At 64.9% G+C, this 113,634-nt stretch carries 110 protein-coding genes and 3 tRNA genes (1 of these 113 only partly in view); 51 read left to right on the forward strand and 62 right to left on the reverse strand.

The features are described from left to right. From CFR76_RS03400 to CFR76_RS03415, 4 genes are all read right to left on the reverse strand, one after another. On the reverse strand, window positions 1-786 hold a 786-nt coding region (locus CFR76_RS03400; protein ID WP_279628919.1), incomplete at its 3' end, for a 1-deoxy-D-xylulose-5-phosphate synthase N-terminal domain-containing protein. A 5-nt stretch (window positions 787-791) separates the two neighbouring features. Then, window positions 792-1,727, reverse strand: a complete 936-nt coding sequence (locus CFR76_RS03405) for a polyprenyl synthetase family protein (RefSeq protein ID WP_408884348.1) — start codon at window positions 1,725-1,727, stop codon at window positions 792-794. A gap of 8 nt (window positions 1,728-1,735) precedes the next feature. Continuing rightward, on the reverse strand, window positions 1,736-1,966 hold the full coding sequence (locus tag CFR76_RS03410) for an exodeoxyribonuclease VII small subunit (RefSeq protein WP_025438679.1): 231 nt from the start codon (window positions 1,964-1,966) through the stop codon (window positions 1,736-1,738). Window positions 1,967-2,067: 101 nt separating this feature from the next. Further along, entirely contained in the window at window positions 2,068-2,334 is a 267-nt protein-coding gene (locus CFR76_RS03415; RefSeq protein ID WP_110555860.1) for a sulfurtransferase TusA family protein, read from the reverse strand. A 123-nt stretch (window positions 2,335-2,457) separates the two neighbouring features. Between CFR76_RS03415 and CFR76_RS03420 the strand changes: the two genes are divergently transcribed. Then, window positions 2,458-3,366 (forward strand): ROK family protein, encoded by a 909-nt coding sequence (locus tag CFR76_RS03420; RefSeq protein WP_110555861.1) that lies wholly within the window; start codon window positions 2,458-2,460, stop codon window positions 3,364-3,366. Between the two features lie 30 nt (window positions 3,367-3,396). Here CFR76_RS03420 and CFR76_RS03425 read toward each other — a convergent pair whose 3' ends face one another. Both CFR76_RS03425 and CFR76_RS03430 read right to left on the reverse strand, forming a co-directional pair. Beyond that, window positions 3,397-4,161 (reverse strand): RlmE family RNA methyltransferase, encoded by a 765-nt coding sequence (locus tag CFR76_RS03425; RefSeq protein ID WP_110555862.1) that lies wholly within the window; start codon window positions 4,159-4,161, stop codon window positions 3,397-3,399. 12 nt (window positions 4,162-4,173) lie between these two features. Beyond that, a complete protein-coding gene (locus CFR76_RS03430) occupies window positions 4,174-5,304 on the reverse strand; it encodes a Ppx/GppA phosphatase family protein (protein WP_110555863.1) in 1,131 nt (376 codons plus the stop codon). A gap of 165 nt (window positions 5,305-5,469) precedes the next feature. On the opposite strand from CFR76_RS03430, the gene CFR76_RS03435 reads away from it, so the two are divergent. Both CFR76_RS03435 and CFR76_RS18215 read left to right on the forward strand, forming a co-directional pair. Continuing rightward, window positions 5,470-5,543 (forward strand) — tRNA-Gln (locus tag CFR76_RS03435). Window positions 5,544-5,765: 222 nt separating this feature from the next. After that, window positions 5,766-6,044 (forward strand): hypothetical protein, encoded by a 279-nt coding sequence (locus CFR76_RS18215; RefSeq protein ID WP_208623922.1) that lies wholly within the window; start codon window positions 5,766-5,768, stop codon window positions 6,042-6,044. A gap of 134 nt (window positions 6,045-6,178) precedes the next feature. Here the strand turns inward: CFR76_RS18215 and CFR76_RS03445 are convergent, their stop codons facing one another. Next, entirely contained in the window at window positions 6,179-7,165 is a 987-nt protein-coding gene (locus tag CFR76_RS03445; protein ID WP_110555864.1) for an AAA family ATPase, read from the reverse strand. Window positions 7,166-7,338: 173 nt separating this feature from the next. Beyond that, window positions 7,339-8,067: an SDR family NAD(P)-dependent oxidoreductase gene (locus CFR76_RS03450; RefSeq protein ID WP_110555865.1), complete on the reverse strand. Its 729-nt coding sequence runs from the start codon at window positions 8,065-8,067 to the stop codon at window positions 7,339-7,341. Between the two features lie 227 nt (window positions 8,068-8,294). On the opposite strand from CFR76_RS03450, the gene rpmI reads away from it, so the two are divergent. The 6 genes from rpmI to lpxB all read left to right on the forward strand — a co-directional run bounded on the left by rpmI (window position 8,295) and on the right by lpxB (window position 15,177). Continuing rightward, window positions 8,295-8,498: a 50S ribosomal protein L35 gene (gene rpmI, locus CFR76_RS03455; protein ID WP_007400447.1), complete on the forward strand. Its 204-nt coding sequence runs from the start codon at window positions 8,295-8,297 to the stop codon at window positions 8,496-8,498. A gap of 14 nt (window positions 8,499-8,512) precedes the next feature. Beyond that, window positions 8,513-8,869, forward strand: coding sequence for a 50S ribosomal protein L20 (gene rplT, locus CFR76_RS03460; RefSeq protein ID WP_010513542.1), 357 nt, complete (start codon window positions 8,513-8,515; stop codon window positions 8,867-8,869). A gap of 189 nt (window positions 8,870-9,058) precedes the next feature. Continuing rightward, window positions 9,059-10,129, forward strand: coding sequence for a phenylalanine--tRNA ligase subunit alpha (pheS, locus tag CFR76_RS03465; protein ID WP_110555866.1), 1,071 nt, complete (start codon window positions 9,059-9,061; stop codon window positions 10,127-10,129). A gap of 3 nt (window positions 10,130-10,132) precedes the next feature. Continuing rightward, window positions 10,133-12,595, forward strand: a complete 2,463-nt coding sequence (pheT, locus tag CFR76_RS03470) for a phenylalanine--tRNA ligase subunit beta (RefSeq protein ID WP_110555867.1) — start codon at window positions 10,133-10,135, stop codon at window positions 12,593-12,595. Continuing rightward, entirely contained in the window at window positions 12,576-13,607 is a 1,032-nt protein-coding gene (pstS, locus tag CFR76_RS03475; protein ID WP_110555868.1) for a phosphate ABC transporter substrate-binding protein PstS, read from the forward strand. Before pheT ends, pstS begins: the two co-directional genes overlap by 20 nt. 340 nt (window positions 13,608-13,947) lie before the next feature. Next, window positions 13,948-15,177 (forward strand): lipid-A-disaccharide synthase, encoded by a 1,230-nt coding sequence (gene lpxB / locus CFR76_RS03485; protein WP_110555870.1) that lies wholly within the window; start codon window positions 13,948-13,950, stop codon window positions 15,175-15,177. Here the strand turns inward: lpxB and CFR76_RS03490 are convergent. Genes CFR76_RS03490 through ygfZ form a run of 3 tightly spaced genes read right to left on the reverse strand, consistent with a single transcriptional unit; the run spans window position 15,116 to window position 16,632 of the window. Next, the gene (locus tag CFR76_RS03490) at window positions 15,116-15,361 is read right to left on the reverse strand and encodes a hypothetical protein (RefSeq protein ID WP_110555871.1); all 246 of its coding nucleotides are present in this window, start codon (window positions 15,359-15,361) and stop codon (window positions 15,116-15,118) included. The genes lpxB and CFR76_RS03490 overlap by 62 nt on opposite strands. Further along, window positions 15,345-15,764, reverse strand: a complete 420-nt coding sequence (gene hisI, locus CFR76_RS03495; RefSeq protein ID WP_110555872.1) for a phosphoribosyl-AMP cyclohydrolase — start codon at window positions 15,762-15,764, stop codon at window positions 15,345-15,347. Before hisI ends, CFR76_RS03490 begins: the two co-directional genes overlap by 17 nt. A 37-nt stretch (window positions 15,765-15,801) precedes the next feature. Next, window positions 15,802-16,632 (reverse strand): CAF17-like 4Fe-4S cluster assembly/insertion protein YgfZ, encoded by an 831-nt coding sequence (gene ygfZ, locus CFR76_RS03500; protein WP_110555873.1) that lies wholly within the window; start codon window positions 16,630-16,632, stop codon window positions 15,802-15,804. Between the two features lie 85 nt (window positions 16,633-16,717). Between ygfZ and CFR76_RS03505 the strand changes: the two genes are divergently transcribed. The 5 genes from CFR76_RS03505 (at window position 16,718) to CFR76_RS03525 (ending at window position 22,198) form a co-directional block, all read left to right on the forward strand. Continuing rightward, on the forward strand, window positions 16,718-17,617 hold the full coding sequence (locus CFR76_RS03505; RefSeq protein ID WP_110555874.1) for a glycosyltransferase family 9 protein: 900 nt from the start codon (window positions 16,718-16,720) through the stop codon (window positions 17,615-17,617). Between the two features lie 227 nt (window positions 17,618-17,844). After that, entirely contained in the window at window positions 17,845-18,540 is a 696-nt protein-coding gene (locus CFR76_RS03510; RefSeq protein ID WP_110555875.1) for a hypothetical protein, read from the forward strand. Window positions 18,541-18,580: 40 nt separating this feature from the next. After that, entirely contained in the window at window positions 18,581-19,954 is a 1,374-nt protein-coding gene (locus tag CFR76_RS03515; protein WP_110556061.1) for a PQQ-like beta-propeller repeat protein, read from the forward strand. Window positions 19,955-19,970: 16 nt separating this feature from the next. Beyond that, entirely contained in the window at window positions 19,971-21,395 is a 1,425-nt protein-coding gene (gene der / locus CFR76_RS03520; protein ID WP_110555876.1) for a ribosome biogenesis GTPase Der, read from the forward strand. A gap of 206 nt (window positions 21,396-21,601) precedes the next feature. Next, window positions 21,602-22,198: a nicotinamidase gene (locus CFR76_RS03525; RefSeq protein ID WP_110555877.1), complete on the forward strand. Its 597-nt coding sequence runs from the start codon at window positions 21,602-21,604 to the stop codon at window positions 22,196-22,198. A 123-nt stretch (window positions 22,199-22,321) separates the two neighbouring features. Here CFR76_RS03525 and CFR76_RS03530 read toward each other — a convergent pair whose 3' ends face one another. Continuing rightward, window positions 22,322-23,665, reverse strand: a complete 1,344-nt coding sequence (locus CFR76_RS03530; protein WP_110556062.1) for a GntT/GntP/DsdX family permease — start codon at window positions 23,663-23,665, stop codon at window positions 22,322-22,324. A 207-nt stretch (window positions 23,666-23,872) separates the two neighbouring features. Here CFR76_RS03530 and CFR76_RS03535 point away from each other — a divergent pair, with 207 nt between their 5' ends. Beyond that, complete coding sequence (locus CFR76_RS03535) at window positions 23,873-24,622, forward strand: dienelactone hydrolase family protein (RefSeq protein ID WP_110555878.1); 750 nt, start codon at window positions 23,873-23,875, stop codon at window positions 24,620-24,622. On the opposite strand, the gene ubiA is transcribed toward CFR76_RS03535, so the two are convergent. Then, window positions 24,612-25,529: a 4-hydroxybenzoate octaprenyltransferase gene (ubiA, locus tag CFR76_RS03540; RefSeq protein WP_110555879.1), complete on the reverse strand. Its 918-nt coding sequence runs from the start codon at window positions 25,527-25,529 to the stop codon at window positions 24,612-24,614. The genes CFR76_RS03535 and ubiA overlap by 11 nt on opposite strands. A 156-nt stretch (window positions 25,530-25,685) precedes the next feature. On the opposite strand from ubiA, the gene CFR76_RS03545 reads away from it, so the two are divergent. The 4 genes from CFR76_RS03545 (at window position 25,686) to CFR76_RS03560 (ending at window position 29,738) form a co-directional block, all read left to right on the forward strand. Next, complete coding sequence (locus CFR76_RS03545; RefSeq protein ID WP_110555880.1) at window positions 25,686-26,411, forward strand: 16S rRNA (uracil(1498)-N(3))-methyltransferase; 726 nt, start codon at window positions 25,686-25,688, stop codon at window positions 26,409-26,411. Window positions 26,412-26,505: 94 nt separating this feature from the next. Further along, entirely contained in the window at window positions 26,506-27,918 is a 1,413-nt protein-coding gene (locus CFR76_RS03550) for a glutamate--cysteine ligase (RefSeq protein WP_110555881.1), read from the forward strand. Between the two features lie 144 nt (window positions 27,919-28,062). Further along, on the forward strand, window positions 28,063-29,019 hold the full coding sequence (gene mbfA, locus CFR76_RS03555; protein WP_110555882.1) for an iron exporter MbfA: 957 nt from the start codon (window positions 28,063-28,065) through the stop codon (window positions 29,017-29,019). Between the two features lie 74 nt (window positions 29,020-29,093). After that, window positions 29,094-29,738: a LolA family protein gene (locus CFR76_RS03560; protein ID WP_110555883.1), complete on the forward strand. Its 645-nt coding sequence runs from the start codon at window positions 29,094-29,096 to the stop codon at window positions 29,736-29,738. 14 nt (window positions 29,739-29,752) lie between these two features. On the opposite strand, the gene rsmI is transcribed toward CFR76_RS03560, so the two are convergent. Further along, window positions 29,753-30,742 (reverse strand): 16S rRNA (cytidine(1402)-2'-O)-methyltransferase, encoded by a 990-nt coding sequence (gene rsmI / locus CFR76_RS03565; RefSeq protein ID WP_264986440.1) that lies wholly within the window; start codon window positions 30,740-30,742, stop codon window positions 29,753-29,755. A gap of 65 nt (window positions 30,743-30,807) precedes the next feature. Between rsmI and CFR76_RS03570 the strand changes: the two genes are divergently transcribed. Then, entirely contained in the window at window positions 30,808-32,070 is a 1,263-nt protein-coding gene (locus tag CFR76_RS03570) for a penicillin-binding protein activator (RefSeq protein ID WP_244191771.1), read from the forward strand. A gap of 32 nt (window positions 32,071-32,102) precedes the next feature. On the opposite strand, the gene CFR76_RS03575 is transcribed toward CFR76_RS03570, so the two are convergent. From CFR76_RS03575 to pdxH, 12 genes are all read right to left on the reverse strand, one after another. Beyond that, window positions 32,103-32,453, reverse strand: coding sequence for a hypothetical protein (locus tag CFR76_RS03575; protein WP_110555885.1), 351 nt, complete (start codon window positions 32,451-32,453; stop codon window positions 32,103-32,105). A gap of 160 nt (window positions 32,454-32,613) precedes the next feature. After that, window positions 32,614-33,549 carry an LpxL/LpxP family acyltransferase gene (locus tag CFR76_RS03580; protein ID WP_110555886.1) on the reverse strand — a complete coding sequence of 312 codons (936 nt, stop codon included), beginning with the start codon at window positions 33,547-33,549 and terminating at the stop codon, window positions 32,614-32,616. Then, the gene (gene lpxK, locus CFR76_RS03585) at window positions 33,546-34,532 is read right to left on the reverse strand and encodes a tetraacyldisaccharide 4'-kinase (RefSeq protein WP_110555887.1); all 987 of its coding nucleotides are present in this window, start codon (window positions 34,530-34,532) and stop codon (window positions 33,546-33,548) included. Before lpxK ends, CFR76_RS03580 begins: the two co-directional genes overlap by 4 nt. Next, entirely contained in the window at window positions 34,532-35,866 is a 1,335-nt protein-coding gene (locus tag CFR76_RS03590) for a 3-deoxy-D-manno-octulosonic acid transferase (RefSeq protein WP_244191772.1), read from the reverse strand. Before CFR76_RS03590 ends, lpxK begins: the two co-directional genes overlap by 1 nt. 63 nt (window positions 35,867-35,929) lie before the next feature. Beyond that, window positions 35,930-36,421 (reverse strand): DUF934 domain-containing protein, encoded by a 492-nt coding sequence (locus tag CFR76_RS03595; protein WP_110555888.1) that lies wholly within the window; start codon window positions 36,419-36,421, stop codon window positions 35,930-35,932. Next, window positions 36,408-38,096, reverse strand: coding sequence for a nitrite/sulfite reductase (locus CFR76_RS03600; protein ID WP_110555889.1), 1,689 nt, complete (start codon window positions 38,094-38,096; stop codon window positions 36,408-36,410). The genes CFR76_RS03595 and CFR76_RS03600 overlap by 14 nt, the downstream gene beginning before the upstream one ends. Then, entirely contained in the window at window positions 38,086-38,415 is a 330-nt protein-coding gene (locus tag CFR76_RS03605; protein ID WP_110555890.1) for a DUF2849 domain-containing protein, read from the reverse strand. Before CFR76_RS03605 ends, CFR76_RS03600 begins: the two co-directional genes overlap by 11 nt. Before the next feature lie 136 nt (window positions 38,416-38,551). Further along, window positions 38,552-40,438, reverse strand: coding sequence for an adenylyl-sulfate kinase (cysC, locus tag CFR76_RS03610; protein WP_110555891.1), 1,887 nt, complete (start codon window positions 40,436-40,438; stop codon window positions 38,552-38,554). A gap of 25 nt (window positions 40,439-40,463) precedes the next feature. Then, the gene (gene cysD / locus CFR76_RS03615; protein ID WP_110555892.1) at window positions 40,464-41,258 is read right to left on the reverse strand and encodes a sulfate adenylyltransferase subunit CysD; all 795 of its coding nucleotides are present in this window, start codon (window positions 41,256-41,258) and stop codon (window positions 40,464-40,466) included. 80 nt (window positions 41,259-41,338) lie between these two features. Next, a complete protein-coding gene (locus tag CFR76_RS03620; RefSeq protein ID WP_110555893.1) occupies window positions 41,339-42,031 on the reverse strand; it encodes a phosphoadenylyl-sulfate reductase in 693 nt (230 codons plus the stop codon). A 168-nt stretch (window positions 42,032-42,199) separates the two neighbouring features. Further along, complete coding sequence (locus CFR76_RS03625; protein WP_110555894.1) at window positions 42,200-43,081, reverse strand: universal stress protein; 882 nt, start codon at window positions 43,079-43,081, stop codon at window positions 42,200-42,202. 94 nt (window positions 43,082-43,175) lie between these two features. Then, window positions 43,176-43,781, reverse strand: coding sequence for a pyridoxamine 5'-phosphate oxidase (gene pdxH, locus CFR76_RS03630; RefSeq protein ID WP_110555895.1), 606 nt, complete (start codon window positions 43,779-43,781; stop codon window positions 43,176-43,178). Between the two features lie 210 nt (window positions 43,782-43,991). Here pdxH and fabI point away from each other — a divergent pair, with 210 nt between their 5' ends. Both fabI and aroC read left to right on the forward strand, forming a co-directional pair. Further along, window positions 43,992-44,831 carry an enoyl-ACP reductase FabI gene (gene fabI, locus CFR76_RS03635; protein WP_110555896.1) on the forward strand — a complete coding sequence of 280 codons (840 nt, stop codon included), beginning with the start codon at window positions 43,992-43,994 and terminating at the stop codon, window positions 44,829-44,831. Between the two features lie 19 nt (window positions 44,832-44,850). Continuing rightward, window positions 44,851-45,942, forward strand: a complete 1,092-nt coding sequence (gene aroC, locus CFR76_RS03640) for a chorismate synthase (protein ID WP_110555897.1) — start codon at window positions 44,851-44,853, stop codon at window positions 45,940-45,942. A 226-nt stretch (window positions 45,943-46,168) separates the two neighbouring features. On the opposite strand, the gene CFR76_RS03645 is transcribed toward aroC, so the two are convergent. Beyond that, a complete protein-coding gene (locus CFR76_RS03645) occupies window positions 46,169-46,600 on the reverse strand; it encodes an OsmC family protein (RefSeq protein ID WP_110555898.1) in 432 nt (143 codons plus the stop codon). Between the two features lie 275 nt (window positions 46,601-46,875). Between CFR76_RS03645 and rpsB the strand changes: the two genes are divergently transcribed. From rpsB to parC, 4 genes are all read left to right on the forward strand, one after another. After that, complete coding sequence (rpsB, locus tag CFR76_RS03650) at window positions 46,876-47,661, forward strand: 30S ribosomal protein S2 (protein WP_110555899.1); 786 nt, start codon at window positions 46,876-46,878, stop codon at window positions 47,659-47,661. Window positions 47,662-47,770: 109 nt separating this feature from the next. Further along, the gene (tsf, locus tag CFR76_RS03655) at window positions 47,771-48,676 is read left to right on the forward strand and encodes a translation elongation factor Ts (RefSeq protein WP_025438634.1); all 906 of its coding nucleotides are present in this window, start codon (window positions 47,771-47,773) and stop codon (window positions 48,674-48,676) included. Window positions 48,677-48,725: 49 nt separating this feature from the next. Next, window positions 48,726-49,517 carry a DNA repair protein RecO gene (recO, locus tag CFR76_RS03660; RefSeq protein ID WP_110555900.1) on the forward strand — a complete coding sequence of 264 codons (792 nt, stop codon included), beginning with the start codon at window positions 48,726-48,728 and terminating at the stop codon, window positions 49,515-49,517. A gap of 61 nt (window positions 49,518-49,578) precedes the next feature. After that, complete coding sequence (gene parC / locus CFR76_RS03665) at window positions 49,579-51,795, forward strand: DNA topoisomerase IV subunit A (RefSeq protein WP_110555901.1); 2,217 nt, start codon at window positions 49,579-49,581, stop codon at window positions 51,793-51,795. 7 nt (window positions 51,796-51,802) lie between these two features. Here the strand turns inward: parC and CFR76_RS03670 are convergent, their stop codons facing one another. Both CFR76_RS03670 and hemB read right to left on the reverse strand, forming a co-directional pair. Continuing rightward, the gene (locus tag CFR76_RS03670; RefSeq protein ID WP_110555902.1) at window positions 51,803-52,585 is read right to left on the reverse strand and encodes an arginyltransferase; all 783 of its coding nucleotides are present in this window, start codon (window positions 52,583-52,585) and stop codon (window positions 51,803-51,805) included. Window positions 52,586-52,725: 140 nt separating this feature from the next. Then, complete coding sequence (hemB, locus tag CFR76_RS03675) at window positions 52,726-53,718, reverse strand: porphobilinogen synthase (RefSeq protein WP_110556065.1); 993 nt, start codon at window positions 53,716-53,718, stop codon at window positions 52,726-52,728. Window positions 53,719-54,421: 703 nt separating this feature from the next. Between hemB and glyA the strand changes: the two genes are divergently transcribed. Next, the gene (glyA, locus tag CFR76_RS03680) at window positions 54,422-55,711 is read left to right on the forward strand and encodes a serine hydroxymethyltransferase (protein ID WP_279628921.1); all 1,290 of its coding nucleotides are present in this window, start codon (window positions 54,422-54,424) and stop codon (window positions 55,709-55,711) included. 27 nt (window positions 55,712-55,738) lie between these two features. On the opposite strand, the gene CFR76_RS03685 is transcribed toward glyA, so the two are convergent. After that, window positions 55,739-56,776 carry a M14 family metallopeptidase gene (locus tag CFR76_RS03685; RefSeq protein ID WP_110555904.1) on the reverse strand — a complete coding sequence of 346 codons (1,038 nt, stop codon included), beginning with the start codon at window positions 56,774-56,776 and terminating at the stop codon, window positions 55,739-55,741. A 160-nt stretch (window positions 56,777-56,936) separates the two neighbouring features. Continuing rightward, complete coding sequence (locus CFR76_RS03690; protein WP_110555905.1) at window positions 56,937-58,040, reverse strand: DEAD/DEAH box helicase; 1,104 nt, start codon at window positions 58,038-58,040, stop codon at window positions 56,937-56,939. A 111-nt stretch (window positions 58,041-58,151) separates the two neighbouring features. On the opposite strand from CFR76_RS03690, the gene CFR76_RS03695 reads away from it, so the two are divergent. The 3 genes from CFR76_RS03695 to CFR76_RS03705 all read left to right on the forward strand — a co-directional run bounded on the left by CFR76_RS03695 (window position 58,152) and on the right by CFR76_RS03705 (window position 61,566). After that, window positions 58,152-59,117 (forward strand): mitochondrial fission ELM1 family protein, encoded by a 966-nt coding sequence (locus tag CFR76_RS03695; protein ID WP_110555906.1) that lies wholly within the window; start codon window positions 58,152-58,154, stop codon window positions 59,115-59,117. A 38-nt stretch (window positions 59,118-59,155) separates the two neighbouring features. Next, window positions 59,156-61,045 carry a hypothetical protein gene (locus tag CFR76_RS03700; RefSeq protein ID WP_110555907.1) on the forward strand — a complete coding sequence of 630 codons (1,890 nt, stop codon included), beginning with the start codon at window positions 59,156-59,158 and terminating at the stop codon, window positions 61,043-61,045. 137 nt (window positions 61,046-61,182) lie between these two features. Next, window positions 61,183-61,566 carry a hypothetical protein gene (locus CFR76_RS03705; RefSeq protein WP_110555908.1) on the forward strand — a complete coding sequence of 128 codons (384 nt, stop codon included), beginning with the start codon at window positions 61,183-61,185 and terminating at the stop codon, window positions 61,564-61,566. Between the two features lie 374 nt (window positions 61,567-61,940). Here CFR76_RS03705 and CFR76_RS03710 read toward each other — a convergent pair. The 4 genes from CFR76_RS03710 to CFR76_RS03725 all read right to left on the reverse strand — a co-directional run bounded on the left by CFR76_RS03710 (window position 61,941) and on the right by CFR76_RS03725 (window position 66,851). Then, window positions 61,941-62,015, reverse strand: a tRNA-Val gene (locus CFR76_RS03710). Window positions 62,016-62,083: 68 nt separating this feature from the next. Next, a complete protein-coding gene (locus CFR76_RS03715; protein ID WP_110556066.1) occupies window positions 62,084-63,595 on the reverse strand; it encodes a YifB family Mg chelatase-like AAA ATPase in 1,512 nt (503 codons plus the stop codon). Between the two features lie 560 nt (window positions 63,596-64,155). Next, the gene (locus tag CFR76_RS03720; protein WP_110555909.1) at window positions 64,156-65,673 is read right to left on the reverse strand and encodes a replicative DNA helicase; all 1,518 of its coding nucleotides are present in this window, start codon (window positions 65,671-65,673) and stop codon (window positions 64,156-64,158) included. A gap of 77 nt (window positions 65,674-65,750) precedes the next feature. Next, entirely contained in the window at window positions 65,751-66,851 is a 1,101-nt protein-coding gene (locus tag CFR76_RS03725; protein ID WP_110555910.1) for a glycosyltransferase family 4 protein, read from the reverse strand. A gap of 259 nt (window positions 66,852-67,110) precedes the next feature. Between CFR76_RS03725 and CFR76_RS03730 the strand changes: the two genes are divergently transcribed. From CFR76_RS03730 to CFR76_RS03760, 7 genes are all read left to right on the forward strand, one after another. Next, complete coding sequence (locus tag CFR76_RS03730) at window positions 67,111-68,592, forward strand: mannitol dehydrogenase family protein (RefSeq protein WP_110555911.1); 1,482 nt, start codon at window positions 67,111-67,113, stop codon at window positions 68,590-68,592. 138 nt (window positions 68,593-68,730) lie between these two features. Next, window positions 68,731-71,118: a glucose/quinate/shikimate family membrane-bound PQQ-dependent dehydrogenase gene (locus CFR76_RS03735; RefSeq protein ID WP_110555912.1), complete on the forward strand. Its 2,388-nt coding sequence runs from the start codon at window positions 68,731-68,733 to the stop codon at window positions 71,116-71,118. 381 nt (window positions 71,119-71,499) lie between these two features. Continuing rightward, a complete protein-coding gene (locus CFR76_RS03740; protein WP_110555913.1) occupies window positions 71,500-72,828 on the forward strand; it encodes a cytochrome c in 1,329 nt (442 codons plus the stop codon). A 21-nt stretch (window positions 72,829-72,849) separates the two neighbouring features. Continuing rightward, on the forward strand, window positions 72,850-73,323 hold the full coding sequence (locus CFR76_RS03745) for a (2Fe-2S)-binding protein (RefSeq protein WP_025438616.1): 474 nt from the start codon (window positions 72,850-72,852) through the stop codon (window positions 73,321-73,323). Further along, window positions 73,316-75,637 carry a xanthine dehydrogenase family protein molybdopterin-binding subunit gene (locus tag CFR76_RS03750; RefSeq protein WP_110555914.1) on the forward strand — a complete coding sequence of 774 codons (2,322 nt, stop codon included), beginning with the start codon at window positions 73,316-73,318 and terminating at the stop codon, window positions 75,635-75,637. The genes CFR76_RS03745 and CFR76_RS03750 overlap by 8 nt, the downstream gene beginning before the upstream one ends. A 183-nt stretch (window positions 75,638-75,820) precedes the next feature. Then, window positions 75,821-76,030 (forward strand): transposase, encoded by a 210-nt coding sequence (locus CFR76_RS18790; RefSeq protein WP_167402047.1) that lies wholly within the window; start codon window positions 75,821-75,823, stop codon window positions 76,028-76,030. 294 nt (window positions 76,031-76,324) lie between these two features. Continuing rightward, the gene (locus CFR76_RS03760; protein WP_110555916.1) at window positions 76,325-77,062 is read left to right on the forward strand and encodes a class I SAM-dependent methyltransferase; all 738 of its coding nucleotides are present in this window, start codon (window positions 76,325-76,327) and stop codon (window positions 77,060-77,062) included. Here the strand turns inward: CFR76_RS03760 and CFR76_RS17660 are convergent, their stop codons facing one another. After that, the gene (locus CFR76_RS17660; protein ID WP_146222632.1) at window positions 77,063-77,521 is read right to left on the reverse strand and encodes a hypothetical protein; all 459 of its coding nucleotides are present in this window, start codon (window positions 77,519-77,521) and stop codon (window positions 77,063-77,065) included. A 35-nt stretch (window positions 77,522-77,556) separates the two neighbouring features. Here CFR76_RS17660 and CFR76_RS03765 point away from each other — a divergent pair, with 35 nt between their 5' ends. Then, entirely contained in the window at window positions 77,557-77,772 is a 216-nt protein-coding gene (locus CFR76_RS03765; protein ID WP_110555917.1) for a hypothetical protein, read from the forward strand. A 40-nt stretch (window positions 77,773-77,812) separates the two neighbouring features. Here CFR76_RS03765 and CFR76_RS03770 read toward each other — a convergent pair whose 3' ends face one another. Then, entirely contained in the window at window positions 77,813-78,295 is a 483-nt protein-coding gene (locus tag CFR76_RS03770) for a DUF3429 domain-containing protein (RefSeq protein ID WP_110555918.1), read from the reverse strand. Window positions 78,296-78,432: 137 nt separating this feature from the next. Between CFR76_RS03770 and eno the strand changes: the two genes are divergently transcribed. Further along, window positions 78,433-79,713, forward strand: a complete 1,281-nt coding sequence (eno, locus tag CFR76_RS03775; RefSeq protein WP_110556067.1) for a phosphopyruvate hydratase — start codon at window positions 78,433-78,435, stop codon at window positions 79,711-79,713. Between the two features lie 62 nt (window positions 79,714-79,775). Further along, the gene (locus tag CFR76_RS03780) at window positions 79,776-80,105 is read left to right on the forward strand and encodes an FtsB family cell division protein (protein WP_110555919.1); all 330 of its coding nucleotides are present in this window, start codon (window positions 79,776-79,778) and stop codon (window positions 80,103-80,105) included. A gap of 73 nt (window positions 80,106-80,178) precedes the next feature. Here CFR76_RS03780 and rpmG read toward each other — a convergent pair whose 3' ends face one another. Continuing rightward, window positions 80,179-80,346 carry a 50S ribosomal protein L33 gene (gene rpmG / locus CFR76_RS03785; protein ID WP_003620129.1) on the reverse strand — a complete coding sequence of 56 codons (168 nt, stop codon included), beginning with the start codon at window positions 80,344-80,346 and terminating at the stop codon, window positions 80,179-80,181. 158 nt (window positions 80,347-80,504) lie between these two features. Here rpmG and CFR76_RS03790 point away from each other — a divergent pair, with 158 nt between their 5' ends. Next, a complete protein-coding gene (locus tag CFR76_RS03790) occupies window positions 80,505-81,713 on the forward strand; it encodes a molybdopterin molybdotransferase MoeA (RefSeq protein WP_110555920.1) in 1,209 nt (402 codons plus the stop codon). Between the two features lie 119 nt (window positions 81,714-81,832). After that, window positions 81,833-82,504 carry a transcriptional repressor LexA gene (lexA, locus tag CFR76_RS03795; RefSeq protein WP_110555921.1) on the forward strand — a complete coding sequence of 224 codons (672 nt, stop codon included), beginning with the start codon at window positions 81,833-81,835 and terminating at the stop codon, window positions 82,502-82,504. Window positions 82,505-82,590: 86 nt separating this feature from the next. On the opposite strand, the gene bioD is transcribed toward lexA, so the two are convergent. From bioD to CFR76_RS03810, 3 genes are read right to left on the reverse strand one after another with little or no spacing between them, the layout of a single operon-like run. Beyond that, window positions 82,591-84,000: a dethiobiotin synthase gene (gene bioD, locus CFR76_RS03800; RefSeq protein WP_110555922.1), complete on the reverse strand. Its 1,410-nt coding sequence runs from the start codon at window positions 83,998-84,000 to the stop codon at window positions 82,591-82,593. Beyond that, a complete protein-coding gene (locus CFR76_RS03805; protein ID WP_110555923.1) occupies window positions 83,997-84,665 on the reverse strand; it encodes an alpha/beta fold hydrolase in 669 nt (222 codons plus the stop codon). Before CFR76_RS03805 ends, bioD begins: the two co-directional genes overlap by 4 nt. Then, a complete protein-coding gene (locus CFR76_RS03810) occupies window positions 84,662-85,858 on the reverse strand; it encodes an aminotransferase class I/II-fold pyridoxal phosphate-dependent enzyme (RefSeq protein ID WP_110555924.1) in 1,197 nt (398 codons plus the stop codon). Before CFR76_RS03810 ends, CFR76_RS03805 begins: the two co-directional genes overlap by 4 nt. A gap of 61 nt (window positions 85,859-85,919) precedes the next feature. Here CFR76_RS03810 and CFR76_RS03815 point away from each other — a divergent pair, with 61 nt between their 5' ends. Continuing rightward, window positions 85,920-87,185: an adenosylmethionine--8-amino-7-oxononanoate transaminase gene (locus CFR76_RS03815; protein WP_110555925.1), complete on the forward strand. Its 1,266-nt coding sequence runs from the start codon at window positions 85,920-85,922 to the stop codon at window positions 87,183-87,185. A gap of 53 nt (window positions 87,186-87,238) precedes the next feature. Further along, window positions 87,239-87,496 carry a hypothetical protein gene (locus CFR76_RS03820; RefSeq protein WP_025438605.1) on the forward strand — a complete coding sequence of 86 codons (258 nt, stop codon included), beginning with the start codon at window positions 87,239-87,241 and terminating at the stop codon, window positions 87,494-87,496. Between the two features lie 175 nt (window positions 87,497-87,671). Here CFR76_RS03820 and CFR76_RS03825 read toward each other — a convergent pair whose 3' ends face one another. Continuing rightward, window positions 87,672-88,226 (reverse strand): DUF4167 domain-containing protein, encoded by a 555-nt coding sequence (locus tag CFR76_RS03825; protein ID WP_110556068.1) that lies wholly within the window; start codon window positions 88,224-88,226, stop codon window positions 87,672-87,674. A gap of 264 nt (window positions 88,227-88,490) precedes the next feature. Continuing rightward, window positions 88,491-89,354: a peptide chain release factor N(5)-glutamine methyltransferase gene (prmC, locus tag CFR76_RS03830; RefSeq protein ID WP_110555926.1), complete on the reverse strand. Its 864-nt coding sequence runs from the start codon at window positions 89,352-89,354 to the stop codon at window positions 88,491-88,493. A 30-nt stretch (window positions 89,355-89,384) separates the two neighbouring features. Between prmC and CFR76_RS03835 the strand changes: the two genes are divergently transcribed. Beyond that, window positions 89,385-89,849, forward strand: a complete 465-nt coding sequence (locus CFR76_RS03835) for a hypothetical protein (protein ID WP_110555927.1) — start codon at window positions 89,385-89,387, stop codon at window positions 89,847-89,849. Window positions 89,850-89,854: 5 nt separating this feature from the next. On the opposite strand, the gene prfA is transcribed toward CFR76_RS03835, so the two are convergent. The 6 genes from prfA to CFR76_RS03865 all read right to left on the reverse strand — a co-directional run bounded on the left by prfA (window position 89,855) and on the right by CFR76_RS03865 (window position 97,040). Beyond that, on the reverse strand, window positions 89,855-90,916 hold the full coding sequence (prfA, locus tag CFR76_RS03840) for a peptide chain release factor 1 (protein ID WP_110556069.1): 1,062 nt from the start codon (window positions 90,914-90,916) through the stop codon (window positions 89,855-89,857). A gap of 2 nt (window positions 90,917-90,918) precedes the next feature. Continuing rightward, window positions 90,919-92,175: a histidine--tRNA ligase gene (gene hisS, locus CFR76_RS03845; RefSeq protein ID WP_110556070.1), complete on the reverse strand. Its 1,257-nt coding sequence runs from the start codon at window positions 92,173-92,175 to the stop codon at window positions 90,919-90,921. An 88-nt stretch (window positions 92,176-92,263) separates the two neighbouring features. Next, a complete protein-coding gene (gene ispG, locus CFR76_RS03850; protein WP_110555928.1) occupies window positions 92,264-93,424 on the reverse strand; it encodes a flavodoxin-dependent (E)-4-hydroxy-3-methylbut-2-enyl-diphosphate synthase in 1,161 nt (386 codons plus the stop codon). A 132-nt stretch (window positions 93,425-93,556) separates the two neighbouring features. Next, complete coding sequence (locus CFR76_RS03855; protein WP_110555929.1) at window positions 93,557-94,705, reverse strand: helix-turn-helix domain-containing protein; 1,149 nt, start codon at window positions 94,703-94,705, stop codon at window positions 93,557-93,559. Next, the gene (locus tag CFR76_RS03860; protein WP_408884350.1) at window positions 94,702-95,781 is read right to left on the reverse strand and encodes an NAD(P)H-dependent flavin oxidoreductase; all 1,080 of its coding nucleotides are present in this window, start codon (window positions 95,779-95,781) and stop codon (window positions 94,702-94,704) included. Before CFR76_RS03860 ends, CFR76_RS03855 begins: the two co-directional genes overlap by 4 nt. A 5-nt stretch (window positions 95,782-95,786) precedes the next feature. After that, entirely contained in the window at window positions 95,787-97,040 is a 1,254-nt protein-coding gene (locus CFR76_RS03865) for an aspartate kinase (RefSeq protein ID WP_110555930.1), read from the reverse strand. Between the two features lie 157 nt (window positions 97,041-97,197). Here CFR76_RS03865 and ubiG point away from each other — a divergent pair, with 157 nt between their 5' ends. Continuing rightward, window positions 97,198-97,947, forward strand: a complete 750-nt coding sequence (gene ubiG, locus CFR76_RS03870) for a bifunctional 2-polyprenyl-6-hydroxyphenol methylase/3-demethylubiquinol 3-O-methyltransferase UbiG (RefSeq protein ID WP_110555931.1) — start codon at window positions 97,198-97,200, stop codon at window positions 97,945-97,947. 34 nt (window positions 97,948-97,981) lie between these two features. Here ubiG and CFR76_RS03875 read toward each other — a convergent pair whose 3' ends face one another. The 5 genes from CFR76_RS03875 to CFR76_RS03895 all read right to left on the reverse strand — a co-directional run bounded on the left by CFR76_RS03875 (window position 97,982) and on the right by CFR76_RS03895 (window position 101,426). After that, complete coding sequence (locus tag CFR76_RS03875; RefSeq protein WP_110555932.1) at window positions 97,982-99,211, reverse strand: lactonase family protein; 1,230 nt, start codon at window positions 99,209-99,211, stop codon at window positions 97,982-97,984. Between the two features lie 46 nt (window positions 99,212-99,257). After that, on the reverse strand, window positions 99,258-99,779 hold the full coding sequence (locus CFR76_RS03880) for a DUF2147 domain-containing protein (protein WP_110555933.1): 522 nt from the start codon (window positions 99,777-99,779) through the stop codon (window positions 99,258-99,260). 68 nt (window positions 99,780-99,847) lie between these two features. Next, on the reverse strand, window positions 99,848-100,306 hold the full coding sequence (locus CFR76_RS03885) for a DUF1178 family protein (protein ID WP_110555934.1): 459 nt from the start codon (window positions 100,304-100,306) through the stop codon (window positions 99,848-99,850). Between the two features lie 23 nt (window positions 100,307-100,329). Then, window positions 100,330-100,590 (reverse strand): glutaredoxin 3, encoded by a 261-nt coding sequence (gene grxC / locus CFR76_RS03890; RefSeq protein ID WP_110555935.1) that lies wholly within the window; start codon window positions 100,588-100,590, stop codon window positions 100,330-100,332. Between the two features lie 71 nt (window positions 100,591-100,661). Next, a complete protein-coding gene (locus CFR76_RS03895) occupies window positions 100,662-101,426 on the reverse strand; it encodes a ComF family protein (protein WP_110555936.1) in 765 nt (254 codons plus the stop codon). A gap of 56 nt (window positions 101,427-101,482) precedes the next feature. Here CFR76_RS03895 and CFR76_RS03900 point away from each other — a divergent pair, with 56 nt between their 5' ends. Beyond that, the gene (locus tag CFR76_RS03900; RefSeq protein ID WP_110555937.1) at window positions 101,483-102,346 is read left to right on the forward strand and encodes a methyltransferase domain-containing protein; all 864 of its coding nucleotides are present in this window, start codon (window positions 101,483-101,485) and stop codon (window positions 102,344-102,346) included. 15 nt (window positions 102,347-102,361) lie between these two features. On the opposite strand, the gene moaA is transcribed toward CFR76_RS03900, so the two are convergent. The 5 genes from moaA to CFR76_RS03925 form a co-directional block, all read right to left on the reverse strand. After that, complete coding sequence (gene moaA / locus CFR76_RS03905) at window positions 102,362-103,393, reverse strand: GTP 3',8-cyclase MoaA (RefSeq protein ID WP_110555938.1); 1,032 nt, start codon at window positions 103,391-103,393, stop codon at window positions 102,362-102,364. 12 nt (window positions 103,394-103,405) lie between these two features. Then, window positions 103,406-103,627, reverse strand: a complete 222-nt coding sequence (locus tag CFR76_RS03910) for a DUF3553 domain-containing protein (protein WP_110555939.1) — start codon at window positions 103,625-103,627, stop codon at window positions 103,406-103,408. Window positions 103,628-103,823: 196 nt separating this feature from the next. Further along, window positions 103,824-105,233 (reverse strand): phosphoglucomutase/phosphomannomutase PgmG, encoded by a 1,410-nt coding sequence (gene pgmG / locus CFR76_RS03915; protein WP_110555940.1) that lies wholly within the window; start codon window positions 105,231-105,233, stop codon window positions 103,824-103,826. Continuing rightward, entirely contained in the window at window positions 105,230-106,099 is an 870-nt protein-coding gene (galU, locus tag CFR76_RS03920) for a UTP--glucose-1-phosphate uridylyltransferase GalU (RefSeq protein WP_110555941.1), read from the reverse strand. Before galU ends, pgmG begins: the two co-directional genes overlap by 4 nt. A gap of 442 nt (window positions 106,100-106,541) precedes the next feature. Continuing rightward, window positions 106,542-106,627 (reverse strand) — tRNA-Leu (locus CFR76_RS03925). 60 nt (window positions 106,628-106,687) lie between these two features. Between CFR76_RS03925 and lipB the strand changes: the two genes are divergently transcribed. Next, entirely contained in the window at window positions 106,688-107,380 is a 693-nt protein-coding gene (gene lipB, locus CFR76_RS03930; RefSeq protein WP_110555942.1) for a lipoyl(octanoyl) transferase LipB, read from the forward strand. 21 nt (window positions 107,381-107,401) lie between these two features. On the opposite strand, the gene CFR76_RS03935 is transcribed toward lipB, so the two are convergent. Beyond that, the gene (locus CFR76_RS03935; protein ID WP_110555943.1) at window positions 107,402-108,025 is read right to left on the reverse strand and encodes a LolA family protein; all 624 of its coding nucleotides are present in this window, start codon (window positions 108,023-108,025) and stop codon (window positions 107,402-107,404) included. After that, entirely contained in the window at window positions 108,022-108,336 is a 315-nt protein-coding gene (locus CFR76_RS03940) for a BolA family protein (protein ID WP_110555944.1), read from the reverse strand. The genes CFR76_RS03935 and CFR76_RS03940 overlap by 4 nt, the downstream gene beginning before the upstream one ends. Before the next feature lie 79 nt (window positions 108,337-108,415). Here CFR76_RS03940 and CFR76_RS03945 point away from each other — a divergent pair, with 79 nt between their 5' ends. From CFR76_RS03945 to CFR76_RS03955, 3 genes are all read left to right on the forward strand, one after another. Continuing rightward, window positions 108,416-109,045: a J domain-containing protein gene (locus CFR76_RS03945; protein WP_110555945.1), complete on the forward strand. Its 630-nt coding sequence runs from the start codon at window positions 108,416-108,418 to the stop codon at window positions 109,043-109,045. A gap of 156 nt (window positions 109,046-109,201) precedes the next feature. Then, the gene (gene cobS / locus CFR76_RS03950; RefSeq protein ID WP_110555946.1) at window positions 109,202-110,227 is read left to right on the forward strand and encodes a cobaltochelatase subunit CobS; all 1,026 of its coding nucleotides are present in this window, start codon (window positions 109,202-109,204) and stop codon (window positions 110,225-110,227) included. Between the two features lie 18 nt (window positions 110,228-110,245). Continuing rightward, entirely contained in the window at window positions 110,246-112,141 is a 1,896-nt protein-coding gene (locus CFR76_RS03955) for a cobaltochelatase CobT-related protein (protein ID WP_110555947.1), read from the forward strand. Between the two features lie 152 nt (window positions 112,142-112,293). Here the strand turns inward: CFR76_RS03955 and CFR76_RS03960 are convergent, their stop codons facing one another. Continuing rightward, on the reverse strand, window positions 112,294-113,634 hold the 3' portion of the coding sequence (locus tag CFR76_RS03960) for a pyridoxal phosphate-dependent decarboxylase family protein (RefSeq protein WP_110555948.1). 93 nt of this gene lie beyond the right edge of the window; the window shows 1,341 of its 1,434 coding nt (coding positions 94-1,434); its start codon lies beyond the right edge, outside the window; it ends in the stop codon at window positions 112,294-112,296.

A 113,634-nucleotide genomic window follows, 5' to 3' on the forward strand; every position in this document is an offset into this window, starting at 1 on the left:
CTCGAACAGCGTGCCGCCGGTCATGATGCCGCGCGCGTATTCATCCGCCTTCTTCGCCGTGCGCTCCAGCCGGCCGGGCAGGCGCTTGGCCATCTTGGCGGCGAGTTCGCGCAAGGAGAGGAACTTGCGCGAGGACATCAGCCGCGAGAGGTAGTTCGACATCGCGCCCACCGGGGGCGCGATCGACATCTCGTTGTCGTTCAGCACCACGATCAGGCGCTCGGCGCCCGGGCCGCAATGCGACGCGTTGTTCATGGCTTCGTACGCCATGCCCGCCGAGATCGAGCCATCGCCGATCACCGCGATCACGTTGCGCTCGCGGTAGGAGGGGTCCTCCTCCGCGCGCAGGTGGTGGGCGACGGCCATGCCGAGGCCGGCGGAAATGGAGGTGGAGGAATGCGCCGCGCCAAACGGGTCGTATTCGCTCTCGCTACGGCGCGTGAAGCCCGAAAGCCCGCCTGGCTGGCGCAGCGTGCGGATGCGCGCGCGCCGCCCGGTCAGGATCTTGTGCGGATAGGCCTGGTGGCCGACATCCCAGATCACCCGGTCGTCGGGCGTGTCGAACACGGCATGCAGCGCCACGGTCAGTTCGACCACACCCAGCGACGCGCCAAGGTGCCCGCCGGTGGTGGACACGGCATCAATCGTCTCGGACCGCAGTTCATCCGCCAGCTGTTTGAGCTGCTCCACCGAAAGGTTGCGCATGTCATGCGGCATGCGCACCCGGTCAAGCTGGGGGTAGCGCCCAAGGGTCGGGATGTCGGCTGGCGTCTTGGTGTCGGTCATGTCACTCAGTTCCTGCGCTCGACCACGTAATGGACCAGATCGCGCAGGCGATCAGCCTCGGGGCCAAAGATATCGATATGGGACAGGGCCTGTTCCGCAACACGGCGGGCTTCCTGTGCTGCCCCTGCCACGCCCAGCAGGGCGACATAGGTGGACTTGCCGGCGGCTTCGTCCTTGCCTGCGGTCTTGCCCAGTTCCTCGGCGCTGGCGGTGGCGTCCAGCACGTCATCGGCGATCTGGAAGGCGGCGCCAAGGTCGCGGCCATAGGCGGAAATGCGCTGCCGCACGTCATCGCTGGCCTGGCCCAGGATGGCCCCGGCCTCGGCCGAATAGCGGATCAGGCAGCCGGTTTTCAGCGCATGCAGGCGGGCGACTTCTTCCAGCGACAGCGCGCGGCCTTCGCCTTCCATGTCGATCATCTGGCCACCGACCATGCCCGCAGCACCCGATGCATCGGCCAGCGCGCGGACAAGGTTGATGCGCACATCGGCACTGGCATGCGTCAGCGGGTTGGCCAGGATGTCGAACGACATGGTCTGCAGCGCGTCACCGGCGAGGATGGCGGTGGCCTCATCGAACTTGCGGTGGGTGGAGGGCTGGCCACGGCGCAGGTCGTCATCATCCATCGCGGGCAGGTCATCATGCACCAGTGAATAGGCATGCAGCATCTCGACGGATGCCGCGACACGGTCGGCCCCTTCCGCGCTGGCCCTGAACAGGCTGGCCACTTCGGCCACCAGGTAGCCGCGCAGGCGCTTGCCGCCACCCAGCGTTGCATAGCGCATGGCGTCGACCAGGCGGGCCTCGCCCCCTTCGACGCGCGGGAGGAGGCGGTCGATCATGCCCTCGATCGCCCTGGCGCGCGCGGACATGGATGCACGCAGACGGACCATGCGATCCGTACCGTCTGTTTGGGACGAGGTTGCTGTTGTTTGGCTCATCTGGTGCATCAATCCATCGGTTTTGCATCCAGCGCGCCATCGGCGCGCTGGACAATCGCCTGGACGCGGGCCTCGGCCTCGTCCAGTTTTTTCTGGCAGTACTGTCGCAGGGCGGCACCACGTTCATAGGACGTGATCGCGTCCTCCAGCCTGAGCTGGCCGACCTCAAGCTGCCGCACGATGGCTTCAAGTTCAGCCAGTGCGTCCTCGAATGAAAGGTTGGTCAGGTCGTCGGTCATCTGCTGGTGGTGCTTCCTGAAAATAACTTGGCTGGCGCAGGCATTACATCCTTGGGGGGCATCCTGCCAAGGGGACAACTGGTTTTACGCTATTTTGGCACCTATGCGGGGCGGGGCGCGCCTTGGGGCGCCGCGTCGGGGTCGGGCCTGCGGCGGATGACGAAGGACAGCGTGCCGCCTTCCTCGCCAAAGGCGATCAGGGCATGGCCCGTTTCACGGCAGAAAGCCTGGAAATCCGCAACGGATGCCCGGTCGGTCGCGATCACGCGCAGCCGCGCGCCCGGTGGCAGGCCACGCAGCATGCGGTTGGCCTTGAGCACGGGCAGGGGACATGTCAGGCCGCGCGCGTCTAGCAGGATCTCACTCATGGGGGGCCATGTCTCCTTGGTGGTGGGCAGCTATGCTTGTGCATCAGGGTTTGCTGTTGCGTGCAGGTACGATCATAAAAGAAAATGCGCCACTGATAAAACATGATGAAAGAAAGACTCTGGATGGCCACCTATCGTATTGGAATTGATTTTGGGGGCACCAAGATCGAAATCGCAGCCCTGGCGATGGATGGGAGCGAACGCGTGCGCCGGCGCATTGCCAACCCCGGCAACTATCCCGCCGCCATCGGGGCCATGTGTGACCTGATCCATGGGGTGGACAAGGAACTGGGGGGCACGGGCACGGTGGGAATCGGCATTCCCGGTTCCATCAGCCCCGATACGGGCGTCATCAAGAACGCGAATGCGACGTGGCTGAACAACCAGCCGCTGATCCGTGACATGACGGCGGCACTGGGGCGCGATGTCCGGATCGAGAACGATGCGAACTGTTTCGCCCTGTCCGAGGCGATCGACGGGGCCGGGGCGGGTCATCACAGTGTATTCGGCGTGATCATCGGCACCGGCATGGGGGCCGGAATCGTGATCGACAGGAAACTGCTGATCGGCCGCAACCACATTGCCGGTGAATGGGGCCATGTGCCGCTGCCGTGGCCACGGCTGGAGGAATTCCCCATGCCCAAGTGCTTCTGCGGAAACGAAGGGTGCATGGAACGTTTCCTTAGCGGTTCGGCGCTGGCGCAGGACTGGAAGGGACCCGGCCACCGGAGCGCGGCCCATATCGAACAGGAAGCCGAGGCCGGCGACCTGACCGCAATCGGCGCGCTGGACCGTTACATGGACCGCATGGCGCGGGCCTGCGCCATGGCGATCAACTTCATGGACCCCGACGTGATCGTGCTGGGGGGCGGGGTGTCCAACCTTGAATCGATCTACGAACGCGTGCCGCGCCTGATGCGCCGCTATGTCATCACCCCCAACTGCACCACGCCGATCGTGCGCAACCGCCATGGCGACAGTTCGGGCGTGCGCGGGGCGGCATGGCTGTGGGATGACCATCACGTTGACTGACCCCGCGGGGGCAGCCGGCGCGGCCCGCGGTCAGCCTTCGGCGCTGTCGCGGCCGCGAAAGCCGGTGGCCACCACGTAAAGCTCGCTCGATTCCTTGCGGCTGGCCGGGGGCTTGGCGTGGCGGACCTGCGTGAACATGCGCTTGAGGTCCGCCAGCATCTGCTTTTCCGACCCGCCCTGGAACACCTTGGCCACGAACGTGCCGTCGGGGGCGAGGATGCGGGTGGCGAAATCCAGCGCCAGTTCCGCCAGCCCGATAATGCGCAGGTGGTCGGTGGGCGCGTGGCCGGTGGTGTTGGGGGCCATGTCCGACATCACGACGTCGGCACGCCCGCCCAGCAGGCCGGTCAGGCGGTCGGGCATGTCGGGGTCATTGAAATCCCCTTCGATGATGGTCGCCCCCGGCACCGGGTCAACCGGCAGCAGGTCCACGCCCACCACCTCGGCAGCGCCCCGCTTGACCGCGACCTGTGCCCAGCCGCCGGGCGCGGCCCCAAGGTCGACCACCCGCGCGCCGGGCTTTATCATATGGAAGCGGTCATCAAGTTCGATCAGCTTGAAGGCTGCGCGGGAACGCCAGCCCTGTTTCTGGGCAGCCTGCACATACGGGTCGTTAAGCTGGCGCTGCAGCCAGCGGTGCTGGGCGGTGGTGCGGCCGCGCGCCTTCTTGACCGTGACGGTCTTGGTGCGGTTGGCCTGCGCGGCGCGTCCGTCCGTGCTGCTGTCGCCTGTGCCGGGTGTCAGGCTGCTGGTACGGGCCTTGCCCGGTATGCGGGTAGTGGAACGCTGTTTCATGACGGGACGCGGTCAGGGACTGACCCGGTGCTCCATACGATTATGCAGGGGGAAGGAAGGCGGCGGGGCGGAAAGGCCGCCATGTCGCCTGCGGTCCCCAATCATGCGTAAAAGCAGTCCGTCGCGCAATCCCCGGTCTGCCACCGTGACCTCGGCCATGGGCCATGTGGTGGCGATGGCCTCGAATATGGCGCAGCCGGGCAGCATGTAACGCGCGCGTTCCGGGCCGATCAGCGGATTGCGCGCAAGCCCGTCCATGCCCGACCGGCGCAGGCTGTCCACCAGGGCCAGCGCATGGGGTACCGACAGGCTGCTGCCATCAATCCCGGCGCGTTCGTAGCGGTCCTGTCCCTGCGCCAGACTGGCCAGCGTGGTGACGGTGCCGCTGGTGCCCAGCAGCATGACATTGCCGCGCGCGATTTCACGGGTAATGCAGTGCACGTCATCAAACCCGCGCAGCATGTCGCTGATCTCGCTGACCACGGCGCGATAGCCCCGGTCGGTAAAGATGTCCGCCCCGTGGCGTTCGCCCACGGTCATGATGCCGGTTGGCAGGCTGACATAGCCCGACAGGTCATGCCGCCCGGCGGCGCGGTCGATTCGCGCCCATGCGATTTCGGTCGATCCCCCGCCGATGTCGAACAGCAGGCCCCGCCCGGTGGCGTGGGGGTGGGACTGCAGCAGGGAATTGCAGGCCGCAAGCGCCAGTTCGGCTTCCTCCCGCGCGGAAATGACCGAAATGTCCAGCCCGGTTTCGTGCAGGACGCGGGCGATGAAATCCATGCCATTGCCCGCGCGGCGGCAGGCCTCGGTCGCGATGGCGCGATGGCCGTGCAGGTCGTACAGCCCCATGCGCGCCACACAGGTGCGCAGGGCGTTGATGGTGCGGTCCATCGCCGCTTCCGCCAGTTGGCCGGAATGGTGCAGCCCTTCGCCCAGGCGCACGGCGCGGCTGAAACTGTCGATGACACGCAGGCCCTGCTCCCCCGCGCGGGCGACCAGCAGGCGGCAGTTATGGGTGCCAAGGTCAATGGCGGCATACAATGGTGCGCGCAGGGCACGGCGATTCATCGCGGAAGCGGGGGAAGGGATGTTCCCCTGCGGGCGTATCTTTGCGCTGAGCGTCTGCTGGACCATGTTCATCCAAACCCGTTGACGGCCAAGGTATTACCTATTGTGTTGAGTGTTCTGCATAAAACGCAAGACAAAAGAGAAAATTCGCAAAAAAGACAATGCAGGGGTTGCGCCCCGAATGGCTGGCGGCTATATGCCTGATCACCGCAGCGCATCGCGCCGCTTTCTCCTTGCTGGGGGATAGTTTAGCGGTAGAACTACCGGCTCTGACCCGGTCAGCCCTGGTTCGAATCCAGGTCCCCCAGCCATTTATTCCCATGAATATCATATGTTTTCTGGTGCGGCTGGCATGTCCTGTTTCAGGGTGCATGCAGGCAATGCGCCCGATTTCGCATGCGCGCGGGCCAATGCTCAGGATAGCGGCCATGTCCGCCTGATGGATGCCTGACCGCGCGGGTTCCGGATGTGTCCTTAGAGACTGTTTGAAAAGTCAGATCATGATAGCGCGTTAAAATTAAAGAAAGTTTTTGGTGAAGCTTTTTGCAAAAGCTTCGAAAGAACGCCGCCTTTTTGAGAAAAAGGCGGCACCCAAAAACTTTTATTGTTTTTTATCAATGATTTGTTTTCAAACAGCCTCTAAGGACTTCGGGGGCGGGATGGCCGAAGGTCTTTTCGTATGGATGCGTGGTGCTTGCATCCATATCGCTGAGGTATCCCCAGTCATTCCCGTTGCCATCAAAGGCAATGGTCGCAAAATTCATGCACATGTGCGGCTGGCATCCATCAGGATTAGGCAATGCCGTTTATGACATGGGCCGGGCCGGTTTCGACGGACAGGAAGTTGATGACGGTATTTCGTGTCCTTCCATATGGACCCCGTGCCGGGGTGGCGTCGTGGTGTTGGTATCATATGCCCGTTTTTTATGATGCCCGGCCCCCCGGGTCAGCATTTTGCCCAGTCCCTGACCTGCTGGTCCACAATGATTTCCACCATGCGCCGGAGCGCTCGCATGTCGCCGGTGAAATTCTGCGCCAGCACGCGCTGCTCCACGCCATCCAGGGTGAACCAGCCCGGCCGCAGGTTCCGTTCCTGTTCGATCTGGCGAATGATGTTCAGGGACAGGGCCGGGGCGTGGGTGGTGTCCGGGCTGTCCACATGGATGATATGGCAACGTGATTTCAGCGGTTCCGACACGGTGGACAGGTCGTTGGCCGTCAGGACCCAGCGCACGCGGCTGACATCAACCGGCACATTCAGGAAGACATCCCGGAACTGCGTGCATTCGCCCCTGTCGAGGAATTGCAGCAGCGCGTTCTGCACGCTGCCAAACCGGCCCTCGGTCGGAGCCTTGTCCACTTCATCAAGGATGACGCACGGGTTGGCCATGCCGGTCGCGGCCAGGCATTCCACGATGGTGGAGGGCTTGGCGTCGCCAAATGTCTGGTGCGTGCCGGTCAGGGACAGGGGATCGCCCATCGCGCCCACATTCATGGCCATGACCTCGTAACCCAGCGTGCGGTAATACATCCGCGCCACCGTGGATTTGCCGCATCCCGGTGGCCCCACCAGCAGCACGGGCCGCGCAATGCCCGGCGTGCCCCATTCCAGCCGTTTCAGGTCGGCCTGCGCCATGGCCCTGATGGCGTCCAGGGCGTGGGGGCAGGCCTGCTCCACGTCCCGGATGCGGGCGCGGATGTCGGCTGGTTCATGAATTTTGACGGGATGGGCAAGCCTGCGCACCGATTCATAAGGATCGGGCTGGGTCCTGCGCCTGTGTTCCGGGAACTGGTAATGTTCCGGCAGGACACGGACATAGGTGCAGGGGTCGGGCCGGTAAGGCGCTGCATCGGCGAGGGGGGATGGTTCCTCCCCGTCATGTGCGCCGCTTTCCAGTGCGATCAGGAAATCAAAATCGTCCGATTCTGGCATCTTCTGTCCTCATTATCCCGTTCACGTTCCATCTGGCTGGCGTGCACGGTCGTATGAGGAGCCGGAATGTTTTCATGGCCCGACCATACCATGTCTGGCCGGGCAGGTTCCACAACAAATGGCGGCGGGGCAAATGCGCGCGCGGCGGGAGCGCCTTGCGCGCATCCACCCGGTCAGGCGGCCAGGCCGCCATCCGTTGTCAGGGCGGACCCGGTGATGAAGCTGGCCGCCGGGCTGGCAAGGAACGAGACGACGGCGGCGATATCGCCGACCGTGCCGTATTCCTTGTGGCACATGAAGCTGCGCAGCATGTCGGCGGCGGGGCCAGTGGCGGGGTTCATGTCCGTGTCGATCGGGCCGGGCTGGACCACGTTGATGGTGATCCCGCGCGGGCCAAGGTCACGCGCGGCGCCCCGCGCAAACCCGTTCAGCGCCGACTTGGACGCCGAATACAGCGAAATGCCGGGGAAGGGGGAGCGGTCGGCGAAGGTCGACCCGATCAGGATGATCCGCCCGCCCTGCGTCATGTGGCGCGCGGCCTCGATGGTTTCGATCATCACGGCGCGGACATTCAGGCCCAGCACCGCATCGACCTGTTCGTCCGTCATGTCGGCCACGTCGCCATAGGGGTAGATGCCGGCATTGCACACCAGCGCGTCGATCCGCCCCATCTCGGCCACCACGCGCCGGATGGCGGCGCGGTTGCCATTGCCTTCGCCATCGCAGCGTATGGCCATGGCCCGGCGGCCCAGCGCCTTGACCTCGGTAACCGTCTTCTGTGCCGCCTGTTCGTTGCGGGCGTAGGAAATGGCGATATCGTAGCCATCCTGCGCCAGTGATTTCGCAATGGCGGCGCCGATGCCGCGGCTGCCGCCGGTAATGTAGGCAACGCGTTGTGTCATTGTGCTTTACTCCTGTTTCCAGCCTGTCATTTCCCCCTACAGCACCGCGCGGGTGGGGGAAAGCGCATGCATGTGCGCGGAAGGGACTTGATCGCGGGGGGCGGGTTGTCTATAGCCTGCCTGTTCGCGCGTCCGGGCCTGTAGGGCATGCCCGGCCGCAATGGAGTGCCTGCGCCTGCCGTAACGGGCGGGCAAAGGCACGGGCACCAGACATTCAGGAGAAGAAAATGCCCAAGATGAAGACCAAGTCATCGGTCAAGAAGCGGTTCAAGATCACCGCCACCGGCAAGGTGCTGGCAGGTCCGGGCAACAAGCGCCACGGCCTGATCAACCGCTCGCAGAAGATGAAGCGCACGAACCGTGGTTCGCAGGTGCTGACGGAAATGGACGGCCGCACTGTAAAGCAGTGGGCGCCCTACGGTCTGGCATAAGGAGCACCTGATACATGGCACGTGTGAAACGCGGCGTAACCACCCACGCCCGCCACAAGAAGGTTCTCGAACTCTCCAAGGGGTTCCGGGGCCGTTCCTCCACCAACTACCGCATCGCGCTGGAACGTCTGGAAAAGTCGCTCCAGTACGCCTATCGCGACCGCCGCAACAAGAAGCGTGAATTCCGCGCCCTGTGGATCCAGCGCATCAACGCGGCCGTGCGTGAACATGGCCTGACCTACAGCCGTTTCATCAACGGCCTGGACAAGGCCGGCATCGAGATCGACCGCAAGGTCCTCGCCGCCATTGCCTATGACGATGCGGCGACCTTCGCTGAAATCGTGAAGAAGGCGCAGGCCGCTCTGGCCTGAACCCTGTCCCGCGCCCGCGTGGCGACAGGTCCACGAAACGGGTCGTCCCATCGGGCGGCCCGTTTTGTTTTTAATGCAATGCCCGTGCCGTACCCGTTGCCGGTGGCGGGCGCAATTCCATGCGCCGGGTCTGGCCCGCCGGTAGATACCCCTTGCCAGCCCGCCCGACGTGAGCCTGTGCGAGGTGCTATGAGTGACGATCTCGAAACCCTTAGGGAACAGACAGTTCAGGCACTCGCTGCCGCGACCGACCAACGCGCGTGGGATGCGGTGCGCGTCGGCACGCTGGGCAAGTCGGGCAGCCTGACCGCACTCCTCAAGCAGCTTGGGCGCATGACACCGGATGAGCGGCGCACGCGGGGTGCTGCCCTGAACCGGCTGCGCGACGAACTGACCCGCCTGATCGAGGCGCGCGGGCAGGAGCTTGAGGCGGCTGCACTGAACGCCCGGCTTGCGGCCGAGCGCGTGGACGTAACACTGCCCTGCGCGCCGGAAGCCGAGGGCGCGCTGCACCCCATCACCCGCACGATCGAGGAAATGGCCGCCATTTTCGGCGCGATGGGCTTCCAGATCGCCGAAGGCCCGGATATCGAAAGCGACTGGCACAATTTCTCCGCCCTGAACACGCCTTCGCACCATCCCGCCCGCACGGACCAGGACACGTTCTACCTGCCGCCCGAAGCCGAGGGCCAGCCCGAGCGCGTGCTGCGCACCCAGACATCGGGCGTGCAGATCCGCACCATGCTGGGGCATGAGCCGCCCATCCGCATCATCGCCCCCGGCCGTACCTATCGCGCCGACCATGACGCCACCCATTCGCCCATGTTCCATCAGTGCGAGGGACTGGTGATCGAAAAGGGGATCACGCTGGGCCACCTCAAGGGATGCCTGTCGGATTTCCTGCGTGCGTTTTTCCAGATGCCGGACCTGCCGGTGCGCTTCCGCGCGTCCTATTTCCCCTTTACCGAACCGTCCATGGAAATCGATATCGGCTGGTCGCGCAGGACCGGGCAGATCGGCGCGGGCGATGACTGGCTGGAAGTACTGGGCGCGGGCATGGTCCATCCCCGCGTGCTGGCCAATTGCGGGCTGGACGCGCGGCAGTGGCAGGGCTTTGCCTTTGGCATGGGGATCGAGCGGCTGACCATGCTGCGCCACGGCATTCCCGACCTGCGGTCGTTTTACGAAAGCGATGTCCGCTGGCTGCGCCATTACGGCACCAGTCCCCTGTCTCCCGCCCTGCTGCACGAAGGTCTGTGATCGATGAAGTTTTCCCTGTCATGGCTGCGCGCGCATCTCGAGACCACGGCGACGGTTGAAGAAATCTGCGCCACGCTGAACACCATCGGGCTGGAAGTCGAAGGCGTTGAAGACCCCGGCGCGTCCCTTGCGTCCTTCCGCACCGCCCGCATCATCGAAGCGGTCCAGCACCCCAATGCCGACCGCCTGCGTGTGTGCCAGGTCGATGCGGGCGAGGGGTTCGAGCGCGTGCAGGTCGTCTGTGGCGCGCCCAACGCGCGTGCGGGCCTGCATGTGATCTTTGCCCCGCCGGGCACCTTCATTCCCGCCAGCGGCATCACCATCAAGGCCGGCAAGCTGCGGGGCGAGGCCAGTGGCGGCATGCTATGCTCGCTGCGTGAACTGGGACTGGGCGCGGAAAGCGACGGCATTGCCGAACTGCCCGAAGGGACCGCGCCGGGACAGTCCTATCCGCTGTTCGCGAAGCTGGATGACCCGGTCATCGATATCGCGATCACCCCCAACCGTGGCGACGCGCTGGCGGTGCGTGGCGTGGCGCGCGACCTTGCGGCGGCGGGGCTTGGCAGCCTGAAGCCGTGGCTTGCGGAAACGGTGGAAGGGCGTTTTGATACCCCCATCAACTGGCGCATCACCTTCCCCGAAGCCTGCCCGTGGGTGCTGGGGCGTGTCATCCGTGGCGTAAAGAACGGCCCCAGCCCGGAATGGCTGAAGCGGCGGCTGGAATCCGTGGGCCTGCGCCCGGTCTCCGCGCTGGTGGACATCACCAATTTCTTCGCCTTCGACCTTGGCCGCCCGTTGCACGTGTTCGACGTGAACAGGCTGATGGGCGATGAACTGACCATCTGCCGAGGTGCTGGCGAAACCTTTACCGCGCTGGATGGCAGCGAACACGTCATGACGCCCGATGACTGCGTGATTGCCGACGGGCGCGGCGTGCAGTCGCTGGCCGGTATCATGGGCGGGGCCGAAAGCGGGGTCAGTGACGGCACCACGGATGTATTCGTGGAATGCGCGCTGTTCGATCCGGTGACCATCGCCCTGTCGGGGCGGCGGCACAACCTGCATTCCGATGCCCGCCAGCGGTTTGAACGCGGCGTGGACCAGGCTTTACCGCCAGCGGCTCTGGAAGCCGCGACCCGCATGATCCTTGACCTGTGTGGCGGGGAAGCGGGCAGCGTGGTTTCCGCCGGGGCGGAACCGGCATGGCAGCGGCAGGCGCATCTGGAATTCGCCCGTCTGGAAACGCTGGGCGGACTGGTGGAGGAACCCGACCACGCCGTGCACCTGCTGGAAGGTCTGGGTTTCAGGGTGCGCGAATGCGACGCGCGGCATGTGGTGGTGGATGTGCCCTCATGGCGCAATGATATCGCAACGCCCATGCTGCTGGACCAGCAGCCCGACCTGCCGCCCGCCCGCGCGCAGGCGGCGGCCGAGGGGGCGGCGGCGATTGATCCCGAAGTGGACCTGATCGAGGAAGTGCTGCGCCTGCGTGGGCTGGACAGCGTGCCCGCGGTGTCCCTGCCGGTGGGCAATGCCGTGCCGGTGCCAGCCTTCACCCCGCGTCAGGGCCGTGTCGCCAGCCTGCGCCGCCAGCTTGCCGCGCGCGGGTTGCTGGAAACGGTGGGCTTTTCATTTGTGGCACAGGATCAGGCGGCCGAATTTGGCGAAACGCCCACGGACCTGCACCTGCTCAACCCGATCGCGGCCGACCTGGACCAGATGCGGCCCACGCCGCTGGTCAACCTGCTGGCGGCGGTAAAGGGCAACGCGGCGCGTGGCTATCCCGATCTTGGCCTGTTTGAGGTCGGACCCGGCTTTGGCCCCGAGGGGCAGAAGCTGGTGGCCGCCGGTATCCGCAGCGGCCATTCCCCGCGCCTGCCCGGACAAGCGGCGCAGCCGGTGGACCTGTGGCAGGCCAAGGCCGACGCGCTGGCGGGGCTGGCGGCCATGGGGGCGGCGATGGAGGGGCTGGGCATCACCACCGATGCCCCGTCCTATTACCATCCCGGGCGCTCGGGCGTGATCCGGCAGGGGCCGAAGCTGGTGCTGGGGCATTTCGGGCAGTTGCATCCCGCCCTGCTGGCCGCGCGCGGCATTGATGTGCCGGTGTGTGCGTTCACGCTGTATCCCGATGCGGTGCCCGAACCCAGGCGCAAGCGCAGGACGCCGCCGGTGCTGTCCACCTTCCAGCCGCTCAAGCGTGATTTCGCCTTTGTGGTGACGGCCGATGTTCCGGCGGAAAAGCTGCTGAAGGCTGTCAGGGGGGCGGAGCGCAACCTGATTGTGGCCGTCAGCCTGTTTGATGTTTATGAAGGCGACAAGATCCCGGCGGGGCACAGGTCGCTGGGCGTGGAGATAACCCTTCAGCCAATGGACAGGACCCTGACCGATGCCGAAATCGAAGCTGTCTGTGATCAGGTTGTCGCAGCCGCGCAGAAAAGCTGCAATGCCACCCTGCGTGGCTGATCGGTACCGGCTGCGTGGCATCGGGCTGGGGATGGCGGTTGTGCTGGGCCTGGCCTGCGGCCACGCCCACGCCACGGAAATCACCGGGGCCGGGTCCAGCTTCGGCGCGCCCATTTATGGCGCGTGGGGGGAAGGGGCCGCGCATGCGACGGATATCCGCCTGAATTACCAGACCATCGGCTCGGGTGCCGGGCAGAATCAGGTCAAGGCCCGTACGGTGGATTTCGGTGCCTCCGACGCGCCCATGACGGCGGCGCAACTGGCGCAGTTCCACCTGATCCAGTTTCCCACGGTCATGGGGGCGATCGTGCCGGTGGTGAACCTGCCCGGTGTGGATACCAGCCGCCTGTGCCTGACGGGGGAACTGCTGGCGCGGCTTTATGCGGGGGACATCACCATGTGGAATGATCCCCGGATTGCCGCGGAAAATCCGGGCCTGTCCCTGCCCGCCATCCCGGTGGCCCCGGTGCGGCGCGCGGACGGGTCGGGCACGACGTTCGTGTTTACGTCCTATCTTGGCCGTGTCTCCCCCCAATGGGCGCGGGCGCAGGGCAGCGGGACATCCATCGAATGGCCGGTGGGCGAGGGCGCGCGCGGCAATGACGGCATCGCCGCCGCCGTGCGCAATACCGAAGGCAGCATCGGCTATCTGGAATACGCCTATGCGGCGGGCAACCACATGGCGATTGCCGGAATGCGCAACCACCACGGCGATCTGGTCACCGCCGGGCCGGACAGTTTCGCGCAGGCCGTGACCACCGCCCACTGGGCGGGCGATGACAGCCATTCCGCCGATGTGCTGGATGGGGAGGGTCCGGGCGCATGGCCCATCATGGCCGCGACCTATGTGCTGGTCCCGACCGACCGGGCCGACACGCCACAGGGCAGGGCGGTGCGCGCCTTCTTTGACTGGAGCATGCAGCACGGCAACGACGCGGCCCTTGCGCTGCGTTATGTCCCGCTGCCCGATGATATCCGCGTGACCATACGCGACCTGCTTAAAACGCACTGAAAAAGGGGAAAAACGCCACTTCATGTCAGCGCCGTGGTGTTGCCGCCCGTATTTGCGCGATGCCCTGGAAATCATGAGGAAGTTTTTGGTGAAGCTTTTTTCAAAAAGCTTCAAGGAACGCCGCCTTTTCGAAAAAAGGCGGCACCCGGACACTTTCATTGCTTTTTTATCAACGGGTCTGTCTGGGGCGGAAAGGCACCGGCAGGCATGGGTTCCGTCCCCTGTCGATATTGTCCACCCGGTCAGCCACAGGTTTTCATGACGGTGCCGGGCAAGCGGGACCGCAATTTTTACAACAGGCATTTGCGCTGCCTGACCCGACACGATAAGCCGGTCAGGCATGACTGACACTTTCCCCGCACGCGCGTCCGCCACGACGGTTTCCACCAGCCCCACCATCTGGATCATGGCGGGGGAGGCCAGTGGTGACGTGCTGGGTGGCCGCCTTATGGCGGCGTTACGCGCGCTATGTCCCGATGTGCGGTTTGTGGGGATCGGCGGGGAGCGCATGCACGCGCAGGGATTGCATACGCTGTTCCCGCTGCGTGACCTTGCCGTCATGGGCCTTATGGAAGTGCTGCCCAAGGTCCGGCACCTGTCGCGCAGGCTGGATCAGGCGGTGGCGGATATTACCGACCGGCGGCCCGACCTGGTCATTACCATCGACAGTCCCGGTTTTACCCTGCGGCTGCTGCGCCGGATCGCGCCGCTGTCCATTCCCCGCCTGCATTATGTCGCGCCACAGGTCTGGGCATGGCGTGAACACAGGGTGCGCGAATTCCCCGGCCTGTGGGAACGCATGCTGTGCCTGCTGCCGTTCGAGCCGGAATTCTTCGCCCGCCACGGGATCGAGGCGCGTTTTGTCGGCCACCCCGTCCTGCAGTCCGGGGCGGATACCGGCTCCGGCCCCGCCTTTCGCGCCCGCCACGGCATCGCGGCGGATGCGCCGGTGCTGGTGCTGATGCCCGGCAGCCGCCGGTCCGAAGCGCCGCGCCTGCTGCCGGTATTCGGGCGCATGCTGGCCATCGTGCAACGCCGGGTGCCCGGTATCGTGCCTGTGGTGCCGGTGGCCCCGGTCATTGCGGATATCGTGCGCCGGGGGGTGGCGAAATGGCCGGTCCAGCCCGTTATCGTGACGGATGTGGATGACAAGCACGACGCGTTTGCCGCGGCCGATGCGGCCCTGACCAAATCCGGCACGTCCACGCTGGAACTGGCCATCGCCAATGTGCCCATGGCGGTGACCTACCGTGTCAATCCGCTGACAGCGGCCATGGCGCGGCGGCTGATCCGGGTGCCGTATGTGGCCATGGTCAACCTGCTGTCAGGCCACAGGCTGGTGCCGGAACTGCTGCAGGAACGCTGCACGCCCGAACTGCTGGCCCGGACCGTTGAGCGCCTGCTGGCGGATCAGCAGAGCCGCAGCCTGCAACGCGCGGGGTTTGGCCGGGTCCGCGCCGCCCTGCGCGGACCCGGCGCGGACCCGGCGCAGGCTGCGGCAGCCGAGATCATGGACCTGCTGGGGGCTGGCCCTGCGTTGGGGCGGCAGGCGGGGGAACACCCGGCGTAGCAGGCGCCGAGGTGCTGGGGGGCAGGGGTTCGTTTTCCGATATCAGGGCATGCAGCTCCGCGCGCAGCATGAATATGCCCATGATGATGGTGCCCAGCACGGTAATGCCGATCCAGACCAGCTTGCTGACCTGCTCGCGCTTTTCCTCGTCACTTACCACTGTCGTGTCAGGCTTTCTTGCCATAAAGGGTCTCCGCTGCGATGTCCGGTTGGGTTATTTCCACGATCCCTTCGGGGCGGAGCGCATTGTAGAAACAACTGCGCCGCCCCGTGTGGCAGGCAACCCCCTTCTGGTCCACCAGCAGCAGCACGGCGTCACGGTCGCAGTCAAGGCGGGCGTCAACCAGCGCCTGCACCTGCCCCGATGTCTCCCCCTTGCGCCACAGGCCATGGCGGCTGCGTGAATAATAGCACACGCGGCCCGTACGCAGTGTCTCATCCAGTGCCTCGGCATTCATCCATGCCAGCATCAGCACCTCGCCGCTGTCATGCTGCTGGGCAATGGCCGTGATCAGGCCGTCTTCATTGAACCTGACCCGGTCGATCATGGCCGCGCGAACGGCCTGGTCCGGGGGAGTGTAGGGCATGTCTCTCTAACCTTGGAAAAAGCTGGTGGGCGTACTGCTACTCCGCCCTGGCGGGCAGGGCAAACCACTGGGGCACATGCACGTGCAGCGCGTGGCCCCCTATGGTCAGGCCCGTGTCGTTGATGTGTTCGTTGCGGATCATCGCCATGCCGACCTTGTCGCGGGAGGAGCGCATCTCCCCCACCGTGGCCGTGCCGGACAGGATGGGCGTGCCGGGGGCGGGCAGGTCATGGTGGGACGTTACCGGCAGCAGGTGGCGGCGCACCAGCCCACGATACCGGGTGCGCGCGGTCAGTTCCTGCCCCATGTAGCAGCCCTTGGTCCACGAAATGCCGTTCAACTGGTCGAAATTGGCTTCCAGCAGCAGGGTCTTGCCGCTTTCGCAGTCCCGCACGCCATCGGGCAGGCCAAGCGACAGGCGCAGCAGGTCGTAATCGACATCATCCGCCGAAGGGTCGGCGATCGGGTGCCCCAGCAGGAACCGCCACCCCGCCTGCGGCAGGCGCGGGTCGGGGGCGGCCGGATAGCCGTCGGGCGCGGTGAAGCCTTCCCCCCATGCGGCATGGACGGCGTATCCCGTCTCGCTGATCTCCACATCCGCGCGCAGGCGGTAGCGCGACAGGCCCTGGCGCAGCATGGCGGCCTGTGTCGCGTCGCAATCGAGCAGCAGGCGCACGCCCTCGGGGTCGGCAAAGACAAAGAAATCAGCCAGCCACTTGCCCTGCGCCGACAGGAAGGCGGTCCACACGGCATGGCCGGGCGCCACCGCCGCCATGTCGTTGGACACCAGCCCCTGCAGGAAGGAGACGCGATCCGCACCCGATATGCTGAGGACGGCGCGATCGGAAAGATGAGCAATTCTGGCCATATGCGCAATCTGGCCATGCCCGCGCCCTCAGGCAAGGGGTAAAGAGAGGTTGGCACATAAGCAAAACCTGACTAGCACCGGGAAAATGCATATCCTGTTCATCACCTCCACCCGGCTGGGCGATGCCATCCTGTCCACCGGGCTGCTGGACACCCTGTTGCGGCGCTACCCGCAGGCGGATTTCACCATTGCCTGCGGGCCGGTGGCCGCCGGGCTGTTCGCGCATATGCCACGCCGCGTGCGCACCATCGAAATGGTCAAGCAGCCATGGGACCGCCACTGGCTGGAACTGTGGCGGCAGTGCCGGGGCACGAAATGGGACCTGTGCGTGGATTTGCGCGGGTCGGTCGTCAGCTATTTCCTGCGCGCGGGCCGGCGCCATGTCATGCGTGGCGGGCGCAGGCCGGGGCGGCGCATTACCCATATCGGCAACCTGCTGGGCCTTGATCCGGCTCCCCTGCCGGTTGTGTGGACCAGTGCGGCGGAACGCGCGCGGGCTGCCGGAATGCTGCCCGACGGGCCGCGCTGGGTCGCCCTTGGCCCCACCGCCAACTGGGATGGCAAGATCTGGCCCGCCGGGCGGTTTGTCGCGGTGTTCAGGGCGCTTCGGGAAGATGACCCGTCCCTGCGGCCGGTGATCCTGTACGGACCGGGGCAGGCTGAACGCGCGCGCGCGCAGGCGGTGCTGGAGCAGTTGCCGGACGCGCTGGATACGGGGGGCAACCTGTCGGTAACGCAGGTGGCGGCGCTGCTGGGGCGGTGCACGCTATTCATTGGCAATGATTCGGGATTGATGCACCTTGCGGCGGCGTGCGGGATTCCCACGCTGGGCCTGTTCGGGCGTAGCCGGGCATCGGAATACGCGCCATCCGGGCCGTGGGCGCGGGTGGCCATGGCCCCCGGCCCGGTGGGCAATGCCCCGATGGAAGGGCTGAGTGTGGCGCAGGTCGTGGCCTCCGCCAGGGCGCTGCTGCGTGACAGGTAGGGGCGGGAACGGTGAAAAACCCGAACTTTCTGCATTTCCGCCATGCTTACGGCTGGCGGTGGAAAACGGGCCGGTCTATGTGATCGGACAGGCAGGATGGCCGATCATGGCGCACCCACCCCGATATGGTGGTTTGCCGTGCCGTTTCAGGCCGGATATGGTGGGATCGACAATCACGACGCGCCGTGCGCATGGCGCCGCGCAAGCGAGCAGGGAACGACAGGAACGTGGCTGACGACATCTTCACGGAAGTCGATGAGGAAATCCGTGCCGAACGCATCCGGGCGCTGGCGCGCCGCTATCTGGCTGTCGCGGGGGCCGTGGTCGCGGTGGTGTGCATCGGGGCCGGGGGGTGGCAGTATTCCGTCTCCCGCGCGCACAAGGCGGATGCGGCGGTCTCGGCGGCCTATTTCACCGCCATGCAGGATACCGCCCGCGCGCCCGACAGCACCGGCATGGATGGAACGCTGACCACGCGCCAGAAAACCGGGCTGCAGGCGCTTGCGGCGCTGGATGGCCGGGCACGGCCGCCGCTGCGCATCCTTGCGCGGATGGAACGCGCGGCCCTGCTGGCTGGCAGCGGCAGCCTGCCCGCCGCCCTTGCCCTGTGGGATGGCGTGGCGCAGGAACACGCCACCGACCCGGTCATTGCCGCGCTTGCCAGCCTGCTGTGGGTCCAGCACCAGATCGACAGCGGCGACCCCGCCACCCTGCGTTCACGCCTTGCGGTGCTGGATGGCGCGGGCCAGCCATGGCGCGCCCAGGCCATCGAGGCCGAGGCCATGCTTGACCTGCGCACCGGCAGGGAAGCGGATGCCCGCGCCCGGCTGGAACGCCTGGCCATGGACATGTCCGTAACCGATGGCGTGCGCAACCGCGCCGAAGCCATGCTGCAGACCATGGGGGCGGACGCAGGTGGCTGACCCGACCCATGATACCCCCATGCCCACAGACAGGAAGACCATGAAACCAGCCCTGAGCCGCCGCCACGCGTTACTTGGTGCCGGGGCCGCGCTGCTGCCCGCCCTGGCCGCCTGTTCCGGCGCGCAGAAAAAGAAGCCGCTGCTGATCGGCCACCGTTCCGACGTGCTGCAGACCAAGGCCGGCCTGACGGTTGACCCCGAAGAAACGCAGGCCGTGACCGTGCCCGCCCCCACGGCGCTGCACGCATGGCCGCAGTCGGGCGTCAATCCCGACCATGTGGGCATGGACATCGCCTGGCGCGGGGCCATGCGGCATGAATGGACGCATGATATCGGCGCGGGCATTTCCGAACCCGAACCCCTGTATTACGTCGCCTTGGGCACAAGCGGGCGCGGCATTATCCAGGCCCCGCCGGTGGTCCAGAACGGCCGCATTTTCGTCATGGACGCGCAGGGTGTGATCCGGGCCTATCGCTGGCCCGCGATGCACAAGCTGTGGGAATACAACCCCAAGCCGCGCAAGATGCGTTCGGACAACCTGGGCGGCGGGATCAGCGTCGATGGCGACACGCTGTATGTCGTCGATGGCATAGGGCAGGCGCTGGCGCTGGACGCCGCGACTGGCAAGCTGAAATGGCGGGTCAACGTCCAGACCCCCGGCCGGTCGGCGCCAACCGTCGCCAACGGCCGCCTGTTCCTTGGCACCATTGACGAACACCTGTACTGCCTTGACGCCGAAAACGGCAACGTGCTGTGGACATACGCCGCGACCGCCGCCGATACCGTCATATATGGCCAGCCGGCCCCGGCCGTGGCGGGGGGCGTCGTGCTGGCCGGTTTCGGGTCGGGCGACCTTGTGGCGCTGCGCGCCGAAGGGGGCGAGGTGGTGTGGGCCGACACGCTGGGCAGCACCAACGGGCAGCAGGCGCTGATCGACTTTTCGTGCGTGCATGGCATGCCGGTCATCGCCGATGGCACGGCCTATGCCATAAGCACCGGCGCGGTGCTGGTGGCCATTGACATGCGTTCGGGCCGCAGGCTGTGGGAACGCGGCATTTCGGGGCAGAACACGCCGCTGGTGATCGGGGACTGGATCTTCATCATCTCCATGGACCAGCAGGTGGCCTGCCTCGACCGGCTTTCGGGCCATGTGCGCTGGATCACGCAGTTGCGCCAGTACGAAAATTCAGACAAGCAGAAGCGCGGCATCGTATGGAACGGCCCGCTTCTGGCGGGGGGCAAGCTGGTGTTTGTTTCCAGCTTCCCCGAAAACGGGGTCGCCATCATCGATCCGGCGCAGGGGCATATCGAATCCCTGCACAAGCTGCCCGGCCAGGTGACGACCGCGCCCATCGTGGTCGATAATCTGCTGTTGCTGCTGGACAATAACGGCTACCTTATCGCCTACAGTTAAAAAGAAAGTTGCCGCAGTGAGTTCATCTTTTCCATCCGCGCCAGTGGATGCGCTGCCGGTTGTCGTGATCGCGGGCAGGCCAAATGTCGGCAAGTCGACCATTTTCAACCGGCTGGTCGGTCGCAGGCAGGCGCTTGTGGCCGACACCCCCGGCGTAACCCGCGACCGAAAGGAAGGGCAGGCCGTCGTGCGTGGCCGCGCCATCCGCATCATCGATACGGCGGGGCTGGAAGAAGCGGCCCCCGATACGCTGTACGGGCGCATGCGGGCCTCGTCCGAATCCGCGGTGGCGGACGCGGACCTTGTGCTGTTCTGCATTGACGCGCGTAGCGGCCTGACGCCGGCGGATGAACATTTCGCCAACTGGCTGCGTCGCCAGGGCCGTCCCGTGCTGCTGGTCGCCAACAAGGCGGAAGGGCGGCAGGGGGCCGCCGCCGCCATGGAGGCGTTCTCGCTGGGCCTTGGCGCGCCGCTGGCCATCTCCGCCGAGCATGGGGAAGGTGTGGCCGACCTCATGTCCGAAATCGCCGACCGGCTGCCGCCCACCGACCTGCCGCCGGTGCACAAGGCCACGCGCCGCACCCGGCGCGAACAGGCGGAAGGCGAGGAAGAAGAGGACATCCGCCCCCCCGGTCCGCTGCGCCTTGCCATTGTCGGCCGCCCCAATGCGGGCAAGTCCACGCTGCTGAACCGCCTGCTGGGCGAGGAGCGGATGATTACCGGCCCGGAACCAGGGCTTACGCGCGATTCCATTGCCGTCATGCTGCATGATGACCAGGGGCCGATCCAGTTGGTCGATACCGCTGGCCTGCGCCGCAAGGCGCGGATTGACGAGACGCTGGAGAAGATGTCCGTCTCCGCCTCGATCGAGGCGCTGAAGATGGCGGAGGTCGTCATCCTCGTGCTTGACGCGACGCTGGGCGTGCATGAACAGGACCTGCAGATCGCCCGCCTGATCGAGCGTGAAGGCCGGTGCTGCGTGCTGGCGCTGAACAAATGGGACGCGGTGGAGGACCGGGCCGCGACCCGGCAGGCCATCAAGGACCGGATCGAGACATCGCTTGCGCAGATGCGCGGCATACCCGTCGTTGCGTTTTCCGCCATGACGGGGGCGGGGATCAACAAGCTGCTGCCCACCGTGCGCCGCGCCTATGACGTGTGGAACCGCCGTGTCGCGACCGGCGCGCTGAACCGGTGGTTCGAGATGATGGTCGAACGCCATCCGCCGCCGCTGGTCGATGGCCGCAGGCTCAAGCTGCGCTACATCACGCAGGCCAAGGCCCGGCCGCCCACGTTCATCGTGTTCGGCACCCGCACGGACCAGTTGCCGGAAGATTACCAGCGTTATCTGGTCAATGGCCTGCGCGAGACGTTTGACCTGCCCGGCACGCCAATCCGGCTGCTGCTGCGGGCGTCAAGCAATCCCTACGCCAGAAGCTGAACATGATGGTCCGGGTGGTTCTTCCGCCCGGATTTTCTGTTTGTGGTATTCATCATGGCTACCCTGCAAATCAGGAAAAGTTTTTGGATGCCGCCTGTTTTCAAGAAAGAGGCGTTCTTTGAAGCTTTTTGAAAAAAGCTTCACCAAAAACTTTTGTTTTTATCAATGATTTGTTTTCAGGCAGGTTCTGAAGGGAAAGACGGATCATGTCCCTGCGCATAACCGCCACGGATGCCCTGCTGATTATCGACATGCAGGCCGATTTCATGCCCGGCGGTCCTCTTGGGGTGCCGGGTGCGGACGGGCTGCCTGCCCTGATCAACCCGCTATGCAACCTGCCGTTTGGCGCAATCGTCGCAACACAGGACTGGCACCCGGCAGGACATGTGTCCTTTGTTGGGCAAGGTGGTCCGTGGCCCGCGCATTGCGTGGCGGGCACGCCCGGGGCGGACCTTTCGCCCGCGCTGGCGCAGGGGCATATCGGCGTGGTGCTGCGCAAGGGGCTGCATCCCGCCGTCGACAGCTATTCCGCCTTTGAAGACAACGACCATACCAGTCGCACTGGGTTGGATGGCCTGCTGAAGGGCAGGGGGATTACCCGCGTATTCGTGGTGGGGGTCGCACTGGATTACTGCGTGGCGGCTACCGCGCGCGATGCGGTCCGGGCGGGGTTTGCAACCTTCATCCTGCCCGATGCCTGCCGCGCCGTGCGGCAGGCCCCTGCATCAGTGCTGGCGGCACTGGGTAAAGAAGGAGTGGATCAGGCGCTGGCGGTGAATGTGCTGGCACATAACCTGGCCTGAAAATTAAAAGAAGTTTTTGGTGAAGCTTTTTTCAAAAAGCTTCGAAAGGCGCTGCCTTTTTGAAAATGGCGGCAGAGCCATCCGTGCTTTTTATCAACTGCTTATCTCGCAATCATCCCTCATCTATCCGACCACCAGCGAGATCATCATCGCGAATGCCAGTCCCAGCACGGCAATCAGGGTCTCGATCACCGACCATGTCTTGATGGTCTGCCCGACCGACAGGCCAAGGTATTCCTTGATCTGCCAGAACCCCGCGTCATTCAGCGGCCCCAGCGCCACGGACCCGGCCCCGGTCACGATCACCATCAGTTCGGGTGACGCCGCATGGGTGCGCAGCAGGATCGGCCCGACAATGCCAGCCGCCGTACTCATGGCCACGGTGGCCGACCCGGTGGCAACCCGCACCACCACCGCCAGCAGCCATGCCAGCACCAGCAGCGGCACGCGCGCCCCCACCGCCAGGTCGGTAATGGCCGACGACACGCCACTATCGACCAGCTCCTGCCCGAAACCACCGCCCGCGCCGACCAGCAGCATGATCAGCGCGGTGGGGGCCAGGCAGTCATTGGTGAATTTCAGGATGGTTTCACGGCTGAATCCACGCGCCGCGCCAAAGACCTGAAACGACAGCAGCGTCGCCAGCGCCAGGGCGATGTCGGTATTGCCGATGAAGTGCAGGGCGTTGTTCAGCGGCGTATGCGCCGTTGCCACCAGGTCGGCCATCGACCCCACCAGCATCAGGATGACGGGGGACAGGATGGTCATGACCGTAATGCCGAAACCGGGCATGTTTTCGGGCACGTCGTGGTTGACGAACTGTGCCTCCAGCGCGGAGGGCTGCACCGGCCCGATCCGCCCGGCGATGAAGCGCGCGTAAACCGGCCCGGCAAGGGCCGCCACCGGCGTGCCGATCACGATCCCCCACAGGATCGTCCACCCGATATCCGCATGGTAGGCCGACAGCGCCAGCAGCGTTGCGGGATGGGGCGGGATCATGGCGTGGGTGACCGACAGCGCCGCCCCCATGGGCAGCGCCAGCAGCAGCAGCGGCGTATTGGTCCGCCGCGCCAGCGTGAACGCCAGCGGGATGAGCAGGACGAACCCGACCTCGAAAAACACCGGCAGCCCCACCAGCAGGCCGATCACCATCATGGCCCAGCTGACGCGCTTTTTGCCCGCAAGGCTGGTGATCGTGACCGCGATCCGGTCGGCCCCGCCCGATTCCGCCAGCATCTTGCCCAGCATGGTGCCCAGCGCGATGACGGTCGCGACGTGCCCCAGCACGCGCCCCGCGCCGGCTTCGAACGATGCGATGGCCTTCTGTGGCGGCATGCCCGCCCCCAGCGCCAGCGCCAGCGAGACCGCGAACAGCACGATGAACGGGTTGATCCTGAAGCGCGCAATCAGAACCACGACGGCTACGATCGCCAGCGATGCGAGGGAGAGGGCGAACAGGGATGACATCATGGTTTCTGTAATGAATTCATGCCCTATACAGGCCGGGGATATGATTGAATGTCAACGACGGAAGCCTTTTTTGCGCAATATTTGAACAAAAATACCCTATTTTTCTGTCCTGATATTACAAAAGCGGCAGGGCGCTCCACCCCTCGGTGGGGATGGCGTATGCTGCTATCATGACCCTTTGCCCTATGGAGCGCGCGTACTGCCATGATTATCCTTTCAGACGAAACGGCTGACATTCCAACGCCATCAGGCATGATGCGGATGCATGTTTTCCGTCCGGCCATTGCGGGACGCTTTCCCGGACTTGTCCTGTTTTCGGAAATCTATCAGGTGACGGCCCCCATCCGCAGGCTTGCGGCGATGATGGCGGGACTGGGGCATGTGGTCTGCGTGCCCGAGGTCTATCATGAATATGAACCGGCGGGGACCGTGCTGGCCTATGACAAGCCGGGCACCGACCGGGGCAATTTCCTCAAACACGAAAAACCGCTTGCGGGTTATGACCATGATGCGCGCGCGGCGCTGGACTGGCTGGAATCCTGCCCGCACTGCACCGGCGCGCTGGCCACGATGGGCGTGTGCCTTGGCGGGCACCTGGCGTTTCGCGCGGCCCTCGACCCGCGCGTGCGGGCGACGGTGTGTTTCTATGCCACCGATATCCATGCCCACAGCCTTGGCCATGGCAAATGCGATGATACGCTGGCGCGCGTGGGCGAGATGAAGGGGGAGGCGCTGCTGGTCTGGGGGCGGCAGGACCCGCATGTACCCTTTGCCGGGCGGCAGATGATCCGCGAGGCGCTGGAACAGGCGGGCACCCGCTACGAATGGCATGAATTCAATGCCCAGCATGCCTTCCTGCGCGATGAAGGGCACCGCTACGATTCCGCCCTGTTCCTGCAATGCATGGACATGGCCCGGACCTTCCTGGGCCGGACCATGCATCTCAGCGCGTAAGCAGCCCCGCCAGCATGGCCAGGGCGATGACAAGGCCGGTTTCGCGGTTGAAGCGGAACAGGCGCAGGCATCCGGCCGGGTTGCGCGGGTCCAGCCGGCTGACCTGCCATGCCAGCAGCACGCCGGCCACGGGCAGCGCCAGCCAGAACCCGTAGCCCGTATGGGCCAGCCATCCCGCCGCCGCCAGTCCCGCAACCGTCAGCGCGTAGCATATGCCCACGAACAGCCGCGCGTGTCCCGCCATGAGGCGCGAGGTGGACCGCACGCCAATACGCGCGTCATCCTCCATGTCCTGAAAGCCGTAGATCGTATCAAAGCCAAGCTGCCAGACGATGGTCGCGGCATATAGCGCGAACAGCGCGGGGGTGATGCGGTCCGCCGCCGCGGTAAAGCCCAGCGGCGCGCCAAAGCCGAACGTGAACCCCATGACCAGTTGCGGCCACCACGTCACCCGCTTGGCCAGCGGGTACAGCCCGACAAGGATGAGCGAGGACGCGCCCAGAACCTGCGACAGGGTATTGAGGTTCATCAGGATGTTGAACCCGATCAGCAGCAGGGCGGCGAGGAACAGCGCCGCCTCGCGCATCGACAGCGCGCCCGACGCCAGCGGGCGGCCCGCCGTGCGCGCCACCTGCCGGTCGATGTCGCGGTCCCACATGTCATTGACCACGCAGCCAGCGCCACGCATCACGATACTGCCGATACCGAACAGCACGATCAGGAAAATACGCCGCGCCATCGGCACGCCCGGTGGCAGCAGGATGCCCCATATGCCCGGCAGGAACAGCAGCCACGTGCCAATGGGCCGGTCCAGCCGCGCCAGCAGCGCATAGGGGCGCAGGCGCGCGGGCAGGCGGCCGATCCAGCCATCCACCCGGATGTCCGTATGGGGTACAGGCTGGTCCACGGGGCAACTCCTTCGGGCTTGGTCGCAGTGGGGCAGGGTTTGCCGATGACGGATCGCCCCGTGGCTGCTAATGGCGAAACAGATGGGCCGGAAGACCCCGCCGGGTCAAGACCGGCCCCGGCGTTATGATTTAGGTGCGAAAGGTTACCGTCAGGCATGAGGGATTGCCCGCGACTGTTCATTCCCCCCGGAACGATTGCCCCGATGGCGCATGACGCCATGCTGGACCTGGAAGCGGGACAGGCCCACTACCTTGGCGCCGTCCTGCGCCAGCAGGTGGGGGCGGCGGTCGCCCTGTTCAATGCGCGCGACGGGGAATGGCACGGCGTGATCGACCACCTGCGCCGCGACCGCTGCCGCATCCGGCTGGTGGAGCGGACTCGCGCGCCCGTGGCGACACGGGGGATGGGCCTGCTGTTCGCGCCGCTCAAGCGCGATGCGACCGAAACGGTCATCCGCATGGGCACCGAACTGGGGGTCACGCATTTTCGCCCGGTGGTGAGCGAACGCACCAACACCCACCGCATCAATGCCGCCCGTCTGGAAAGCATCGCGGTCGAGGCGGCCGAACAGTGCGAACGCCTTGACGTGCCCGCCATCGACCCATTGGCGGATCTGCCGGTGGTTCTGTCCCAATGGCCTGATGATGTGAGGCTTTTTGCAGCCCTTGAACGCAGTGACGCCCCGGTTGTTCCCACAGGGGCGCGATCAGGGGACTGCGTGCTGATCGGTCCCGAAGGGGGGTTTTCCCCGCGTGAACACGACATGCTGCGCGCGCGGCCGTTCGTGCGCCCCCTGTCGCTTGGGGACCTGGTGCTGCGGGCGGATACGGCGGCGGCGGCGGCGCTGGCCCTTGTCGGGGCCGGCCTCAAGGCCGTATGAGGGATGGGCCAATAATTACCTGCCCCCTCCGGCATGTGCGTTCAGCCTGTCGCCGGCGTTAATCTGACTGTCATTTGAGGATATTGCCCCCGCCATGTCGAATCCCGGCGCGCATAATTCAACCGTCATCGAATCATTTGACCAGATGGTCGCAATTCTGGCGGCTGGTGCCCGGCCCCGGTCCGAATGGCGGATCGGCACGGAACATGAAAAATTCGGCTTTGTCCGGCCCGACGCCGCAACGCCGGAACGCAGGGCGTGGACCTCGCCCCCGTACGCACCGCGGGGGATCGAGGACCTGCTGCGCGGGCTGGCGGCGGAGGAAGGCGGCAGGCGATGGGAAGAAATCATCGACCGTGGCGCGCTGATCGGCCTGAAGGGACAGGCGGATGCGAAAGGCGGTTCGATCTCGCTCGAACCGGGCGGGCAGTTTGAACTGTCCGGCGCGCCGCTGGCCTCCCTGCATGATACCGCGTGCGAAATGGACCGTCATTTCGCCGCCATCCGCCCGATCTGCGACCGGCTGGGCATCGGCTTCGCCCCGCTGGGGTTCCACCCCACCGCGCGGCGGTCCGATATTCCGTGGATGCCCAAGAGCCGTTACGCCATCATGCGCAACTACATGCCCAAGGTGGGCAAGCTGGGGCTGGACATGATGCTGCGGACCTGCACCGTGCAGGTCAACCTTGATTTCGGGTCGGAAGCGGACATGGCGCGCAAGATGCGGGTCTCGCTGGCGTTGCAGCCAGTGGCGACGGCGCTGTTCGCCAGTTCCCCGTTCTATGAGGGCCACCCCAACGGCTTCCTGTCCAACCGCGCGCGTGTCTGGACCGATACCGATAACGCGCGCGCGGGCATGCCGCGCCGCTTTATGGAAGATGGCTTCAGCTTTGCGACTTACGTGGACTGGCTGCTGGACGTACCGATGTATTTCGTCACGCGCGATGACCGGCTGATCGATGTCGCGGGCAGTTCGTTCCGGGACTGGCTGGCGGGACGCTGCCCGCCGGGGCTGGAGGGCACGCGGCCGACGATCGGTGATTTCGAGGACCACATGACCACCGCCTTCCCCGATGTGCGGCTCAAGCAGTTTCTGGAAATGCGGGGCGCGGATGCCGGGTCGCCCGCCATGATGCTGGCGCAGTCCGCGTTGTGGACCGGGCTTCTGTATGATGACGCCACCGTGCATGCCGCTGAAAGGCTGGTGCTGGAACATGGGTGGGATGACTATGTCGCCATTCGTGGCGCGGTGCCGCGCACCGGGCTGGATACGCCATGGGGACAGGGCACGCTGCGCCCGCTTGCCGCGCGCATGATCGAACTGGCGGCTGACGGGCTGCGCGCGCGTGCGATCCGAGACGCGCAGGGCCGTGACGAGACCCGCTTCCTTGCCCCCCTGCATGAAATTGCAGGCGGCGCCCCCACCCAGGCGGAAGCGTGGCTTGCGGCCTATCATGGCCGGTGGAAGGGTGACGTGACCCATATCTTTGCCGAAGCGGCTGTCTGATCCGGACGGGCCGGGTGTGTTTCCAGTAAATGTAATCGAGAAGCATAATCAGTTTCGGTTATTACTTTGGAAATACAACTGATAATTATTTTTAACTTTACAATATTCTTGAGATGACGGGGGAATTTATGCATAGACTGGATAATGCGTAAATTCTCGTCCCTGACCGATCAGGAAATCCTCGCGCTGGCCATCTCCAATGAGGAGGAAGACGGGCGCATCTACTCCGACTTCGCCTACGCATTGCGGGAAAAATATCCCGATACGTCCAGGATATTTACCGACATGTCGGTGGAGGAAGACACCCATCGCCGCGACCTGATCGACCTGTACGCCCGTCGGTTCGGCCCCCATATCCCGCTGATCCGCCGGCAGGACATCGCGGATTTCCTTGTGCGCAAGCCCGCATGGCAGGTCCAGACGCAAGGGATCGAGGCCGTGCGCCAGCATGCCCGCCAGATGGAAATGGATGCCGCGCGCTTCTACCGCCAGGCCGCGCTGCGCACCACCGATGCCGCCACGCGCAAGCTGCTGGGCGATCTGGCCCATGCCGAGGACCAGCACGAACAGGCCGCCAACGCCATAGAACTGGACCGCCTGCCCACCAGCAAGCGCGAAAGCGAGGACGAGGACGCCCGCCGCCGCTTCGTGCTGCAGGTTGTCCAGCCCGGCCTTGTGGGCCTGATGGACGGATCGGTGTCCACGCTGGCCCCCGTTTTCGCCGCCGCCTTCGCCACGCACCAGCCATGGAATGCCTTTCTTGTCGGCATGGCGGCGTCGGTGGGGGCGGGGATTTCCATGGGCTTTGCCGAGGCCCTGTCCGATGATGGCAAGCTGTCGGGCCGTGGCGCGCCACTGCTGCGCGGGCTGATATGCGGGCTTATGACCACGGCGGGGGGGATCGGCCATACGTTGCCGTTCCTGATCGACAATTTTTCCACCGCCATGATCGCCGCCGTGACCGTGGTGGTGATCGAACTGTTCGTGATTTCGTGGATACGCTGGCGGTATCAGGAAACGCCGTTCGGCTCGGCCATCGTGCAGATTGTCATCGGCGGGCTGCTGGTATTCGTGGCCGGCGTGCTGATTGGCAGTTCCTGATCCACCCACCTTGATCTTGCCCCGATGATGGGGCACCAGTGGGCGGGTACTCCCCGTATGGATCGTCCCGTATCATGAGATTTGCCCCTACCATCGCCGCCTGTGGACTGGCCTGCCTGCTTGCCGGTGGCGGTGCTGTGCCCACCGCCCATGCGCAGGAACAGATGGCCGTTGGCGCATCGGATCAGGATCATGCCCTGCTGGAACGCGTTGAGCGGCACCTGGATGCGATCAGCCTGCTCAAGGCCCGTTTCCGCCAGACGGCGCCCGATGGCAAGCAGAGCACCGGGACCGCGTGGATCGACCGGACGAATCGCCGCATGCGCTTCCAGTATGACCCGCCCAGCCCGCTGCTGCTGGTGGCCAACCACGATCAGGTCGTGTTCAACGACAGCCAACTGGACCAGACCACCACCATGCCCATGGACAAGACGCCGCTGGGCCTGCTGCTGCGTCCGCACCTGCAACTGTCGGGGGATGTGACGGTCACCGGCCTGACGCGTGAGGGCAATGTGCTGGAAATCACGGTCGTGCGCACCGATTCACCCGGTGATGGCAGCATGACGCTGATCTTCCACGATAGCCCGCTGCTGCTGCGCGGCTGGATCATTCAAGACGCCCAGCAGGAGACCACGCGTGTCGACCTGCTTGATGCCTCGACCGGCGGCCCCATGCCACCGGATTCGCTGTTCAGCACCGACCTGCCGGACAAGCACTGAGCCTGATCCAGCAGTTATGATCCGCGCGCCAGTTCCAGCGCGCGGGCATAGACGGTGCGCCGGGGCAGGCTGGTAATGGCCGCCACAAGGGCCGCCGCGTCCTTGACCGACAGGGTGCGCAGGGCCTCGCGCAATTGCGTATCCAGATCCATGGCCGTGCTGTCGCCCTGCAGGGGCGGGCCAAGCACCACGGTAATTTCGCCACGGGCCGGGTTGTCGGCGTAATGGGCGGCCAGTTCGGCCACGCTGCCCCGGCGCACTTCCTCAAACCGCTTGGTCAGTTCGCGCGCGACGGCGGCCGGGCGGTCGCCGCCCATGACATCGGCCAGCGTCGCCAGCATTTCCGCCAGCCGGTGCGGGGCCTCGTGCCAGATCAATGTGGCGGACAGGCCCGCGCATTCTGCCGCGTGCAACTGCGCCAGCACCTCGCGCCGCGCGGCCTCACGCGGGGGCAGGAAGCCCGAAAACATGAACGGATGCGGCGGCAGGCCGGACAGGGTCAGCGCCATGACCGCGGCATTGGGGCCGGGCACGGCGGTGACATGCCCGCCCGCCGCCACGACCGCGCGCACCAGGCGGTAGCCGGGATCGGACATGAGTGGCGTGCCCGCATCCGAAATCACCGCAATGCGCTGCCCCGCGCCCAGTGCGTCCAGCAGGGCGGGGATCTGCCGGTCCTCGTTATGGTCATGCAGCGGGCGGGTGCGGGTGTGGATGCCGTATTCCCGCAACAGCCGCGCGCTGGTGCGGGTATCCTCGCACAGGATCAGGTCAACGGATTCCAGCGTCGCCACCGCGCGGTGGCTCATGTCCCCCAGGTTGCCAATGGGCGTGGAAACAAGGACAAGTTCTCCCGGCCGGTGCACAACCGGAATGGATTCATCCGCGTTCCCTGCATGACGGGGGGGCGTTTCTCCGCTATGAACCGTTTCTGGGGGAATGTCCGTCGGATGTTCCGCGGCATGTTGAGATTTTGAAGGCGAGGAAGATGAGGCGTCAGACATTCGGAACCCAGATGCAAGGACAGGATGTTGATTCTGCCTCTTCGCGCCTTGCATGCAAGCGCTTATTGTTTGCCGGTCTCGCGCTGTCGGCCCTTACGGCATGCGCCAGCGGCGGCGGCCATCATGCCCCGAAGGCCGGGCGCAATGTGGGTGTCCTGCTGCCCCTGACCGGCGCGAATGCCCGGCTGGGCCAGGAAATGCTGACCGCCACCCGCATGGCCATGAACACCCCCACCGCGCCGCCGCTGGACGTGCATGACACCGCAGCCCCCGGCGGCACCGCCGCGACTGCGGCGCAGGCCGCTGTTTCGGCGGGGGACGGGCTGATCCTCGGGCCGCTGACCACGGATGAGACGGCTGCCGCCGCCCCCGTCGCCACTGCGGCGCATGTGCCCATGCTGGCCTTCACCAGTGACATGTCCGTAGCCCGGCCCGGTGTCTGGACACTGGGCATCGCCCCCGAACAGCAGGTGCGGCGCATGGTTCTGGCCGCGCGCCAGCAGGGACGGCAGCATTTTGCCGCCTTCCTGCCTGAAAACCGCCTGGGCCATGCGCTGGGGCAGGCGCTTCAGCTGGTCTGCGCGGAAAACGGGCTGCAATCCCCGCAGATCATGTACCATGAAAGCCTGCAGGCATCCGTCACCACGGGCCTGAAAACCCTGTCCGCCTATGATACCCGTGCCGCCGCCGTGGCCCAGCTCCAGCCCCAGCCGGATGCGCAGGCCGCGGCGCCGCAGGCCGATGCGGCCGTCGATCCCGCCAACCCCGATGGCGCGCCCCCGGCGGCGGCATCTGACCAGCCCGCGGCGCCTGCCGCCACACCGGATTTCCCCGCGCCGCCGTTTGATGCCCTGCTGCTGGGGGATACGGGGCTGCAACTGGGCATGGTCATCAACGCGCTGGTCGAGACGCATGTGGACGGCACGCATGTGCAGATCATGGGGCCGGGCCTGTGGGGCGCTTTCGCCACCAAGCTGTCGGCATTGCAGGGCGCATGGTACGCGGCCCCCGACCCGGCCAGCCGCCAGGCCTTCGTGCAGCAGTTCATGGCGCGGTATCACCATATGCCAACGCCGCTGGCGGACCTGACCTATGATTCGGCGGCCTTGGTCAAGGCGCTGGACCAGAACCGCCCCGCAGGCAGCGCCAATGGCTATTCCGTGCAGGCGCTGACCCGGCCGGAAGGCTTTGGCGGGGTCGATGGTGCTTTCGGTTTTCTTGAAGATGGCAAGACGCGGCGTGATCTTGCGGTGTTCCAGATCCTGCCATCCGGTGGCAGCAGGATCGTCATACCCCCCGCAGGCAAGCTGCGTCGCAGCGCCAATTAGGCGCGAAGGGGGATGCTAGGCGTCGCGGCCGTTCAGGCCGCGACAGTGGCCCCGCAGGACAGTACCGGGCGGATCGCATGCAGCGCGGCTTCAAAGCTGCGATAGGTTGCCAGCGGGCGTTCGCGGATCTGGTCGATCAGCACCCAGCCCATGCCCTTGCCATCGGGGCGAACCATGTAGGCGGGGTTTGCGTTCTCACGTACCCAGACCAGGACGTGTTCCATGTCGGGTTCATCATTTTCATCACGGTCGGTGATGTCCGCGTCACACAGGCCCATGCAGGCGCCGGCCTGCAGCCAGCGCATCAGGTATTCGCGGTGACGGGGCAGCAAGCCCTGCCGCAGGGAGACGACATTGGTGGCGTAAGCCTGCTGATCCATCATGTGCATTCCGTTGGCCCTCTGACTGTCGTGGTGTGACAATGTAGGAACAACGCTATTCCTGCATGGCAGCTTTGCCAAATTGAATTTGGGAATGAAAGCCGCAGAAACAGGCAGAAAGCTCACCCTGTGATAAAAAAGCAATAATATGTTGCAAAGATGATTACTTTTTAGGCTTCTTTTTAGGCAAATGCACATTCCATCGGCGGTGTAGCCATAGCCAACGACCGGGCCGCAGGCGGATGGTGCCTTCAATCCAGTCATTCACCATCTGGGTCAGGTCCATCTGGTCCTGCGCCCGGTTGCCGCTATCGGGCAGGTCAAGCGGGGGATGAACATGAATCCGCAGCCGCGCCGGCCCCAGGCGTTCGACATAGCCGGGTATCACCGGACAACGCAGCTTGATCGCCATGGCCGCCATGGCCCCCGCCGTCATGGCGGGCTGGCCGAAAAACCGGGCGGCGACGCCATCGTTCATTTTCTGGTCCACCAGCATGCCCAGATGGCCGCCCTTCAGGATATGGCCCAGCGCGCTGCGCGCGCCCTTCGCCCCCTTGGCGAACAGGGGAACCGGCTGCCCCATGGCCGCATCCCGCAGGTCGCACAGAATCCGGTCCACCAGCGGGTTGTTGGGCGCGCGGTAGAAGGACGAAAACGGCAGGCCGTACCGCGCCACGGCGGGCGGCAGCATTTCCCAGTTGCCGATATGCCCGGATACGAAAATGGTTGGGCCGCCGCGTCGCGCCTGTGCCGTCAGGTATTCTTCGCCCACCACGTCCCAGCCCGGGCCGCTGCCCGGATTGCGGGGCAGGGTGGCAAGGTGGGGGAACTCGCCTGCATTGCGGCCGATATTATCCCACATATCCACGATCACGCGGCGGCGCATGGCGGCGTCCAGTTCGGGCATGGCCATGCGCAGGTTGGCATCGGCAATGCGCGACACCGGCAGGCGTGGCCCCACCATGCGGCACAGGAAGCCCCCCAGGTTGGAGGCCCGCACCGGGCCAATGCGGCGGAATATCGCCAGCAGCCCGCGCACGAAGGCCGCTTCCAGATGCATCTGCCGCGTGGCGGGGCGTGAGGGGGGGGCAACTGTCATGCGTCGATCCTGCCCAGCCATAGGTCGAGTATGCGTTCGGGCATGGCGGGCGTGTCCCATGCCAGATGCACGCCGGCGGTCGTGACCTGCGCCCGCATGGCGGCGGGCAGGCGTACGGCGTCCTTTTCCGTTGTCACCAGGCGCGCATCCCATCGCGCGGCCAGCGCCAGCAGGTCGCGGCATTCCGTGGGGGTATAGGGATGATGGTCGGCAAACGCCATGCAGCGCAGGGGGGAAAGCCCCATGCTGGCCAGCCCGTCAAAGAACTTCGCAGGCCGCCCGATCCCGGCAAAGGCGACAAGGGGCCTGTCATGCGGCACGTTGCCCACGTCCTGTTGCAATGTGGCGGCAAAGCAGGGGGGGCCGTTTTCAATGCTGTCCAGAATGCCCTGCTGGTCCGCACCGATCACGACCACGCCGTCCGCGCGCGCCAGGCCGGCATGGACCGGCTCGCGCAGCGGCCCCGCAGGCAGGACCCGCCCGTTGCCGAACCCGGCCGCGCCATCCACGACCACCAGCGCAATATCCTGATGCAGCGTGGGATTCTGGAACCCGTCATCCATCAGCAGGCAGTCCGCCCCGTCCTGTATGGCCCGCCGGGCCGAAACCGCCCGGTCCGCACCGATATGACACGGTGCGACACGGGCCAGCAGCAGCGGTTCATCCCCTGCCTCGCGCGCTGTATGGCGGTCCGGGTCAACCCGTGTGCCTGCGGGCAGGTTGCCGCCATATCCCCGTGAAAGAAAGGCCGGTCGCCGCCCACGGGCAATGGCGCGTCGGGCGAGGTCAAGGGCAAGCGGTGTCTTGCCCGTGCCGCCCACCCCGATATTCCCGCAACACAGCACGGGCACTGGCGCGCGCCATCCGGTGTGCCTGAGCCGATGGGCGGTCGCCGCCGCGTACAGGAACGACAGGGGCGAGAGCAGGCGGGCGGCCCATCCCGGATGGGCGGGTGCATTCCACCAGAAGGCCGGGGTGCGCATCACCGTTGCCCCAATGCCAGAATTGCAAGGGCGACCTGCCGGGCAATGTCAGGATCGGACGGGGATGGATCAGGCGCCACAATGCTGTCCCGGCCGGGATGCCGCAGTTGCGCTATGACCCATGGCGCGATGTCCCGCGCGGTGCGCACGTTCTGGACGCGATCCCCCAGCCGGGCATAGGCCTGACGGAAATTACCGGTTTTCGGGCCGGTGGCAATCGGGCATCCCGCCCGTGCCGGTTCAATCGGGTTATGGCCGCCGCCCGTGCAGCCGGGCAGGCTGTTCCCCATGAAAACCGGCGCGCCAAGGGCAAAGAACAGTCCTGTTTCCCCCAATGTATCGCATATCCATATCCCGTCTTGCGTGGTGGGGAACTGCCCGGCCGCCCGGCGGGGTGGATGCGCCGCCAGTGCCGCGATAGCCGCCCCGCGTTCGGGATGGCGGGGAATGATGATGGTCAGCGCATCCGGCATGGCCTGGCGGATGATAATGCTGGCGGCAATGATATCGGCTTCCTCCCCCTGATGGGTGGAGGCGGCGACCCAGACCGGGCGACCGGCAAGATGGCGGTGGATCAGGTCAAGCTGTGCCGGGTCATAAGGCAGCGGGGCGGCGGCATCCTTCAGGTCGGCGACAAGGTCGATCCGCCTTGCGCCCCCCAGTCGCAGGCGGCGGCCATCTTCCGGGCTGCGCGCCATGATCCATGCAAAACCGGACAGCATGCGCCCCAGCAGGCAGCGCGCCTTGCCCCATCGGGCCAGTGACCGGTCCGACAGGCGTCCGTTAAGCAGCGCCAGCGGGATGCGCCGCCGCCTGCATGTCGCGATCAGGTTGGGCCAGAGTTCACTTTCCACCAGCGCCGCCGCATCGGGACGCCAGAAATCGACAAACCGCGTAACCCAGCGCGGCACGTCCAGCGGCGCGAACTGGTGCAGGACCCGTTCATGCCCGTCCATGCCCGGCAGGCGCGCCTGCACGATTTCGGCCCCTGTAACGGTGCCAGTTGTGACCAAAATATGATGGGACGGGCTGATGGCCAGAAGCTGGCCAATAACCGGCAGCACCGCAATGCTTTCGCCCACACTGGCCGCATGCAGCCAGACCAGCGGGCCGGGGGGACGGCCCATGCTGGCAACGCCACGGCGCTGGGGCAGGCTGGCCGGTGTTTCCCTGCCGCGTTTCAGGCGACGCGACAGGTTCAGGCGCAGGGCGGGGGCCAGCAGGCAGCCAATGCCCCACCATCCCGCGGCAAGGACGGCGGCACACAGGCGCGCGCCCGCCATGTCCGGGCGCGTCATATCCGTATCGGTGCCGAAAGCACGGTGATTGCGCATGTCCCTGCGGTAACACGCCCTGTCAGACGGGAAAAGGATGCAGGGCCTTTCCCCGTCATGCCGTCAGGACAGGAAGCGGCGCAGCCCCAGTCCCTGCCTGCGTTCATGCAGGACGGAGGGCTGATAGGCGACCGAGATGATTTCGTGCGCCTGCCGCCATACGCTTATGTCTTCCGCGCGTTCCGTCTGTACGGTGGTGATGCCACAGCGCAGCATGAACTCGTACTGGTCGGGCAGCGGCTTGCCCGTCGCCCGGATTTCCCCGGCGAATGACAGGTGTTCGCGCAGCGCGCGGGCCTGCGTGAAGGCACGCCCGTCGCGGAAGGTCGTGAACGTGACCGCCACCAGCCCAAGGCGCGGCAGGGCCGGGCGCAGCAGGGCGACATCCACATCCGGCCCGATGGCGACACCCAGCGGCGCATCACCCGCGCGCGCAAGGCCCTCTTCCAGCCGCGCGAAGGGTACGATCACTGCACCAGTTGCGGGAATGGGCGCGTCCCCGGTTACCGTGGCCCAGGTGTCATCCTTGATGTGGCCATTCTCAAGCAGGGGCATAGACGGCGTCCTTGAAGCTGGCGGCGCCAAGACGCCGGTAGGTATCGATAAACTGCTCGTCACCCTGACGCAGCACCAGATAGGTGTCGATCAGGCGCGCGATGGCGTCGACCGTCTCGTCCTCCGGCAGGGCCGGGCCGATGATCTGGCCAATCGCCACGTCATTGGCCGCCGAGCCGCCAAGGGTCAACTGGAAGAATTCCTCGCCGCGCTTGTCCACCCCAAGGATGCCGATATGGCCCGCATGGTGATGGCCGCAGGCGTTGATGCAGCCCGAGATGTTGATATGCAGCCTGCCAATGCGTTCCTGCAGTTCCGGATCGGCGAAGCGGGCGCTGAGTTTCTGCGCGATGGGAATGGACCGCGCATTGGCCAGCGAGCAGTAATCCAGCCCGGGGCAGGCGATGATATCGCCCACCAGCCCGATATTGGGCGTGCCCAGACCGGCGGCGACCAGCCGGGTCCACAGGTCGCGCAGGCGGTCCTTGCGCACATGGCCCAGCACCACGTTCTGCATGTGGGTGACGCGGATTTCACCAAACGACCAGCCATCGGCCAGTTCGGCGATCAGGTCCATCTGGTCCGCCGTGACATCGCCGGGGATGCCGCCATCGGGCTTGATGGAAATGACGGCGCTTATGAAACCGTCATTGCGGTGCGGGTGGGTGTTGGTGCGCACCCAGCGGTCAAAGGCCGGGTCGGCCTTGCGATCGGCGGCAAGCGTCTGCGCCGCATCCGCCGGGGCCACCAGTTCGGGAATGCCGAAACGCGCGCGGATGCCCTCGACAATGGCGGGGTCAAGGCGGTAATCCGCGCGGTCCATCAGCGCGAATTCCGCATCGACCTTTTCACGGAACGCTTCAAGGCCAAGCGCCTGCACCAGGATCTTGATCCGGGCCTTGTACATGTTGTCGCGGCGGCCATAGGCGTTGTACACGCGCACGATGGCCTCAAGGTAGGCGACAAGGTCCTCTTCGGGCAGGTTGTCGCGCAACTGCACGCCAATGATCGGCGTGCGGCCAAGCCCGCCGCCCACGAACACGTCAAACACCGGGCGGCCCTGTGGGCCGGGGCGGGCGACCAGCCCGATGTCATGGAAGCGGGCCGCCACGCGGTCATGCGGGCTGCCGCTGATCGCGATCTTGAACTTGCGCGGCAGGAACGAGAATTCCGGGTGCAGCGTGGACCACTGGCGCAGGACCTCGGCATGGATGCGCGGGTCCAGCAGTTCATCGGCGGCGGCGCCCGCGAATTCGTCGCACGTCACGTTGCGGATGCAGTTGCCGCTGGTCTGGATGGCGTGCATGTCCACGCCCGCCAGGTGTTCAAGGATATCAGGCGTATCCTCCAGCCTGATCCAGTTGAACTGCATGTTCTGGCGCGTGGTGAAATGCCCGTAATCGCGGTCATAGGTGCGCGCGATATGGGCCAGCATGCGCATCTGGTCAGACCCCATCATGCCATAGGGCACGGCCACCCGCAGCATGTAGGCATGAAGCTGCAGGTACAGGCCGTTCATCAGGCGCAGCGGCTTGAATTCATCCTCGCTCAGGTCGCCCGCAATGCGGCGGTTGACCTGTTCGCGGAACTGCGCCACGCGCTGGGACAGGAAGGTGCGGTCCACCTGGTCATAGGCATACCGGCCAACCGGCAGGGTCGCGGTGTCAGTGGACATCGGATGTCTCCACGGGGGCAAAATCAGGGTGGACGCTTGGCCCGAACGCACGGATGCGCTCACGTACCGTAAGTGGCGACAGGCCGGCCGCCGCAGGGTCAAGCTGCACGCCATAGATGCCCACCAGTTTGCGGGCGTCCGGCGCGGCCTTGGCCTGCTCTATCGCGCCTTCGATATCCGCATTGTCGAAAACACGGGCATGCCCGATATGTTCCGACCATCCCTGCTGCGTCAGCCAGACAATGCGGCCATCAAGCAGGCGGTTGGCGGTAATGACGCTGGCGCCGGTCGTATCCCGGCGGTTGTTCCTGACATCCACTTGTGAACCGATCCTTTCCAGACAACAGGCGATATGCCGTGACTGGTACAAAAAGGCGCCGGACATGTAAACCGGCGCCCGTAACCTAAATCCGGTCCTGCGTGGGTCGGGCAGATCCTGCCCGACCCCACCGATATCAGGACGTCTGGCGCTGTGCCGCCCCGTCAAGGCGGGTTTCCTCGCCAATGAAGGCGGCGAGGCGCGCTGCGGTCTCGTCGCTCGATGCATTGGCCGTTTCCAGCCGCAGGTCGGGCTTCACGGGTGCTTCATACGGCGCGTCGATGCCGGTGAAGCCTGCGATCTTGCCCGCGCGCGCCGCGGCGTACAGGCCCTTGGGGTCACGCTGTTCACACGTGGCCTGCGGCGTGTCGATGAAGATTTCATGGAAACCCTCACCCACGATCTGGCGTGCCAGCTCGCGGTCCGTAATGGTGGGCGAGATCAGGGCGACGATCACGACCTGTCCGCTTTCCGCAAGGATGCGGGCCACGGCGGCGGCGCGGCGCACGTTTTCACGACGGTCCGCTTCGGAAAAGCCAAGGTCCGAACACAGGCCCGCGCGCAGCGTGTCCCCATCCAGAACCGAAACATCAACCCCGCGCGCGAACAGGCGTGTTTCCGCCCCGCGCGCCAGCGTGCTCTTGCCCGCGCCCGGCAGGCCGGTCATCCAGAACACGCCGCCACGATGGCCCTTCGCCTGCGCGCGGTCCCATACCGATACGGCGCTGCCGGTCGGGTGGATGGCGTTGCGGCCGGCGACGCTTTCGGCAATCCCGATCAGCGGCGCGCCACCGACGATCTGCTGGTTACGGTCCACCAGCACGCCGCGCCCGTCCGACGTGCCCGGCACGAACGCGTCGAACAGCATGGTTTCGGACACCGCCAGCGTGATTTCGGCAAAGCCTTCGGGCGGCACTTCCTCGGCGGGGTGCTCGGTCAGGTCTTCCAGGCGCACCACGGAATCAATGGCCGCCACCGTGACCTGGTGTTCCGCCGTGGCAAGGCGCAGCTTGAAGCTTTCGCCCACGCGCAGCGGTTCCTGGCGCAGCCAGAACAGGCGCGTGCGGATGCGCGCCGCACGCAGGGGGGCGGCGGATGCGGGATACAGGAAGTCGCCCCGGTCGGGAATGACATCGGGTTCCAGCGTCACGGCCACGGACTGGCCCGCGATGGCGGCCACCTGTGGGGCGGTGTGCCAGCTTTCGATGGTGGCGATGCGCGCGCGCGCGCCATGCACGCCGATCACTACCTCGTCGCCGACGCGGATGCGGCCACGTTCGATGCGCCCCACGACAATGCGCTTGGTGTCGAAGCGGTAGACATCCTGCACCGGCAGGCGCAGCGGCAGGTCGGCGCGTGAGGAGGGCGCGGGAACGGCGGCCAGCGCCTCGGTCAGGGTCGGCCCCTTGTACCACGGCATCCTGTCCGAACGCGACGCCATGTTGTCGCCTTCACGCGCGGAGGCGGGGACGAACACCGTCGGCTCGATTTCAAGCTGGTGCAGCAGGGCGGTGATGTCGCGTTCGGCCGCTTCGATCTTCTTCTGGTCGTAATTGAGGATATCGACCTTGTTCATCAGCACGATGACATGGCGGATGCCGATCAGGCGCAGCAGCATGGCGTGGCGGCGGGTCTGTTCCTGCGCGCCTTCGTTCGCGTCAACCACCAGCACCGCGGCTTCGGCGTCGGCCGCGCCGGTAATCATGTTGCGCAGGAACTGGCGGTGGCCCGGCGCATCCACGATCACGAACTGGCGCGTGCCCAGTTTGAAGGGGATGCGCGTGGAATCAACGGTAACGCCCTGGTCACGTTCGATCTGCAGGCTGTCGAGCAGGAAGCTCCATTCAACTGTAAGCCCGCGCTTCTTGCTGGATTCAATGATCTGCGCGACACGGCCTTCGGGCAGGCTGTCGGTATCATACAGCAGGCGGCCGATCAGGGTGGACTTGCCATGGTCGACATGGCCCACGATTACGATGGGGGTGGCGGCGTCCTGCGGGGCAGGGGTCGGGATTGTACTCATTATGATATAACTCCGTCCTGTCCGATCAGAGGTAGCCGGCCACGCGCAGGCGCTCGAACGCATCTTCCGATTCATGGTCCATGGCGCGTCCGGCGCGTTCGGACGTGCGTGACGTTTCCAGTTCCGCGATCACTTCCGCCACGGTCGAGGCATTGCTTTCCACCGGGCTGGTGATGTCCTGGTCCCCCAGCGAGCGGTAGCGCTTGCCGTCCTTTGCGAAATACAGGTCGACCAGCGGGATGCCCTCGCGCTCGATATAGCGCCAGATGTCGATCTCACGCCATGCCAGCAGGGGATGGACGCGCACATGCATGCCGGGTTCGTGCGGGGTGGCGAACTGGTCCCAGAATTCGGGCGGCTGGTTGCGCACGTCCCACTTGTGGCCGGCGCCCCGGGGGCTGAACACGCGTTCCTTGGCGCGGGTGGCCTGTTCGTCGCGGCGGATGCCCGCGATCACGCCCGCCAGCTTGTACTTGTCGATCATCGCGGCAAGCCCTGCCGTCTTGCGCGCGGCGGAACGCGCGGCAGGCGGCAGGGTGGGGTCGATGTCTTCCACCGGCGGGCAGTCGCCCAGCAGCAGTTCAAGGTTCCACTTCTTGGTATATTCATCGCGGAATTTGTACATTTCCGGGAATTTCTTGCCGGTATCGACATGCATGACCGGGAACGGCACGTTGCCAAGGAACGCCTTGCGCGCCAGCCACAGCATGACGTTGGAATCCTTGCCCAGCGACCACAGCATCGCCAGCGGCTTCAGCTTCCGGTAGGCTTCGCGCAGGATGAAGATGCTCTGGGCCTCTAGTTGGTCGAGATCGTCCATGGAATTACAGACCTTCCGTAACAGGAAAGAAAACAAAGGAAACTGGCGGCCTCAGCCCGGCCGGTGTGGTGGGGTCCGCCTCAGGACGCCTTGCGGACATGGATACCACATTCCGTCTTGCTCTGCCCGGCCCATCGGCCCTGGCGCGGGTCCTCGCCCTCGGCCACGGGGCGCGTGCAGGGCGCGCACCCGATGGAGGGATAGCCCCGCAGCGTCAGCGGGTGGCGCGGCAGGTTGCGGCGCGTCATTTCGGCGTCCAGTTCACGTGGGGTCCAGCTTATCAGCGGGTTGATCTTGATCTTGCCGCCGGGCGCGTCCTCCACCACCGTCAGGTCCTGCCGGGTCGCGGCCTGCGTGCGCTTGCGGCCCGTGATCCACGCATCGAAGGGGATCATGGCCTCGTCCAGTGGCTCGACCTTGCGCAATGCGCAGCAGGCATCGGGGTCGAAGGCCCAGAGCTGGCCTTCGGGGTCGCGGCGTTCGATCTGGCGGGGGGCGGGGTGCAGGTCGCGCACGTCGCGCAGGCCCAGCACGCGGGCCAGTTCCTGCCGGTAGGCCAGCGTTTCGGGGAAATGCTGCCCCGTTTCAAGGAACAGGACCGGCACGGCGGGATCGATTTCGGCCGCCAGCGCCAGCATGACGGCAGATTCGGCCCCGAAGGATGAAACCAGCGCAATACGTCCGCGCAGCCGCGTCAGGGCAACACGAAGCACGTCGGAGGCATTTTCCCCCGCCTGCTTCAGTTCTGCCATAATGTCCGCATTGATGCGCATAATCTCCCCCAGGCCGGATTTTACACTAGGCTACGGCGTTCTTTTCCCCGCCACACCTAATCCCCGCGCTTTGTAAAATCAAGGCGTGGCCCGGCATTTACACATAATAATACGCATATTCCGTGACGGGGATACGAATGTTGCGGGATAGGACGGCGGCTGTGGTCCTCAGCGGCTCATGATAATGATAATATCGCTGTTTTCCAGCATGTGGCGCGTGACACCACCCAGAATCATCTGGCGCAGGCGGGAGTGGGAATACGCCCCCATCACCATCATGTCGGCACCCAGCGTATGGGCCATGCCCAGCATGTCCTCGCCCACCGGGCGGGAATCACTACCGAATTCGTGAATATTGGCCATGACGCCATGCAGGGACAGAAATGACCGTACATGCCGGGCTTCGGGGCCGGGGCGCTGGTAGGCGGGGCTGTGCAGGATATGCACCGCTTCCGCGCGCTTCAGCAGCGGCAGGGCGTGGTGGATGGCGGATGCGGCTTCCGACGTGCCGTTCCAGCCGATGCAGATGCGCCTGCCGAGGGCCGGCGGGGCCACGGGCGGCACGATCACGACCCCGCGCCCGCTTTCGAACAGGACGGCATGCAGGGTATCGGATGAGGAGACATCCCCTTCCGGGTTGGGCTGGCGCAGGACCACGATGTCGGACAGGCGCGCCTGAAAGGAGACGACGCTGCGGGTATGGCCATTATGGGCGATGAAGCTGGCGGACAGGCCATGCATGCCAACCGGCGAAAGGGGGGAGTCCACCGCCACGACCGGGATCTGTTCGCGGGTGGCGAACGCATCGAACAGCCCGCGCACGGCATTGAGGCGCGCGGCGCTTTCCTTGAGCGCGGATGCGATCATGTCCTGCACCATGGCGCCGGACAGGCCCTCGCCCACCAGGGGGCCGACTTCCTGCATGTCGGTGCCCACATGCAGCACGGCCAGATGCGCGTCGAACATGCGTGCCATCGCGCCGCCAACGTCCAGCGCGCTTTCCGCGTGGCTTACCCCGGCCAATGGCAACAATATCCTGCGTATGCACATGCCCCGCCTCCTGATCCGTTCATGGGGCGCGCGGTCCGTCTGGCGGGTGCGACACGCCCCTTAAGGAATGAAAACGGATCAGGTGGCGCTAAGTTCAGGGGTAAAGGCGCTCCGTCGCCCAGCCATCGGCCGTCCGGTCCCATACGGCGCGGTCATGCAGGCGGTAGGGGCGGTCCTGCCAGAATTCGAAATGCCGCGGCACGACGCGAAAGCCGCTCCAGTTGGCGGGGCGGGGGATGACGGCGTCGGGACCGAGGTAGCGGGCTTCGAGTTCCGCCACCGCCTTCTCGAACACGGCGCGGTCGGGCAGGGGGTGGGACTGGTCCGATGCAATCGCGCCCAGGCGGGAGATGCGGCTGCGGCTGGCGAAATAGGCGTCGGCCTCGGCCGGGGTCACGGGTTCCACCGCGCCCTCGATGCGGATCTGGCGGCGGATGCTTTTCCAGTGGAACAGCAGGGCGGCGTGCGGGTTGGCCGCAAGCTCGGCCGCCTTGCGGCTGTTGAGGTTGGTATAGAACACGAAGCCCCGCCGGTCCGCACCCTTGAGCAGGATCATCCGCACCGAAGGCCGCCCGTCAGCCGTGGCCGTGGCCAGCGCCATGGCGTTCGGGTCGTTGGGTTCGTGCGCTGTCGCGTCACGCATCCATGCGTCAAACAGGTCGAACGGGTCGGCGTCAAGGTCGATCAGGGGAAGGGTCATGGGGTCGGGGTTCCGTAACGCTGCATGCCTGGTACCGGCCTGCGCCGGGTGTGGCCGGGGCAGGGATACGAAACATATGGAAACATAAGGTAAGTTACCAAGTGACGATTATTGGCTACAATTACCGCAATCGGCATCTTGTCCAAAACGGCAGCTTGTGCAACCACGAGGCCGAAATTTCATCCGTCATTTACCATTAAGGATACCAGCATGTCAGACGGCGCGCCCAAAATCGCCATCAAGGGTTCATTGATGAAAGGCAAGCGGGGCCTCGTCATGGGTGTTGCGAATGACCGCTCCATCGCATGGGGCATCGCGCGCGCCGTGGCCGAGCAGGGGGGCGAGCTTGCCTTTACCTACCAGGGCGAGGCGCTGGGCAAGCGCGTGCGCCCGCTGGCTGAAACCGTGGGGTCGACGCTGGTGCTGCCGTGTGACGTGACCGATGACGCGGCCATGGACGCGACCTTCGCCACGATCGAGAAGGCATGGGGCAAGATCGACTTCCTTGTCCACGCCATTGGCTGGGCGGATAAGCAGTTCCTGCGCGGGCGGTATGTCGACACGCCGCGTGACGCCTTCCTCAAGGCGATGGACATTTCGTGCTATTCCTTCACCGCCGTCGCCCGGCGGGCGGCCGCCATCATGAACCCCGGCGGGTCACTGCTGACGCTGACCTATCTGGGGGCCGAGCGCGTCATGCCGCATTACAACGTGATGGGCGTGGCCAAGGCGGCGCTGGAGGCGTCGGTGCGCTACATGGCGGTTGACCTTGGCGGTGACGGCATCCGCGTCAACGGCATTTCCGCAGGCCCGGTCATGACGCTGGCGGCCAACGGCATTGGCGATTTCCGCTATATCCTGAAGTGGAACCAGTACAACTCCCCGCTGGAACGCAACGTCTCGCTGGAGGAAGTGGGCGGTGCGGGCCTGTACATGCTGTCCGACCTGTCCGGTGGCGTTACGGGTGAAATCCACCACGTTGATTCCGGCTACCATATTGTCGGCATGAAGAACCCCACCGCGCCGGATATCACGGTCGCGGGCAACTGATCGCGGGAATCCTGCCCCCATGTCGTACAATACCTTCGGCCACCTGTTCCGCGTCACCACGTGGGGTGAAAGCCATGGCCCGGCCATTGGCTGCGTGATTGACGGCTGCCCGCCGCGTGTCCCGCTGGATGTGGCGGATATCCAGCCCTGGCTGGACCGCCGCAGGCCCGGACAGTCGAAATTCACCACCCAGCGGCAGGAAGCCGACCAGGTCGAGATCCTGTCCGGTGTGTTCGAGGGCAGGACGACCGGCACCCCGATTTCGCTGGTCATTCGCAATACCGACCAGCGTTCGCGTGATTATGGCGATATCGCAACCCGTTACCGTCCCGGCCATGCCGATGTCGCCTATGACATGAAATACGGCATCCGCGACTATCGCGGTGGCGGGCGGTCGTCGGCGCGGGAGACGGCCATGCGCGTGGCGGCGGGGGCCGTGGCGCGCAAGGTGCTGGGGGACATGGTCAGCATCCGTGGCGCGCTGGTGCAGGTCGGGCCGCATGCGGTCGATCGCGCGCGGATGGACTGGGAGATCGTGAATGACAATCCCCTGTTCTGCCCGGATGCAACGATGCTGCCGGTATGGGAAGGCTACCTTGCCGATATCCGCAGGAAGGGATCGTCCATTGGTGCCGTGATCGAGGTCGTGGCCGAAGGCGTGCCGCCCGGACTGGGCGCGCCGATCTATGGCAAGCTGGATTCCGACCTCGCCATGGCGCTGATGAGCATCAATGCCGTCAAGGGCGTGGAGATCGGGGAAGGGTTTGCCTCCGCCTGCCTGACAGGGGAAGAAAACGCGGACCCGATGCGCATGGAAAATGGCCGGGTCCGGTTCGCGTCCAACCATGCCGGTGGCGTGCTGGGCGGCATTTCCACCGGGCAGCCGGTCGTGGCCCGTTTTGCGGTCAAGCCGACCAGTTCGATCCTGACCCCCGTGCCCTCCGTCACGCGCGAAGGGGAGAACGTGGATGTCATGACCAAAGGCAGGCATGACCCCTGTGTCGGCATCCGCGCCGTGCCGGTGGGGGAAGCGATGATGGCCTGCGTCCTGGCCGATCACCTGCTGCGCCACCGGGGGCAGGTGGGCAGCCACGACCCCGTGGTCCTGTAAGGGTTCGGGTCGCTTCATGCGGCCCGTCCTGTCTTTGCGGCCTGCCCGCAGGACATCCTGCTGGGTCCGGAAGGCTTCGAGGCAGCGTGTCGCCGATAATTTTGTGGGCGGTCATGCCATGATGCTGCCGGAAGCGGATGGCAGGCCGAACCCATGTATTGAACCCGTGTATTTCATGGCCATGGCTGGCGCGGGCGGCGGGCGCCGTCCCGCGCCAGCCATCGGGTCAGCCTTTCAGCTTCGCCTCCAGCGTGATCGTCGCGTTGAACAGTTTCGAGACCGGGCAGCCCGCTTTCGCCTTTTCCGCCAGTTCCCTGAACTGCGCTTCGGTCGCGCCGGGAATTTCGGCTTCCAATGTCAGTTTCGCGTGGGTGATGGCGAAGCCCTCGCCCTGCTTGTCCAGCACGATTTCGGATTTCGCATCCAGTGATTTTGCCGTAAGGCCCGCGCCGCCAAGGATGCCCGACAGCGCCATGGCGAAGCACGCGGCGTGGGCCGCGCCCAGCAGTTCCTCGGGGTTGGTGCCGGGCTTGCCCTCGAAACGGGTGTTGAAGCCGTAGGGCTGGTTCTTCAGCGACCCGCTCTGGGTCGAGATTTCGCCCTTGCCGTCCTTCAGGCCGCCTGACCAGTGTGCCGTCGCAAATTTCGTGATCGCCATTACGCCTTGATCCCTGTTTTCATGTTGCAATGCGGGCGTCATGCCCGCCGTGGATGATAGCCACCCCGCGCAGGGGGCAACCACCCCGCTTGCGAAAAGTTGCATCACGATGGCCGCCGGGCCATCTGCGCCCTTGCAATATGCGCCCAAAACAGCCATATCCCGCCACGGCCCCACGTTGGGGCCAATTCGCACGTGAAGCCAATACCTCTGGTGTCCTTGAAAGACAGGGCGTGCTTCACGGAGGATAAACCAGACACAAGGATTTAGCCGACATGGCGATGCCTGAATTCACAATGCGCCAACTGCTTGAAGCCGGCGTGCATTTCGGTCACCACACCCGCCGCTGGAACCCGCGCATGGCGCCGTACCTGTTTGGCGTGCGCAACCAGGTCCACATCATCGACCTGCAGCAGACCGTTCCCATGCTGGACCGTGCGCTCAAGGCGATCCGTGACACCGTGGCCGGTGGCGGCCGCGTTCTGTTCGTCGGCACCAAGCGCGCGGCGGCCGACCAGGTGGCCGAAGCCGCCAAGCGTTGCGGCCAGTACTACGTCAACCACCGCTGGCTGGGCGGCATGCTGACGAACTGGAAGACCATCACCGGTTCGATCAAGCGCCTGCGCGGCATTGACGAAATGCTGGAAAACGGCACCCAGGGCCTGACCAAGAAGGAAGTCCTGGACATCACCCGCGACCGTGAGAAGCTGGAGCGTTCGCTGGGCGGGATCAAGGAAATGGGCGGCCTGCCGGACATCCTGTTCGTAATCGACACGAACAAGGAAAAGCTGGCGGTTGAAGAAGCCAACAAGCTGGGCATCCCGGTCGTGGCCGTGCTGGACAGCAACTCCGACCCGCGTGGCGTGACCTACCCGATCCCGGGCAATGATGACGCCATCCGCGCCATTGCCCTGTATTGCGAACTGGTTTCGTCCGCTGTCCTCGACGGCATCTCCGCCGAGCTGGGCGCATCGGGCGAGGACTTCGGCGCGTCCGAGGAACTGCCGATCGACCCCGCCGTGGAAACGGCCGTGACGGAAGCCGCCGCAAGCGCGGAATGAAAATGGGCGCCGGGGCAGGCTGAAACACGCCACCCGGCGTAACTGACACAGCAAGGGCACGCCCTGCAGCGATGCGGGGCGTGCGCCTGTCGTGAGGAGTATCAGGATAATGGCGCAGATTACCGCAGCCCTCGTCAAGGAACTTCGTGAGAAGACCGGCGCGGGCATGATGGATTGCAAGAAGGCCCTTAACGAAGCCGAAGGCGACATCGAAGGCGCGATCGACTGGCTGCGCAAGAAGGGCCTGTCGGCCGCCGCCAAGAAGTCCGGCCGCGTGACCGCCGAAGGGCTGGTTGGCGTGGCGCAGGCCGATCTGAAGGCCGCCATGGTCGAGATCAATGCCGAGACCGACTTCGTCGCCCGCAACGAGCATTTCCAGAACTTCGTCTCCGAAGTGGCCCATGCGGCGCTGAGCGTTGGCGACGATCTGGAAAAGCTGAAGGCCGCCGTGCTGAAAAGCGGTCGCACCGTTGCCGATGAACTGACGCACCTGATCGCCACCATTGGCGAGAACATGTCCATCCGCCGCGCGCGCGTGCTGAGCGTGCCGTCGGGCGTGGTCGCGACCTACGTGCATTCCGCCGTAAGCCCCGGCCTGGGCAAGATCGGCGTGCTGGCCGCTGTTGAAGCGCCGACCGCCAGCGAGGCGATGGAAGACCTTGGCCGCCGCATTGGCATGCATGTCGCCGCCACCCGCCCGGCGGCGCTGGATGTGGACAGCGTCGACCCGCAGGCGCTTGAGCGTGAGCGCGCGGTGCTGGTGGAACAGGCCAAGGCTTCGGGCAAGCCTGACGCGATCATTGAAAAGATGGTCGATGGCCGTATCCGCAAGTTCTATGAGGAAGTCGTGCTGCTGGAACAGATCTGGGTGCATGATGGCGAAAGCCGCGTGCGCAAGATCGTGGAAAAGGCTGGCGCCAAGCTGACCGGTTTCGACCGCTTCCAGCTGGGTGAAGGCATCGAGAAGGAAGAAAGCGACTTTGCCGCCGAAGTGGCAAAGGCCGCCGGCAACTGATTTCGTTGCCGGTTTCCGGTTTTCTTTTCGCAAGGGCGGGTGCTTCCTGATGGAGTGGGAGGCACCTGCCCTTGTGCTTTCCGCCACCCCGTATGGGGAAGGCAGCGCGATTGCGCATGTCCTGACGGGCGAATACGGGCTGTATCATGGTCTGGCCCGTGGGGGTTCATCCAGCCGGGGCCGCGCGGTCTGGCAGACCGGCAACCTGGTGCGCGCACGCTGGACCGCCCGCCTGCCGGAACAGTTGGGCAACATCACGGCGGAAACGGTCCATGCATCGAGTGCGCGCATACTGGACGCGCCGCTGCCGCTGGCCATGCTGGCATCATTATGCGCGCTGGCCGATGGCTGCCTGCCTGAACGCGAACCCCATCCCGCCATCTTCCAGGGACTGGCCAGCCTGCTGGCGCGCATAAGCCTTGACCCGCAATGGGCGGTGGCGGAAGCCATGCCCGAAATCGTGCGGTGGGAACTGCTTTTGCTGTCCGAACTGGGTTTCGGGCTGGACCTGGCGCACTGCGCCCTTGGTGGCAGCCCGGACGACCTGCGCTGGGTATCGCCGCGCACCGGGCGGGCGGTATCGGATGAACGCGCGGGCGAATGGCGCAGCCGCCTGCTGCCGCTACCCGGTTTCATACTGCATCCCGGTCAGGTCGGCACCCCGGTGGACTGGTATGACGGGTTGCGGCTGACCGGGCATTTCCTGCAACGCGACGCCTTTGGCCAGCGGCACCGCCCGGTGCCCGAAGCCCGGTGCAGGCTGCTGGACATGATCGCGCGCGAAGCGGACATTCCCCCGCCGGATGCGCCGCCCGACGGGGCGGTGGCCGCCGCCGACTGATTACTACCATTGGACAAAGCGTAAAGTTTCGCTATCTGTTCACCTGCGGGAGGAAGATTGCATGCCTGTGGACCCAACAGCCGGTCATATTGAAGATACCAAGCTGGCCGATGCGCTGAGCGAACGCTACCTGGCCTATGCCATGTCAACGATCATGTCGCGCTCGCTGCCCGATGTGCGCGACGGGCTGAAGCCGGTGCACCGGCGCATGATCTATGCGATGCAGCAGCTCAAGCTGGACCCGTCGGCCGGGTTCAAGAAATGCGCCCGCGTGGTGGGCGACGTGATCGGTAAATACCATCCGCATGGCGATGCCTCGGTCTATGAGGCGCTGGTGCGGCTGGCGCAGGATTTTGCCGTTCGCTACCCGCTGGTGGAAGGGCAGGGCAATTTCGGCTCGATCGACGGCGATAACGCCGCCGCCATGCGGTACACCGAATCCCGCCTGACCGAAGTGGCCAAGGCCCTGCTGGAGGGCATTGGCGAGGACTGCGTCGACTTCCGCCCCACCTATGATGGCGAGGAACAGGAACCCGTTGTCCTGCCCGCGGTGTTCCCCAACCTGCTGGCCAACGGGGCGGCGGGCATCGCGGTGGGCATGGCGACCTCCATCCCGCCGCATAACGTGGGCGAGATCTGTGCCGCAGCCCTTGCCCTGATCCGCAGGCCCGCCATGACCACGGCCGAACTGCTGAAACATATGCCCGGCCCGGACTTTCCCACCGGCGGCAGCATCGTGGAGGACAGCGACGCCATTGCCCGTGCTTACGAGACCGGGCGCGGTTCCTTCCGCATCCGCTCGAAATGGGAAGTGGAGCCGGGGCGTTTCGGCACATGGCAGATTGTGGTGACCGAAATCCCGTACCAGGTGCAGAAATCGCGCCTGATCGAACAGGTCGCGGACCTTATGGAACAGAAGAAGCTGCCCCTTCTGGCCGATATCCGCGATGAAAGCACGACCGACATCCGGCTGGTGCTGGAACCCAAGTCGCGCGGGATCGAGCCTGCGGTGCTGATGGAAACCCTGTTCCGCGCAACGCAACTGGAAAGCCGCTTTGGCCTGAACATGAATGTGCTGGGTGCCGATCAGGTGCCCGGCGTGCGCAGCCTGAAGGAGGTACTGCAGGCATGGCTGGACCACCGCCATGACGTGCTGCAGCGCCGCAGCGCCAACCGGCTGGCAGCGGTCGACCGGCGTCTGGAAATCCTTGACGGGTTCCTTGCGGTCTATCTCAACCTTGACGAGGTGATCCGCATTGTCCGTGAGGAGGACGATGCGAAGGCCGCCCTGATCGCGGCCTTCGACCTTACGGAACTGCAGGCGGAATCGGTGCTGAACATGCGCCTGCGCAGCCTGCGGCGGCTTGAGGAAATGGAAATCCGTGACGAGCATGCGAAGCTGAGCGCCGAAAAGCAGTCCCTGCACGACCTGCTGGAGCAGGAAGGGCTGCGGTGGAAGCATATCGCATCCGAAATCAGGGACATCCAGAAAACCTTTGGCGGTGGCGCGCTGGGCCGGCGGCGCAGCCTGCTGGCCGATGCGCCGGTTGAAATTGACGTGGAAGCTGCCCTGCCGGTCGAACGCGACCCGCTGACGGTCATCCTGTCGCAGAAGGGCTGGATCCGCACGGTACGTGGCCATGGGCAGGACCCCGAAGCCCTGAAATTCAAGGAAGGCGACGGCCCGGGCATGGCGGTCGAATGTTACAGCAACGACCGGCTGTGTGTGTTCGCAACCGACGGGCGCGCCTTTACGCTGCGCGTGGGCGACCTGCCGCGCGGGCGGGGCGATGGCCAGCCATTGCGGCTGATTATCGACCTGTCCAATGACGAGGACATCATCGCGATGTTCCCGGTCGAGGACACGCGCAAGCGCCTGCTGGCGTCCAGCACCGGGCGCGGCATGATCGTGGCGGAATCGGCCATGACGGCGGAAAAGCGCACCGGCAAGCAGGTGCTGAACCTGAAGGATAATGAAAGCGCGCTGGCCTGCGTGCCTGCCATCGGCGACCATGTGCTGGTACTCGGGCAGAACCGGCGCATGCTGGTCTTCCCGCTGGACCAGTTGCCGGAAATGACGCGCGGCCTTGGCGTGATCTTGCAGAAATACAAGGATGGCGGCCTGCGTGACGCTGTCGTGTTCGCGGCCGATGCCGGTGTGGCATGGCCCGATCCCGCCCGTACCCGTTCCTTCGCGGATCTGAAGGATTACCTGGGCAAGCGGGCGGATATGGGTAAAACCGCCCCCGCCTGGGCCACGCGCAGGCCGCGGGCCTGATCAGGGGTTATTCCACCGGGCGGAACAGCCCGTCCGGCAGGAAGGCGCTTTCATGCGCCTGGTACTGCGTCAGGTCCAGGTCATGCCATACGCCGCGCGTCATGATCTGGGCGGGGCGGAAACGGGCCTTGTAGGCCATTTTCCGGCTCTCGCTGATCCAGTAGCCCAGATACAGGTGGGGCAGGCCAAGCGTGCGGGTGTATTCGATCAGGTGCATCACCGCGAACGTGCCCAGTGAACGCTGCTGCAATCCGGGGTCATAGAAATCATACACGGCGGACAGCCCGTCATCGAGCTGGTCCACCAGCGCGACGCAGGCCAGCTTGCCTTCGGTGTCGCGGAATTCGATCATGAAGGTCTCGATCGGCGTATCCTCGACCATGGCCCGGTAATCGGCAAAGGCCATGGATGCCATGTCGCCACCTTCATGGCGCGTGGACTGGTACGCGCTGAACAGGTTGAACTGTTCGGGTGTGGCGGCGGGCGGGATGCGTTGCGCGCGCAGCCCGGCATTGCGGCGCAGGGCGCGTAGCTGCGTGCGGCTGGGGGCAAAGCGCGCCACGGGCACGCGTATGGGCGTGCATGCCGTGCAGCCCGCGCAGACCGGGGCATAGGCAATGGTGTGGCTGCGGCGGAAACCGGCGCGTGACAGGCGGTTATGGAACGGCACGGCGTCCGGGCCGCCAATTTCGGTCACGACCTTGCGTTCCATCCGTCCCGCCAGATAGGGGCAGGGCATGGGGGCCGTCGTATAGAACAGCTGTGGATGCCGTGGCGATGTGTAGGTCATGCGCTCTCACCAGCCGGAAAACAGGAAACGGCAGCCCTGCAAGCAGGAAAGACGGGCTGCCCGTGCTTCCTGAACGGTTATCATATCCTTCCTGTTGCAGGCATCAACTATCCGGCTGGGTACGCGTGGTTTTGTCGTGTTCAGGCGCGCAGCAGGCGCGCGGCGTCCAGCGCGAAATAGGTCAGCACCCCGTTGGCGCCCGCCCGGCGGAAGGCCGTCAGGCTTTCCATGATGACGCGGTCACGGTCCAGCCAGCCATTCTGGATCGCGGCCATCAGCATCGCGTATTCGCCCGACACCTGGTAGGCGAAGGTCGGCACCGCGAATTCCTGCCGCACGCGCGCGATGACATCCAGATACGGCATCCCCGGCTTGACCATGACCATGTCGGCCCCTTCGCCCAGGTCCAGGGCGACTTCACGCAGGGCCTCGTCCGTATTGGCGGGGTCCATCTGGTATGTCTTCTTGTCGCCCTTCAGCAGGCCGCCCGAACCCAGCGCGTCACGGAACGGGCCGTAGAAGGCGCTGGCATACTTGGCGGCGTAGGACATGATGCGGGTGTTGACCAGCCCGGCCACGTCCAGCGCGGTGCGGATGGACCCGATGCGCCCGTCCATCATGTCGGATGGCGCGATGATGTCGATCCCGGCAGCGGCCTGATTGACGGCCTGTTTCACCAGGATTTCGACCGATGGGTCGTTGACCACGTAGCCATCCTCGATCAGCCCGTCATGGCCATGGCTGGTATAGGGGTCCAGCGCCACGTCGCCGATCAGGCCGATTTCAGGGAATTCCTTCTTCAGCAGGCGTGCCGCCCGACACATGAGGTTGTCGGGGTTGGTCGCTTCCGTGCCCGCTTCATCACGCAGGCTGGCCGGTGTGATGGGGAACAGCGCAAGGGCGGGAATGTCCAGCTTCGCCGCCGGTTCCACATGGGCTGCCAGCCGATCGAGGCTGACGCGCTGCACGCCGGGCATGGAGGACACATCGGTGACCGAACCCGTGCCCTCGGTCACGAAGATCGGCCAGATCAGGTTATCGGTCGATAGCGTGTTTTCAGACACCAGCCGCCGTGTGAACCGGTCGTGCCGGTTACGGCGCAGCCTTGTTTGGGGAAACTGACCGATATTCATCCAATCCAACTCCATCAGGGAAGGGGCGACTATGATCCCGTAGCCGCCCCGTGCCAAATTATGATCCGGTAATCCGCCCCGCGCATTCGGGATTTTCCGCGCATGGCAGGTATGACCATGCCCGGCCGGCGATGGCGTGCGCCGCAACAGCGCATACGCGGCCCGATCAGCAACCGTCCGCCCGTCCAGCAAGGTCGTCATGACCCCGCAGTCCTGCTGCCTGCCATCGGGATCGCGTTGCGCGCAGGCGCCCGGAACACGCGCGCTTGTGGCCACGCGCCCGCAGCATGATAACGCCAGCGCCTGTCGATGACATAAGGCCGGGACATAAGGCCGGCAGGCGTGCCGATGGATGTGACATGCGGCCCACCCGACACTGCGCGCCAGCAGGCCGCCAGCAGGCCGCCAGCGTCCGGGACCTGTTCCGTTCAGTCCAGCGTCATCGGTGGGTGGGCCACCGGGCAGGTGGCGCGGCGGGGTCGCGTGTGACACCTGTGTTCATATTGCAACGCGCGGGACGGTATGGATGGGGACAGGGGATGCAACAGCGGTCGAATCAGTCCGTTTCCATAATTTTGGCGTTGTCTTGACGCCACGATATGGCGCACATAGCAGGCCTGTTCCCATACGTGTCATGTCCGTCTGCCTATCCGGAAATGACAGGTGATCCAATGAATGGAGAGACATAACGGTGCCGGACCCCATCAGCCAGACTGACCTCAAGCAGTTTTTCCGCGCCCCACTGACCCAAGCCGACCCCGACGTCGCCGCGATTATCGATGCGGAACTGGTGCGTCAGCGCGACGGGATTGAACTGATTGCCAGCGAGAACATGGTCTCCGCCGCCGTCATGGCCGCACAGGGCAGCGTTCTGACCAACAAGTACGCCGAAGGCTATCCCGGCCGCCGTTATTATGGCGGCTGCGTGGAGGTGGACAAGGTCGAGACCCTGGCCATTGAGCGCGTCAAGACGATGTTCGGCGCGGAATTCGCCAACGTGCAGCCCCATTCGGGCGCCAATGCCAACCAGGCGGCCTTCATGGCCATGGTCAAGCCCGGCGATACCGTCATGGGCATGAGCCTTGCCGCCGGTGGCCACCTGACCCACGGTGCCGCCCCCAACTATTCCGGCAAGTGGTTCAATGCGGTCCAGTACGGCGTGCGCAAGGAAGACGGCCTGCTGGATTACGAGGAAATGGAACGCCTTGCCCGCGCCGAGAAGCCGAAGCTGATCGTCGCCGGTGGTTCCGCCTATCCCCGTATCATCGATTTCGCCCGCTTCCGCGCCATTGCCGATGAGGTCGGCGCCTATCTTATGGTGGACATGGCCCATTTCGCGGGCCTGGTCGCGGCTGGGCTGTACCCTTCGCCGCTGCCGCACGCGCATGTCGTCACCTCCACCACGCACAAGACCCTGCGCGGGCCGCGCGGCGGGCTGATCCTGACCAATGATGCGGATCTGGCGAAAAAGATCAACTCCGCCGTGTTCCCCGGCCTGCAGGGCGGTCCGCTCATGCATGTGATCGCGGCCAAGGCCGTGGCGTTTGGCGAGGCGCTGCGCCCCGACTTCCGCACCTATCAGGAAGCTGTGGCGAACAATGCCCGCGTGCTGGCGGAAACGCTGGTGCAGGGCGGCTTTGACATCGTGACCGGCGGCACGGACTGCCACCTGATCCTGGTGGACCTGCGGCCCAAGGGGGTTACGGGCCGCGCGGCGGAGCGTGCGCTGGAACGCGCGGGCATCACCGCCAACAAGAACGCCATTCCGTTCGATCCCGAAAAGCCTGCTGTCACCTCCGGCATCCGTCTGGGCAGCCCGGCGGCGACGGCGCGCGGCTTCGGCGCGGAAGAATTCCGCGAGGTCGGCCGCATGATCGACGAAGTGCTGACCGCGCTGGCAAAGACCCCCGGCGAGGAAGGCTGCGCGAAGACCGAGCAGGCCGTGCATGAACGCGTCAAGGCGCTATGCGCGCGCTTCCCCATCTACGCCTGACCATGACTATGGCCGCCTGTCCCGGTCTCACTGATCCGGGGCGGGTGGCCGCGTGCCCGCATCCACGCGGGCGAACCGTACGGCCGTATGGCCACGGGCGGGGCGCAGGTTGGGCATGACCAGCATGCACCGGGCGTAGGGCGTGCGGATTTCATCCCCGCCGTCATGCGCCACCACCGTGCCGGCATCGGCCACGACATGCCCGCTGTGAAAGGGTGTGACGAAGCGGAACAGGCCCGTCCGCGCCGTTATCACATCCGTCACCACCATTTCGCGTTGCGGTAACGCACCGCCATCGGCGGGCAGGCCGCAGCATGGCCCGATCAGGGACAGGACCGCCTGCATGGACCGCGTGACGGTCGCCTCGTGCCAGTGCTGGCCCGCTTCCAGCAGGCAGGCGGCGGCACGGCCGTTGCTGAAGCGCGGGTGATCGATCAGCCTGCACCCGCTGCGGTGGCCCCGGTCGGCCACGCATACATCCACGCCGCGAACGCGCCGCGCCATGGCCCGGCTTGCGGGCGACAGGCCCGACAGCACCAGCGGGTCCCCCGGCCACAGCATGGAATGCAGGTCCAGCAGCCTGTCCGCCGTCACGATGACCGGCAGCAGGACCCGTGCCCGGTCCAGTTCATGTGATGACCGTCCGCCATCCAGCATGGCGGGCAGCCAGACGCGGTTCATGTCCTCATCCACGCAGCGCGCGCGCACCGGGTCGCGCGGGTCGAACTGGCGCATGGCCTCGGGGTTGGCGAATACCAGCGACAGCCGCCCCGCGCGCGGGCGGATGCGACGGCGCAGCAGGCGGTCAAGCACGATCGCGCCCGCGAATTCATTGCCATGGATCAGGCTGACACAGACGATATGCGGGCCGGGCCTGCGTCCTTCGTAATGCATGACGCCGGGAATGCCGCAGTTACCGGCAAGCCACGGCGACAGGTCGGGTGGCGTGATGCCGATTTGCCATCGTGGCAGGCTGGATGGGGGCGGGGGCAGGCGTTCAAGGAACGTGGTGGGCCGCGCCACGCGTACAGGCAGGCGTGGCGCATCATCCGGCCCATGTGTCATGCCGGGCGGGTCCGGTCGCTGGGCACGCCAGTCCCGTCATGCGCCGGGATATGGGACTGCATGGCATCGGTGTTCATCATGAATTCCAGTTTATCCAGCCTTCACCCCACGGCAAGGGCACGGGGGCGGGGGATGCATGACAAATGCATGAACCTGCCCGTCATTCCGGCAGGCTGGCGATGCGGATGCGCTGCCCCGTCAGGCGTTCGATGTCCTTCAGCGCCTGGCGTTCCTCCGGCGCGCACAGGGCGACGGCCACGCCGCGCCGCCCGGCACGCGCGGTGCGCCCGATGCGGTGGACATAGGCTTCGGGCTGGGTGGGGATGTCGTGGTTGATGACAAGGGCAATGTCATCAATGTCGATTCCCCGCGCCATGACGTCGGTCGCCACCAGCACGCCCACGCGCCCCTGGCGAAAATCGCGCAGCATCCGCTCGCGCCGCGCCTGTGAATGATCGCCATGGATCGCGACGGCGGGTGTCAGCGCGCTTATGGCGCGCGCGATGGTGTCGGCTTCCTGCCGGGTGCGTACGAACACCATCACGCGCTGCATGCCATACTGCTTCAGGCAGGCCAGCGTGGCGTCTGCCTTGTGGCGGTTGGGCACGAAAATGGCGTATTGCGCGATGCGTGGCGCGGGGGCGTCCGCCACCTCCATGCTGATGCGCAACGGCCGGTGCAGCAGGCGGGCGGCCAGTTCGGCCATGGCCGGGGGAATGGTGGCGGAAAACAGCAATGTCTGGTGCCGCGCGGGCAGGGCGGCGGCCAGGGCCAGCATTTCCTCCGCAAATCCCGGCTCAAGCATGCGGTCGGCTTCATCCAGCACGAACTGCCCCACGGCGGACAGGTCCAGTTCCCCCCCGTGGGCAAGGTCGATCACCCGCCCCGGCGTGCCGACCACGATCGCAACCCCTTCGCCCAGCGTCCTTGCCTGCGCCACCCGCGCCGTGCCGCCCGTGGCCTGCAAAATGCGCAGGCCGCTGCCACGGGCAAGGCCGCGCAGCACGCCCGCCGTCTGTCCCGCCAGTTCGCGCGTGGGCGACAGGATCAGGCAGCGCACGCGGGTATTGTCCGCATCCCCCGGCTGCATGAGGGTGGACAGGATGGGGGCGGCGAAGGCCACGGTCTTGCCGCTGCCGGTGCCCGCGCGGGCTTCCACATCCCGTCCGGCCATGACGGGGGGAATGACCTCGCGCTGGATCAGGGATGGCTGGTGCAGCCCCATGCGTGTCAGGGCGGCCACCACGCGGCCATCCAGCCCCATGCCGGAAAATGTCGGTTCTGTCTCACTCATTATAGCCACTTAGCGCGGTCGGGCGATCGACAAAAGGGGCAGGGCATTGACGCCCCGCCCCCTGTCCCGCCACATGGGCGCATGGCAGCACCCATTCCAACCGCCACCGTGATCGCGGCGGACCTTGCCGGCATGCGTTCCCAGACCTTCGGGCTGGCGCGGCGTGCGGGGCTTGATCCCCACCTGCATGCGCTGGTCCCGCGCGGGATATGGCGGCGCGTGCCCGCCGCGTGGTGGCCCGCGCCCCTGCGCGCGGTCATGCCACTTGGCCTTGCACCTGATTACCGCGATCATCCCGTCATCAGCATCGGTGGCGGCGGCGGCGCGGTGGGGGCGGCGCTGCACCGGCAGGGCGCGCGCGTGATACAGGTGCAGAACCCGCGCCTGTCGCCCGCCCGCTTCGATCTGGTCATCGCCAATCGCCACGACCGCATTTCCGGTCCCAATGTCATCCTGACGCGCACGGCGCTGCATGGGGTGACGCCCGCGCTGCTGGATCAGGCGCGACGGGAATGGGCGCCGTTGCTGGCCCATCTGCCGCGCCCGCTTGTTGCTGTTCTGGTTGGAGGGGGGAATGGCCGCTTCCGCCTGGGCCGGGCGGAGGGCGCGGCCCTTGCCACGCAACTGGCCACCATGATGCGGCGCGACCGGGTGGGCATCGCACTGACGCCATCGCGCCGCACGGACCCCGAAATATGCGCCGGACTGCAGCGCGCCCTTGCCGGGCCGGATGCGTGGATATGGGACCAGACCGGCCCCAACCCGTATCTGGGCCTGCTGGCCTGTGCCGATGCGATTGTCGTGACCATGGACAGCGTTTCCATGATTTCGGAAGCCGTGGCGACAGCCGCCCCCGTCATGGTCGCCAGCCTGCCGGGCCGGTCGCGGCGGATCGGACAGTTCTTGCATGACCTGATGCAGGCAGGGCGTATCCGGCCCTTTGCCGGGCGGCTGGAAACGTGGCCTGTCACGCCACTTGATGATACCGTCATGGCGGCGGAAGCCGTGCGGCACCATCTGGGTCTTGCATTGCAGGTACAACAATAATTCTCCCGCTTGCGCCAGAAGTGGAATAAAACAGGCACATGCTAGGTATCCGGACTTTTGACCCGCGTTCAGGCGGCAACATGGCCTACAAGGCCCTGACCCACCCGCTGGCTGCCGAAAGGCTTGCCAGCCTTGCCGATGACCTGCGCGATGCGGGACCGGTTGCGATCTATGATCCGCATGACATGGTGGAAACCGTCATGGCGCTGCTGCCCGCGCCCATTGCGGTGGCTGGGGTGCACACCCATGATTCGCTGAAGGTGGGGCAGGCGCGCGCGGGCATGGCCCTGCGGCCGGTGGTGGATCTGGCGCAGTGTGGGGCGAGGGCTGTCTGGGCGCTGGATTTCAACCATGCCACCATGGCAAGCCGCCTGTCCGGCCTGCTGCCCGCAGGTGGCGTGCTGCATACGCTGGAAGCCGTGCGCCTGCCCCGGCACATGCTTTCGGTCGAACATGACTATCTGCACCGGCTGAACTTCGCCACCAACCTTGCCTTCTTCCGGGATACGGCGGCGCTGTCCACCCGCCTGGTCACCGCCAATTACTGGGCGCGTTACGGCGCGCGGGCCGTGCGGCTGTGGCTGCGCCTGTTCGACCATGGCGGGCAGGTGCTGAAGACATGGGAATATGACGTGCCGGGCGCGGGCCAGGCCATCATCATCGACAGCGCCGAGATCCGCAGCCGGTTTGGCCTGCCGGAGTTTACCGGCCAACTGTTCATCCATGCACAGGGCATAGCGGGCCATGACGTGGTCAAATACGCGCTGGAGACGCGCGGGGAAGGCACGAACGCCAGCCTGTCGGTCACCCACGACGCCAATGCCTGGCCCGCCAACCGCTACGCCAACCTGCCCGCCCCGGCGGAGGGGGAGGACGTGGTGCTGTGGGTCCAGAACAGCCATGCCCTGCCTGTTCCACCGGGCAGCATGACGCTCAACCGCATGGGGCAGGATACGCACGCCCCCATCCTGCCCGCACTGGCCCCGTACCAGACCATGGCCGTGCATATGCGTGATATCCTGCCCGGCCTGTCGTGGCCGGAACAGATCGAATTCCGCGCTGGCGGCCATGTCGTGCGCTCCCGTTACGAAATCACGCGGCACGACCGCACGCGCATCGCCCACCTGAACGTGCAGCGCGCCGACCTGCAGCCCGATCCGGGCATTGCGCGGCTGGACCCGTGTTTTTTCGGGCGGGGTTACCTGCTGCCGTTCCCGGTGCCCGATCCCGCGCGGTATCGCACGCTGCTGCTGCCATCGCCCATGGCGGAAAGCCTGGCCAGCCTGCCGGTCCGGGTGGACTGTTTCGATGCGGAGGGGGCGGCTGGCCCCTCGCGCTTCATGGGATGCCTGCCGCGTGACCATGCGGTGGTGCTGGATGTCAGCGCGTTTGCAACCGGTCCGGGGCACGGGGAACTGCTGTATGACTTCCGTGATGGCGGGCTGGCCGATGGCTGGCTGCATGCCCTGATCCGTTATGAGGACAGGCAGACCGGCCATGCATCCGAAACCAGTTTCGGGTCGCATATATTCAATACGGTCATGACGTACAAGGGCGAGCCGCAATCCTATGTCGGCTCGCCCCCGGGGCTGAGCACGCGGCTGTTCCTGACGGCGGCGGAATGTGAACCGTTCAGTTTCTGCACGCTGATCTATCCCGTTTCGGCCACATGGCGGGCGCATTCGGATACGTCTTTATACCTGCATGCGGGCGATGGCGCGGTGATCGCGCACGAAAAGATCGCCATTCCCATGGCCGGATCACGGGAAATCTGGCCCCACCGTGTCTTTGGGCTGCCCGCGCTGGCGCGTGCGGGGGAAGGCGCCTATGTCATCATCCGGGACACCACCTGCCGCCTGTTCGGCTATCACGGTCGCATGGCGGAGGGGGAGGGACGGTTTTCAATCGACCATATGTTCGGCTTCTGACCCTGACAGACGGCCCGTCCGTTCCCATATGATTGTGCAGGTGGCCGCTGGTACATGTGCCGTGGCGCGTGGGTCGAGGCTGCATTGGCCTGCCCGCCCACCATGCCTGACGCACCGGAAGGGACCCTGACTGGACCATGATCGTACAGGACACCAATTTTTTCTGTGACATGCCTGCTGACATGAAATACCTGCGCGACCGGAACCCGCCGCAGAATTTCCTTGAACAGAACATGATATTCGTCCTGCCGCAGCGGCTGCGCAAGTTCCGGAAAAACCTGTTTCATGTCCGGCGCACGGATGCGGATGCCACAGTCTATGCACCCCTGTTCCAGGTGCGGTGCATGACGGACCATGACCCGCTGCCCGAAGGCTATGACGGGCCGTTCGACGTATTCCCGTTCTATACCAACCCCACTCGCAAGCGGCGGCGTACGCTGGATTATTATGTGCTGTTCCTGTTTCAGGACAAGTTGTCCTACGTCAAATGCCGTGATGCGCTGGACGATGTACCGTCATGACGGGAAGTGCCGCTCATAAAGCAGTTTTTGGTGAAGCTGTTTTCAAAAAGATTCGGAAGACGCCACTTTTTTCAAAAAGAGGACATCAAAAAAACCAATTTTTATCAATGAGTTATACCAGAACCGTCCGGACTGGATGCGCGATCCGCCTGGAAGGTGGCAGGGGTATATAGCAGAAGGCTAACGGCAGGGTTCTGGAATATCCTGCGATCCGATCAGGATTGACGGAAGATTCCCAATAATCCGGCGCGACAGATCCGCCAGCGGATATGCGGCCAATATTGAGGGAATATGTCTTCGCATGCGGTCAACCGAACGGACTACCTGATAAAATAGTCTGGCTGCCAGATGATTTCAGGACAGGGAACGCCGGATGGTGGGTGCGACAGGGATTGAACCTGTGACCCCCGCCGTGTGAAGGCGATGCTCTACCGCTGAGCTACGCACCCATCCGCTTCGGTGGGGCCTTATTAATCCAGCAGGACATGGTGCGCAAGGGGAAAAGAGGCCGATGCCGCTATTTTCGACCCGGGCGGCGGATACGGTAGGCCAGGGCTTCGGCAATATGGGGGCGTTCGACATCATCAGCGGCGGACAGGTCGGCAATCGTCCGCGCCACACGCAGCAGGCGGGTGAAGCCACGGGCGGAAAGGTGCATCTTTTCAGATGCCTGCACCGCAAAGTCACGGGCCGCCGCCGTTATGCGGAAATCATCGACCGGGGCTTCGGCATTGCGGGCCTCGCCCTGCCTGCCGTGCTGGCGGGTTACGGCAGCCCGGACACGTGCGGCAACGGTTGCGCTGGGTTCGCCGCCCGTGGTTTCGGCAATGCGGGTCAGGGGCATCGGTTCGACATGCACCGCCATGTCCACGCGGTCCAGCAGCGGGCCGGACAGGCGGGCCTGATAATCCTCGCCACAGCGCGGGGCCTTGCGGCATTCCTGCGCCGCATCACCCAGATAGCCACATTTGCATGGATTCATCGCCGCGATCAGCTGGAAGCGGGCAGGGTAGGTGACATGGGCCGCGGCGCGGGCGATGGATATGGTTCCCGTTTCCATGGGCTGGCGCAGGATTTCCAGCGCGGAGCGGGAGAATTCCGGCAGTTCGTCCAGAAACAGCACGCCACGATGCGCCAGGCTGACCTCACCGGGGCGTGCGCGTGCGCCGCCCCCGCTCAACGCCGTGGGGCTGCTGGAATGATGCGGGTCGCGAAAGGGCGGGCGGGATACCGGCTGCCCATCCTTCAGCAGGCCGCCAATGCTGTGGATCCGGCTGATTTCCAGCATCTCGGTGGGGGTAAGGTCGGGCATGATGCCGGGCAGGCGCGCGGCCAGCATGGATTTGCCAGCCCCCGGCGGCCCCACCATCAGCAGGGAATGCCGACCGGCCGCGGCAATTTCCAGCGCGCGGCGCGCGGTTTCCATGCCCCGGATGTCGGCAAGGTCGGGCAGGGCGGCCAGCCCTTCATCCATGCGCGCAGGCAGTTCAACCGGGTCGATGACCTGCTGCCCCCGGAAATGGTTCAGCAGTTCGGGCAGGGAACGGATGGCGAGGATATCCATGTCCTCGCTGGCCCAGCGGGCTTCCACGCCCTGGCTGGCGGGACAGATCAGCCCCAGCGACAGCCCGGCCGCCGCCATGGCGGCGGGCAGCACGCCACATACAGGGTTTACGCCACCATCCAGCGACAGTTCGCCAAGCGCCGCGTAACGCTGCGCCATGTCACCGGGCAGCAGGCCCATGACACCCAGCAGTGCAAGGGCGATGGGCAGGTCGAAATGCGATCCTTCCTTCATCAGGCTGGCAGGCACCAGATTGACCACGATGCGTTTGGCCGGCAGGGCAAGGCCCATGGCGGACAGGGCGGCGCGCACGCGTTCACGCGATTCATTGACGGCCTTGTCCGGCAGGCCCACGACAAGGAATGATGGCAGGCCAACGGATAGCTGGACCTCGACCTTGACCAGAACGGCTTCGATGCCGGAAAAGGCAAAGCCACAGATGGATGCAAGCGCCGTATCAGTCATGGCGTGATGATGCCGGATTGTGGGCGGCTTGGCCATTATGGAACATGGCCGGACAGGCCAGATGCTGGCGCATACGGATGGCTCACGGCATAATTTGTTGTCATAATATTTCTTATAAAACTTTCTGGTGTGGGCGGAAGGGGGCATGCCCGGCCGCGCCATATCCTGTCCGTCCCATCCCCTTGTGCGCTTTCCTGCACAAGGCGGTCCCAGTTGGGCCAGTCCCGGACCCGGCCCCTGTGGCCCTTGTGGCGGATACGACACGGTGACACGCGATTCCCACATCGCATGTCACTTACGTAAGGTCCTTAAGAGACTGTTTGAAAAGTCAAATCATGAGAGCGCTTTAAAATTAAAGAAAGTTTTTGGTGAAGCTTTTTGCAAAAGCTTCGAAAGAACGCCGCCTTTTTGAAAAAAGGCGGCACCCAAAAACTTTTATTGTTTTTTATCAATGATTTGTTTTCAAACAGCCTACTAACAGACAGTCTGGAACGTCCACCTTTGATGCCTGCCGCGCACCATCACGACATTTCTGGCGACGCCTCTTGCTGATCCGGTCTTCAGGCGTCGTGGACCATGTCCAGGTCGGCAAAGCGCGTGAACTCCCCTTCGAAGAACAGGTGCACCGTCCCTGTCGGGCCGTGACGCTGTTTTTCCAGGATCAGTTCCGCGCGGTTATGCGCAAGGTCCATCTTGCGCTGCCACTCCTCCATCGCGGTGTGGTATTTGTCCTGTGAGTCATAGGACGTTTCCTTGGGCTGGCGCTGCTGCAGGTAGTACTGGTCACGATAGACGAACATCACCGCATCGGCGTCCTGCTCGATCGATCCCGATTCACGCAGGTCCGACAGCATGGGGCGCTTGTCTTCCCTGCTCTCGACCTGACGTGAAAGCTGTGACAGGGCGATGACCGGCACCGACAGTTCCTTGGCCAGCGCCTTGAGGCCCTGCGTGATCATGGAGATTTCCAGCACGCGGTTTTCCGCCCTGCTGCCCACCGATGGCCGCATGAGCTGCAGGTAATCGACCACCACCAGGCTCAGCCCCTTGGTGCGCGCCAGCCTGCGGCAGCGCGTGCGCATGGCCGACAGCGTGATGGCGGGCGTATCGTCAATATGCAGCGGCAGTTGCGCCAGTTCGCGGCTGACCTGCACGAAGCGGTCGAATTCCTTCTGGCCCAGGTCGCCACGGCGGATCTTCTCGCCCGATACGCTGGCCTGTTCGGACAGGATACGCGTGGCAAGCTGTTCGGATGACATTTCCAGTGAAAAGATGGCCACCGACCCCTTGGGCTTGGCGTCGGGTGGGGCGTCGCGTATCTCCATCATGATCGCGCGCGCGGCGGAAAAGGCGATCTTGGTGGCCAGCGCCGTCTTGCCCATGGCCGGCCGGCCCGCCAGGATCAGCAGGTCGGACGGGTGCAGGCCGCCGGTCTTCTTGTCCAGGTCGCGCAGCCCCGTGGTCAGCCCCACCACGTCGCCGCTGCGGTTGAAGGCCTGCTGCGCGATGTCCAGCGCATCGGCCAGCGCGCGGTCAAAGGACTGGAAGCCGCCATCCTGCCCCTTTTCCGTGGCCAGCTTGAACAGGGCTTCCTCACTGGCGGCGATCTGGTCGGGACCATCCAGGTCGGGGCGCGCGCCAAAGGCGTTGTTGACCACGTCCTGCCCGATGTCGATCAACTGGCGGCGTATCCACGCATCATGGATCACGCGCCCGTAATCGGCGGCGTTGATGATGCCGACCATGGATGTCAGCAGCTTGGCCAGGTACGCCGTGCCGCCAACGGAATCCAGCACGCCGGTATTTTCGAATTCGGCCCGCAGCGTGACGGGGTCAGCAAGCTGGCCGCCTTCGATGCGGCGGGAAATGGCGTCATAGATGCGGCCATTGACCGCGTTGGCGAAATGCGCGCCGGTCAGGAAGTCGGAGACGCGGTCATACGCGCGGTTATTGGTCAGCAGCGCGCCCAGCAGCGCCTGTTCCGCCTGCACGTTGGCAGGTGGCAGGCGCTGCGAGACACCAAGGAGCGAGTCCTTTTGCCCGGACTCTGCGGGGGGGGGATTCTGGATCGTATTCACCCGCCCACCCTACCTGATCCGCCCATGCGACAGGAAGGGGCATGATGGGCGGCGGGTCACGCGGGGGCTGGTGCGCATCAGCCGTGGCGCGTGCGCACCAGCCCTTCCGCACGGCGGATGACGGCGGTGGCCATGGCGCGGACCGCATCCGCCCCGTAACGTTGCAGGATGTCGCGCCGGGCCGCCCTGCCGGTCTGCATGCACAGGTCGGGGCGGGCGTAAAGATGGAGGATCCGCGCGGCGAGGGTTTCCGGTGTCGGGGTGGGCAGCAGGAACCCGTTGACCCCGTCACGGATGATGTCGGGAATGGCGCCCACGGGGGTCGCGATGACCGGCAGCCCCACCTGCATGGCTTCATGGACCGCGATGCACAGTCCCTCGAAATGGGAAGGCTGTACATAGACGTGCAGCCTGCGGCAGAATTCCAGCGGGTCGGGCTGGAACCCCTCGAAGCTTATGGCGTCCGGGGCCTCGCGCGCCGCCAGCGCCCGCAGCGCCATCATCTGCGACCCGCTGCCGCACAGCGACAGGTGAATGCGCGCATCGGGCCGGGTTGCGCGAATGACGCCCATCGCGCGCACCAGAAGCTGCATGTTCTTTTCCGGCTCCAGCCGCCCCAGCGACCCGACATGGAAGACCGCATCCCCCTGCCCGCCCCATGGCGTGGCCGGTGGCGCGTCCGCCTCGGCCATGAACAGCGGCCATGTGCAGATCCGGTCGGGCGGCAGGCCCAGCTGGTTGCGGGTGACGCGGGCCACATATTCGGAATCCGCCACCCAGAAGGCGCTCAGGTGGCGGGTGCGGCGCAGCATGAAGCGGTTGGCCGGCTTGAGGAACGCGCTGTGCTGCCAGCTGACCACGGGAATGCGCAGCATCCTGCCGATGGCCTGCCCGTACAGGGTCGCGCGGGTCAGCGATGTCCATAACAGGTCGGGCCGGTTGGCGCGGACGTAACGCAGCACCTGCCCCAGCGACGCGAAGCGTGCGGGATCGCGGTCCTCCACGATGTGGTAATCGATACCCGCCGCCTCCAGCCACGCAACGGCGTTGCCCGCCTTGCGCGCCAGCGCCACGACCCGGACCGTGTGCCCGCAGGCGCGCATCATCCCGATCACGGCGGGCAATGGCCGCTCGGCCCCGCCGCCATTCAGGCTGTTAATCAGATAGAGGATACGCATTCATTACCAACAACAGGTCCGGCCAGGGCAGTCCTTGCCGTCATTTCTGGAAAACCGGAACACCGGATATGCAACGGCGGAAAGGTTTAATAGGGCAGTTTGCCCCATTAGAAAACAGCGGCCGGGTATCGGGGGCGCAAATTACCCGCCCGCGATCCCCGCCCTGTCCTGCGCCAACCGCAGCTAGGCAGTATTGGCGGGTTGTATGATCGCGCGTTTCTGATTACGCGTCGTGGATACTTTCCGTGGGAAATGGTTCATGACCGTACTCAATAAAACGACCCTGCCCCGCCTGCCGGGCAATATCATCGTGCCTGCCTATGACCGCAGTACGGTAACACCCGGTATCGCCCATATCAGCGTGGGCAATTTCCATCGCGCCCATCAGGCGGTTTACATGGATCGCGTGCTGGGCCGGCCCGGCCAGGCGGATTGGGGCCTGCTGGGCATAGGGTTGATGGAAAACCCGCACGAGGCCGGGAAGGCGCAGGACATGGCGGCGCAGGACTGCCTGTATTCCCTGACCGAATGCCCGCCCGACGCGCCCAACGTGGTGCGGGTGATCGGTTCCATCACGGAATACATGTACGCCCCCGCCGACCGCGCGGCCACCATCGCGCGGCTGGCTGACCCGGCGATCCGCATCGTCAGCATGACCGTCACCGAAGGCGGCTATTATGTTGACGAAAACGGTGTATTCCCCATCGACCATCCCCTGATCGCCGAGGACCTGAAGCGCGCGGTGCCGCATACCGTGTTCGGCCTGCTGACCGAGGCGCTGCGCAGGCGGCGTGAAAGCGGCGCCGGGCCGTTTACCATCCTGTCATGCGACAACCTGCCCCAGAATGGCCATGTCGCCCGCACCGCCTTCCTGGGCTGGGCGCGCGCGCGTGACGCGGGGCTTGCGCAGTGGATGGAGGAGAACGTCACCTTCCCCTGCACCATGGTCGATCGCATCACGCCTGCCGTCCACCCCGACGATATCCGCAGGCTTGACGCGGAAAGCGGGATTGATGACCGCATTCCCGTCTTCTGCGAGGATTTCATCCAGTGGGTGGTGGAGGACAAATTCTGCGCCGGTCGCCCAGAACTCGACGCCGTCGGCGTGCAGTTCACGGATAATGTCCAGCCCTACGAGGCGGTGAAGCTGCATATGCTCAATGCCTCCCATTCGCTGCTGGGCCTGTCGGGCGTGCTGTCGGGGTACCGCGTGGTCAGTGAAATCATGGAGGACCTGAACGAGGTCTCGCTGGTCGAGCAGTATCTGGCCCATGACGCCGAACCCCTGCTGCATGCGCCGCCGGGCATGGCGCTGACCGAATATGGCAGGCACCTGCTGCACCGCTTCCGCAACCGCGCGATCAGCGACCAGCTGCTGCGCATCGCATCCGACAGCACCTCCAAGCTGCCCATGTTCATCAAGAGCACGGCCATGGGCGTGATCGCGCACAAGCGCCCGGTGGACCGCATCGCCTTTGTCGTGGCCTGTTACGCCGAATACCTGCGCGGGCATGATGACAAGGGGCAGGCCTATGCCGTTGCCGAGCCGCACCTGACGGATGAGGACCGGGTGAAGGCGGCATCGCCACGGCTGGAGGACGCGCTGGACATGAGCGCGTTCGCCGGGTGGGAACTGGGTGACAATCCCGGATTCGTGCAGGTCTATCTGGCCCTGCGGCAGTCCATCCGCGCCAATGGCACGCGGGCGACGCTGGCAACGGTTGTATCCAGGGGGAAATAGACGTTCAGGGCGCTGAAAACGCGCCCTGGAATATTCCGACACACGATTTATTCATCAGGTTGGGCTTGACCCGATGGGACGTCCTACGTTTTCTCATGAGAGAATGTTCGGACTGTATCACGGTGATCAGGAAAACTTATGAATAGCCTTATACGCTCGGCTCCCCTCCTTGCGGCCGCCATGGCCGTCTGCGCGCTGACAGGCCTTTACCTGTTGGGTGGCGGCCTGTGGCTGTGCCTTATCGGCGGGTCTTTCTACTATGTTGTCGCGGGTGTCCTGCTTCTGGTGACGGCGTTCCTGCTGTTCCGGCGGCAGGCATCCGCGCTGATGGTCTATGCGATCCTGCTGCTTGGCACGATGGCATGGGCCGTCAACGAAGCCGGGTTTGATTTCTGGGCGCTTGCGCCGCGTGGGGATATCCTGCTCCCCATCGGCATCGTGCTGGCGCTGCCGTGGGTGACGCGCCACCTGCAGCCTGCGGGCATGGGCGCGCGCGCGCCGCTGCTGGGGTCGATCGGGGCGGCCGTTGTCGTGGTCGGCATCGCCCTGACCGGCGACCCGCAGGATATCGTGGGCAACCTGCCCCCGGTGGCGAAGGACGCCCCCGAACCCGGAGATGCCCGCCAGATGCCCGATGGCGACTGGCAGGCCTATGGTCGCACGCAGTTCGGGGACCGTTTCTCCCCGCTCAGGCAGATCAATGCCGATAATGTCAGCAGGCTGAAGGTCGCGTGGACATTCCGCACCGGCGACCTGCGCGGCCCCAATGACCCCGGTGAAATCACCGACGAGGTCACGCCCATCAAGATCCGTGATACGCTGTACCTGTGCACACCCCACCAGATCCTGTTCGCGCTTGATGCGAAAACCGGCAAGCAGCGGTGGAAGTTCGATCCGAAGCTTGCATACAACCCCACATTCCAGCATCTGACCTGTCGTGGCGTGTCCTATCACGAAGACAAGGCCGAAGCGCAGGTCGATGAAGCCGCCGCTACCCCCGTGGAATGCGCGCGCCGCATCTTCCTGCCCACCAATGACGGGCAGCTGTTCGCGCTGGATGCCGAAACCGGCGCCCGCTGCGCCAGCTTCGGCAATAACGGCGTGGTGAACCTGCAGGATGGCATGCCGGTCAAGACGCTGGGCTTTTACGAACCCACGTCTCCCCCTGTCGTGACCGATACCACCGTGATCGTGTCCGGTGCGGTGACCGACAACTATTCCACGCATGAACCATCCGGTGTGACGCGCGGGTTCGACGTGCATACCGGCGCGCTGAAATGGGCGTTCGATCCCGGCAATCCCGACCCGAACGAAATGCCGTCCGAACACCACACCTTCGTGCCCAATTCCCCCAATTCGTGGATCACGTCGTCCTATGACGCCAATCTGGACCTGATCTACATCCCGATGGGCGTGCAGACGCCCGATATCTGGGGCGGCAACCGCAGCGCGGACGCCGAACGCTATGCCAGCTCGATCGTGGCGCTGAACGCGTCCACCGGCAAGCTGGTCTGGAGCTACCAGACCGTCCATCACGACCTGTGGGACATGGACATCCCCGCCCAGCCCAGCCTGGTCGATATCCGCAACGAACAGGGCGAGGTCATCCCGACGCTGTATGCCCCGGCCAAGACCGGCAACATCTTCGTGCTTGATCGGCGCAACGGCCAGCTTGTGGTCCCCGCCCCCGAACGGCCGGTGCCGCAGGGGGCCGCACCCGGCGATCACCTGTCGCCCACGCAGCCCTTCTCCCAGCTGACCTTCCGCCCCAGCAAGAAGCTGACCGATGCCGACATGTGGGGCGGCACGATGTATGACCAGCTGGTCTGCCGCATCATGTTCCACCGCCTGCGCTACGATGGCACGTTCACGCCGCCGTCGCTGCAGGGCACGCTGGTCTTCCCCGGCAACCTGGGCATGTTTGAATGGGGCGGCCTTGCGGTTGATCCCGTGCGCCAGATCGCGATCGCCAATCCCATCGCCATCCCGTTCGTGTCCCGGCTGATCCCGCGCGGCCCGAACAACCCGGCAACGCCTGACAAGTCCCTGCCGTCTGGCAGCGAAAGTGGCGTGCAGCCGCAGTTTGGCGTGCCCTATGGCGTTGACCTGCATCCGTTCCTGTCGCCCTTCGGCCTGCCGTGCAAGCAGCCGGCATGGGGCTACATGTCCGGCATCGACCTGCGCACCAACAAGATCGTGTGGAAGCACCGCAACGGCACGATCCGCGACAGCGCGCCGCTGCCCCTGCCCATCAGGATGGGCGTGCCCAGCCTTGGCGGGCCGCTGACCACGGCGGGCGGGGTCGCGTTCCTGACCTCCACGCTGGATTACTACATCCGTGCGTATGACGTGACCAATGGCCGCGTGCTGTGGCAGGACCGCCTGCCCGCCGGTGGCCAGTCCACCCCCATGACCTATGCAGTGGATGGCAAGCAGTACATCGTGACCGCCGATGGCGGCCACGGGTCGTTCGGCACCAGGCTGGGTGACTATATCGTGGCCTACAGCCTGCCCGACCAGAACTGAACCGTGCGGGCCGGGGAAGGATTTTTTCCTTCCCCGGCTTGACATGGCCAGTTCTATCTATATTCATTGGTATATAGATGTTGCCGGAACAGGACGCTGCAAACCTATTTATTCAGGGGTTTGCGGGGGTCCTGCTATATTAATATTATAAATAAATAACTCTTATTACAGCTTTGATCTTACGCGCCCCCAAACGGCTTGATTAGGAAACGGTAATACAAAGTTTCCGCCGTGGCGCCGATGTTCCCGCACATCCGGCAGTTCCGGTGCCTTCAGGATAGCGCAACGATGCGCTGTTTCTTGTGTTTCGCGCCATACCGGCACTGGAACCGGGCGGATGATACGGGGTGATATGATGACTTTCACAACCGCGAGAACATCGTGATTAAACGTATTGCAGCAGCGATTGTGGGAATCGGTGTCGCCGGCGGCGTCGGGTTCCTTGCCTATGCGTGGTATCCGGCGATTGCGCCGGTTGCTCCGCCTCCTCCTTCCTCCTTTTCCGCAGCGCAGGTCGAGCGCGGGCGCGTGCTGGCCGCTGGCGGCTACTGCGCCGAATGCCATACCCGCACGGATGGCAAGCGCGGCGTGGAGCTTGCGGGCGATTACAAGATGGACACGCCCTTTGGCGCCATCTTCTCCTCCAACATCACGCCGGACCCCGAAACGGGTATCGGCCACTGGTCGGAAGCCGCCTTCAAGCGCGCCATGCGCAAGGGCATTTCGCGTGACGGCACGCAGCTTTTCCCGGCCTTCCCGTTTGACCACTTCACGCACATGACGGACCAGGACATCGATGATGTCTATGCCTTCCTCATGACGCGTGAGCCGGTGCATTCGGTCAAGCGTGACAACACGGTGGGCTTCCCCTTCAACATCCGTCTGGAGCAGGCGGGCTGGAAGCTGCTCTTCCTGCATGAAGGGCCGCTGAAGAACGATCCCGCCCAGGATGCCGAGTGGAACCGCGGCGCGTACCTGGCCGAAGGGCTGAGCCATTGTTCGGCCTGCCATACCCCGCGTAACCTGATGGGTGCGGAAAAGGCCAGCGCGCCGTATGATGGCGCCCCGGTGGACAACTGGATCGCGCCGCCGCTCAATGAACACAACCCGACCCCGGTTGTCTGGACCGAGGACGAGTATTTCAAATACCTGCGCTTTGGCTCCGCCCCGCTGCATGGCAGTGCCGCCGGTCCCATGTCGCCGGTCGTGCATGGCGGCCTGAGCGAGATGCCGGAATCCGATGTGCATGCCATCGCGCATTACCTGGCCCAGATCGACCATTCCGCAACCCGCGTCAGCCAGGACCCCAAGGCCATTGCATGGGCCATGCAGGCGTCGATGAAGGACCTGGTCGGCCCGCAGGTCAACCCGAATGCGAAGCTGTATGCCGGCGCCTGCGCCGCATGCCACGCCAATGCCGGCCCGCAGCCGGTTGAAGGCCGCCCCGACCTGGCGCTGAACAACGCGCTGTGGCTGGATGAGCCGACCAACCTGTTCCAGGTCATCCTGCGCGGTATCGGCACGACGGAAGGCATTTCCACCGTTTCCATGCCCAGTTTCTACCATTCCTTCTCGGATGCGGATCTGGCCCGCCTTGCGGCCTACCTGCGTGCGACCCGCACGACCCTGCCGCCGTGGACCGATCTGGAGAAGAAGGCGGGCGAGGTTCGCAAGACCCTGCCCGTCCCCCCTGTCGCGTCGTCCCATTGAGCTGAAAGACGGAGCTAGAACATGACGACCTTTCGCCTCAATGGACGGGAAGTAACCGTTGACGTACCGGGTGATACCCCCCTGCTGTGGGTCATCCGTGACGAAGTTGGCCTGACCGGAACGAAATTCGGTTGCGGCATCGGCATGTGTGGTGCGTGCACCATCCATATCGGTGGCCGGGCCACCCGTTCCTGCGTGACCCCCGTCAGCGCCGCCGAGGGCGCTGACATCACCACGATCGAAGGCATCGATCCCGAGGGCAACCACCCTGTCCAGCAGGCCTGGCGTGAAATCCAGGTGCCACAGTGCGGCTACTGCCAGTCCGGGCAGATCATGCAGGCCGTAAGCCTGCTGAAGGATTACCCCTCGCCCACCGATGAGGAAATCGATGCCGTCATGGCTGGCAGCCTGTGCCGGTGCATGACCTATGTTCGCATTCGTGAGGCCATCAAGAAGGCCGCGGCCACCGCACGCGGAGATGCATCAAATGGGTAGATTAAACCGCTTCCGCCTTGGCAAGGACGGACGCCGTGAACAGGCTTCCCTGTCACGTCGCGGCTTCCTTGTCACCTCGCTTGGCGCCGGCGTCATGTTTGGCTTCGCGCGTCCTTCATCCGCCAACCAGATTTTCCCGCTCGACAGGGCACTGCCGGGCGACGGGGCGTTCGAACCCACCATCTGGTGCTCGATCGCGCCCGACGGGGAAATCACGGTCAACATCATCCGCGCGGAAATGGGCCAGCATATCGGCACCGCCCTCGCCCGCATCATCGCGGATGAAATGGAAGCCGACTGGAGCAAGGTCCGCATCAACTATGTGGACACCGACCCCAAATGGGGCCTGATGGTCACGGGTGGCAGCTGGTCGGTCTGGATGACATGGGATGTCTTCCGCCAGGCGGGTGCCGCGACGCGCACGGCCATGGTCGAGGAAGGCGCGCGCCTGCTGGGCACCACGCCGGACAAGTGCACGGTCGCCAACAGCATCGTCAGTGCTGGCAGCAAGCAGATCAGCTTTGGCGACATCGTGGCCAAGGGGCACCCGTCCCATGCCTTCACGCCCGAGGAAATGGCCAAGCTGCCGCTCAAGCCCGCAAGCGAGCGCAGGCTGATCGGCAATGCCGAACTCAAGGCGCTGGACATTCCCGCCAAGACCAACGGCACCGCCATCTACGGCATCGACGCCAAGGTGGAGGGCATGGTCTATGCCCGCCCCAAGATGCCGCCGACGCGCTATGGTTCCAAGGTCCGTTCGGTTGACGATACCGATGCGAAGAAGGTCAAGGGCTACATCCGCTACCTGCTGATCGATGACCCGTCGCAGGTCGTGCAGGGCTGGGTCGTGGTGCTGGCGGAAAGCTATAGCGCCGCCATCCGCGCCACCGACGCGCTGAAGGTCGAGTGGACGCCGGGCGAGACTATCCATACGTCCGAACGCGACATCCAGGACCGTGGCCGCGAGCTGATCGGCAACAAGGAAGGTGGCGTCTACATCTTCAATGATGATGGTGTGGACAAGGCATTCTCCGGCGCGCATCTGGTCATGGATCAGGAATATACCTGCGCGTCCGTGCTGCACTACCAGTTGGAGCCGACCAACGCGCTGGCCTTCCAGAAGGATGGGGTCTACGAGATCCATGCTGGCAACCAGTGGCAGAGCCTGATCCTGCCCACGCTGGCCAAGTCGCTGCAGGTGCCGGAATCCAAGGTCATCCTGCGCAGCTACCTGCTGGGTGGCGGGTTCGGCCGCCGTCTGAACGGGGATTACATGATCCCGGCCGCCCTTGCCTCCAAGGCGCTGGGTGGCAAGCCGGTCAAGCTGATCCTGACGCGCTCGGACGACATGCAGTTCGATTCCTTCCGCTCGCCTTCCGTCCAGCGCGTGCGCATGGCGTTTGACGCCAGCGACAAGATCACCTCCATGGACTATCAGGCGGCTGCCGGCTGGCCCACGGGCGTGATGGCCGAAGCGTTCATGGAAAAGGGCGTGGATGGCAAGCCGTATGACCAGTTCGCCATCGCTGGTGGCGACCACTGGTATGAAGTCGGTGCCTTCCGGGTGCGGGCGCTGCGCAATGACCTGGCGGAAAAGACATTCCGTCCCGGCTGGCTGCGTTCGGTCAGCCCCGGCTGGACCAGTTGGGGGATCGAGTGCTTCCTTGATGAGGTCGCGCACCGCCAGAAGAAGGATCCGGCCCAGTTCCGCCTTGAACTGCTGACCGCGCAGGGCCGCAACAAGGGACAGGCGCCCGATTCCGTCGGCGGCGCGCTGCGTCAGGCCGCTGTCGTGCGCAGGCTTATGGAAAAGGTGAACTGGGGCAAGACCACCCTGCCCAAGGACACCGCGATGGGCCTTGCCACCACGGCGGGACAGGAACGTGGCATGCCGACATGGATCGGCTGTGTCGCGCAGGTGCATGTGGACCGCAGCACCGGCGTGGTGACATGCCAGAAGCTGACCATCGTTGTCGATGCGGGCACGGTGGTCGATCCCGATGGCGCGAAGGCCCAGACCGAGGGTGCCGCGTTGTGGGGCCTGAGCATGGTCCTGTTCGAGAACACGGAAATCGTCAACGGCATGCCGGTTGACCGTAACCTGAACACCTATACGCCGCTGCGTATTGCCGACACGCCGGAAATGGACATCGAATTCCTGCCCAGCACCGAAAAGCCGATGGGCCTGGGTGAACCGGGCACGACGGTGGTCGGTCCTGCAATCGGCAATGCCATCTTCAATGCCGTGGGCGTGCGCTTGCGTCACATGCCAGTCCGTCCGGCGGATGTGCTGCGTGGTTTGCAGAACGGCTAGGCGCATACAGCCTGAATACGAAAAACCCCGGTATGCGGTGCATGCCGGGGTTTTTTATTGTCCGGGATAAAAACAAAAGTTTATGGGCACCGCCTTTTTTCAAAAAGGCGACATTCTTCGAAACTTTCTTGAGCCTGTTGGGAACTGTTTTTTTAAAGTCGCTGGATGCATTTCAAACCTGGTATGGATCGCTTTGTATTAACGGATGCCCAGTGGGCAAAGATGGAACTGCCGTGCCTTGGGAAGAAGACGGATCACGGACGTAGCAGGATGGATAACCATATCCTCATCGAGACTGTGTTGTGGATAACCCGTAATGGCAGTCCGTGGCGGGACCTGCCGACTATTTCGGACACTGGAACTCGGCTTGCTCGCGCCACAGCGACTGGATAAAAGCCAAGGTTTTTCCCGAAGATTTTCGAAGCAGTCTTTGATGACACCGATATGGAATATGCGATGATCGATGGCGCGGGTTCACCGTCACGGCCAAGGGGCAAAAGGGGACTAAAAAACAGGTGATCGGACGCAGCGATGATCTGTTTTACAGCCGGAATCATCAATATGGAGCACTTTCCCACATTGTTTAACAATGCTGAGGTCCAACTTCGGGAACTTGCGTTCGATAATTTATTTGATTATAAATTCCATTAAAATAAGTTTTTTAAAAATCCCTAGGGTAATAATCGTATGTTTCATGATTTCGCAGATCTTGTAGCTTTTATGCAATCTCGATATGTCCCTGAAAAAGGCGGATATCGACGTGATGATGGCAGTATTGATATATGTCATACTGAGCTTGAATTGCTCCAGATGTGGAACTTCTTTATAAAATGCGTTAAGCCAAAAACTATTGTTGAGACTGGAGTATACTACGGTTTATCAACCTGTTTTTTAGCTGATGCCATGCAATATAATGGCATAGCTGATTCAAAAATTTATTGCGTAGATCCTTGGAAATTAGAACATTATTGGAATGGATTGGATATTGAGAAATATATAAAATATATACCAAAAACGTCACAAGACGCGGCGGATGAGATCAAGAAGCTTGAAATAGATGTTCTGTTTATTGATTCAATTCATACATATGATCAATCGAGTTGGGAATTGACGACATTTGAGCCTCATCTTCGGGAAGGTGGGTATATTATAATGCATGATAGTTTGTTCTTTGATGGTGTGGGAAGAACGGCCAAGCATCTGTACGATAGCCCCCGCTTTGAAGTCCTGACAATTGACACCCCACGTAAATATGAAACGGATAATATTCATTATCCTGTGTCGCAGGGATGTACAATTGCCCGTAAGATACGAAATGGCGCACCTATTATGCGTGATGCTGAATGGATACCACTGCCTGAAGGCCTTCCCAGAGGGCCAGATCCCTTGTTGCGTATATGGGCGAAAGAGCGTTCTGGCGCGTAATTATTGTCTTTCCCTTCCCGATCGTGTGTTCCTCAGGATGCCGGGTATGCCCATTTCGCAGCCAAAAATGCGAAAGCGCCTCTTGGCATCTTGAGGGTATGAATATTTCACCTTTGAAACGTGTGGATGTAATTCAAAGTCTACATGGGTCGTTTGATGTCGATAGACGCTCAACAGGTGGAAATGGGACCGCTGCGCCTTGGCAAGAAGACGGATCGTGGATGCAGCAGGAAAGGTAACCGTCTTTTCATCGTGGCGGTTTTCTGCATCGTACGGACCAACAGTCCATGACCGGGCCTGCCGACGTATTTCGGGCAGCGGAACCCGGTCTATTCGTGTTACGGCAACTGGATGAAATCCGGTGTTTTTAAGTGCATTTTCGCGGCCGTTCCTGACGAGGCGGACACGGAATGTGCGATGATCGACGGCACGATAGTGCGGGTCCACCGGCATGGTCATGGCGGTGGACCCGAAACCAGGCGATTGGACGCAGTGTGACCGAATGGTCAACCGGGATCATCGCCATGACCAATGCCTTGGGCAACCTGGTCCGCTTCACGCTTATTCCCGGCCGGCATTATGATACTGTCGGGGCCGCCTTCCTTCCCGAACCGGCAGATTTCAGGGCTATTCTTGCCAACAAGGCATGCGATGTTCACCGGGTCGTGGACAGCATACGCGCACAGGGCACCCGCGCGCTCACTCCCTGAAAAAGCTGCACCAGAAGCTTCTTGATGGCCTGCCGGGATATCAATGCGGTCGCATGCCCATGCAGGCGGCCAGTATGGCCAGAAAGCACAGTTCCGCCAGGCAGATGACAAACCACTGCAACGTCATGTAACCGCGCGGCATGGCGCCGCGCTGCCACGCCATGCGTTCCACCACGGCGGTGGCGGCAAACCCCACGATCAGGATCAGCAGCCCGATCAGTTCATACACCGTAGCAAAGCACAGCCCCGCCCAGCCGATGCAGGCAGGCACGCCCCCCATGGCAAGACGCAGGTTGGTCAGGCGCTGCGTGCCGCCTGCGGGGATGATATCGGGCTGTTCCAGCGCCAGCCCCCAGTGGACCGCGCCAAGGAAGGACAGCATCACCGCGCCATACCCCACGGCGGCCGTCAGCAGGCGTGGCGTATGGTCGGGGGTCAGGAACAGGATCGCGCATGTGCAGCCAACCAGTGGCAGCAGGCTTGCCAGCGCGGTGACGATGGCAAGCAGTGGCAGGCGTTTCACGGCGGGTCTTCTCCTATCTTGTCATGTTGTGCATAGCCCATCTGGCATCATGCGCGGCATCTGTTATCGTGGGGGCAGGATATGCATGCGGTCGTATGCCGTATCCCCATAATGTCAAATCTGAGGAAACAGATACCATGAGCGCCATTATCGATATCATCGCCCGCGAAATACTCGACAGCCGCGGCAATCCCACCATCGAGGTGGATGTTGAGCTGGCATCCGGCGCAAAGGGCCGGGCCGCGGTCCCCTCGGGCGCGTCCACCGGCGCGCATGAAGCTGTTGAACTGCGTGATGGCGACCCCAAACGTTATGGCGGCAAGGGCGTGCTGAAGGCCGCGAGCCATGTCGAGCATGAAATCCTTGAAGCCCTGCAGGGCGTGGAATCGACTGACCAGGTCGCCATTGACGAGGCGATGATCGACCTTGATGGCACGCCCAACAAGTCCCGCCTGGGCGCCAACGCGATTCTGGGTGTGTCGCTTGCGGTGGCCAAGGCCTCGGCCGAGGAACTGCAGACCCCGCTATACCGCTATGTCGGCGGTGTGTATGCCCGCACCCTGCCGGTGCCGATGATGAACATCATCAATGGCGGCCAGCATGCCGACAATCCCATCGACATCCAGGAATTCATGATCCAGCCCGTGGGCGCGCCCACGGTGACGGACGCGATCCGCATGGGGTCGGAAATCTTTGCCCAGCTCAAGAAAAGCCTGTCGGGTGCCGGTTACAACACCAACGTGGGTGATGAAGGCGGGTTCGCGCCCGCGCTGAAATCCGCCGATGAGGCGCTGGGCTTCATGATGCGCGCGGTCGAGGCGGCGGGATACCGCCCGGGTGACGACGTGACCTTCGCGCTGGATTGCGCCGCGACCGAGTTTTACAGGGATGGGCGGTATGAACTCAAGGGCGAGGACAAGAGCCTCGACGCCGCCGGCATGATCGCCTACCTGGCCGACCTGTCCGCACGCTTCCCCATCGTCTCCATCGAGGACGGGCTTGCGGAAGACGACTGGGAAGGCTGGGCCGAACTGACCGCCAACCTTGGCCACAAGCTGCAACTGGTGGGTGACGACCTGTTCGTGACCAATCCCGACCGCCTGCGCCGGGGCATCAAGGCGGGCGTCGCCAATTCCCTGCTGGTCAAGGTCAACCAGATCGGCACGCTGAGCGAGACGCTGGAAGCCGTGCAGATGGCGCAGCACGCAGGCTACACCGCAGTGATGAGCCACCGTTCGGGTGAGACGGAGGACAGCACGATTGCCGATCTGGCGGTGGCGACCAACTGTGGGCAGATCAAGACCGGATCGCTGTCGCGTTCGGACCGGACGGCAAAGTACAACCAGCTGATCCGTATCGAGAACGAACTGGCCACGGCGGCGCGTTACGCCGGGCGCACGATCCTGAAGAACGGGTGACATCCCATGCCGGGCGGGGTAATCCCGTTCGGCAACAGGCCATGGCGGGAAAAAGGGTTGAGATGCAGTTGGGCAAGATCATAAAGCGCGTAATGGGCGCGACCATTCCCCCTGCCCTGTTTATCGGGCTTACGGCCTATTTCGGCTGGAACGTGATGCGGGGCGAGCATGGGCTGCACAGCTATGCCGCGCAGCTTCACCTGCTGGATGAGGCCCGTTCCGCCCAGAAGGACGCCGCCGCGGAACAGGAAGTCTGGCTGCGCCGCGTGCGCGGGCTGAAGGAAGGTGCGCTGGATACCGACCTGCTGGATGAACGCGCGCGTTCCATGCAGAACCTGGCCCGGCAGGATGAAATCGTCGTCCCCTACGGCGAACACGACCACCTGTACTGATTGCCCGCCCGGCAGGCACAAAAAAACCCCGGTACGGTCACCGGGGTTTTTCTGTATCCGTTTGCGCGGAAGATTATTTGATCTTCGCTTCGCGGAAGGCCACGTGCTTGCGGGCGACGGGGTCGTATTTGCGCATTTCCATCTTGCCGGTCTGGGCGCGGGCGTTCTTCTTGGTCACGTAGAAGTAGCCGGTGTCCGCCGTGGAGACGAGTTTGATCTGGATGGTGTTGGTCTTGGCCATGATATCCTCAGCACTGCTTTGCCGCTGCTGGAACATTCAGGTACAGCAGTGGTTCAAGTGGGCGGAAAATGCGCATACACAAGGCGCAGGTCAAGCGTCTTGGCCGATATTTCTGATTAAATTCGCACATAATGGGTAAAAAAGGAGCGCAGTGCACGATGTTGAGCGTCCCGGAAGCGCGCAAACGGATTCTTGACGGGGTCTTTCCCCTGCCATCCGAGGTCGTGGCCCTGACCGATGCCTGTGGGCGCGTCAGCGCGGCCCCCGTCATCGCCCGGCTGTCCAATCCCCCGGCCGATGTCTCGTCCATGGATGGCTATGCCGTGCGCGCGGCCGACCTGTCGGCACAGGGCGCGCGGCTGACCTGCATTGGCGCAGCCCCCGCTGGCCATCCCTTTGCAGGCACGATGGGACCGGGCGAATGCGTGCGCATATTCACCGGCGCGGTCGTTCCCCCCGGCGCGGACGCCATCGTGATACAGGAAAACGCACAGGCGGAAGGCACGTCCGTCACCACCACGGCCACCCCTGCCCCCGGCAGCCATATCCGGCGCAGGGGGCAGGACTTTGTCGAAGGCCAGGAAATCATTCCCGCAGGGCGCAGGCTGTCCGCGCGGGACATCGGCCTTGCCGCCGCGGCCAACCACGCCTGGGTGCAGGTGGCGCGCCGCCCGCGCGTGGCTATCGCCGCGACGGGGGATGAACTGCTGCTGCCCGGCAGCGGGATCGGGCCGGGACAGATCGCCAATGCCAACACCCCCATGCTGGCCGCCTTGCTGCGTGCGGCAGGGGCCGAGCCGGTCATGCTGCCGGTGCTGCGTGACGACATGGCCGACCTTGCCGCGCTGGAACGCATGGTGGATGGCGTGGACATGCTGGTGACCGCAGGGGGCGCGAGTGTCGGCAGCCATGACCTTGTGCGGCGCGGACTGGAACAGGTCGGGCTGAAAACCGATTTCTGGAAGATCGCCATGCGGCCGGGGCGTCCGCTCATGCATGGGCATCTGGGCCGCCTGCCGTTCATCGGCCTGCCGGGCAACCCGGTGGCGGCGTTTGTCTGTTCGGTCGTGTTCATCCTGCCCGCGCTGCGCCGCATGGCGGGACTGGCAACCCCGGTCGTGCCGCCGGAACGCGCGATACTGGGGGCGGACGTGCCCGAAAACGACCGGCGCATGGACCATTTGCGCGCGCGCCTTGGCCATGACGCGGACGGGCGGCTGGTGGCGACCCCCTTCGCCGTACAGGATTCAGCCATGCTGCATGTACTGGCGGAAAGCGACGCCCTGATCCTGCGCGCGCCCCATGCCGCGCCTGCACGCGCGGGGGATGCGTGCGACGTGATCCGTATCGACCGCGTTATGGAATAGGGGCCGGATGCCGGTTGACGCGGCGTGGGGAACCAATGTAGAACACAGGAACAGGTTTTTGGTTTGTTCCATTACATTTCGGCTCCGGCGACCTCAGCCGCGGCAAAAGGACATGTGGCATGCTTACGAAGAAACAACATGAACTTTTGCTGTTCATCGACGGCCACCTGCGCAGGACGGGTTTCTCCCCCTCCTTCGATGAAATGAAGGACGCGCTGGGCCTGCGTTCCAAATCCGGCATCCACCGCCTGATCTCGGCGCTGGAGGAACGCGGTTTCCTCCACCGCAGGCACCATCGCGCCCGCGCGCTGGAAATCCTGCGCCTGCCTGATATCGAGGTGCCGCCCCCGCCTGCCCCGTCCGATTCGCCCGCGCCGGTCCCGGACCTGCCTTCCCCCGAAATGATGGCGGTGGTGGAAGTGCCCTTTGTGGGACGGATCGCCGCCGGCAACCCGATCGAAGCCATCACGGCGGAGACCGCCCGCATCGTCGTTCCGGGTGATATGCTGGGCAAGGCCAGCCATTACGCGCTGGAAGTCACGGGCGATTCGATGCAGGAGGCCGGGATTCTGGATGGTGACATGGTCATCATCCGCGAAGGCGCGCACGCCGCGGACGGGCAGATTGTCGTCGCCCTGATCGATGGGGAGGAAGTGACGCTGAAGCGCCTGCGCCACGAAGGCGGGGAGATCGCGCTGGTACCCGCCAACAGCCATTATGAAACCCGCGTGCTGCCTGCCGGGCGTGTCAGCGTGCAGGGCACGCTGGCGGGGCTGATCCGCCGTTACTGACAAAGGCCGCCTGCAAACCATGAAAGGTTGTTCCTGAAGCTTTCTTCAAAAAGATTCAGGAAACAGGCCCTTTCTGACACAACCCTTCAGGGTGCGTTCCCGGCCACCTGTTCCCATGTGGGCAGGCGTGCGGCCAGTTGCGTGACCGCATCCGGCCCCATGGGGGTCACGGTCGGGAATTCGGCCAGTATGCGGACCCGGCCATGACGTTCGATGGCGCTGCGGCCATGGGGTTCGGCCGGGCCGTTCAGGATCACGCCCGCGACATGCAGCCCACGCGCCCGCAATGCCGCAAGGCTGAGCAGCGTATGGTTGATCGTGCCAAGCTGGCTGCGCGCCACCAGCACCACCGGCAGGGCCAGCCGGGCCATGAGGTCGATCATAAGGTAATGTTCGGCAATCGGCACGAACACGCCGCCCGCCCCTTCCACCACCAGTGGTCCGTCACCGGCCGTATGGCGCGGCAGGGTGATGGCGGCGGGGTCGATACGGGTATGGGCCACATGGGCCGCGTCCTCGGGCGACAGAGACGCCCCGAATGTCGCGGCTGGTGGATACAGGCGTGCCGGGTCAAGCCCCGTAAGCTGTCGCACGCCCGTGCTGTCGGATGGCGCGTCATCTGTGCCGCTCTGCAACGGTTTCCAGTAAGCCGCGTCCCATGCCTTGACCAATGTGGCGGCCGTCACCGTCTTGCCCACATCCGTATCCGTGCCGGTAACGAACACGCCCGGCCAGCGCGCGCGGCGGAACAGCCCGTAGCCGACCTGATAGGACACGCTAAACGGCCCATCCGCTCCAGCCGCCGCCAGTACGCGACGCAACTGGCCAGCCGTGGCGGGGGCATGGTCCGTGTGCGTGGCCCCGATGGCGCGCAGTTCCTGCACGAAGGCCAGCGGGGTGGCGGGGGTGTCGATGACCTCGGTCTCGTGCCACATGCCCGCGCCAGGGACGGGCCATTCGGCCTGTAGCTGCTCGATGGCGGGATAATCCGGCATGGGATACACGACCCCGGCGCGCGCATATGCATCCCGCCACTGCCGGAAGCTGCCCGCGCACAGCGTGGCCATCGCCATCTGCCCCCCCGGCGCCAGCAGGCCGGCCAGTGCGTGCAGGGTCCGCGCCCGGTCGGGGAACCACTGCATGGCCATGCTGGAACAGATCAGGTCAAACGGGCCGTCCACGTCCGGGGCGTCGGCATCCATGCGGCACAGGGACAGCCGACCATCATCCGCCATGCGCCGGGCCGTGCGCGCCAGCATGGCGGGGGCAATGTCGGTGGCGGTGATGTGGGCCTGAGGGAACTGCCGGCGCAGTTCACGGGTCAGGAAGCCGGTGCCGCAGCCGATTTCCAGAATGCGTGCCGGGGCATTGCCCGGGGTATGGCAGGCGGTAATGCGGCGGGCCAGTTCGCCTGCCACGATGCGTTGGACGCGGGCGGCCTGTTCATATCCCTGCGCCGCGCCAAAACGGGCGGCGATGCTGTCCTTGTGGGTCATGGTGCGTTCATCCGTCCGGTCATGGCCATGATGGCGTGGGCGCAGGTTGCGGCATGGGTCAGGGGCAACAGGTGGCCACCTTCAATCCACCGGGTTTTTATGCTGCCATCAGGTGGGAAACAGGCACGTGTCAGCGTGGACGGTGCAATGGGGTCGTCCGTCCCTGCAATGACATGGACCGGGCATGTGACCTGTTGCAGGTCGGTCCGGCAATCCATGTCCATCAGGGCCAGCAGTCCCTGTTCCAGCCGGTTGCGCGCGATATGGGGGGGCAGGGGCGCGTCAATCCCGGCACGCAGGCGGAAACTGTGCAGCAGCCCTTCGGGTTCGCGTATCAGGCCCGCGCGCATCCGCTCGATCACGCGCCGGGGAATGCCATGGGGAAAGTCGACAGCCGTCCCGAACCGGCTGAAACCGTTTATCAGCACCAGCCCCCGGCACAGGGGACCGTGATGGCGCAGCAGCCACAGCGCGCCCAGCGAGTGCCCTACCCCGATATAGGGTACCCGTGGCAGCGCCAGCGCGGGGTGTGGGGCGAAAAAGCCGAAATCGGTGCATGTCGTGCGCGCCGGACCAAGAATGGCGCGGGTTGCATCCCAGAATGTCGGGTCAAAGGCCCAGCCATGCACCAGCGCGATCGGGAGGGAGGATGCAGGCGCGGTCATGCATGCCTGCGGGTGGCCAGGGTGATGGCGTGGGCCAGCCGGTCAATCATGCCGTCGGTATGGGCGGCGCTCAGCGCCAGCCGTATGCGGCTGCCGTTTGGGGGCACGGTGGGCGGGCGGATGGCGGTGGCAAGGACGCCATGGGTCTCCAGCCGGGTCGCGAACGACAGCGCGTGCGCCGCCTCCCCTATCATGATCGGTATGACCTGGGTGGTGGACGGCCCTGACGACAGGCCGCAGCCATGGATCACGCTGCGGATGTGGTCAGCATTGCGGGCCAGCCGCGCCCGGGCTTCGTCCAGCGTGGGCGCCAGTTCCAGCGCCGCATCCATTGCCCCCAGCACGGCGGGCGGCGGCGCGGTGGTGAACACGAATCCCGAACAGGCGTTTGCCAGCCAGTCGCACAGTGCCCTCGATCCCGCCACATAGGCCCCGAATCCCCCCAGCGCCTTGCTGAACGTCCCCATGACCAGATCGATATCATGGCCCGCGCACAGCCCGCGTCCCTGCGGGCCGAGCACGCCGGTGGCGTGGGCCTCGTCAACATAGGTAAAGGCGCCATGCCGCCGGGCCAGCGCGCCCAGTTGCGCGATATCGGTGCGGTCGCCATCCATGCTGAACACGCTTTCGGTCACGATCACCCGCATGGCGCGCGCGTCGTTACCCGCGTGACGTTCCAGCAGGCTGTCCAGATGCCCAAGGTCGTTATGGCGGAAACGGATCTGCCGCACCCCGGCCGCCATGCAGCCCTGATGCAGGCTGGCATGGTTCAGCCGGTCGGTAAAAACCAGCGGTGGCGCGCCCTGCTCCGCCGCCAGCCGCAGCAGCGCCGCCAGCACGGATGCATTGGCCTGCCACCCGCTGGCCAGAATCATGGCCGCCTCGCACCCCTTGAATGCGGCCAGCCGTGCCTCGACCTGCATGTGGCGTGCGGTGGTCCCGGTCACAAGGCGCGATGCCCCCGCCCCGGTACCATCCTGTTGCAGCCATTGTGCTGCGCGCGCGCGCAGCGCGGGATGGTGGGACAGGCCCAGATAGTCGTTGGATGAGAAATTGACCAGTTCGCGTCCGTCACGGATAACGGTGGCCGCGCCTGCATGCCGTACGGGGCGCAGCACGCGGCGGGTGTGCGTATCCGCCATATGGTCGAGCGCGGTCTGGAAAATTGGATCAAAACGGGCCATGAAGCGCATTCTCCTGCCGGAGCGCGCAGCCCCGGTCAATCCCGCCCACGCAATATCACGGAGTGGCCACATGCATGGACCCCAATGGCTGGAACGCGGCATGAAGCATGTCTGGCTTCCCTATACCCAGATGCGGACCACCCTGCCGCCGCTTCCCGCCGTCGGCACGCACGGGCGCACCATTACGCTGGCCGATGGGTCGGAACTGGTTGATGGCATCGCATCATGGTGGACGGCGTGCCATGGCTACAACCATCCCCATATCCGCGCCGCCGTCAGCGCACAGCTTGAATGCATGCCGCATGTCATGTTCGGCGGCTTGGTCAACGAACCCGCGCTGACGCTGGCCAGTCGTCTGGCCGCCCTACTGCCGGGGGATCTGGAACGGGTGTTCTTTACCGATTCCGGTTCCGTCGCGGTCGAGGTCGCGATGAAGATGGCCATCCAGTACTGGCTGAACCGTGGCCGGACGGGCCGGACGAAGCTGCTGGCCTTCCGTGGCGGCTATCATGGCGACACGATGGCCACCATGGCCATATGCGACCCCGACGAAGGCATGCATTCCCTGTACCAGGGCGCGCTGCCCGAACACTTCATTGCCGACCTGCCCGTGGATGCGGACAGCACGCGGGCGCTGGATGACCTACTGGCGCAATCAGGCGACAGTATCGCCGCGATTATTGTCGAGCCGCTGGTACAGGGCGCGGGTGGCATGCTGTTCCATTCCCCCGACGTGCTGCGCACTCTGCGCATGCTGGCCGACCGGCATGGCGTCCTGCTGGTACTGGATGAAATATTTACCGGGTTTGGCCGCACCGGTACCATGTTCGCATGTGAACAGGCCGGGATTGTGCCCGACATCATCACGCTGTCCAAGGCCCTGACGGCGGGCACGATGGCGCTGGCCGCCACCGTGGCGCGCACGCATGTGTTCGATGCGTTCCTGTCGGATAACCCGCTGCACGCGCTCATGCACGGGCCGACCTTCATGGCCAATGCCATGGCGTGCGCCTGCGCCAATGCTTCGCTGGACCTGTTTGAGCGTGAGGACTGCCTGGAACAGGTTGCGCGTATCGGGCGGCAGATGCGTACCGAGCTGGAACCGTGCCGCAGCCTGCCCCATGTGGTGGATGTGCGCGTGTTGGGCGCAATCGGCGTGGTGGAACTGGACCACATACGGGACATGAACGCGCTGAAGGCTGCCCTGGTCGCGCAGGGGGTATGGGTGCGGCCATTCCGTAATATCGTTTATCTGACGCCGGCCTTTAACATGACCACGACCGAGCTGGGCAGGCTGACCGCAGCCATCCGGACCGTACTGGCGCAGCCCGTGTAGGAAGGACCGTATCGGCGCTAGGCCATTGGGGACGGATCTGGTATAGAAAAAACATGACTTTTTTTCAGCATCGATCCTGGCGCATGACAAATCATGACAGCAAGCGACAGATCGTGCTGAAGATCCTGTCGGACGGGAAAGCCCGCTCGGTGCGCGAAATCGGCGACCTGTTTCCCGAACTGGGTACCTACCATGCCCGGCTGGCGCTGCAGGCGTTGCGGAACCAGGGGCTGGTTACGGTGGAAGACGCCCCTGATGCCAGTGACGGACGCAAGCGCAAGGTCTGGCGCCTGGTCAACGCACGCGCCTGAAGACCGTATTTTCTGGACATTGCCCGGCTGCGCCGGCCCGCCGTTTCGTGCCGGTACGCCGTATCGGGGTGACAGGAGCGGCTGCGTCCGTCCATTCCCTGTCAGGCGGGGATTACTGAAACCGCCTGCCTGCCGGCAGGCCCCGCCCGATGGATGTGGACGGGGCTGTTCGCGTTCAGGACGGGGTGGATTCCAGTTCTTCCTTCTTGTCGACCGGCGGCTTGGCGCGGCTGTTACGGCGCGGGGCGCGGGGCGCGCGCGGCGCCGGGGCGGGCGCGGGTTCGCTGGCCACGACGGGCTGCGGGGCGGTTTCCGCCGGTTCGGCTGCCTGCTGCTGGATGACGGGCTGTTCGGTGCCGTCATCAATGGCGGTATCGGTGGGCTGGCGATTATCAGCCGGGCGCTGCTGGCGGGCGGCCATGCGGTCCTGGCGTTCCTGCTGGCTCTGCTGTGCCGCCTGCGTCATGGCGTTGAGAATGCGGAAGTAATGTTCGGCATGCTGGAAATAGGCTTCCGCCATGACGCGGTCGCCCGTGCTGCTGGCGTCACGGCCCAGTTGCAGGTATTTTTCAAACAGTTGCTGTGCCGTGCCGCGCACACGCAGGTCAGGTCCATTACTGTCGAAGACATGGTTGCGGTTCAACGGGATCTGGCCATTGTTATGGCGTACGCTTCCGCCATTGCTGCCGCCCGAACGATTGTGACGGCCTCGCATGCGTTTCATGTTCATAAGCTGTCGCAGCACTTTCCTGTTGCCGGTCGCCGGCGCTGCCCTGGACCGTGGGGCGGTCTGTCCGTCCCGTCTGTTGCCATAGTGGTTGTCCGGTGTGACGCCGGACACGGATCCCTGCATGGCGGAACCATTCCGGTTCATGACGCCAGCGTTTCTGTTTTGCAATCGGGATCACCCACGCGGAAACGGAACGGCAGATCAGCTTGCAGTTCGTGTTTCCTGCGCCCCGGCATTATATCCCGCCTGTTTCGGTCTGCCAAATTATTTTTTTACCACCAGCGTCCGCCCTATCCCCCCAAGATCAGGGCGGATTTCCAGCACCTGCAACCCGCCATCTTGCATAAGGGCGGGCACGCTGTGGTCCTGGCCCACGCCCAGTTCCAGCACCGCGATCCCGCCCGGCGCCAGCAGCCCGGGCAAAATCGCTGCCAGCGCGCGATACGCGACCAGCCCGTCCGCCCCGCCATCCAGCGCGCGCGCGGGTTCATGGCGCACGACTTCGGGCATGAGGCCATTCAGGTCGGCATGCGGGATATAGGGCGGGTTGCTCAGGACCAGGTCGAATGGCCCCGTGACGCCATCGGCCCAGTTGCAGCATAGCATGTCACAGCGTGCCGAAAGGCCGTTGCGCGCGGCGTTGCGGGCCGCGAGCCGGGCCGCATCGGGGTTGATGTCGGTGCCGGTCCCCGTGGCCTGCGGATATTCCGCCAGCACCGCCAGCAGCAGGCAGCCGGTGCCTGTACCGATATCCAGCGCGCGCAGCGGGGCGTGACGGTCCGGCATGTGGTCCAGCACGGCTTCCACCAGCGTTTCCGTATCCGCGCGCGGGATCAGGGTTGCGGGGGATACCGCCAGATCCAGCGACCAGAAACCCGTATGCCCGGTGATGTAGGCCATGGGTTCATGGTGCAGGCGGCGCTGCAGGACCTGCATGAACATGGCGTACACCGCTGGTGGCAGGGTATCGACACGCAGCAGCCCCGCCAGGTCGGTGCCCATGGCATGGGCGGCCAGCAGCCGGGCCTCGCGCTGGGGGGATTCGATGCCTGCCGCGCGCAGGCGGGTTGTGGCGTCGGACAGAAGATGGCGCAAATTTGCGGGCGTCTGTGTCATGGCATCTTTCATCACGGCTGATTTCCGGCATACTGGGGCATCATGCAACTGCCCGCTTTTTCATTGCGTCCCGTGCGGACCCTGATTGTCACCATGCTGTGCGCCAGCCTTGCGACGCCAGCGCTGGCCGGGTCGTTTGAGGTCGAGGACGGGTACGGTGACGGTGAAATATCCGAAACCTCGCGCCTGTATGTGGATGAGCAACTGGTCGCGACCTTCCGCCTTGACCATGACCATCCCAGCCAGACCGCGCATGTTGAAACGGCGGTCAGCCGCGTGAACCACAGCTACGCCCTGTGTGGCGAGATCACGATCCGCCGCCCCGGGGGCAAGGTCGAGATCCATCAGGTCAGTGGCGAAGGCGTGCTGCATGAACCCGATGGCCACCATCTTGTCGCCCTTGGCGCGCGCAATTTCACCGAATTCTACCTGGCCGACCCGGACGACCCGGATGTGGTCGAACGCCATCCCGGCCGTAGCAGCCTGTGCGCTGCGCCGACATCATAGGGCGTTCAGGTATCATCCGCGGCAAGAAGGGCGGCCTGTTCTTCCTGCGTCAGCGCATCGACGAATTCATCGAATTCCCCCGCCATGACCCGGTCGATCTTGTACAGCGTCAGCCCGATGCGGTGGTCGGTCACGCGCCCCTGCGGGAAGTTGTAGGTCCGGATGCGTTCCGACCGGTCGCCCGTGCCAACCTGCGCGCGGCGGTCGGCGGCGCGGCTTTCGTGGGCTGCGGCGCGATTGCGTTCATACAGCCGCGCGCGCAGGATCTTCATCGCCTTGGCGCGGTTCTTGTGCTGGCTTTTTTCTTCCTGCATCGCCACCACGATATTGGTGGGCAGGTGGGTGATGCGCACGGCACTTTCGGTCTTGTTGACGTGCTGCCCCCCTGCCCCTGATGCCCGGTAGACATCAATGCGCAGGTCGCCCTCGTTCACTTCCACATCCACTTCTTCCGCTTCGGGCAGGACGGCGACCGTTACGGTGGAGGTATGGATGCGGCCCTGGCTTTCGGTCGCGGGCACGCGCTGGACGCGGTGCACGCCGGATTCGTATTTCAGCCGGGCGAATACGCCGCGCCCGGTAATGCTGGCGATCCCTTCGCGCAGGCCGCCGAGTTCTGACTGGTCATATTCCAGCACCTCGAACCGCCAGCCGCGCTGGTCGGCATAGCGCTGGTACGCGCCAAACAGTTCGGCCGCGAACAGCCCGGCTTCATCCCCGCCGGCGGCGGGCCGGATTTCAAGGATGGCGCTGCGCTCATCCGCTTCGTCACGTGGCAGCATGGCCAGGCGGATATCGTGGCGCAATGCGGGGATCTGCTGGCGCAGGGCGTCCAGTTCGGCTTCCGCCAGTTCCCGCAGTTCCGGGTCGGCCAGCATCTGGGTCGCGTCGTGTTCCGCCTGTTCGGCCATGCGCAGGGCGTTCACGCGGGTTACGATCGGCTCCAGTTCCGCGTATTCGCGTGAGGCCTGGCTGAAATCAGCCCCCGACATCCCTTCCGCGAGAAGGGCCTGCAACTCTTCGCATCGGGCGACGATACGGTCCAGACGGTCGTCAAACTTTGCCACGGTCACGCCTTCTTGGGTGTTCCGGGCATAAGAAAGGTGGCCACGCCATCCATCGGCACCTCGGTCTGCTGCCCGTTGTCCAGGTCCTTGACCTGCACCACGCCGCGCGCGATCTCGTCACTGCCGATGACGATGGCATGGGTTGCGTTCATGCGGTTGGCGCGTTCCATCCGGCGCTTCATGTTGCCGCGATAGGACGTTTCCGCCCGTATCCCTGCCCCGCGCATCGCCTGCAAGACGGTAATGGCCGCGGCCTGCGCATCCGCCCCCATGGGGATGATGGCAACCGGGCGCGGCTCCGCCGGGATGTCCTCCAGCAGCATGGACAGGCGCTCGATCCCGCCAGCCCAGCCAATGGCGGGGGTCGCAGGCCCGCCCATTTCGGCCACCAGCCCGTCATAGCGGCCACCCGCCAGCACGGTGCCCTGCGCGCCCAGCCGTTCGGTCACGAATTCAAAGGCGGTATGCCCGTAATAGTCCAGCCCGCGCACGATGCGCGGGTTTTCGCGGAATTTCACGCCCATCACATCCAGCGTCCGGCGCAGGTCGTCCCAGAACGTCCGGGCGTCCGGCGTCAGGAAGTCGGCGATCATCGGTGCGTCTGCCAGCAGGGCGCGGTCCTGCGCGGCCTTGCTGTCCAGGATACGCAGCGGGTTGCGTTCCAGCCGGGCCTGGCTGTCGGCCGAAAGTTCGGCGCGGCGTTCGCTGAAATAATTGATCAGCGCGGCCCGCCACGCATCGCGGCTGGCCATGTCGCCCAGTGTATTGAGTTCAAGCACCACGTCATGCGCGATGCCCAGGGCCTGCAGCACGTCGCGGCCCATGGCGATGACTTCGGCATCGGCCAGCGGTTCGGCGGCGCCCAGCAGTTCCGCGCCGATCTGGTGGAACTGGCGGTAACGCCCCTTCTGCGGGCGTTCATAGCGGAACATCGGCCCGGCATAGAACACCTTCTGCGGCAGGGACTGCGTCAGGCCGTTGGTGACCAGCGCACGACAGATCGCGGCCGTACCCTCGGGGCGCAGGGTCAGGGATTCGCCGCCCCGGTCCTCGAACGTGTACATTTCCTTGGACACGACATCGGACGTATCGCCCAGCGAGCGTGAAAAAACCCGCGTATCCTCGAAAACCGGGGTCGCCCATTCGTCAAATCCGTACAGGCCGACAATGCGGCGGGCGGTTTCGACAACATGGGTAAAACGCCTGCGGTCCTCACCGATCAGGTCGTGGGTGCCACGAACGGGCTGTAAGCTGCTCACTACGCGATATTCCTGCATTGAACCCGGTCCATGCCCCATGGGGCCGTCCGGTTGGGCGGCGCGCCGGGTCGTGGCGCGCCGCGTATCCTCAGTCTGCGGTGGACATGGTGGCTTCGCGGGCCATTTCCTCGGCGGGGGTATTGTGGGCGTCGGCGGCGGCAAGCTGCTCCACCTTCTTTTCCACCAGATCGACAATATGCTCGATCATGTCGCCCGCGGGCATGGTGTGGTCCTGCTTGCCGGCGGAATAGACCATGTGGCGGCCCGAACCGCCGCCGGTCACGCCGATATCGGTCATCAGCGCCTCACCGGGGCCATTGACCACGCAGCCGATGATGGACAGCGTCATGGGCGTCTTGATATGCGCCAGCCGGTCTTCCAGCGTCTGCACGGTCTCGATCACATTGAAGCCCTGACGCGCGCAGGACGGGCAGGAAATGATCTTCACGCCACGGTGGCGCAGGCCCAGCGACTTCAGGATGTCCCAGCCGACCAGCACTTCTTCTTCCGGCTCGGCGGAAAGCGAGACGCGCATGGTGTCGCCCACGCCCGCCCACAGCAGGTTGCCCAGCCCGATGGAGGACTTGACCGTGCCCGCGCGCTTGCTGCCCGCTTCGGTAATGCCGATATGCAGCGGGTGGTCGCATACATCGGCCAGCTGCTGGTAGGCCGCGACCGCCATGAATACGTCGGATGCCTTCACGCTGATCTTGAATTCATGGAAGTCATGGTCTTCCAGGATCTTGGCGTGTTCCAGCGCGCTTTCCACCAGCGCGTCGGGGTTCGGCTCGCCATATTTTTCCAGCAGGTGCTTTTCCAGCGAACCGGCGTTGACGCCGATGCGGATGGAGCAGTTGTGGTCCTTCGCCGCGTTCACGACTTCACGCACGCGCTCGGCGCTGCCGATGTTGCCGGGGTTGATGCGCAGGCACGCCGCCCCCGCCTTCGCGGCCTCGATGGCGCGCTTGTAGTGGAAGTGGATGTCCGCCACGATGGGCACGTTCACTTCACGCACGATTTCGGCCAGCGCCTTCGTGCTGTCCTCATCGGGGCAGGAGACGCGCACGATATCCACGCCCGCCAGTTCGGCGCGGCGGATCTGCGCGATCGTGGCCTCGGCGTCGGTGGTCAGGGTATTGGTCATGGTCTGGACCGAAACCGGGGCATCACCACCGACCGGCACGCTGCCGACATGGATCTGCCGCGACTTGCGACGTTCGATGTGCTGATAAGGACGATAGCTGCTCATTATGTGCCCTCCAGATAAGGCGGCGGTTTGTGCCCCGGCCCGCCGTAGCGGCGGCGTGGCACGGCCCGTGGTTCTGTTACATGCCGGTTTCCGGCATGGCGACCATCAGGGGACCATGCCGTAAAGACCATTCTACTCCGGATTGATGTGCTGCGGGAGGGGCGGAGAGAGAATATTGCCACTTCCCGTTGCCGGTGTCGCGGCCGTGGCCGATGGATCGGCCATGGGCGAAAGTGCGGGCGGATGGATGACGGGTGCGGGGCTGGCATGCATGACTGACCCGTCCGCCACGGCTGCGGGGCTGAGGGGAATGTTGTGCCGGACTTCCCCATTACGGCCCAGCGGCTGTGTCGTGACGCCGCCTGCCACCAGTGTCAGGCCACCCGCATTGCCAACCGTCAGCACGAGTCCGGTCTGCTCCGGCGGGGTCTGCCATGTCTCGCCGGGCTGCATCGTATGGTCGTACAGCACCGGGCCACCGGGCTTGCGCACCTGCACCCATGTCATGGCGGTCGCGTTCAGGGTCACGCTGTCCGCCGGGGTGGCGGGCTGCGCGGCTGCCGCGGCCTGCTGGGCCAGCACGTTACGGTCCTCGCCCATTTTTTCCAGCGGCTGCATGGGGGTGGCCGGGACGGGTTCGGCCGGCGCGGCCTGCGGCATGGGGGGCGGCGCGCCGGTCAGGGCTTCACGTTCCTGCGGGGGAAGCGGCTGCGGCGGCGGTTCGGGCCGTTCATCAGCCGGTGGCAGGACGGACGCCACCTGTGGCGACGCGGTGGTGGTGGATGATGAAAGCCCCGGCAGCGTCAGCTTGCCGGGAATGTCATGGCCCAGCCCGTCCGTGCCGGTCAGCCTGTACCAGCCGACATAGGCGCCCACCAGGATGACGATGCCGCAAAGCAGCAACACCCCGGTCGGCAGGCTCCGGTCGGGCAGCGGCACGGGAAAGGACAGTTCGGCCCGCCGGGTGAACGCGCCCCGGCTTTCGACCTTGAAGCGTTCAACCAGTTGCTCGGCTTCCAGGCCCAGCGCCTTGGCATAGGTGCGCAGGAAGCCCACGGCATAGGCGCTGCCGGGCAGTTCGCCCGGGTGGCCTGCCTCCAGCGCCTCCAGATACGGCAGGCGGATGCGCAGCCAGGCCGCGACATCGGGCAGTTTCCACCCCAGTTCCTCGCGCCGCGCACGCAATATGTCCCCCACCGATGCGATGGGTGTCGTGCCGGGTGCCGGGGCTGTCGCGCCCTGTGCGGGCTTGGGGCGGAAAATGCGTTTGCCGTCGGTCATCCGTAGCGTGCCCTCTCCTCCTGGCGGATCAGGGCGTCAATGGCCTGATCGACCAGCTCCTTGATAATTTCAGCGACCGGCTGCTCGCCCGTGATCATGCCAACCGACTGCCCCGCCATGACGGAACCGTTTTCGACATCACCATCCACCACAGCCCGGCGCAGCGCGCCAGCCCAGAAATGTTCGATGTCCAGCTGGGCGGCTTCCTTGGTCAGTTCGCCTGCCTGGAAACGGCGCAGCGTCTGTGCCTGGTGCTGGAGGAAATTGCGCGTGCCCGCGTTGTTCAGCCCGCGTACCGGAATGACCGGGAAGCGTTCGTCAAGCTGGACGGAGGTCACCGCGTCGCGCGCGTTGGCGCGGATGAAGGCTTTCTTGAAGTTCCCGTGCGCGATGCTTTCGCGTGACGCGGCAAAGCGCGTGCCAAGCTGCGCGCCCGACGCCCCCTGTTCAAGGTAGGACAGGATGGCGTCGCCGCGCCCCAGGCCGCCGGCGACGAATATCGGTACGTCATGGATATGCGGCAGGATTTCCTGCGCCAGAACGGTCAGCGAGACGGGGCCGACATGGCCGCCCGCTTCCGATCCCTCGATCACCAGCGCATCGACGCCAAGGCGCACCAGGCGCTTGGCCAGCACCAGCGCGGGCGCGAAGGCGATGACCTTCGCCCCCCCTTCCCTGATGGCGCGAATCACCGGGCCGGACGGGATGCCGCCGGCCAGCACGACATGGGTGATGCCTGCGTCAAGGCACACGCGCACGAGTTCATCAAGCTGCGGGTGCATGGTGATCAGGTTGACGCCGAACGGGCGGGTGGTCAGCGCCTGCGTCGCCGCGATTTCCTCGGCCAGGCGCGCGGGTTCCATCGCGCCGCAGGCCAGCACGCCAAAGCCGCCGGCGTTGGAAATGGCGGAAACAAGGTTGCGTTCGCTGACCCATGACATCGCACCCGCCAGCAGCGCGTATTCGCTGCCAAGGAAGCGCGTGCCACGCCCCCACAGGTGGTCAAGCCGGGCGCGGGCCTCGGCCCGGCGCGCGGGGTCCGCCAGGGGGGACGGCGCGGTGTCTGGCCTCTCCACCACGCTCACGCCGCGTCAAGGCCATAGGCGGTGTGCAGGGCGCGCACCGCCAGTTCGGTATATTCGGCCGCGATCAGCACCGAGACCTTGATCTCGCTGGTGGAAATGACCTGCACGTTGATGTTGCGTTCGGCCAGCGTGCGGAACATCGTGCTGGCGACACCGGCATGCGAGCGCATGCCGACACCCACGACACTGATCTTCACCACGCCGTCATCGGTCTGCAGTTCCGTGAACTGGATGGCGTCCCGGTGGCTTTCCAGCACGGAAATGGCGCGCGCCAGATCGGTCTTGCCGATCGTGAACGTCATGTTGGTCATCCCGTCGTCGCCCGTGCTCTGGACGATCATGTCCACGTTCACGTTGGCGTCGGCCAGCGGGCCGAACACCGCCGCCGCAATGCCCGGGCGATCGGGAAGCTGGCGGACGGAAATCTTTGCCTCGTCCCGGGAGTAGGCAATTCCGGCGACCTGTTCCTGTTCCACGATTTCGTCCTCATCCACGACTAATGAACCGGGCAGATGCCCTTCCGACGGTGCAGGGCCATCGGTGAAACTGGACAGCACCTGCACCCGCACGCGCTCCTTCATCGCCAGTTCCACGCTGCGGGTCTGCAGCACCTTGGCCCCTACGGACGCCAGTTCAAGCATTTCCTCATAGGTAATCTTGTCCAGCTTCCGTGCCTTGGTAACAATACGGGGGTCGGTTGTATAGATTCCGTCCACATCGGTGTAGATATCGCACCGGTCCGCCTTCAGCGCCGCGGCCAGCGCCACGGCCGAGGTATCGGACCCCCCGCGCCCCAGCGTGGTGATGCGCCCGTCCGGGCCGATCCCCTGGAAACCGGCGACAACCGGCACCTGCCCCGCCTGCATGCTGTCGATCAGGTTCGCGCCGTCTATGGATACGATACGCGCCTTGCCATGCGCGTCGTCCGTGCGCAGCGGGATCTGCCAGCCCAGCCATGACCGGGCATTGATGCCGAGTTTCTGCAGCGCGATGGCCAGGAGGCCGCTGGTGACCTGCTCCCCCGTTGCAACGACGGTGTCGTATTCACGTTCATCATGCTGGGGCGAGAGATCGCGGCAGTAGCCGACAAGGCGGTTGGTCACGCCGGACATGGCGGAGACGACAACGGCAACCTCGCACCCGGCCTCGACCTGTTTCCGGACTTTTTCCGCGACGGCACGAATCCGGTCAAGATCGGCGACGGACGTGCCGCCGAATTTCATCACGATCCGTGGTACGGTAGGGGACATCGGAATAGTGGCTCCATTATGGCTCGGGCTTCAGCATATCCGGAGTGCGGCCCTGTTGGCCAATCCGGGGCATTGCGGTTATGCGCAAGCCGCGTCACATACATCTCCCCAGCTTCCGCGTCCAGCGGGAGAAAGCCAAATGAAAGGCGGTGCACCCATGCAGCATCACGATTCGCCCGTTCTGTCGGCAGATTCCGTCGCCCCCGAGGAGATCGCCCATTTCAGCGACCTCGCCGCCCGGTGGTGGGATCCGGCCGGCCCGATGCGCCCCCTGCACGCCATGAACGACCTGCGCACGGGCTGGGCCATGCGCCACCTGCCCGCGCCACGGGCGGATGACGGTGCGCGCCGCACGCTGCTGGACATTGGCTGTGGCGCGGGACTGGCCAGCGAGGCCTTCGCCCGCGCGGGATTCGACGTGACCGGGCTGGACGCATCGCAGGCGGCGATCACGGCGGGCAGGCTGCACATGCGCCACCATCCGCTGCCCCCGTCCGCGGGCACCCTGTCCTACCGTTGCGGCAGTGCCGAGGAACTGGTGGCCGAAGGCGCGCGCTTCGACGCGATTTCAGCGCTGGAAGTGATCGAGCACGTGACCGACCCGGCCGCCTTCCTGCGCATGCTGGGGGGCCTGCTGCGGCCCGGCGGGGTGCTGGTGGTCTCGACCATGAACCGCACGTGGCGGTCCATGGCCATGGCCAAGATCGGGGCGGAATACGTCCTGCGCCTGCTGCCGGTGGGCACGCATGACTGGCGCAAGTTCATCACGCCTGCCGAAATGGGGCAGTACGCGGCCCATGCGGGCCTGCGCATAACCGATATCGCGGGCATGGTGCCCGGCCTTGGCGGCTGGCGTGAAAGCCGCGACATGGCGGTAAACTACATCGCGGCGATGGTGCGCGACTGAACGCCACGCCCCCGCCGACAGGGCTGGCCCGGCGTCAGATCGTGTTCATGAACGCGAATGTGGTCGGGCTGCCCACGGGGGTGAAGTTCCATGTGAAGTCCAGCACCCCGGTCTGGGCATTGACCTTGAATGATGTCACGGAATCACTGCGCTGGTTGGCGCAGAACAGGTAGGTGCCGCTGGGGTCGAACATCATCGCGCGGCCGTAATCGGCATGCATCCAGATTTCCTCGACCAGGTTCAGCGTGCCGTCGTCATTGACATGGAAGCTGGCCAGCGAATCACCCAGCCGGTTCGACACGTACAGGTATTTGCCGTTGGGCGAGAGCAGGATGCCCGCCGCCAGCGTGCTGCCCCGGAAGTGCGGGGTGACGGTGCTGACGGTCTGCTGGGGCACGATTTCGCCCGTCTGGGGATTGAAGGTGGCGGCGACCACTTTCGAATCCTGTTCGCCCAGGATGTAGATCATCGTCCCCTTCTCGTTGAAGGAGAAGTGGCGCGGGGCCGATCCCGGCGTCATGGAAATGAACGGCGTCCTGGCCGGAACCAGCCGGCCCGTATGCAGGTCCAGCGTCCAGACATACACCCGGTCCAGGCCTGCGTCGCAGGCCAGCACGTAGCGGCCCGACGGGTCGGACGCCACCATGTGCACATGCGCGCTGGAATGATCGCTTATGGCGAAGTTGCCCGGCGGGTTGTCCGCCGCGCGGTCGGGCATGCGCGGGCCGGTGTTGTGCACCACGTCCGTCGGGTCGCCCAGGCTGCCATCGGGGTGGATGGGCAGCACGCCCACCGAGCCGCCCATGTAATTGGCCACCAGCACGTATTTGCCCGATGCATGCACGCTGAGATGCGCGGGCACGGCCCCGCCCGAGCGCACGACGTTGAGCTTGGTCAGTTCCCCGCTGGTGCGGTTGACGGAAAACGCCGTGACGCAGCCCTCGCCATTGGCGTTGAAGTCGTTGATTTCGCTCAGGGCGTACAGGTGCCTGAAGTCAGCGGACATGGCCATGAAGGATGGGCTTGCGATATCCACATAGGTCATGAGCGGCGAAAGGCTGCTGGTGTCGGGGTTCATCTCGAACACCGAAATCCCCTGCCCGTTGCCTGCGCCGCCGGGCGGCCCGTGCTGGGTATAGCCACCGATATAGCAGATGGTGCGTGGCCTGGTCGCAACCTGCGCCACGGCGCGGCGGGACAGGGCGGGCACGCTGGCGGCGGCCAGTGCGGTGGCGAACGCACGGCGGGAGATATTGCAGCTCATGGAATAAGGATCATCCCCATTGGTTGAGAATTGTTTTCTGGGGCCTTCAGGGCAGTTTGCACGCCGGGCCAATCGTGCCGGTATAGCGGGTCCACGTCTCGGTTTCACCAAATAAAGGCACGGCCACGAAACCGCGCAGCTTCAGGTCCCCCGATTGGGAAACCCACAGCTTGGCATGGTAGACATGTCCGGTATCGGGATCGGTCACATGGCCGTTCCAGTGCCCCGTGTCCTTCGGGTCGGGTGTGAAGCCGTTGAGCATGGGCAGGTTGCATTCCGGCTCGCCCCGCTTGTCGCGCGGCATTTCGGTCGTGTAGCGCACGCCGGCCAGCTTCCCGCAGATCTCGTTCCCGCAGTGCGAAATCTCGAATACGCCGTCATGGTCCTTCGTCATCCACCGGCCGATGATGTCCGGCTCCGCCTCGGCGGCGCGGGCGGCGGGCAGGCTGGCAGCCCCGGCCGCCATGGCGCATAAGGCGGCAACCGCGCCCGTGGCCAGCCAGCGCCCGATGCGCCCGCCCGCCCGCCCGGTCTGGCGCGTACCATTGTGGCTTTTGCTGTCGTGCATTTCCAATCGTTCCCCCACATGGCGCGTGACGCGGCGGTGTGTTCGCGCCGCGCGCTTGCGTGTTCCCTCTAGCTGTCGGCCCGGCGGACCCACGGGATGGCGTGTACCTCCACCCCTTCCTCGTCCAGTTCGGCCTGTTCCCGCGGCGTCATGCTGCCATAGATGCCGCGTGCCTCGCTCCTGCCGTGATGCATGTCCAGCGCTTCCCTGGCAAAGCGGTCGCCCACGTCGTCGCAATGTTCCTCTACCGTGTGGCGTATTTTCTGTAACAGAGCGATCATGGCGTCGGGCACTCCCCCGGACGCATGGCCGGGTGGCGTGGCGGCGGGTTGCGGTGATGTATCCTTTGCCTGCCGGGGGCCTGCGGTATGGACCGCGGGCGCCATCAGCGCGCGCGTGACAGCCGCCGACCCGCATTGCGGGCATGACAGCAGGCCGCGCGTGGCCTGCTGCTCGAATGCGGCGCTGCCGGGAAACCACCCTTCGAATTCATGGCCTGCGTTACAGCGTAGCTGGTACCGGATCATGCCCTCTCCGTCCGTATGCCGTGTCAGCCCCTGCCCAGAAGCGCATCAAGCTTGCCTGTCCGTTCCAGCGCCACCAGGTCATCACAGCCGCCAATGGGGGTATTGTCGATGAATATCTGCGGCACGGTGGTGCGCCCACCCGACCGGCGGATCGATTCCGCGCGTTCGGGCGTGCCGTGCGGGGCATTGATTTCGTTGAAGGGCACCCCCTTGTGCGCCAGCAGGCGGACCGCATGGATGCAGTAGGGGCAGCCCGGCTGGGTGTAGATGTCAATAGACGGCATTGAACCTTCGCCTGTTCTGTTATGTGCCCACCGGCCATGACGGCGGAGCGGGTCCGGGTTTCCAGTTTATCCTATAGTTGTTCGTGCTGGCCACAGGCACGCGCGGCGGCCAGTACGTCAACCCGCGCGGCCCCTGCACGCAGCAGGCTGCTGGCGCAGGCCGCAAGTGTCGCGCCCGTGGTCATGACGTCATCCACCACGATGACATGCCGCCCCGCGATGGCGCGCAGGCGGTGGCCGCGCACGCCGATCACGCCGTGCATGATGGCCTGCCGACTTGCCCTGTCCTGGCCTTTCTGCGTCGGGGTGGCCCGCAGGCGCTCAAGCCCGTCAGGCAGGACGGCCGCCCCCGTCTGTCGCGCCAGTGCGCATGCCAGCAGGGCCGCCTGGTTGTAACGCCGGGCGAACAGGCGGACTCGGTGCAGCGGAACCGGTATGAAAATGCTGTCCTTTTCCACCAGTCCCCGTGAAGCCGCCGCCATGTAACGCGCCAGCAGCGCCGCATTTTCCGTGCGGTCCGCATATTTCAGCGGCAGGATCAGCCGACGCGGCAGGTCGTCATATACCATTGCCGCGCGGCCCTCGCGCCATGGCGGCGGGTTTTCGGCGCATGTGGCGCAGGTCAGCGTGGCGCCGCCCGCCGCGCGGGATGGAAACGGCAAGGCGCAGCAGCGGCAGTATGGTGAGGTGATCAGGTGCAACTGGCCAACACAGGTCGCGCATAACAGTCCCGCCTGCATGACATCGGCCCCGCAGGCAAGGCAGCGTGGCGGGAAGAGCGTATCCAGCAGGCGGGCGCCGGCCTGTCGCCACCACGGGGATGCATGATGGTTCATGCCGTTCACGTGATCGTGGGCTTGGCAGTTGCGGGGCAAGGCGGCACATCGGGGGGATGAGCATGGATGTGCCGCAGATATTTGACCGCCACGCCGTGCGCCTGCACCGTGACCGTGCGGCCGCAACGCTCGGCCAAGTCCGGCCCGTGCTGGCGGAGGCGGCCGACCGCCTGCTGGACCGGCTGGATGATGTCACCCGCCCTTTTCACGCGGGCCTGGACATAGGCGGGCGCGGCGTCGTGGCGCAGGCGCTGCGCGCCCGTGGCGTCGCAACCGTCACGACCGACCTCTCGCGGCGCATGTGCGCGGCCGATGCGGGGCCTGCCGTGTGCATGGATGCGGAATGGCTGCCCTTCGCGCCCCACAGCTTCGACCTTGTGGTGGCCTGCCTGTCGCTGCACTGGGTCAATGACCTGCCGGGCGTGCTGGCGCAGGTGCGCAGCATACTGGCCCCCGACGGGCTGTTCCTGGCCTGCATGCCGGTGCTGCCTACGCTGGGGGGGCTGCGCCATGCGTTGATGGAAGCCGAAATGGCGCAGCGCGGCGGGGTTTCGCCGCGTATCTCCCCCTTTCCGGGGGTGCGGGACTGCGCGTACCTGCTGCAGCGCGCGGGGTTTGCGCTGCCGGTGGTGGATGCGGATGTAATCCACCTGTCTTATCGCACCCCCATGGGCCTGCTGGCCGACCTGCGTAACGCGGGGGAGACGAACGCCCTGCGTACGCGGGCGCGGGGGCTGACGCACCCGGCGCTGCTGGCCGACGCGCTGGGCCGCCTGCCCGTGGGCGAGGACGGCAGCCTGGATCAGGACCTGCACGTGGCGATGATGACAGGCTGGTCCCCTGCCCCGTCCCAGCCGCAGCCCCTGCGTCCGGGGCAGTTCGGCATGAGCCTTGAGGATGCGTTGCGCGGAACGCCGTAACATGCGTGCGGGCCTTCAGCCGCCGGTGACGCTCATGTGGCGCGTGATCCGGGCGGGGTCGTTGGCATCGCGTCCGATCAGGAAGTCATGCCCGCGCGGCTTGCGCAGGATGGCGGCGCGGACATGGTCCATCATTTCCATATCATCCGCCCCGGCGCGCAGCGGCGCGCGCAGGTCGGTCGAGCCTTCATGCCCGAGGCAGGTAAAAAGCCGCCCGGTGCATGACAGCCGGACCCTGTTGCAGCTATCGCAGAAATTATGGGTCATGGGGGTTATGAAACCGATCCGGCGCCCGGTTTCGGCAATGCGGGCGTAACGCGCGGGGCCGCCGGTGCGGTAGGCCAGCGGCTCCAGCGTCCAGCGCTGTTGCAGGTCACGGCGCGCGTCCGATAATGGCAGGTAATGATCGGTCCGGTCCTCGCCGGTTTCCCCCATGGGCATGGTCTCGATCAGGCACAGATCCGCGCCGATTTCGCCGCACCATGCGATCAGGGTATCGAATTCATCCGCGTTCACGCCCGCCATGGCCACGGTGTTGATGCGGATGTCCAGCCCCGCTTCCCGCGCCGCGCGGATACCCTCCAGCGTGCGGGTCAGGTTGCCACGCCGGGTAATGCGCCTGAAGCGGTCGGGATCGAGCGAATCAAGGCTGACATTGACCCGGCGCACCCCACAGGCGCGCAGGCCGTCGGCGAATTCGGCCAGCCGGCTGGCATTGGTGGTCAGTGTCAGTTCATCCAGCCCGGCCTGCCCGTCCGGACGGTTTAGCCACCCGCCCATTTCCCGGAAGAAATCCATGACATCGCGCCGTACCAGCGGCTCGCCCCCCGTCACGCGCAGCCTGCGCACGCCATGCCGGATGAAGGACGCGCACAGCCGCCCCAGTTCGTCCAGCGACAGGATTTCCGCCTTGGGCAGGAAGGTCATGTCTTCGGACATGCAGTAGATGCAGCGCATGTCGCATCGGTCCGTGACCGATACGCGCAGGTAGGTCAGCAGGCGGCCATGGGAATCCGGCAGCGGGGCGTTCAGCGGGATGACATTCATGCGGGCGATCCCTTACGACAGCGCGGTCAGTTGCACGACCGTGGCGTCGACCAGTACCTTGCCCGCGTGGGGAAACGTGACCGTGACCCGGTGCCCGACGGCGGACTGCACCTGCCCTTCGCCCCATTCCGGGTGATCGGGGTGGCTTACGAGTTGCCCCGGCACAAGAAATGAACGGAAGGGAGGAGTGGCCATTATATCGCGCTGTTCCTGCATGGGGATCATGACCGGCATATCGGACCGGTGCGGGTCTTATTAAACCCCATGGCCTGGCATTCAACAAAAAACAGTCTGCATCGGGCGATCCGCCGCATCCATGCATCGTTCTGGATAACATGGAAAAGTTTTTGGTGAAGCTTTTTTCAAAAAAGCTTCGGGAAACGTCGCTGTGTTGGAAAAGACCACACCCAGAAACTTTTATTCTTTTTTATCAATGGGCCGTGGCCTGCCCCGAAAAATCGGGCAGCGCCACGCCAGACAGCGCCAGTTGCGCCGAAAGGGCAGCCTTCAGCCGGTCCAGCGCCGCCTGTGTCGCCCCCTCTGCCCGCGCGACAAGGGCCGCCTGCGTGTTGGAGGCCCGCAGCAGCCACCACCCATCCGGCGTGGTGACGCGCACGCCATCGATATCGCGGACAGTGGCCCCCGCCTGCGCCAGCCGGGCGGCGACTTCCGTAATCACGTCGAATTTGCGCGTATCGGGACAGGCAAAGCGTAGTTCGGGGGTGGAAACGGTGGCGGGCAGCGCGCGTCGCGTGGCAGACAGGGGGCCATCCAGCCGGGATGCCACATCCAGCAGCCGAAGGGCTGCATAAAGCGCGTCGTCAAACCCGTACCACCTGTCGGCAAAGAAGAAGTGGCCCGACATCTCACCCGCCAGCAACGCGCCGGTCTCCGCCATCCTGTCCTTCATCTGCGAATGGCCGGATTTCCACATGTCGGGCCGCCCGCCTGCCCTGCCGATTTCATCAAACACCACCTGGCTGGCCTTGATGTCGGCTATGATGGTGGCGCCGGGCCGGGTGCGCAGCATATCACGGGCAAGGATGAGCAGGAGCTGGTCCGCCCACACGATCGCGCCGGTATCATCCACCACCCCAAGGCGGTCCGCATCCCCGTCAAAGGCGATGCCAAGATCGGCCCCGTCGTGGCGGACGGCCGCAATCAGCTGCCGCAGGTTCGCGGGTATGGTGGGATCGGGGTGATGGGCGGGAAAACGGCCGTCAATCGCGCCGTTCAGCACGCGGTGGCGTCCCGGCAGGTGTTTGACCAGCAGCGACACGACATCGCCTGCGGCCCCGTTGCCGCAATCCCATACGACATTCAGCGCGCGGGTATCATTTTCGCGGCCGCGAAGCAGCCGGTCGATATAGGCGGCCTTTACATCCACCATCCGCGTGGTGCCGGATGCCTGCGCCACGACAGTGCCCGTGGCGGCCATCTGCCCCAGCATTGCGATCTGGGGGCCAAAGAACGGCCTGTTGGCCAGCACGATCTTGAAACCGTTATGGTCAGGCGGGTTATGGCTGCCCGTGACCATGACCGCCCCGTCCGCGTTCAGGTCGGCGGAGGCGAAATACAGCATGGGCGTCGGTCCGCACCCAATGCGCACCACGTCCATGCCGGACGCCATGGCCCCCTCGACCAGGGCGCGCTCAAGGGCGGGGGATGACAGGCGTCCGTCATATCCGATGACGACAGTCCTGCCGCCCTCACCGGCCACGACGCTTGCGAACGTGCGGCCGATGGCATAGGCGTCTTCAGGTCCCAATGTCTTGCCGACCGTCCCGCGGATATCATATTCCCGCAGGCTGGTCGGATCAAAACGGTGCCTGAAAATCACTTGTACTTCGTCAGGAATTCACGCACGCCGGGGGCCAGTTCCTCACGCTCCAGCGCGAAGGCGATCTGGGCTTCCAGGAAGCCGATCTTGCTGCCGCAGTCAAAGCGCTTGCCTTCGTAGCGATAGCCATGGAACGGCACGTGGCCGATGGTCTTGGCCATGGCGTCGGTCAGCTGCACTTCGCCGCCCGCGCCCTTTTCCAGCTTGGCCAGATGCTTCAGTACGTCGGCGGTCAGCACGTAGCGGCCGATCACGGACAGGGTGGAGGGCGCATCCTTCGGGTCGGGCTTTTCAACCAGGCCCTTGACCTCGACGGTCTTGCCGTCGTCCTTGCCGATATCCACGATGCCGTAGCTGCCGGTCTGCTCACGCGGGACTTCGGTCACGGCCAGCACGTTGCCGCCGGTCTTGTTGTAGACTTCAACCAGCTGGCCGATGCACGACTTCTTGCTCTGCACCACGTCATCGGGCAGCAGGATGGCGAACGGGTCGTTGCCAATGAACTCACGCGCGCACCAGATGGCGTGGCCAAGGCCCAGCGGCTCCTGCTGGCGCACGGACAGCATGGAACCCGGGGTGACGCGGGTGGCTTCCAGCGCCTTCAGCGCGGAGGTCTTCTTGCGGGCCTTCAGCGTGTCTTCCAGCTCGTAGGCGATATCGAAATAGTCGATGAGCGAATCCTTGCCCCGGCTGGACACGAGGCAGAATTCCTCGATCCCGGCTTCGCGTGCCTCATCGATTGCATACTGGATCAGCGGACGGTCAACGACAGTCAGCATTTCCTTGGGCACGCACTTGGTGGCGGGCAGAAAGCGCGTTCCAAGGCCGGCAACCGGCAATACGGCTTTTTTAAGGGGCTTAATCACTAATGTTTACCTCAAGATGCATGACAGGAACAGGCAATACCGTGTGATGCCCATTTTCATAATGAAAACAGGTGGCGGGGCGTTGCCAGATGGCAATGATGTAGCGTGCCTTATCAGGACCAGACATGATTTAAATCACGATTCTTCCCTCATGCCAGCCTGTGGCATCGGTACGACACGTTTTGTAATCACCCACGCATGGCATCGGGTTGCCAGGATGTCCATATCCCCTGAGGTCAATAGCGGTTTTTTGTGCGGAAATATTATGACTTTTTTATGACATGTCGTGTACCGGCCCATGCCGTGCATGCATGACATACGCGCATATATGGTCGCGCCACGCATCGCGGCGACAGGACCCGGCGGGCCACAAGCGCGCATGGGCAAAGGATGCCCTGCCCTGGTGGGGCGTGACCCGTTTTCATCGATTTCAGGAAAAAACTGGTGCGGCCAAGAAGACTCGAACTTCCACGGGGTTTCCCCCACAAGCACCTCAAGCTTGCGCGTCTACCATTCCGCCATGGCCGCAACGTGACAACGATGATCGACTGGGCGATACCGTCATGACGATGAAGGGGCGTATAACCGATGGAAGGCGCGCGGGCAATGACTGAAAACGAGTTTTTATGGAACAGGGCGCCAAATCCGGTTCCCTACCCCACGGCACTAGCGGAAATGGAGGCCCAGGCACGGGGCATCCGCGCCGGCACGCGGCCCGAACGGGTGTGGCTGCTGGAACATCCCCCCACCTATACCGCCGGGACATCGGCCAGGGATTCGGACCTGTTCAACCCGCGTGGCTACCCCACCTACCCCGCCGGGCGTGGCGGGCAGTGGACGTATCACGGGCCGGGGCAGCGCGTGGCCTACGCCATGCTGGACCTGACCCGGCCGCACGGCATGGCGCCGCCGCGCGACCTGCGCGCCTATGTCCACACGCTGGAGGAATGGATCATCCGCACGCTGCGCCATTTCGGTGTGGAGGGGGAACGCCGCGCGGACCGCATTGGTGTATGGGTGGTCGATCCCGCCACGGGGCGCGAGGAAAAGGTCGCGGCCATTGGCGTGCGCGTCTCACGCTGGGTCAGTTGGCACGGGATCGCGATCAATGTTGCCCCGGACCTTGGTGATTTTGGCGGAATCGTGCCCTGCGGCATCAGCGAATACGGCGTCACCAGCCTGAAGAAGCTGGGCCGGGATGTCAGCATGGATGAAATCGACGCGGCCCTCGCGGCCACGTGGCCGGAGTGCTTCGGCCCGATTCCCGGCGTGCGGGCATGAGCCTGCGCGCCGGGTACACGCCTAATTGCTGGCCGACAGGGTAAACATCGCGTCAGGCCATTTCTGGCCGCTGACGGTGGTGTCGGTCAGGTCGAGGCGGATGTGCTGGCGTTCCACGTCCGTCATCTCGATCACCAGCAGCGACAGCTTCCCCGCGATATCGGAAAAGCCAAGCGTCAGGATTCCCTGTGATTCGCTGTCACGCCGCGCCAGCGAGACCTGCAGGCTGTTCTGCCCGTGCTGCACCGCCGTGACCGCGATCAGTCCCGACAGGTGAACGGGCTGGTCCAGCAGCAGCCCGAGCGGCTGGTGGCCCAGTGACATGCGGGTAACCGATTCGCGGCGGTGGTCGACAAACAGCAGATGCCCGTCCTGCGCGACCAGCTTCATCGATCCCGGCGTTTCGTAATCCAGCCGCAGGCGGCCCGGGTCGTAATGCATCACGCCCTGCCCCTTCCCGCCATCGGGCCAGGTCTGCGCGAAATTGGCCAGCAACCCGTCAGAGGTATTGAGATAGGCCTCGACACGGGCAATGTCCGCCTGCTGGTCGGGCTGTTGCACGGGGGCGCCCGCGCAGGCGGCCAGCAGCGTCAGCAGGCCGCCCATCATCAGCCGCCGCGTGGCGAAGGGAAAGGCGGGTTTCATGCCGCGTCCATCCGCGCCTGCTCATCAGGCGTGCGCAGCACGAGTGAGAGCGCATGCATGCCGCCCGCGAATTCCCCCGCCAGCAGGTCATGCACCATGCGCGAGCGCTGCACGCGGCCCACACCCGCGAACGCGGGGCTGACAATCAGCACGTTATAGTGGCTTTCACCCGCCTGCACGCCGTTATCCCGTACATGGACGTGGTGGGCGTGGCGGGCGCTGTCATCGTGTATGCGCAGTTCCACGGGGGCGAGATGTTCGCGTATGATGCGTTCGATCCGTCCGGCCCGGCCGGTTGCTTGCTGTTCCATTGGCGGCTCCATGATAGCGGGATCATTCATTGCACAGCTTCGCTCTTGCACGAAGCATGAACAGGCGCACATAACGACAATGATGAAGAGAAGGAACACCCGGCACCGCGCCTTTGACCCCGAACCCGATGCGCCGGACCGCTGCTGTGACATGCATGGCTGCGACCAGCCTGCGGGTTACCGCGCCCCGCGTTCGCGCGATGCGCTGAACAGCTATTTCTGGTTCTGCCTGCAGCATGTGCGCGAGTACAACGCGAACTGGGATTTCTATCGCGGCATGACCCCCGGCCAGATCGAGGCGCATATCCGTGCCGACACGTCATGGAACCGGCCGTCATGGAAGCTGGGACAGGGCGGCGCCGCCCATGTCTTCAGCGAGGAGGAGGTGCTTGACCCGCTGGACCTGCTGAAGGGGGCGGCAAAGGCCCGCGCGCGCCGCCGCGCACGGGCGCGGCAGGAAGAAGACCGCCGGGCGGAAGCGCCACAGGCGCTGAAATACCCGCTGGGCGTGCTGGACCTTGGCTGGCCGGTGTCGATGGTCGAACTCAAGGCCCGGTACAAGGACCTTGCCCGCCAGCACCATCCCGACGCCAATGGCGGCGACCGCAAGGCGGAAGAACGGTTCAAGGGCATCAACATCGCCTATGCCACCGTGCGCGCCCACCTGGCCACCACCACCCGGCAGGACGACATGGCCCGCAGCGCATGACGGGCGCATCCACCGTTTTCGGGCAGGCGATCGCATGCGCGCCGAAACCCGGCACTGGTCGATCGTTACAGCCGGACCTATACTTACGGCCTGACATGCCGCCCTGCGCTGCCTTGGCGGGCCAAAACATATGAAGCGACGGACGAGAAAAAGCAGATGAACGAACCCGCAGACCTGATCACCGCCGCAGCGGACGCCAACGGTACGCCGCTTCCCGACATCTCGGCCGTGTCCGCCCCCGACCTGCAGGTTTCGGCGCGCGACGTGTTCGGTATCGACAGCGACATGAAGGTACCCGCCTTCTCGGTCCGCACCGACCACGTGCCCGACATCGACCCGTCCTACAAATTCGACCATGACACCACGCTGGCCATCCTGGCGGGGTTTGCGTTCAACCGCCGCGTCATGGTCCAGGGCTATCACGGCACGGGCAAGTCGTCCCATATCGAACAGGTGGCGGCACGGCTGAACTGGCCCAGCGTGCGCATCAACCTCGACAGCCACATCTCGCGCATCGACCTGATCGGCAAGGACGCGATCGTGCTGAAGGACGGCCAGCAGATCACCGAATTCCGCGAGGGCCTGCTGCCATGGGGCCTGCAGCACCCGTGCGCGCTGGTGTTTGACGAATACGATGCCGGCCGCCCCGACGTGATGTTCGTGATCCAGCGCGTGCTGGAAATCGAGGGCCACCTGACGCTGCTGGACCAGAACCGGGTCATCCGCCCGCATCCCTTCTTCCGCCTGTTCGCCACCGCCAACACGGTGGGCCTGGGCGATACGACGGGCCTGTACCACGGCACGCAGCAGATCAACCAGGGCCAGATGGACCGCTGGAATATCGTGACCACCCTGAACTACCTGCCGCATGCGCAGGAAACGGCCATCGTGATGGCCAAGATGGGCATCGACCCCAAAAAGGACGAGGCCGGGCGCAAGCGGGTGGAAAGCATGGTGGCGCTGGCGGACCTGACACGCTCGGGCTTCATCGCGGGGGATATCTCCACCGTCATGTCGCCGCGCACGGTCATAAGCTGGGCCGAGAACTTCCGTATCTTCAACGATCTTGCCTTTGCGTTCCGCGTTACCTTCCTCAACAAGTGCGACGAGGCGGAGCGCCCGACGGTGGCGGAATATTACCAGCGCTGCTTCAACGCCAGTCCGCTGGCGCCCAGGGGCTGATGACAGGGCAGGCAAGGCATGCGTGAGAACCGGAAAAAACCCCCTACCCCACAGGCCGAGCAGGAAGCCCGCCAGGCCGAGGGCTTCAAGCGCGCGACGGTTGGCGCCGTGCGCGCGCTGGGCGGTCAGGCGCAGGCCGAGGTCTCGTTCCTCAATGGCCCGGTGCCGTCGGGGGCTTCGGTTACCGGCACGCATGTCCGCCTGCCCCACCCGTCACGGCGGATGACGGAGGCCGAAGTGACCCGCATGCGGGGCGCGGCCGATGCCGCCGCCCTGCGCCTGCGCCATCATGACGTGGCGCTGCACGACAGCGCCAGCCCGCCCCCGGGCGAGGCGCGTGAAGTCTATGACGTGCTGGAACAGGCACGGGTCGAAAGCCTTGGCGCGCGGCATATGGCCGGGGTTGCGGCCAACCTTGACGCCCGCCTGGCGCAGGAATGCACCGATATGGGGCTGGACCGCCTGCCCAGCCATACGAAACTGCCGACCCCGGTTGCCCTCGGGCTGCTGGCGCGCGCGCGCATGTCGGGCCGCCCGGTGCCCGCTTCCATGCGTGACCTCATGAAGGCTTGGTCCGACAGCCTGCCGCCTGCCGCCCTGCGCGCGTTGGATGAAATGGTGACGCGGCAGGACAGCCAGCGCGATTTCGCGCAGGCCGCGCGCAGGCTGCTCATGGCCTGTGACCTGATGCAGCAGGACACCACGCCGGACGAAGTGGCCGATGATGGCACGTCCGAAGCGGAAGCCGCCAGTAGCGAAAACGAGGAAGAGACCGACGACACCACGCCCGAGCCACAGGACGAAGGGCCGGAGGAAGACGACAATTCCCTGCCCATGCAGATGTCGCAGGGCACGGGCGCTGGTGATGAAGACCCCGATGACGGCGAACAGGGCGGGTCGGCCAGCGGGTCGGAAGAAGCCGGCGGCCCCGGTGAGAACGAGGCGGAGGCGGCTGAATCCTCCCCCACCTATCACCCCTTCACCACCGTGTATGACGAGGAAACAGCCGCCGAGGACCTGTGCGACGCGGAGGAACTGTTCCGCCTGCGCCAGACGCTGGACCAGCAGCTTGTCAGCATGCAGGGCGTGGTGTCCAAGCTGGCCAACCGCCTGCAGCGCAAGCTTATGGCGCAGCAGACGCGCGCGTGGGAATTCGACCTTGAGGAAGGGATGCTGGATGCGGGCCGCCTGTCGCGCATCGTGGTCAATCCCATGCTGTCCCTGTCGTACAAGCGCGAACGCGATACCGATTTCCGCGATACGGTCGTCACCCTGCTGATCGACAATTCGGGGTCCATGCGTGGGCGGCCGATTTCGGTGGCCGCCATGTGTGGCGACATCCTGGCCCGCACGCTGGAACGCTGCGCGGTGAAGGTGGAGGTGCTGGGCTTCACCACCCGCGCGTGGAAGGGCGGCCGCAGCCGCGAGCTGTGGATACAGGAGGGCAAGCCCGAAAATCCGGGTCGGCTGAACGACCTGCGCCACATCATCTACAAGGCCGCCGACGTGCCGTGGCGGCGCGCGCGGCGCAACCTTGGCCTGATGCTGCGTGAAGGACTGCTGAAGGAAAACATTGATGGCGAGGCCCTGCTGTGGGCGCAGCGGCGCCTGGCCGCGCGGCCCGAAGGCAGGCGCATCCTGATGGTGATTTCCGATGGCGCGCCGGTGGATGACAGCACGCTGTCGGCCAATCCGGGGTCGTATCTGGAAAACCACCTGCGCGAAGTCATCGCGCATATCGAAACGCGCACCAGCACCGAACTGCTGGCCATCGGCATCGGCCATGACGTGACGCGCTATTACCGCCGCGCCGTGACCATCACTGACCCCGAGGAACTGGGCGGTACCATGATGAAGAAACTGTCCGAACTGTTTGAGGAAGAAGCCGCGCGCGGCCGCAGGCGCGGCGGCTGAGTCCCCTGCCCCGCCCCGGTTGTATGGCGGGGCTTTTTCAAGTCAGCCTGCAAAACACCCTGAAAATTAAAGAAGTTTTTGGTGAAGCTTTTTTCAAAAAGCTTCAGGAAACGCCGCCTTTTTGGAAAAAAGACGGCGCCCAAAAACTTTTATTAACCTGCCGTCAGCCGGCGGTCCGCAAGCTCCAGCAGCGCATCCAGCATGCGGTCCACATCCGCATTGGTGGTGCGGTGGTTGACGATGGCCGCGCGTATGGCCTTGTGCCCGTTGATGACGGTGGTCGAAGGGGCCGCGATCCCGCTTTCATGCAGGTCCTTCACCACCTCCCCATTGAAATGGTCCAGGTCGGCCACCGGCGCGATGATGCGGAAGCACACGATGTTCAGCGTAACCGGGGCCAGCAGTTGCAGGCGTGGATTGGTTTCCACCCGGTCCGCTAGATGCCGGGCGATGGCGCAGCAGTTGGCGATCATGTTCCCCATGCCATCCGCGCCATAGGTTCCCAGCGTCATCCAGACCTTCAGCGCGCGGAACCCGCGTGACAGGTCAGGCCCAAGGTCGCAGTACCATGGCGCGTTGGTGGCAAGGCCCCGGTCCTCGCGCGCAAGGTAGGCGCGTGACTGGGCGAAGGCTGCAGCCTGCGCGCCGGGACGGCGGACAAGGATGCAGCCCGCGTCGTACTGCACCTGCGCCCATTTATGGAAATCAAAGGCCACGCTATCGGCGCGCTCCAGCCCCCGCAGGCCGGGCCGCAACGTATCGGACAGCATGGCCAGCGCGCCAAACGCGCCATCGACATGGAACCAGATATCTTCCCGCGCCGCGATATCGGCCAGCGTATTCAGGTCATCAATCGCCCCGGTATCCACCGTACCCGCTGTGCCGATCACCATGAACGGTTCCAGCCCCGCCGCGCGGTCGCGGGCGATGGCGCGTTCCAGTTCGGGCATGATCATGCGGTTGTCCGGCCCTACCGGGATCACGCGCAGGGCGTCGGTGCCCAGCCCCGTCAGGTCGAACGCGCGCGCGATGCAGCCATGGGCGGTGGCGGCGGCATAGCCCACCAGCCGGCGCGTGCCCACGCCACGTGCGCGCATCTCCAGGCCATCTGGCACGGCGCGGCTGGCGGTGATGACGGCAATCATGTTCGCCATGGACGACCCGGTGACCAGAAGCCCGGTGGTGGTGCCGGGAAAGCCGCACATCTCGGCGGCCCAGCGGATGATCTCGCGCTCGACCTCGATCGGGGCATGGTCCCGGCCGCCGCAATTCGCGTTCAGCCCGCCCACCAGCAGTTCCGACAGCATGCCGACCGCCGTGCCGCCCCCATGCACCCAGCCCATGAAGCCGGGATGCACGTTGCCGGTGGAATAGGGTTCGACCAGTTCGCGGAAACGGGCGTACAGGTCTTCCGGCGGGGTGGGGCCATGCGGCAGGCCGGTCCGCAACCGCGCGCGCAGGGCCTCGGGCATGGGCTGCCAGACCGGGCGGTC

Origin of the sequence: Komagataeibacter swingsii (assembly GCF_003207895.1) — a bacterium.
GTDB lineage: Bacteria > Pseudomonadota > Alphaproteobacteria > Acetobacterales > Acetobacteraceae > Komagataeibacter > Komagataeibacter swingsii.

Coding starts and splice junctions, on each gene's coding strand:
- bioD (WP_110555922.1), bottom strand. CDS start 84,000: ATGACCCACAAGGACAGCATCGCCGCCCGTTTTGGCGCGGCGCAGGGA.
- lpxB (WP_110555870.1), top strand. CDS start 13,948: ATGACTGACACTTTCCCCGCACGCGCGTCCGCCACGACGGTTTCCACC.
- CFR76_RS03430 (WP_110555863.1), bottom strand. CDS start 5,304: ATGAACATGGTCCAGCAGACGCTCAGCGCAAAGATACGCCCGCAGGGG.
- CFR76_RS17660 (WP_146222632.1), bottom strand. CDS start 77,521: ATGACCATGCCGGTGGACCCGCACTATCGTGCCGTCGATCATCGCACA.
- hemB (WP_110556065.1), bottom strand. CDS start 53,718: ATGAATATCGGTCAGTTTCCCCAAACAAGGCTGCGCCGTAACCGGCAC.
- CFR76_RS03445 (WP_110555864.1), bottom strand. CDS start 7,165: ATGCCAGAATCGGACGATTTTGATTTCCTGATCGCACTGGAAAGCGGC.
- hisI (WP_110555872.1), bottom strand. CDS start 15,764: ATGCCCTACACTCCCCCGGACCAGGCCGTTCGCGCGGCCATGATCGAC.
- CFR76_RS03730 (WP_110555911.1), top strand. CDS start 67,111: ATGACCGTACTCAATAAAACGACCCTGCCCCGCCTGCCGGGCAATATC.
- CFR76_RS03525 (WP_110555877.1), top strand. CDS start 21,602: ATGTCCCTGCGCATAACCGCCACGGATGCCCTGCTGATTATCGACATG.
- aroC (WP_110555897.1), top strand. CDS start 44,851: ATGTCGTACAATACCTTCGGCCACCTGTTCCGCGTCACCACGTGGGGT.
- rpmI (WP_007400447.1), top strand. CDS start 8,295: ATGCCCAAGATGAAGACCAAGTCATCGGTCAAGAAGCGGTTCAAGATC.
- grxC (WP_110555935.1), bottom strand. CDS start 100,590: ATGCCGTCTATTGACATCTACACCCAGCCGGGCTGCCCCTACTGCATC.
- CFR76_RS03670 (WP_110555902.1), bottom strand. CDS start 52,585: ATGACCTACACATCGCCACGGCATCCACAGCTGTTCTATACGACGGCC.
- parC (WP_110555901.1), top strand. CDS start 49,579: ATGCCTGTGGACCCAACAGCCGGTCATATTGAAGATACCAAGCTGGCC.
- CFR76_RS03425 (WP_110555862.1), bottom strand. CDS start 4,161: ATGAAACAGCGTTCCACTACCCGCATACCGGGCAAGGCCCGTACCAGC.
- CFR76_RS03780 (WP_110555919.1), top strand. CDS start 79,776: ATGCAGTTGGGCAAGATCATAAAGCGCGTAATGGGCGCGACCATTCCC.
- CFR76_RS03885 (WP_110555934.1), bottom strand. CDS start 100,306: ATGATCCGGTACCAGCTACGCTGTAACGCAGGCCATGAATTCGAAGGG.
- CFR76_RS03415 (WP_110555860.1), bottom strand. CDS start 2,334: ATGAGTGAGATCCTGCTAGACGCGCGCGGCCTGACATGTCCCCTGCCC.
- CFR76_RS03490 (WP_110555871.1), bottom strand. CDS start 15,361: ATGGCAAGAAAGCCTGACACGACAGTGGTAAGTGACGAGGAAAAGCGC.
- fabI (WP_110555896.1), top strand. CDS start 43,992: ATGTCAGACGGCGCGCCCAAAATCGCCATCAAGGGTTCATTGATGAAA.
- CFR76_RS18790 (WP_167402047.1), top strand. CDS start 75,821: ATGGATCGCTTTGTATTAACGGATGCCCAGTGGGCAAAGATGGAACTG.
- CFR76_RS03790 (WP_110555920.1), top strand. CDS start 80,505: ATGTTGAGCGTCCCGGAAGCGCGCAAACGGATTCTTGACGGGGTCTTT.
- CFR76_RS03410 (WP_025438679.1), bottom strand. CDS start 1,966: ATGACCGACGACCTGACCAACCTTTCATTCGAGGACGCACTGGCTGAA.
- rpsB (WP_110555899.1), top strand. CDS start 46,876: ATGGCGATGCCTGAATTCACAATGCGCCAACTGCTTGAAGCCGGCGTG.
- CFR76_RS03940 (WP_110555944.1), bottom strand. CDS start 108,336: ATGGAACAGCAAGCAACCGGCCGGGCCGGACGGATCGAACGCATCATA.
- eno (WP_110556067.1), top strand. CDS start 78,433: ATGAGCGCCATTATCGATATCATCGCCCGCGAAATACTCGACAGCCGC.
- tsf (WP_025438634.1), top strand. CDS start 47,771: ATGGCGCAGATTACCGCAGCCCTCGTCAAGGAACTTCGTGAGAAGACC.
- CFR76_RS03810 (WP_110555924.1), bottom strand. CDS start 85,858: ATGCGCTTCATGGCCCGTTTTGATCCAATTTTCCAGACCGCGCTCGAC.
- CFR76_RS03450 (WP_110555865.1), bottom strand. CDS start 8,067: ATGACACAACGCGTTGCCTACATTACCGGCGGCAGCCGCGGCATCGGC.
- CFR76_RS03735 (WP_110555912.1), top strand. CDS start 68,731: ATGAATAGCCTTATACGCTCGGCTCCCCTCCTTGCGGCCGCCATGGCC.
- CFR76_RS03515 (WP_110556061.1), top strand. CDS start 18,581: ATGAAACCAGCCCTGAGCCGCCGCCACGCGTTACTTGGTGCCGGGGCC.
- moaA (WP_110555938.1), bottom strand. CDS start 103,393: ATGAATGTCATCCCGCTGAACGCCCCGCTGCCGGATTCCCATGGCCGC.
- cobS (WP_110555946.1), top strand. CDS start 109,202: ATGAACGAACCCGCAGACCTGATCACCGCCGCAGCGGACGCCAACGGT.
- lipB (WP_110555942.1), top strand. CDS start 106,688: ATGGAAGGCGCGCGGGCAATGACTGAAAACGAGTTTTTATGGAACAGG.
- rsmI (WP_264986440.1), bottom strand. CDS start 30,742: ATGTCTGACGCCTCATCTTCCTCGCCTTCAAAATCTCAACATGCCGCG.
- cysC (WP_110555891.1), bottom strand. CDS start 40,438: ATGAGTACAATCCCGACCCCTGCCCCGCAGGACGCCGCCACCCCCATC.
- pdxH (WP_110555895.1), bottom strand. CDS start 43,781: ATGACCCTTCCCCTGATCGACCTTGACGCCGACCCGTTCGACCTGTTT.
- CFR76_RS03550 (WP_110555881.1), top strand. CDS start 26,506: ATGTCGAATCCCGGCGCGCATAATTCAACCGTCATCGAATCATTTGAC.
- pheS (WP_110555866.1), top strand. CDS start 9,059: ATGAGTGACGATCTCGAAACCCTTAGGGAACAGACAGTTCAGGCACTC.
- ispG (WP_110555928.1), bottom strand. CDS start 93,424: ATGAGCAGCTATCGTCCTTATCAGCACATCGAACGTCGCAAGTCGCGG.
- CFR76_RS03420 (WP_110555861.1), top strand. CDS start 2,458: ATGGCCACCTATCGTATTGGAATTGATTTTGGGGGCACCAAGATCGAA.
- lexA (WP_110555921.1), top strand. CDS start 81,833: ATGCTTACGAAGAAACAACATGAACTTTTGCTGTTCATCGACGGCCAC.
- mbfA (WP_110555882.1), top strand. CDS start 28,063: ATGCGTAAATTCTCGTCCCTGACCGATCAGGAAATCCTCGCGCTGGCC.
- CFR76_RS03910 (WP_110555939.1), bottom strand. CDS start 103,627: ATGCCGGTCATGATCCCCATGCAGGAACAGCGCGATATAATGGCCACT.
- CFR76_RS03820 (WP_025438605.1), top strand. CDS start 87,239: ATGACTTTTTTTCAGCATCGATCCTGGCGCATGACAAATCATGACAGC.
- CFR76_RS03825 (WP_110556068.1), bottom strand. CDS start 88,226: ATGAACATGAAACGCATGCGAGGCCGTCACAATCGTTCGGGCGGCAGC.
- CFR76_RS03535 (WP_110555878.1), top strand. CDS start 23,873: ATGATTATCCTTTCAGACGAAACGGCTGACATTCCAACGCCATCAGGC.
- CFR76_RS03700 (WP_110555907.1), top strand. CDS start 59,156: ATGCTAGGTATCCGGACTTTTGACCCGCGTTCAGGCGGCAACATGGCC.
- CFR76_RS03895 (WP_110555936.1), bottom strand. CDS start 101,426: ATGAACCATCATGCATCCCCGTGGTGGCGACAGGCCGGCGCCCGCCTG.
- CFR76_RS03880 (WP_110555933.1), bottom strand. CDS start 99,779: ATGCACGACAGCAAAAGCCACAATGGTACGCGCCAGACCGGGCGGGCG.
- CFR76_RS03945 (WP_110555945.1), top strand. CDS start 108,416: ATGATGAAGAGAAGGAACACCCGGCACCGCGCCTTTGACCCCGAACCC.
- CFR76_RS03590 (WP_244191772.1), bottom strand. CDS start 35,866: ATGCGCAATCACCGTGCTTTCGGCACCGATACGGATATGACGCGCCCG.
- CFR76_RS03620 (WP_110555893.1), bottom strand. CDS start 42,031: ATGCGCATCAATGCGGACATTATGGCAGAACTGAAGCAGGCGGGGGAA.
- CFR76_RS03645 (WP_110555898.1), bottom strand. CDS start 46,600: ATGGCGATCACGAAATTTGCGACGGCACACTGGTCAGGCGGCCTGAAG.
- CFR76_RS03835 (WP_110555927.1), top strand. CDS start 89,385: ATGCAACTGCCCGCTTTTTCATTGCGTCCCGTGCGGACCCTGATTGTC.
- CFR76_RS03745 (WP_025438616.1), top strand. CDS start 72,850: ATGACGACCTTTCGCCTCAATGGACGGGAAGTAACCGTTGACGTACCG.
- CFR76_RS03580 (WP_110555886.1), bottom strand. CDS start 33,549: ATGACAGTTGCCCCCCCCTCACGCCCCGCCACGCGGCAGATGCATCTG.
- ygfZ (WP_110555873.1), bottom strand. CDS start 16,632: ATGGCCAGAATTGCTCATCTTTCCGATCGCGCCGTCCTCAGCATATCG.
- CFR76_RS03900 (WP_110555937.1), top strand. CDS start 101,483: ATGAGCATGGATGTGCCGCAGATATTTGACCGCCACGCCGTGCGCCTG.
- CFR76_RS03955 (WP_110555947.1), top strand. CDS start 110,246: ATGCGTGAGAACCGGAAAAAACCCCCTACCCCACAGGCCGAGCAGGAA.
- CFR76_RS03600 (WP_110555889.1), bottom strand. CDS start 38,096: ATGTCCACTGACACCGCGACCCTGCCGGTTGGCCGGTATGCCTATGAC.
- CFR76_RS03695 (WP_110555906.1), top strand. CDS start 58,152: ATGGCAGCACCCATTCCAACCGCCACCGTGATCGCGGCGGACCTTGCC.
- CFR76_RS03750 (WP_110555914.1), top strand. CDS start 73,316: ATGGGTAGATTAAACCGCTTCCGCCTTGGCAAGGACGGACGCCGTGAA.
- ubiG (WP_110555931.1), top strand. CDS start 97,198: ATGCAGCATCACGATTCGCCCGTTCTGTCGGCAGATTCCGTCGCCCCC.
- pheT (WP_110555867.1), top strand. CDS start 10,133: ATGAAGTTTTCCCTGTCATGGCTGCGCGCGCATCTCGAGACCACGGCG.
- prmC (WP_110555926.1), bottom strand. CDS start 89,354: ATGAAAGATGCCATGACACAGACGCCCGCAAATTTGCGCCATCTTCTG.
- CFR76_RS03855 (WP_110555929.1), bottom strand. CDS start 94,705: ATGACCGACGGCAAACGCATTTTCCGCCCCAAGCCCGCACAGGGCGCG.
- CFR76_RS03690 (WP_110555905.1), bottom strand. CDS start 58,040: ATGGGGCTGGATGGCCGCGTGGTGGCCGCCCTGACACGCATGGGGCTG.
- CFR76_RS03575 (WP_110555885.1), bottom strand. CDS start 32,453: ATGATGGATCAGCAGGCTTACGCCACCAATGTCGTCTCCCTGCGGCAG.
- CFR76_RS03625 (WP_110555894.1), bottom strand. CDS start 43,081: ATGTGCATACGCAGGATATTGTTGCCATTGGCCGGGGTAAGCCACGCG.
- CFR76_RS03685 (WP_110555904.1), bottom strand. CDS start 56,776: ATGACACATGGGCCGGATGATGCGCCACGCCTGCCTGTACGCGTGGCG.
- CFR76_RS03595 (WP_110555888.1), bottom strand. CDS start 36,421: ATGCCCCTGCTTGAGAATGGCCACATCAAGGATGACACCTGGGCCACG.
- lpxK (WP_110555887.1), bottom strand. CDS start 34,532: ATGCGCACCCCGGCCTTCTGGTGGAATGCACCCGCCCATCCGGGATGG.
- CFR76_RS03505 (WP_110555874.1), top strand. CDS start 16,718: ATGCATATCCTGTTCATCACCTCCACCCGGCTGGGCGATGCCATCCTG.
- pstS (WP_110555868.1), top strand. CDS start 12,576: ATGCCACCCTGCGTGGCTGATCGGTACCGGCTGCGTGGCATCGGGCTG.
- CFR76_RS03760 (WP_110555916.1), top strand. CDS start 76,325: ATGTTTCATGATTTCGCAGATCTTGTAGCTTTTATGCAATCTCGATAT.
- CFR76_RS03705 (WP_110555908.1), top strand. CDS start 61,183: ATGATCGTACAGGACACCAATTTTTTCTGTGACATGCCTGCTGACATG.
- CFR76_RS03715 (WP_110556066.1), bottom strand. CDS start 63,595: ATGACTGATACGGCGCTTGCATCCATCTGTGGCTTTGCCTTTTCCGGC.
- CFR76_RS03815 (WP_110555925.1), top strand. CDS start 85,920: ATGCATGGACCCCAATGGCTGGAACGCGGCATGAAGCATGTCTGGCTT.
- CFR76_RS03875 (WP_110555932.1), bottom strand. CDS start 99,211: ATGAGCTGCAATATCTCCCGCCGTGCGTTCGCCACCGCACTGGCCGCC.
- CFR76_RS03545 (WP_110555880.1), top strand. CDS start 25,686: ATGAGGGATTGCCCGCGACTGTTCATTCCCCCCGGAACGATTGCCCCG.
- CFR76_RS03405 (WP_408884348.1), bottom strand. CDS start 1,727: ATGAGCCAAACAACAGCAACCTCGTCCCAAACAGACGGTACGGATCGC.
- CFR76_RS03530 (WP_110556062.1), bottom strand. CDS start 23,665: ATGTCATCCCTGTTCGCCCTCTCCCTCGCATCGCTGGCGATCGTAGCC.
- CFR76_RS03865 (WP_110555930.1), bottom strand. CDS start 97,040: ATGTCCCCTACCGTACCACGGATCGTGATGAAATTCGGCGGCACGTCC.
- CFR76_RS03725 (WP_110555910.1), bottom strand. CDS start 66,851: ATGCGTATCCTCTATCTGATTAACAGCCTGAATGGCGGCGGGGCCGAG.
- rpmG (WP_003620129.1), bottom strand. CDS start 80,346: ATGGCCAAGACCAACACCATCCAGATCAAACTCGTCTCCACGGCGGAC.
- CFR76_RS03805 (WP_110555923.1), bottom strand. CDS start 84,665: ATGACCGCGCCTGCATCCTCCCTCCCGATCGCGCTGGTGCATGGCTGG.
- CFR76_RS03935 (WP_110555943.1), bottom strand. CDS start 108,025: ATGAAACCCGCCTTTCCCTTCGCCACGCGGCGGCTGATGATGGGCGGC.
- cysD (WP_110555892.1), bottom strand. CDS start 41,258: ATGGACGATCTCGACCAACTAGAGGCCCAGAGCATCTTCATCCTGCGC.
- rplT (WP_010513542.1), top strand. CDS start 8,513: ATGGCACGTGTGAAACGCGGCGTAACCACCCACGCCCGCCACAAGAAG.
- recO (WP_110555900.1), top strand. CDS start 48,726: ATGGAGTGGGAGGCACCTGCCCTTGTGCTTTCCGCCACCCCGTATGGG.
- CFR76_RS03560 (WP_110555883.1), top strand. CDS start 29,094: ATGAGATTTGCCCCTACCATCGCCGCCTGTGGACTGGCCTGCCTGCTT.